Below are 111,103 nucleotides of genomic sequence, written 5' to 3' on the forward strand. Positions count from 1 at the left end.
TCCCCAACATACCGGACAAACCACAGCGGCGCAGGACTACCTGCGGCGCTCTTTCGTCTCCATCCAGTCCAGTCCGCTACTCCTCCGCTACTCCGGAGCCGCCAACGCTCAGACGTGGCCTTGGTCCAGTGAGGCCGCCGATCTAGAATAGCTGCCGGACCGGTTTCGCCGATCTTGTCTGTTGGAAAGCCATGCCCCGGGGATGGCGCAGGGCTATCGCGCGACGATGGTGGTGGAATCGGTCCGCAAACCCTATGGACGCTCGCTTCCGCGCCAACAGATTGGGATTTGAAGTGACCGATGGCGATCTGCCGATCTGCGTGGCCGCGCTCTATCGGTTCACGCCTTTTGCCGATTGCGCGGGCATCTGCGAACGGCTGGAGCAGCTTTGCCATGCAGTGGGCGTCAAGGGAACGCTGCTTCTCGCGAGCGAGGGCATCAACGGAACCATCGCCGGAAGCGATGAGGCGATCGGGGCGGTCATCGCCGACATCCGGAGCCTGCCGGGTTGCGCCGGGCTGGAGCCCAAATTCTCCCGGGCGAAGGCGCCCCCGTTCCAGCGGCTGAAGGTGCGGATCAAGCGCGAGATCGTCACGATGGGGCAACCCGACATCGATCCGCTGCTCGATGTCGGGCATTATGTCGCGCCGGAAGCGTGGAATGCCCTGATCGCCGAGCCCGGAACGATCCTGATCGATACGCGCAACGACTATGAGGTGGAGGTCGGGACGTTCGCGGGGGCGATCAATCCCCGGACGCCGACGTTCCGCGATTTCCCCGCCTGGTTTCGCGCGCATCGCGACGCGCTGCTCGGCGATGGGCCTCCGCCGAAGGTCGCCATGTTCTGCACCGGCGGCATCCGCTGCGAAAAGGCGACGGCCTTCCTGAAGGCGGAAGGCGTTGAGGATGTCTACCATCTGGAAGGCGGCATCCTCAAATATCTCGAGACGGTGCCGGCGGAGGCGAGCCTGTGGCAGGGAGAGTGCTTCGTCTTCGACGAGCGCGTGACCGTCGGCCATGGCCTGCGGGAGGGACAGCATGTCCGCTGCCGCGCCTGCGGCCGGGCGGTGAGCGACGCTGATCGGGCCACGCCGCTCTACAGCGAGGGCATGAGTTGCCCTGGCTGTCAGCCGCTCGAGCTTGCGTAAGCCGCGATCTGTTCGGCAGGCTGATATGTCTATCCGAACATCCCCGGATTGATAGAAAGCGGTCCTTCGCTACTGTTCTGGCCGATCCGTGATATATCGGACGATGGGCGAACTGTCTGGCCTGCCGCGACCGGCCATCGGCGACAAAGGCTATCCCGGCAAGGCTAGCTGACAGGCTATACGAGAGCGCGGTATCGCTCCCGTTATCCCGCACAAGGCCCAAAAGAACAAGCTGGCCCTGGCACTCTACAGAACCGCGCCCGGATCGAGTGTGCCGTCGGCAAGCTCAAGCGCTTCTAACGCATCGCCCTGAGTTGCGAGAAGACTAAGCGAAAACCTCGCCTCACTCTTTGCCTTCGCCACCCCCATGACCTTGATCAATCTGTTCACACGGCTTGGGGTGCCTATACTTCGGCATGATATGCATCCGACTGAGTAAACTCATATAAATCGCACGATGTATGCTCTATTGTTTTGATGACGAGAAATATCATCAAGTTGGAGCACGCGACCAAACAGTCAGGATGTTTCCAATGCTGCCGAGAGTTTTGCGCAATCTTGTCGGAACGTCGTCTATGAATTACTCGATTCCAAGGGCGCTGGTGATTGCCTTCGGTCTTGGGCTGGCATCTGGGAATGGCGCATGGGCGCAATCAGCGGCGGCGCCCGGAGCGGCGGGTGCGGCCTACCAGGAGATGCCGGCGATCGCCCCGATCGGCGTCCGCGTGGATCGCTATCTGCCGCTGCCGCACCCGGCCGCGGTGCCGCCGGTGGACCCCGCCAAAGGCTATCGCCTCCAGCAGCTGGGCGGCGGTCTCTACATGGTGACCGATAATGGATACCAGTCGATGTTCCTGGTCTACGACAAGGGCGTCGTGGTGGTGGATGCGCCGCCCAGCTACTCGGCACATCTGAAGCAGGCGATCGCGGAGGTGACGGATCGGCCGATCACCCATCTGATCTACAGCCACGCCCATATCGACCATATCGGTGGCGCGGCGGATCTGGGGGGACACCCCATCATCATCGCCCAGGAGGAGACAGGCCGCCTGCTTGCTCGATCAAATGATCCGAAGCGCCCCTTGCCCACGGTCACGTTCAAGGATCGATACACGCTGAAGGTCGGCAGCCAGGTTCTGGAGCTGAGCTATCACGGTGTCGCCCACGAGCCCGGCAACATCTTCATCTGGGCGCCGGCGCAGAAGGTGCTGATGGTGGTCGATGTCGTCTTCCCGGGCTGGATGGCATGGTCGGGCTTCGCCGACGCGCAGGATATCCCCGGCTATTTCGAGCAGGTCGCCGAGATCGACAGGATTCCGTTCGAGACTCTGGTCGGTGGGCATGTGGATCGCGTCGGGACCCACGCCGACGTGCGCGAGCAGCTTGCATTCATGAACGACGTCAAGTCGGCCACCAGAACGGCGCTCCAGACCACGCCCGTCGGCGTCGGGATGGATGCCGCGGACAAGGCCAACCCGTGGGCGGTGGCCGACAACTATATCGACCGCGTGGTGGTCAAGTGCGTCAACACGGTAACGCCCAAATGGCAGTCGCGCCTGGCGGCGTACGACGTGTTCATCTGGTCCCAGTGCTTCGCCATGCAGCAGAGCCTTCGGATCGACTGAGCGCTCGTTTCAGGGGCGCGTTCGACACCCGCGGCCCGAAAAGATCGTTGAGCCGGCGCACGAGGCGTGCGCCGGCGCCGGGGTGGAGCACCGCTATACCGCCCGCTGACCGGGCGTCGGGAATGGAGGATGACATGGATATCGGGCTGAAGGGGCGGCAGGCCGTGGTCTGCGCGTCGAGCCGGGGTCTCGGGCGGGCCTGTGCGCTGGAACTGGCGCGGGCCGGTTGCAGCGTGGTGATCAACGGCCGCGACCAGGCGACGCTGGAGCGGACCGCCGAGGAGATCCGGGCCGAGACCGGGGCAGAGGTGATCGCCGTCGTTGGCGACGTCACCACCCGCGCCGGTCAGGACGCGCTGATGCAGGCCGCGACCCGGGTCGACATCCTGGTCAACAACAATGCCGGCCCGCCGCTCCGCGACTTCCGCGAGATCGATCGCGAGGCCCTGCTGACCGGCGTGGTCGACAACATGGCGGCGCCGATCGAGCTGGTGCAGCGGGTGATCGACGGCATGGTCGAGCGGCGCTTCGGCCGCATCGTCAACATCACCTCGGCCACGGTGAAGATGCCGATAGCAGGGCTCGACCTGTCCAGCGGCGCCCGGGCCGGGTTGACCGGCTTCCTCGCCGGCGTGGCGCGGTCGGTGGCGCATGCCAACGTCACCATCAACTTCCTGTTGCCCGGAGCGTTCGAAACCTACCGGCGCCGCTCGAACGTGCAGACGATAGCCGAGCGGCGCGGCGTTCCAAACGAGACCGTGCGGCAGGAGATGCAGGCCGACATTCCCGCGGGGCGCTTCGGCGACCCCTCGGAATTCGGTGCCGCCTGCGCCTTTCTGTGCTCGGCCCAGGCTGGGTACATCACCGGGCAGAGTCTCCTGATCGATGGCGGTGCCTATTCCGGGGTTTTGTAGGGTCACACGAAGCGCCGTCCAGATTCGCGCTCGGGTAGATATCAGTTGTAGCAAACCGACCACTTGATCCATGCCAAGAGGCCCCCGAAGCAAAAGAGCTTCGGGGGCCTCCCGCATATTCGAGCCTGTCGTCAGCCGCCCGGGCCGGGCGACGTCGTCACCGTTGTGGTGGTCTTCTTCTCCGCGACCGTCCGGGACGGGGTGGTCGTCTTTCGCACGACATGGTGGACCACGCGCGGAGCCGTCGCGTGGACGGCATGCTCCTCAGTCGTCACCGTCGTCGTGACGGGGGCGGGCGGCGGCGGCGCGTTGCGCATCGCTTCCACCTGAGCATTAGCCTGCGCAGCCGACTGCTCGGCCGCATCGGCCCGCGCGTTGGCGGCGACGGCATCCTGCTGGGCGGCGGCGGTGGCGGCCATCGCGTCGGCGTGGCGGGCCCGCTCATTCTCGACCCGCGCCTTGTTGGACTCGCCGATCGCCATGTCGGCCAGCTCCGACGCATGGTTCGCATCGGCGATCGCCTGCTCCTTGTCCCCGCGCGCCACATCCTCCTCGGCCGTGCGAAGGGCGGCCTGCGCACGCGCCTGCAATGCCGGCACCTGGCCGGTCGTGCCGGCCCTGTTGGCCGCATCGACCTTGCCACGCGCTTCTGCAATCGCTGCCTGTGCGCGGTCACCCTTGCCCGCGATGGCAGGTGTCATCGCAAGTACAAGAAGTGCAGAGAAGCCGATACCATGCGCTATTCGAGCAGGGTGTCTCATGACTCATCCTCCTCATGATCTTCCTCGGCACAGAACCAATGGTCCGGAAATTTGGTTCCACTTGCGATGATTGGAGCATGATAATGCAGAAGTCTGTCGAGGGCCGCCCTTGATTGTACCATGCCTTCGGGATGCCCGGGCCGGAGAGCGAGCCGTCGCCGACCTTGTCCGACCTATCCCAGCCTGTATGCCTGTATCGGGGGTGCAACAGGGAGGTTGGTTTGCGTTACATTCCTTGGCTCGCAATGGCGTCGGTTTGGGCGTTGATGGCCGCCGCGCCGCCGCCGGTCACGCCGGACATGGTGCAGACCGGCACGGACATCCCCGCCAAGTGGGAGCAGCCCGAGCAGGCGTTCGACTATGTGAAGCGGGATGTGATGATCCCGATGCGCGACGGCGTGAAGCTCCACACCGTCATCCTCGTGCCCAAGGGCGCGAAGGGGCTGCCGATGCTGCTCGAACGCACGCCCTATGACGCCTCGGGCTTCTCCAAGACGAACAGCCCGCATCTGGAAGAGGCCGTCTGGTCGGCGAACCGCGAGTGGGTGCGCGACGGATATATCCTCGTCTATCAGGATATCCGGGGCAAATATGGCTCGCAGGGCAAATATGTCATGACGCGCCCGCCGGTCGGCCCGCTCAACCCGACCAAGACCGACGACACCACCGACGCCTGGGACACGATCGACTGGCTGGTGAAGAATGTCGCCGAATCCAACCAGCGCGTCGGCATGATCGGCTCGTCCTATGACGGGTGGACGGTGACGATGGCGCTGCTTCATCCACACCCCGCGCTCAAGGTGGCCGCGCCGGAAAGCCCGATGATCGACGGCTGGATGGGCGACGACTGGTTCCACTACGGCGCCTTTCGGCAGGTGAATCTCGATTATTTCACGGGCCAGACCAGCAAGACCGGCAAGGGCAAGGATATCCCCCGCTGGTCGCATGACGATTATCAGAACTTCCTCGATGCAGGCTCGGCCGGCGCGTTTGCCGAGGCGCATGGCCTGAAGGACCTGCCCTGGTGGACGCGCATGTCGGCGCATCCGGCCTATGACGCCTTCTGGCAATATCAGGCGCTCGACAAGCAGGTCGCGGCGCATCCCTCGACGGTGCCGACCATGTGGCTCCAGGGCCTGTGGGATCAGGAGGATATGTACGGCGCCGTCCATAGCTGGGAGGCGCTCAAGGCCAAGGGGATGGCGGCCAACAACCATCTGGTGATGGGGCCGTGGTATCACAGCCAGGTGAACCGCGCGGCCGAGACTCTCGGGCCGCTCAAGTGGAAGGGCGATACGGCCGCCGATTTCCGCAAGGATGTGCTCATCCCCTTCTTCAACACCTATCTGAAGGACCGGAAGCCCGCCGAGCCGACGCCGCCGGTGCTGATCTACAACCCGGCCGAGAATCATTGGGACAAGTTCGCCGACTGGCCGGGCGCGCCATCGCTGACGCCGCTCTATCTGCAGGCCAATGCGGGCCTCGCCTTCGACAGGCCGGCCGCGGCCGGCGAGGCGGCGGAGGACAGCTATGTCTCCGATCCCGCCAAGCCGGTGCCCTTCCTGCCCACGCCGGTGGCCTTCTCGGATCGCAGCCGGTGGACGACCTGGCTGGTGCAGGACCAGCGCTTCGTCTCCAACCGCACCGACGTGCTGAGCTACCAGACGCCCGTGCTCGACCATGCGGTGACGCTGCAAGGCGCGCCGATCGCGGACATCTTCGCCAAGACCACCGGCACGGATGGCGACTTCGTGGTGAAGATCATCGACGTCTATCCCGCCGCCGTGCCCGAGCAGCCGGAGATGAGCGGCTATCAGCTGCCGATCAGCCTCGACATCTTCCGCGGGCGCTATCGCAACAGCTTCTCCGATCCGACGCCGATCCCGGCGGGCGAGGTGCAGGAATATAAGTTCCGTCTGCCGACGGTGAACTATGTGTTCAAGCCGGGACACCGCATCATGGTCGAGATCCAGTCGAGCCTGTTCCCGGTCTATGACCGCAACCCGCAGACCTATGTGCCCAACATCCTGTTCGCCAAGCCGTCCGACTATCGGAAGGCGACGGTGACGGTGGTGCATGGCGCGGCGGGCGCCAGCTCGGTGCTGCTGCCGATCGTGGCTGGGAGCACGGCGGAGAAGTGAGGCTCCTCACCCGGATCGGCCTCGGTCGATCCGGGCGACCGCCACTCAGAAGCGGGTCTCGCCCCGGAACAATGTCTCGGTGCGGCCGCCGATCCAGATCGTGCCGGCGCCGTCCTGCTCCACCCGGACGCGGCCGGTGCGGCCGAGCGCGGTGCCCTGCGCCGCGACATAGGGGGCGGTTCCCCGGCCCGAGCCCAGCATCCATTGCGCAGCCGAGGCATTGAGGCTGCCCGTCACCGGGTCCTCGACCAGCCCGCCATGGGAATCGCTGAAGAAGGCGCGCAGCTCGAAGGCGGTATCCCCGCCCGGCGCGTGGGGCCCCACCACGCCGATGTCGATGCGTCGCGGATGGCTGCGTGCCGGACGGAGCGCCAGCACGGCGTCGGCGGAATCGAGCAGCACGCCGATCCAGCCGGGGCCATTGTCGATCCACTGCGCCTCGACGATGGCGTCCCGCGCGATGCCGAGCACGCCTGCCACCTCGTCGAGCTTGTCCTCCTCCACAGGCCCCGAGCGCATCAGCGGCGGGGCGGCGAAGGCAAGCATGCCGCCCTCCTGCCGGATCGGGATCAACCCGGCGCCGCATTCCTGCACGATCTCGCCACCGCGCTTCGGCACGCCACCGTCCGCCAGCCAGGCATGGCAGGAGCCGAGCGTCGGATGGCCTGCAAAGGGCAGTTCGCGCTCCAGCGTGAAGATGCGTACGCGATAGTCGGCCTCCGGGGTGGTTGGCGGCAGCAGGAAGGTCGTCTCGGAGAGATTGAGCCAGCGGGTGATGCGCTGCATCGTCTCGGTGTCGAGATCGGTGGCGCCGGCCACCACCGCCAGCGGATTGCCCGTGAAGGGGCTTGCGCCGAACACGTCGACCATCTGGAAATTCATGTCGCGGATACTCCCGGAGCCGGAAAGGGGATGGGGGCGCCGGGGCCGTGCGAGCGTCCGGCATAGAGAAGGCGACCCTGCCCGAGCCGGGCGAGCACGAAGCCGATGTCCTGCTCCGAGAAGGCGAAGCAGCCGTCGCTGCGGCCCAGCCGCCCCTGTGTCGCGAGCAGCGACGGATCGACATAGCGGGCCGAGTGGATGACGATCGCCCGCGCCTCGGCATTGGCATCGCTCGGGTCGAGGCCGGCCAGCCGGCGGGACAGGCCGTGAATGCCGGTATAGGTCTCGCCGGTGAGATAGGCGCCTTCCGAGGTGGCTTCCGAGCCGTTCTCGTTCGAGAAGCTCTGGAGCCAGCCCGTATGATCGGGGTCCGAGCCCTTGCCGTGGGCGACCAGCAGGCTCGTCGTCTTGCCCGCCAGCATGTCGATCAGGTGGAAGCGCGGCGCCGAGGAGGGCAGGCCGAAATCGGCGATGGCGACCACGTCGCGCGACCAGATGATGCCGTCGTGTCGCCACAGCGCATCGAGCGCGCGGGCGACGAGCACAGGGTCCACCATCGGCGCCACCGCCGCGAGGCCGCGCTGGACGGCGGCATCGGCCGCCCCCGCTCCGCACGCCGCGATCAGTGCGGCCGACTGGAGCACCGCTCGGCGAGAGGGGAGGAAGGGCGTCGCCATCGGAGCGATCCTAGCATGTTCGCGGCGCGCGATAAGGCCGCTTCGCTGGCGATCCGGCGGCCGGTGCGCTAGTCAGGCAGGATGTTCGTCGCGGTTTATTGGTGGCGGGTCCATCCCGGCAAGGAGGCGCAATTCCGCGCCGCATGGCGGCGCGGCACCCAGCTTATCCGCGAGCGCTATGGCAGCTACGGCTCGCGCCTGCACCGCGACGCCGACGGGCGTTTCGTGGGCTATGCGGAGTGGCCGGACGAGGCCACCTGGCGCGCGGCGTTCGACCAGAAGATGGTCTATGACGAGCCCGCCACCCGCGCGGCCTTTCTCGACGCCATCGCCGAGACGCCCGCGAACGCCGAGCCGATCTTCACGATGACCGTCAGCGACGATCTGCTGACGCGCAGCCTCGCCCATGCGGCGGGGCCGGACCTGACGGGCAAGGTCGCGCTGGTCACGGGCGCGGGCGGCGGGCTGGGGCTGGAGATGGCGCGCGCGTTGGCACGGGCGGGGGCGCATGTGCTGCTCCATGGGCGCGATGTGGCGAAGCTCGAACCGGCGGTGGCGGAGCTGGTGGGAGAGGGACTCAATGCCTCTGCCTTCGTCGCCGATCTCGATGACGAAGAGGGGCTGGCCGAGGCGGTCGCCCGGCTGGCGGAGGCGCGCGGCCGGATCGACATCCTCGTCAACAATGCCGGCGCGCGCGATCGCCGGCCGCTGGGCGAGCTGGACCGGGCGAGCGTCCGCGCGCTGCTGGAGACGAACCTCGTCGCGCCGTTCGACCTCGTCCGGCTGGTGGCGCCGCACATGCCGGCGGGCGGGCGGATCATCAACATCACCTCGATCGCCGGCCCGATCGCCCGCGCCGGCGACGCCGCCTATACCGCCGCCAAGGGAGGGTTGGAGGCGCTGACGCGCGCGCTCGCCGCCGAACTTGGCCCCAGGGGCATCACCGTCAATGCCGTCGCGCCCGGCTATTTCGCGACGGATGCCAATCGCGCGATGGTGGAGGACGAGGACGTCGCCGATCATCTCGCGAGGCGCACCTCGCTCGGCCGCTGGGGCGAGCCTGCGGAGATCGCGGGCGCGGTGCTGTTCCTCGCCTCGGCGCAGGCTTCCTATGTCACGGGGCAGGTGATCGCGGTCGACGGCGGCTATCTCGCCCATTTCTGAGCGCGGCTTGACGTCGGTGACCGCAAGAGGCAAAGGCGCCCCACTTCCTGGGGAGTAGCCGCCCGCGCGTGTCATGCGGGGCGCACGTCAACAAACTTGGCCTCGGCCATGGCGTGCGCGACCTGTCGGTTTGGCGAGACCATGGATCGGCGGGCGTTCCGGGGGGCCGGGCGCGCGCATCGATTCATGCGTCGCCTTGCCCGGCCCCGGGATGTTCGCAATGCCTGCCCTGCCCTGGACGATCGCGCTGCTGCTCGGCTCCGCCGTCGTCATCTACCTCTCCTGCGAGTTTTTCGTGAACGGCGTCGAGTGGATCGGCCGTCGCCTGTCGGTCGGCGAGAAGGCGACCGGCACGGTGCTCGCCGCGTTCGGCACGGCGCTGCCGGAGAGCGTGGTGACGCTGGTCGCCGTCGCCTTCAGCGCGGGGGCCGCCTCCAAGGCGCTGGGCGTCGGCGCGGCGCTGGGCGGGCCGCTGGCGCTCTCCACCATTGCTTATGCGACCGTCGGCCTCGTGCTGATCGCGACGCGTCAGCAATTGCCGCGCACCGCCGAGATCCGGCAGGACTTCCGGCACCTCAGCCGCGATCAGGGCTGGTTCCTGCTGATCTTCGTGGCCAAGGTGGCGCTGGGCCTGATCGCCTTCGCATGGAAGCCGTGGCTGGGGCTGCTCTTCCTCGGCGCCTACGGTCTCTATCTCCGCCAGGAGATGAAGGGCGGCGGCGATATGGAGGAGGGCGAGCTGGAGCCGCTCAGGTTCCAGCCGGGGCGCGAGACGCCGACGCTCGCGGCAGCCGCGCTCCAGACCGGCCTCGCGCTCTGCGTGATCTTCGCGGCCTCGCGCCTGTTCGTGACGCAGCTCGAGCATCTGGGGCCGGCGCTGGGCCTCAAGCCGCAGCTTCTGGCGCTGCTCCTGAGCCCGATCGCCACCGAGCTGCCCGAGACGATGAACGCGATCATCTGGGTGCGGCAGGGCAAGCATCGGCTGGCGCTGGCCAACATCTCCGGCGCGATGATGATCCAGGCGACGGTGCCGACGGCGCTCGGCCTGTTCTTCACGCCCTGGATGCTCGACACGCCGCTGCGGGTTGCGGCGATCGCGACGGCGGTGGCGGTGGCGGTGATGTTCGCGGCCTTTGCGCGGGGCGTGATCTCGCGCTGGCTGCTGGCCGCGATGGGATTGCTCTATATCGGCTTCGCGGGCGTGCTGGTCGCCTTCCACATGGCGGGTTGATCAGCTGTGCAGAAGGCCAAGGCAGACACCGAAGCCGAGCGTTGACCACAGCGCGAGATTGCCGATCAGCAGGCCGGTCTTCTCGATCGGGCCGGGGTGAAAGCGGGATCTGTGCATGGTCTCTTCCTCCACTTGCCAGAATGCGCGGAGGATGGGGTTCGATCCAACGAACTTCCCCGCTTTCTCTGATCGCCGGGCTTCATGATGATTTCGCCCGAGGCATAATCGCTCTAACGGGAGACGGCGCGCCGTGGCGGGATCGGCCCGGACAGGCGCCGCGTGTAGAAGGAGTAGGATGTGAAGAGCCGGATTCTCGTTGCCGCCCTCGTCGCGATGGCCGGCGGCACCATCGCATCCGCCCAGGCGCTGCCGGCAGGCAACCCGATAGCGGGCCAGCGCGTGTTCAACCAGTGCGCGAGCTGCCACACGATCGGCAAGGGCGCCGAGGCCGAGGCCGCGCCGGTGCTGAACGGCGTGGTGGGTCGCAAGGCAGGCTCCGCACCGGGCTACGATTATTCGGCCGCGCTCAAGAAGTCGGGCCTGACCTGGGATGCGCCGACGCTCGCCCGCTTCCTCCATGCGCCGGCCAAGACGGTGCCGGGCACGCAGATGGCGTTCGGTGGCCTCGCCAAGCCGCAGGATCAGGCGGACGTGATCGCCTATCTCAAGCAGTACGCCGTGGACGGCACCAAGAAGTGACGGCGCGAAGCCACGCCGGGCTCGCCCGGTGCGGCTCGCCTCCAAAGCCGGGAGATTTCCCATGCCGCTCTACGAGATCGACGGGTTCAAGCCGACGCTGCCCGAGGATGGATCGAGCTGGGTGGCGCCATCCGCCGACGTGATCGGCGACGCGCGGCTGGGGCGCGAGGTGGGCATCTGGTTCGGCGCGGTGATCCGCGCGGACAACACACCGATCCTCGTCGGTGACCGCACCAATATCCAGGAAGGGGCGATGCTCCATTCCGATCCCGGCAGTCCGCTCAGCGTGGGCGAGGACTGCACGGTCGGCCATCATGCCATCCTGCATGGCTGCACCATCGGCGATCGGGTGCTGGTCGGCATGGGGGCGACGGTGCTCAACAATGCGGTGATCGCGGACGATTGCCTGATCGGCGCGGGCGCGCTGGTGACCGAGGGCAAGGCCTTCCCGCCCCGCAGCCTGATCGTCGGGGCGCCCGCCCGCGCGGTGAAGACGCTCCCCGAGGAGGCGATGGTCGCGCTCAAGGCTTCGGCCGCGGGCTATGCTGCGCGGCAGCGGCGATATGCGGCGGGCTTGCGACGCATTGATGGGCCGCCGGAAGGGCGCGATTGACGAACGGGCGACGAACGCCGACGCTCCGGCCCCTTGGGGGGTGGGGAGCGAGTCATAATGTTGTTGATGAAGGAAGCCGAAGCCGGGCTGATCGTATCGTCGCGTGATTTGAGGAAGGTCGGCGCGCATCCGGATCATTGGTATCCGATCTGCTGGAGCCGCGAACTGAAGCCCGGCCAGATGCTGGCGCGGCGCTTCGCGGGCGATCCCGTCGTCGTGGTGCGCAGCAAGGAGGGCGTTCTGTTCGCGCTGGAGGATCGCTGCGCGCATCGGCAGGTGCCGCTCAGCCACGGCGTCGTGAAGGGGTGCACGGTCCGCTGCGGCTATCATGGCTGGGCCTATGACGAGAGCGGGGCGTGCGTCGACGTGCCCTATCTCGGGCGCGAGCGTCTGCCCAACGGCGTGAAGTCCTATCCCGTGCACGAGGTGGACGGGCTGATCTTCATCTTCCCCGGCAACCCGGAGCTGGCCGATGCGCATCGGCCGGCTTCGCTCGGCGCAAAAGGGGATCGCACCTACAAGACCCGCGAACTCAACCGCGAGGTGGGCGCGCACTACACGTTCATGCACGAGAACCTGTTCGACATGAACCACCAGTTCCTCCACCGCCGGCAGATGGGTCTGATGAAGGCCACCTGCCTCGGGCGGGACAGTGGGCCGAACTGGGCGGAGGTGCGCTACACCTTCTCGCGCACCGAGGGTGCTGCGACGATCGGCGAGGGTGCGATCCTCGGCCTGATGCGCGGCAAGGACGAGGCCGACCGCAAGGACAAGATGGTCATCCGCACTGACTATCCGCACCAGAATCTGCGCTTCTGGATTGACGAGGGCGATCCGGTGCTGTCGGTGTGGCTGGGCTACACCCCGCTCGACGCCGAGCAGCGGACCAACCGGACCTTCGGCTATCTCTCGGTCAAGAAGCCGGGCCTGCCGCTGCTGCTCGACCTCGCCTGGCCGTTCATCACCATGTTCACCGAGTCCATCTTCAAGGAGGACAAGGAGATCGTCGAGATGGAGCAGGCCGCCCACGATGCGCAGGGGGGCGACTGGAACAACGAGGTGTTTCCGCCGATCCGCGAGCTGCGCGCCGTGCTGGAGCGCTGCGGCGCGCCGGCCTGAGGCGTCGGGCCCGGTCAGCCATTGTCGGGCTGATCGGGCGCGTCGTCCTCGCTCTCCTCCTCGCTGTCCGGGCCCGAGGGCGCATTGGGGCGGGTCGAGAGGTGCAGGCCGTTCTCGTCGAACTGGAGGTTGAAGGTGGTGTTGCCGATCGTCGCCTCGGCGCTCGCGTCGGGGATGGCGTCCGGGTCGACCAGCGCCGGCACCTTCTGGCCGAGCGGCGTCGCGCCGATCGCCTGCGCCATGAAGGTCCGCCAGATCTTCGCCGGCAACCCGCCGCCCGCCATGCCGGGCAGCGGCTGGTTGTCGTCGCGGCCGACCCACACCGCCGTGACCAGCCCGCCCGCGAAGCCGACGAAGATCGCGTCGCGGCTGCCCTGGCTGGTGCCCGTCTTGCCATAGACCTGCGTGCTGAGCGCCGCGCCGCGCGCCGTGCCCTGCTTCACGGTGGCCGAGAGTAGGTCGAGCAGCATCTGGTGCTGGCTGTCGTCGAAATGATGCTTGCGGTCCCACAGCCAGTCGAGCCAGCCCTGCGGCGGATCGGGCAGGCCGTGCGGCGTCACCGGCCAGCTATTGCCCGCGACCGCGGCATAGGCGCCGGTCAATTCCAGCAGCGAGACGCCCGAGGTGCCCAGCGCGATCGAGGGATCGGCCTTGAGCGGGCTGGCCACGCCGAGATCTTGCGCCGCCTTCACCACGGCGTCCGGCCCGACCTTCTGCGCAAGGCGGACGGCGGCGACATTGCTGGAGCGCGCGAAGGCCTCGCGCAGCGTGATCGAGCCGCGATAGCGATGATCGGCATTGGCGGGCGACCAGCCGTCGATGGTGAGCGGCTTGTCGTCCACGCGGGAATCGGGCGTCATCCCGTCGCGCAGCGCCGCCAGATAGACGAACAGCTTGAAGGTCGAGCCCGGCTGGCGGCGCGCCTGCACGGCGCGGTTGAAGCTGCTGGCGGCATAGTCGCGCCCGCCGACCATCGCGACGACGCGCCCGTCGGGCTTCATCGCTACCAGCGCCACCTGCGTGCCGGCGGGGCCGGCGCGGGTCGCGGCCTCGGCGGCGCGCTGGAGGCGGCTGTCGAGCGTGGTGGTGATACGCTGCGCGGCATAGCCGGTCCCCACGCTGTCGCGCGCGGCGGGGAGCACCCAGTCGCCGAACCACGATCCGCCGATCTCGGCCGGCACCGGACGGAGATGCAGCCGCGCCGGCGGCGTCGCCCGCGCGGTGGCCTCGTCGATATAGCCGGCCTCCGCCATCGCCTGCACCACCAGCGCCTGCCGCGCCTGCGCGCCGTCGAGATTGGAGCTGGGCGCGAGCCGCGAGGGCGCCTTCATCAGCCCGGCCAGCATCGCCGCCTCGCCGACGCTCAGATGCTCGGGCGCCTTGTCGAAATAATGGCGGGCGGCGGCGCGCAGGCCGTACACATTGTCGCCGAAATAGACGTTGGAGAGATAGCGCGAGAGGATGTCGTCCTTGCTCAGCCACGCTTCCAGCCAGAGCGCGACCATCGCCTCGCGCAGCTTGCGCCCGGCGGTGCGATCCGAGGTGAGGAAGACCAGCTTGGCGAGCTGCTGCGTGATCGTCGAACCGCCCTCGCGCATGTGTCCGGCGCGCAGATTGTGCCACATGGCGCGCGCGATGCCGTGCGGATCGACGCCCCAGTGATGATAGAAGCGCCGGTCCTCGATCGCGATGAAGGCCTCGCCGACATGGGGCGGCAGCTTGCGCACGTCGACCGGCCTGTCCGTCACCGCGCCCTTGCGCGCGATGATCTGCCCGTCGGCGGCGAGCAGGGTGACGCTCGGCGGTGCGATCGGCTGGAGCGATTTCGACAGCGGCGCCGTCACCGCCAGCCACGCCACCGCCGCCATGAACAGCAGCAGCACGCCGCAGATCGCCCAGCGCAGGAGACGCCAGCGATGACGTTGCACGGGGACGGGCACGACCGGCCCAGGCGTCGCCACGGGCGGGGCGGAGCCGGCAGGAATCGTATCGGGGGCGGAAAAGGGGTTGTGCACGGACTGTGTTATATCAGCAATACGGTGAGGGGCGCCAGTATCGTGTTGGCACGGGAATGGCAGGCATGGCTTCGTTACAGAATGGCAGGCTGCTTGTCGCCTTCCCGGTGGCGGCCTAGGTTCGCGGGTGCAAGGGAGCGTGTATCGCGTGGTCGACAGTGGGCAATTGGCGGGTGAGTCGCTTTCGGATGTCTTCCTCAGGCACCGGCCGGCGCTGAGGGCCTTCCTGCGCGGACGATGCGTCCAGCATGGGGTGGACGATCTGCTCCAGGATATCTGGGTGGAGACGCAGCGAACCTCCGGCCCGGTCACGCCCGATCCATTGTCCCATCTCTATCGCGTCGCCCATCGGCTGGTGCTGGAACAGGAGCGCGGGGCTTCCCGTCGCGACCGGCGGACGAGCCGCCACCTTCCGGAGATGGAGCGCACGCTGATCGTGCCGCGTCCCGTGCCGCCGGCGCCGGAGACGCTGCGCACGCTCGGCGCGCGGGCGGAGCATGTCTTCCGTCGTTATCGGCAGGACGGTGCGTCCCGGCTGGCGATCGCGGAGGAGCTGGGCATCAGCCCCGGCGTCGTCGAGATGGAGCTGGGGCGCGCCTATGCCGCGCTGCTGCTGTCGCGGATACGGGCATGATGGCGAATATGCGCGCCATCCCGGAAAGCTCGCGCGAGGAGATCGCGCTCGGCTGGATCATGCGGCTGCACGATCCGGCCTTCGATCGCTGGCCGGAGCTGAGCGAATGGCTGGCGGAGGACGAGGAAAATGCTCTCCTGTTCGACCGGCTGTCCATCGCCGACCGGGCGGTGGCCGGGGAGTTGCTGGATGCACCCGCTCCCAAACGACGCCTCTGGCCGGAGCGGGATGACACGCCCGCCGCCCGCGCGCGCCGGTCGGGCGAGCGGATGTGGATCGCGTCCGCCGCGCTGGTGTTCCTCGTCACCATCCTGTTCGTGCTCGTGATCCTGCCGTCGATGCGCCCGGCCCCTGCTGCCGGTTCCGCCGAACTGCGCTGACCCTCTCCAGCGGGCGCTTGCCATGCCGCCTTCCACAGCATAGCCATCCATCGGGAACGACGGGCGCGGGGGGCTGCGCCGTCGGCGAGGGGGGAAGACGATATGCTCGCAGGGGCATTGCGTCCTGTCGTGGCGCGGCGTGTCGCCGGGCGCCGCCTCTCCGCATCTTTTTCATCTTTTCGACGGAAACTCCATGCCAGTCGGGATGGAGGGGCTTCGCGCGCATAGGGTCCAACAATACGCGCGGCGCCCGACAAGGGGGGGGAGTGGCGATGCGGACATGGAAGGGTTTGACGGGGAGCGCGCTCGCGCTCGTCGCGGCGCCGGCCTGGGCTGAGGAGGCGCCGCAGAGCGCCCCGCAGCCGATGGCCTCGGCCGGCGAGGAGGTGGTCAACGCTTCCGATATCATCGTGACGGCGACGCGGCGTGCCAGCCGCCTGTCCGACGTGCCGATCGCCGTCTCCGCGATCACGCCGGAGACGCTGCGCAACAGCGGCGCGACCGACATCCGCCAGCTCACCCAGGTGGCGCCGTCGCTGCTGGTTTCCTCGACCACCTCGGAAGCCGGCGCGGGCGGCGCGCGCATCCGCGGCGTCGGCACGGTGGGCGACAATCCCGGCCTCGAAAGCTCGGTCGCGACCTTCATCGACGGCGTCTACCGCAATCGCGCGGGCGTGGCGCTCACCGAACTTGGGCCGATCGACCATGTCGAGGTGCTGCGCGGGCCGCAGGGCACGCTGTTCGGGCGCAACGCCTCGGCGGGGCTCATCAGCATCACCACCGCGATGCCCCGCGACCGTTTCGGCGGCTATGCCGAGGGAAGCTACGGCAATTATGACACTTACCGCTTCGCCGGCGGCATCACCGGGCCGATCGGAGACAGCGGCGTCGATTACCGGCTCGACGGCGTCTACAACCATCGCGACGGCTTTCTGAAGGACGTGATCTCGGGCCGGCGGGTGAACGACCGCGACCGCTATCTGATCCGGGGCAAGCTGCGCTACCAGCCGAGCGATGCGCTCTCGATCCTGCTGATCGGCGATTACAGCCGCCAGAACGAGGAATGCTGCGCGGCCGTCTATCTGCCCACCCGCAACGCAACGCGCACCGCCGACGGCAGCCTCGTCATCACGCCCTCCACGATCGCGGCGCTGGAGGAGAGCATCCACTCCAACGTGCCCGGCGCGGGCAATGGCCAGATCCTCGACGACCCTTATGCGCGCCGCGTCGCGATCACGCCGGGGCGGAATTATCTGTCGCGGGTGAACGACGGCGGCGGATCGGTGCAGGCCGATTATGATTTCGGCGGCGCGAAGCTCACCTCGATCACCGCCTATCGCGTCAACAAATACACCAGCGGGCAGGATTCGGATTTCAACAATCTCGACCTGCTCTATCGCGCGGGCGACGGCGGGCGCTTTACCCGCTTCAGGACCTTCACGCAGGAGCTGCGGCTTCAGGGCTCGGCCTTCCGCGACAGGCTCGACTGGCTGGTGGGCGGCTATTATGGCGACGAGCGCCTCGCCACCCACGACAATCTCTCCTTCGGCGCGGACTACGATCAATATGCGACGAAGCTCGGCGCGGCACTGCTGGGGCAGCAGGTGCCGGCGCTCGGCCAGCTCTTCGGCGCGACCGGCTTCGCCAACCTCAAGGGCTTCGCGCAGGGCTTCGCGGCATCGCAGCTCGGCGGCCTGCCCCCGGCGGTGGTCAACCAGATCGCCGGCGCCATCGCGGCACAGGTGCAGAACGTCACCATGGCCGGCACCGGCGACCGCGACATCTTCAACCAGCGCGACCGCAACTATGCGATCTTCACGCACGACATCCTGCATCTGACCGACCGGCTCTCGCTGACGCTCGGCGCGCGCTACACCTGGGATCGCAAGCATCTCGACGCCTCGCTCGAGAGCACGACCCCGTGCGGCGCCTATTCCGCGAACATCGCCCGGTTGCGGGCACTGGCGGCGTCGGGCGCGCTCGGCAGCGCGTCCGCGCTGGCCACCGCGCTGGCCGACCAGATCCTGACCCCGCTCGGCGCGCTGCCCTGCGTCATCAATTCGGTGAGCGGCGATTTCTCGGGCCACCGGCACGAGGGCGAATGGTCCGGCACGGCGGTCCTGAGCTACAAGCCGACCGACCGGCTGATGGGCTATGCGAGCTATGCGCGCGGCTACAAGGCGGGCGGCTTCAACCTCGATCGCGCGCCCTTCTTCAACCCCGGAACGCTGACCGCGCTGCCGACGAACAACCTCTCCATCCTGCAATTCCAGCCGGAGAAGGTGGACGCCTTCGAGGTCGGCACCAAATATCGCGGGCGCGGCTTCGACATCAACGTCGCGGGCTTCTACCAGCTCTTCAAGAGCTTCCAGCTCAACACCTTCAACGGCACCGCCTTCTTCGTCACCGACATACGCGGCTGCAAGGACGATCTCGGCACCACCGATCAGGACCAGATCGCCGGCAATTCGCAATGCGCCAGCGAGGAGTCCGGCGTCACGTCGAAGGGCGTCGAGATCGAGGCCTTCCTCTATCCCGCGCCGGACTTCACCGTCTCGGCGGGCTTCACGCTGGCCGACACCCGCTATCGCCACAATCTCGCCGGCACGCCGGACATCAACGGCAACAATGCGCTCCAGCCGGCGCTGTCGCTGCTGCCGGGCGGGCGGCTGTCGCTTTCCTCGCTCTACACGGTGACGGGCTCGGCGCAGTGGACGCCGCCGGTCGGCCGTCTGCGCGGGCTCCTCTACGCGGACTTCCGCTACACCTCCGAGATGAACACCGGCTCCGATCTGTTCAGCGAGAAGGAGCAGCCCGGCACGATGGTCATCAACGCCCGCATCGGCCTCGGCGCGGCGGACCGGAGCTGGAGCATCGAGGGCTGGGTGCAGAATCTGTTCAACGTGAACTACGAACAGGTCGCGTTCAATTCGCCCACACAGGGCGGGAACGTCTCGGCGGCGCAGCTCTCGGCCGGGCAGACCGCGACCCAGCTCTACAGCAGCTTCCTCGCCGAGCCGCGCACCTTCGGGCTCACGCTCCGCAAGACATTCTGACCGCGAGCGCCCGCCCTTTGGGGCCGATTGCCTTGCGGCGGGGCGGGCGTATCATGGCCGGAAAAGATGAGGAGAGAGCGATGCCGCTGCGTTTCGCGGAGCGGGCCGAGGAGGCCTATTCCTTCCCTTTGACCATCGGCCATCTGCTCGATGCCGCGCTGACGACGTCCGCCGATCAGGAGATCGTCTATCGCGACCAGCTCCGCTTCACCTATCGCGAGCTGCGCCGGCGCATCGGCCGCCTTGCCTCGCTGCTCACCGGTCTCGGCGCGGACGAGGGCATGACCATCGGCGTGATGGACTGGGACAGCCATCGCTATCTGGAGGCCTATTTCGCGATCCCGATGATGGGCGCGGTGCTCCAGACGGTGAATGTCCGCCTCTCGCCGCAGCAGGTCGCCTATACGCTGAACCATGCCTCGGCCGAGATATTGCTCGTCCATCACGACTTCTTCCCGCTCGTCGACGCGATCCTGCCGGCGCTGCCGAAGGTGAAGGCGGTGGTGGCGATTATGGACGGCACCGACGGCCCGCTCCCGGCTTATGCGAAGGGGGAATATGAGGCGCTGTCGGCCGCCGCCTCGCCCGACTATCCGTTCCGCGATTTCGACGAGAACGCGATCGCGACGACCTTCTACACGACGGGCACCACCGGCAATCCCAAGGGCGTGGCGTTCAGCCATCGCCAGCTCGTGCTGCACACGCTCGCCTGCAACGCGCCCTTCGGCGTCACCCGTCAGCGCGGGCTCGGCATCGAGGACGTCTATATGCCGCTCACCCCGATGTTCCACGTCCATGCCTGGGGTGTTCCCTATATCGCCACCATGCTGGGGCTGAAGCAGGTTTATCCGGGCCGCTACGAGCCGGGCATGCTCCTGAAGCTCCGCGCGCAGGAGGGCGTGAGCTTCTCGCATTGCGTGCCGACCATCCTCCAGATGCTGCTCGCCGGGGCCGGCCAGACGGGCGCGGACCTCTCCGGCTGGTTCATGATCATCGGCGGCTCGGCACTGACCCCGGCGCTCTATCTGGAGGCGCGCCGGCACGGCATGGAGCTGGTGGCGGGCTATGGCATGTCGGAGACGGCGCCGACGCTCTCGATCGCCCGCCGCCGGCGCGGGGGCGAGGCGAGCCCGGAGGCCGACGCGGCGGCGCTCACCATGGCGGGCGTGCCGGTGCCGCTGGTCTCGGTGCGGATCGTCGGCGAGGGCATGGCGGACATCCCCGCCGACGGCCGGTCGCGCGGCGAGCTGGTGGTCCGCGCGCCGTGGCTCACCCAGGGCTATACCGGGGATGCCGAAGCCTCGCAGGCGCTGTGGCGCGGCGGCTGGCTCCACACGCAGGATGTCGCGAGCCTCGACCCGCAAGGCCATATCCAGATCCGCGACCGGCTGAAGGACGTCGTAAAGACCGGCGGCGAGTGGATCTGCTCGCTCACCATCGAGGAATTGCTGGCGGGCGTGAAGGGCGTGGCCGAGGTCGCGGTGATCGGCGTGCCCGACGCGCGCTGGGGCGAGCGGCCGATTGCCGTCGCGGTGGCGCGCGCCGGCGCCGCGCCGACGCTGGCGGGGTTCAACGCGCCGCTGGAAGAGGCGGTCGAGGCGGGCATGATCAGCCGCTACGCGCTGCTCGACCGGCTGGAGCTGGTCGACGCGATGCCCAAGACGAGCGTCGGCAAGATCGACAAGAAGGCGCTGCGTGCCCGCTTCGCCGCGCCCTCCGAATCGAAGGTGACGATGACGGTGAAGGCCTAGCGTTCCCAGGGCGGGGCCGGATCATACAGCTCCGTCAGATGGGCGAGATAGGAGCGCAGCGCCGCCGGCAGCGGCTCGGCGCGGGCATGGACGGCATAGATGCCGACGTCGCTCGCGCCCTGCCAGTCGGGCAGGATGCGCCGCAGCGCGCCCGAGGCCAGCTCGTCGCCCACATCCCATGTCGAGCGCAGCGCGATGCCGACACCCGCCAGCGCCAGCTCGCGCACCACCTCACTGGAATTGGTGAGGACATGGCTCTCCACGTCGAGCGTGCGGCGGGCGTGCACGCTCTCCAGCCGCCACGGCGTCTGGTTCGAGGCGGCGAGCAGGCGGTGGCCGGCAAGAGCGCGGAGCGAGGCGGGCGTGCCGTGCCGCTCCAGATAGGCGGGCGCGGCGCACAGCACGCGGCGGTTGGGCGCGAGCAGCCTTGCCGTTAGCCCGGATCCCTGCGCCGTCGCGGTGATGCGGAGCGCCACGTCCACCCGCTCGGCGAGCAGATCGGTGAAGCCGTCGTCGAGCAGCAGCTCGACCTGCACCGCCGGATGGCGTTCGAGGAAGGCGGGCAGGCGCGGCGCGACGTGCAGCCGGCCGAAGGAGGTGGGCGCCGCGATCCGCAGCAGCCCGCTCGGAGCTTCGGCGCGGCCGGCGACACGCGCCTCGGCCGCCTCCATCGCGGCGAGGATGGCGCGGACATCCTCATGGAAGACGCGCCCCGCCTCGGTGGTGGTGAGCCGCCGCGTGGTGCGGTGGATCAGCCGCGCGCCGAGGCTCGCCTCCAGCGCCGCCAGCCGCTTGGAAGCCGCCGCCGGAGAGAGGCCCAGCTCGCGCCCCGCCGCCGACAGGCTGCCGAGATCGACGATGCGGGCGAACAGCCGATAGTCCCGATCCATGCGCGATTGTTTCCCTGAGCGATCAAATGCATTGAACAATTTCCGTCTAATGATGCAATCCCGCCTGCGCTATGATCGGTGTCGCCGAGAGGAGAGATCATGACCGACACGATCATCGACAGCCAGAGGATCGACCGCGCCGGCCTCGCCGTGGCCCCGCCGCTGGCGCGCTTCATCGAGGAACAGGCGCTGCCCGGCACGGGCATCGAGGCGGATGCCTTCTGGGCGGGCGTGGCCGGCCTCTTCGCCCGCTTCGCGCCTGAAAACGCGGTTCTGCTCGCCAAGCGTGACGATCTTCAGGCGCGGATCGACGCCTGGCACGAGGCGCGTGTCGGCCAGCGGGTCGATGCGGCGGCCTATCAGGCCTTTCTGCGCGAGATCGGTTATCTCGCCCCCGAGCCCGCGCCCTTCACGATCGAGACCGGCCCGGTCGATCCCGAGGTGGCGACGCTGGCCGGACCTCAGCTCGTCGTTCCCGTGCTCAACGCGCGTTTCCTGCTCAACGCCGCCAATGCGCGCTGGGGCAGCCTCTATGACGCGCTCTACGGCACCGATGCGCTGGGCTCGCTGCCGCCTGCCGGTGGCTACGATGCGAAGCGCGGGGCGGACGTCGTCGCCCGCGCCAAGACCTTCCTCGACGAGGCGGTACCGCTGGCCGAAGGCTCATGGGCCGATTTCGCGGGTGGCGAGCCGGTGCTGGCCGATCCCTCGCAGCTCGTCGGGCGCGCGGGGGACACGCTGCTCTTCCGTCACCACGGTCTGCATATCGAGCTGGTGATCGACCGCGCCCATCCCATCGGCCGCACCGATCCGGCGGGCATCGCCGACGTCCTGCTCGAATCCGCGCTCAGCACGATCGTCGACCTGGAGGACTCGATCGCGGCGGTCGATGCCGGGGACAAGGTCGCGGCCTATGCCAATTGGCTCGGGCTGATGAAGGGCGATCTGGAGGCGCGCTTCGACAAGGGCGGCCACGCGATGACCCGCGCGCTGGAGCCCGACCGCCGCTATGCCGCGCCCGATGGCTCGACGCTGGAGCTGCCCGGCCGCGCGCTGCTTTTCGTGCGCAATGTCGGCCATCTGATGACGACGCCCGCGCTGCTCCTCCCCGACGGATCGGAGGCGCCGGAGGGCATTCTCGACGGCATCGTCACCTCGCTGATCGCGCTGCACGATCTTCAGGGGCAGGGCCGTTTTCGCAACAGCCGGGCGGGCTCGATCTATATCGTGAAGCCCAAGATGCACGGGCCGGAAGAGGCCGGCTTCACCGATCGCCTGTTCGATGGAATCGAGGATCTGCTCGGCCTCGCGCGCCACACGATCAAGGTCGGCGTGATGGACGAGGAGCGGCGGACGTCGGCCAATCTCGCCGCCTGCATCGCGGCGGTGAAGGGGCGCATCGTCTTCATCAACACCGGCTTCCTCGATCGCACCGGCGACGAGATCCACACCTCGATGCGGGCCGGCGCGATGATCCGCAAGGGCGCGATGAAGGCTTCAGCCTGGATCGGCGCCTATGAGAAGCGCAATGTCGCGATCGGGCTCGCCTGTGGCCTTTCGGGGCGGGCGCAGATCGGCAAGGGCATGTGGGCCGCGCCCGATCGCATGGCCGACATGCTGGCGCAGAAGGGCGGCCACCCGATGTCCGGCGCGACCACCGCCTGGGTGCCCTCGCCGACCGCCGCGACGCTGCACGCGATGCACTATCACGTCGTCGATGTCGCGGCCCGGCAGAAGGCGGTGGCGGCCGAGCCGGTGCCGTCGCTCGACGCGCTGCTGACGATCCCCTTGGCCGAGGGACGCAACTGGTCCCGCCAGGAGATCGCCGAGGAACTGGACAACAACGCGCAGGGCATCCTCGGCTATGTCGTGCGCTGGGTGGATCAGGGTGTCGGCTGCTCCAAGGTGCCCGACATCCACGACATCGGCCTGATGGAGGACCGCGCGACGCTGCGCATCTCGTCGCAGCATATGGCGAACTGGCTGCTCCACGGCGTCGCAAGCGAGGCCGAGGTGGATGCCGCCTTCCGCCGCATGGCCGCCAAGGTGGACGCGCAGAATGCGGGAGATCCGGCGTATCGACCGATGGCAGGGCGCGAGACGGAGAGCCTCGCATTCCAGGCAGCGCGTGCGCTGGTGTTCGAGGGGCTCACCCAGCCCAATGGCTATACGGAGCCGCTCCTTCACCGCTTCCGCCAGAGGGTGAAGCAGGAGGGATGACGTTGACGAAGTTGACACAAGTGACGGAAGAATCCCGTCACCGTCGTTGAGAAAGACCATGCCGCCCGGAAGGACGGCATGGTCTTTCGTGGCAGAGGAAATCCCACATTGGAAGGGCGGCCGAAATCGCTATCAGGTTCAGCCATCCTTCCCCTCAATGAAAATCCCGTGACTTCGGGATGATCCGCACGTCGCGCGGATGGCGGGCGCGGGGGATGGGGATGATGGGAGCTGCCTCGCCCAACCCATCCAGAAGCGCGCTCAGGTCCACGATGCGGTTCGCCATCAGGTGGGTCACGCCTTCACTGCGCTGCACCTCACCCTCCGCCTGCATCAGCCGCGCGGCCATCAGCGGGCGGCGATAGCGTTCGAACAAGCGCGCCCAGAGCAGGATGTTCACGATCCCCGTCTCGTCCTCCAGCGTCGCGAAGATGGCGTTGCCCTTGCCCGGCCGCTGACGAACCAGCACCACGCCCGCCACCTTCACCCGCGCGCCGTTCTTCGCCTCCTCCAGCTCCTCGCTGCTGAGGATGCCCCGGCGGCGGAGCGTCGCGCGCAGGAACTGGATCGGGTGCGCCTTCAGGGAGAGCCGGGTGGTCTGATAGTCGGCGGTGACATGCTCGGCGAGCGGCATGGCAGGGAGCGCCACATCGGGCTCGTCGGCCAGCTCGCGGGCGCGGGCGGCGGCGAAGAGTGGCAGCTCGGCCGAGGCCGGCATCCGCCGCACCTCCCACGCCGCCTCACGTCGCGGCAGATCGAGCGACCGGCACGCATCCGCATCCGCCAGCAAACGGAGCGCGCGGGCGGGGAGCGCCATCGTCTCCTCGCCTTCGCCGCGCGGAACCCGCACGCGCCGGCCCAGCTCCTCGATGCCGGCGAAGGGGCCGTTCGCCGCGCGCTCGGCGGCGATGGCGTGGCCCCAATCCTCGCGGAAGCCGTCGATCTGGCGGAAGCCGAGGCGCAGCGCATGGCCCTTGTCGAGGCGGTGCCGGGCCGCGCCCCACGTCCAACGGGTGTGGACAGGGCCATCGGCAGCGCCGGCTTCGAGGTTGTTGTCCCAGGCGCTGTGGTTGACGTCGATCGCGCGGACCTCGACGCTGTGCTCCTGCGCGTCGCGGACGATCTGGGCAGGGGCGTAGAAGCCCATCGGCTGCGCATTGAGCAAGGCGGCCGCGAACACCGCCGGATGGATGCATTTGAGCCAGGCCGAGACATAGACCAGCAATGCGAAGGAGATGGCGTGGCTTTCGGGGAAGCCATAGCTGCCGAAGCCCTTGATCTGATTGTAGCAACGCTGGGCGAAATCGCGCTCATAGCCGCGCGCGGCCATGCCCTCGATCATCTTCGTCTCGAAATCGCCGATCGTGCCGACATTGCGGAACGTCGCCATCGCGCGGCGAAGACGGTTGGCCTCGTCGGGGGTGAAGCCGGCCGCGATGATCGCGAGCTTCATCGCCTGCTCCTGAAAGAGCGGCACGCCGAAGGTGCCGCCGAGCACGTCATGGAGTTCTTTCGGATCGTGCGGCGGTGCCGGTTCGGGAAACTCGAACGGCTGCTTCTTGAGGCGATATTCGGCCCGCCGCTGAAGATAGGGATGCACCATGTCGCCCTCGATCGGGCCGGGGCGCACGATCGCCACCTGTATGGCGAGATCATAGAAGCACTCCGGCCTGAGGCGCGGCAGCATGTTGATCTGGGCGCGGCTCTCAACCTGGAAGACGCCGATGCTGTCGCCGGTGCAGAGCATGTCGTACACCGCCGGCGCATTCTGTGGCACGGTGGCGAGCGTGAGATCGCCGAGGCCGTGTGCGCGCATCAGGTCGAACGCCTTGCGGATGCAGGTGAGCATGCCCAGCGCCAGCACGTCGACCTTCATCAGGCCGAGCGCATCGATATCGTCCTTGTCCCATTCGATGAAGGTGCGGTCGTCCATCGCGGCGTTGTGGATCGGCACCAGCTCGTCCAGCCGCCCCTGCGTCAGCACGAAGCCGCCGACATGCTGCGAGAGGTGGCGCGGCGCGTGGAGGAGCTGGCCGACGATCCAGTGCAGCCGCGCGAGTTCGGGTGCTTGCGGATCGAAGCCGGCATCGGTGAAGCGGCGGCCCTCCATGCGGCCGGCATAGCTGCCCCACACCATGCCGGTGAGCCGCGCGGTCACGTCTTCGGAGAGGCCGAGCACCTTGCCCACTTCGCGCACCGCGCTCTTCGGGCGATAATGGATGACGGTGGCGGCGATGCCGGCGCGGTGGCGGCCGTAGCGTTCGTAGATGTGCTGGATCACCTCCTCGCGCCGCTCATGCTCGAAATCGACGTCGATATCAGGCGGCTCGTTGCGCTCGGCCGAGACGAAGCGCGAGAAGAGCAGGTTGAACTCGGCCGGATCGACCGAGGTGATGCCGAGACAATAGCACACCGCCGAATTGGCCGCCGATCCGCGCCCCTGACACAGGATCGGCGGATCGAGCGAACGCGCATATTTCACCGCGTCATAAACGGTGAGGAAATAATAGGCGTAGTTGCGCTTGCGGATGATGGCGAACTCTTCGTCCAGCAGCGTGCGCACCTTGTCCGGAATGCCATCCGGATAGCGCTTCTGCGCCAGCCGCCAGGTCTCATGCTCCAGCCAGGCCTGTGGCTCCCAGCCTTCGGGGACGGGCTCGTGCGGATATTCATATTGAAGCTGATCGAGCGTGAAGCGGATGCGGCCGAGGATATCGGCCCAGCTGTCGATCGCCGCCGGAGCCTGCCGAAACAGCCGCGCCATCTCGGCGGCCGGCTTCAGGTGGCGCTCGGCATTGGCGAGGAGGCGGGTGCCGGCCTGCGCGATGGTCGTGCCCTCACGGATGCAGGTGACGATATCGTGGAGCGGGCGATGCTCGGGCGTCGCATAGAGCGCGTCGGTGGTGGCGAGGAGGGGGATGCCGGTGCGCGCCGACAGCGCCTGAAGCCGCGCGAGGCGGCGCTGATCGTCACCGCGCCGCGCCATGGTGGCGGCGATCCACAGCGGCGCGTGGCGGGCGAGGCGGCGGAGCAGGAACTCGTGGCTCTCGTCGGCCAGCGCGATCAGCAGCAGGCCGTCCGCATGATCGATCAGATCGGCGAGGCGCAGGTCGCATTCGCCCTTGGTCGCGCGGAGATTGCCGGTCGACAGCAGCCGGGTGAGCCGCCCCCAGCCGTGCCGATCGACCGGATAGGCGACGATGTCCGGCGTGCCATCGGTGAAGGCGAGCCGGGCGCCGAAGACAAGGCGGAAATCGGGCTGGGGCTCCTTCGCCTGCTCGATCCCGGCGCGCAATTCCTTCAGCGCGACATGGGCACGCACCACGCCCGCCACGGTGTTGCGATCGGCGATGCCCAGCCCCTTGAGGCCGAGCTTCACCGCCTTCACCACCATGTCGGCCGGGTGCGAGGCGCCGCGCAGGAAGGAATAGTTGGTCGCCGCGACCAGCTCGGCGAAGGCGGGGGCGTCGTCCGTGCTCATGCGAACAGCCCGTGGATGTACCAGCCGGGCCGATCCGTCTCGCTGCCGTAGAGGCCGTGGCGGAACAGCCAGAAGCGGCGGCCGCGCGCATCCTCCACCCGGAAATAATCGCGGGTGAGGAGCGGGCGCGGATGGGGGGCGGGCGGCATTTCTGCTGCTTCCTCCTCCGGATCGTCGCGGCCGGAATGGGAGTGGGCGACCGAGGGCTCGGGATCGGGCAGCCGCTCGACCTTCACCCGCCACCATTCGGACGCGATCCGCTCCGGCCCCTCGAAACGGGTGACGTCATGATGCGTGCGGCGCCAGCGGAAGCGGCGGGGCGGGCCGTCGGGCACCTCGGCCAGCACCTCGATCGGTTGCGGCGGGTCGAACAGGTGGAGCGGGCGGAGCGGCGGCTCGCCGGGCACGGGCGGCTCCCAGGCCGTGGGCGCGGGCCTGTCCATGGCGGGGAGGGGGAGCGCGCGCTGCTCGGGGATGTGCGTGTCGCGGGCCGCGAAGCGGCGGACGCGCCCGCGCCCCAGCCGCGTGCCGAGCCGGTCGACCAGTGCCGCCAGCACATCCTCGCTGACCGAGCCGCCTTCGAGCTGGAACTGCGACGCGCCAAGCGGTTCCACCTTGGGCACCGCCAGCCGGATCATGTCGAAGCCGAAGCCCGGATCGATCGGATCGGCAAGCGCATCGATCCGCTCCCGTATCAGCCGGACGATCAGCGCCGGGTCGCGCGTCGGCAGGCTCGTCTCGACGGCGAGATCGCGGGTGAGGCCGTCGCTGCGGTACAGGCGCGCGGCGAAGCGCCGGCCGCCGCTGTGTCGCTCCTCCAGCGCCCCGGCGGCCTCCCCGGCCAGCTCCGAGAGCGTCAGCAGCGCCGCCTCGGTGCGCACGATCGGTTCGGCGAAGCGCCGCTCGAACAGCAGGGCGGGGAGCGGCCGGCGCGGCACGATGCGGCTATCGGCGTGGCCGATCAGCCGGTCGAGCGCGGCCACCGTCTCCGATCCGAAGCGCGCGGCGATCGGAGCGCTCGGCCGCTGGGCGAGATCGCCGATGGTCTTGAGCCCCGCCCGGCCGAGCGCGACCTCCACCTCTTCCTCCAAGCGCAGCGCCGCGACCGGCAGCCGCCGCACGGCCGCCGCCTCGTCGGGCGCGGGCATGGTCTGATAGCGGGCGAGCGCCTGCGCCGCCTCGGGCGTGGCTGCCACGGCGTGGCGCAGATGGAGCCCCAGCGCGCCGATCCGCCGCTCGGCATCGGCCGCGAGCGCCGTCTCGCCGCCGAACAGATGCTCCGCCCCGCTGATGTCGAGCGTGATGCCGTCGGGCGGATCGAGCGCCACCATCGGCGTATAACGGTCGCAGCCGTCGGCGATCCGTTCCAGCCACAGCGCGTCGGCGTGCGGATCATGATCGATGGCGGCGAGTTCGGGGACGCGTGCGCGGGCGTCGGCGAGCGTCAGCCCCGGCAAAATCCCGAGCCGCAGCGCACGGGCGTCGACCGCGACGATGCGCATCGCCCCGCGCTGCTTCTCGACGAAGGCGAGGGGCTGGTCAGCCGGCGTATCGGGGTGCGTCGCCCGGAAACGATCCGCCGGCAGCAACGGCAGGAACAGCGCGAGGTAGCGACGGCTCGCGGAAGCGGACGCGCTCACGATCCCACTCCAGCCGCCAGCGCCCGCCGGCAGGGCCGCTGCGCTGGCGCAGCAGTTCGAGGTCGAAGGTGGGATGGCCGGGCGCGCCGGCTTCCAGCGCGGCCGAGGCGGCGGCGGCGACCGACCAGCGCGTCTGCGCCGCGCTCGGCCCCGGCTCGGCATCGGCGCGCAGCATCAGCGCGGTAACGCCCGAAGCCTCCGCTGCAACCGCCAGCCGACGGCTCGCGGTGAGATCCAGCGCACGGGGGCGGCGCCACGGCTCGATCACCGCCACGCCCACCTGCGGACAGCGCACCACCTCGGCCGCCGCGCGCAGCAGCGCCACCGGATCGGGCAGCACCACCAGCACCAGCCGCGACGGATCGAGCCCGATCTCGGCCAGCCCCGGCGGATGCAGGCGCCCCGCGCCACGCTCCGCCTCGTCCTGCCGGAGCCACAGCAATGGCGCGCCCGGCGGCAAGGCCAGCAGCGCCAGCATCGTCGCGAAACCCGCGACGGCGCCCGCATCTTCCGGCTGCTGCGCGAACAGCTCGTGCAGCCGTCCGCGCGCCAGCCCGCCCCCGATCGCGGCATCGATCGCGGCATGACCCAGCGCCGCCGGAGCGGGGGCGTCCGCCGTTCTCTGCCCCTCGATCCGGGCGATTGTCCCTCGCAAGGCGCATAGCGCTTCCACCGACTCGACCATAGAAATGTTCTCTCTATGTTCTAAGTCGCGCGTCTGGCCTCAGGGAGTCAAGAGGGGGCTCAGAAGTGGTAGGCGAGGCCGGCCAGCACCTGATGACGATCGAAGCGGCCATGCACCTGGCCGAGTTCCGTGTAGCGATATTCGACGCGGGCCGAGACGTTGGAGGTGAGCGCGCGCTCGGTGCCGCCGCCCAGCGTCCAGCCGTTGAGGTCGCTGGAACGGCTGATCGCCTCGGCCTGCTGCCCGATGGTCGTGGTGCGGACACGCACATTGGCATAGCCGGCGCGCGCATAGACCAGCGTCCTGGGATTGACGAGATAGCCGGCGCGCGCGGTGACGTTGATCTGGCGCTGAGGATCGATGCTGGCCGGCGTGCCGTCGACATCGCCCCGCACCGCGTCATGGATGCCGGCGTCGAGGCCCGCCTCGGCGCCGACCACCACGCGGGGCGCGAGCTTGTAATCATAGCCCGCGATCGCGCCGCCCGCGAAGGCGGACTTGCCATGGTCGACGACGACGCCGTTGGCGTGGCCGATGCTGTCATGGTTCAGGCCGGCCTCGACGCCGACATAGGGGCCCTGGAAGGGTTCGGCCAGCGCGGGAGCGGCGGCGAGCGAGGTGGAAGCGAGCGCGAACGCCGCGACGAGCGAGCGGGTCATGAGCGGTCTCCTGTCCGGTCGGCGACGGGGCCGGCCTCTTGAGGCTCATGTAGGACGACGCTGTCATTCCGGTCAGCCGGAATAAAATAGGAGGTTTTGTTCGATTTCCTGGAAATGTCGATGATGCGAGGGGCGGGATAGAAGATCGTGCCACTTTTGCATCGGATTTATGATGAGGGAGGAGCCGCGCTCGAAGAGCGGGAGAGATTCTCGCTTTTCCGGAAAAGGAAAGATCTTGTTGCTTCGTGTAGTTCGGTTTCGTTTCAAAACGAAACCATAATCAGTCCTTCACCAAATACCTCATTCAATTCAACCGAAGATATGCTATTCTCCAACGTTCATCCGAACGGGATGACGAGGAGAGAAGGTGATGGAACATATGGATCCATCGCTGTGCAGTGTGGAATGCCGTTTGCTGTGCCTGATGAGCAGCGTCTCGCTGGCCATCTCCGCCGCGGTGATCCTGTTGCTGACCTGATCCAGCCGTCCCCGCCGAAATCACTGGGCCTCAGCCGATCGGCGCACCCATATCATTCTTGTAATGGTGCCAGGTGAAGATCGCCGCCGCGCCCCTGTGAGGGCTCCAGCGTTCCGCGAGCGCGCGCGTCTGCTTCTCGCTCGGCCGTTCGGCGAGGCCGAGCAGCCGGCCCGTCTCGATCTGCACGGCGAGATCGCCCGCCGGCCAGATGTCCGGCCGCCCCTCCGCGAACAGCAGGTAAATCTCCGCCGACCAGCGGCCGATGCCCTTGATCCGCACCAGCGCCGCGATCGCCTCCTCGTCGTCGAGGGGCAGGCGCGCCAGATCCAGCTCGCCCGAACGCACCAGCCCCGCGAGGCTGCGGGCATAGCCGGTCTTCTGGCGCGACAGGCCGGCCGCGCGCAACGTCTCGTCACTGGCGGCCTCGATGCGCGCCGGGTCGTCGAGATCGCCGAGGGCCTCTTCCAGCCGCCCCCACACCGCGCGCGCCGAGGCGACGCTCACCTGCTGGCCGACGATGGTGCGCAGCAAGGTGGCATAGCCGCGCTCCGAGCTGCGCGGGCCGGGCAGGCCGACGCGCTCGATCGCGCGGGCGAAGGCGGGCTCCACGGCGGACAGCGCGTGAAGCGAGGCGTGAAGCTGATCGATCGAAAGGCCCATGCGCGGATATCGTCCCTGGCGCTTGTCTTGCAAAAAAGAGCCATCACCCATAGCCGGGCACCACGCGCCCGTCACCCGGAGGAGAATACATGCCGAAGTTGATCGTCGTTACCCGCGAAGGCCAGGAATCCACCGTCGAGGGCGAGGCCGGCCTCAGCGTGATGGAGGTGATCCGCGATCATGGCTTCGACGAGTTGCTGGCGATGTGCGGCGGCTGCTGCTCCTGCGCGACCTGCCACGTCTATGTCGACGATGCCTTCGCGGGAGAATTGCCCACGATGAGCGAGGACGAGAACGACCTGCTCGACAGCTCGGACCATCGCACGGCTACGTCGCGGCTTTCCTGCCAGATCCCCTTCTCCGACGCGCTCGACGGCCTGCGCGTCACCATCGCGCCGGAGGATTGAGGCGGCGAACCCCTCCCATCACCGGGAGGGGCGGTGTCCTCAGGCGGCGCGCGTCGCCGCGGCGTAGAGCGCGATGGCGGCGGCGTTGGAGATATTGAGGCTCTCCATGCGCGGGCTGATCGGCAGCTTGGCCAGGGCATCGCAATGCGCCTCGGTGTTCTGCCGCATCCCCTCGCCCTCCGCGCCGAGCACCAGCGCGAGCTTGCCGGGGTTCATCGCCTCGGGCAGCAGCATCTTGGCATGGCCGGTGAGCCCGACGCGCCAATAGCCGGCGTCGGCCATCTCATCGAGCGCGCGGGCGAGGTTCACCACGCGAATCCACGGCATGATCTCCAGCGCGCCCGAGGCCGAGCGGGCGAGCGCCCCCGATTCGGGCGGCGAGTGCCGGTCCTGCGTGACGATGCCGAGCGCGTCGAACGCCACCGCCGAGCGCAGCACCGCGCCGACATTGTGCGGGTCGGTCACCTGGTCGAGCACGAGGATGGGGCGTCGGTCGCTGGCGTCGGTCGCCATCTCGAACAGCTCGTCGAGCCAGCGATCGGGCAGCGGATCGCATTCGAGCACGAGGCCCTGATGCGGGGCATCCGACGGCACCATGCGGCCGAGATCGGCCACTTCGGCATATTGGATGGTGAGCATCGACGGCGACAGGCCGAGCGCTGCGATCGCATCGTGCGTGCCCCACAATTTGCGGAGCGTCCGCTCGGGGTTGGCGAGGGCTGCGGTGACGGCGTGACGCCCCCACAGACGGATACGGCCGGACTGGGCGGCGGAGGGGCGATGACCTTTGCGCATGATGGCCGCGCTTTTCTCCGCTCATGCGTTGACAGGCAAGAGTTCATTCGCCAATAGGCGCGCCTCGCCCCGGCGCAGGACGCTGGAAGGGTGGCCGAGTGGTTAAAGGCAGCAGACTGTAAATCTGCCCACGCAAGTGTACGCTGGTTCGAATCCAGCCCCTTCCACCACCGCCGGGGCGATACCCATCCCACGGATATCACGGTCATTTTCCGGCGGCGGTCGAGAGCCTTCCGGGCTTATCCCTTGCGGCCGATGACGAACGCGCCGTGATGGCCGCCATGGTTGCTGTGCTGGATGGTGAAGCGCTCGATTCCAGCGCGATAGAGCATCGCCATGATCTGGTTCAGATCATAATCGTACATCATCATCGTGCCCGAGCCCGGCGGCGTTTCAATGAGCGCCTTCATCCGCTCCCCGTCCCACGACACATAATCCATGCCGAGCCCGGCCATGGTGACGGCGCCGCGTTCCTTGAAGGTCGTGAACTGGACGGTCATGCCGCCACCCGGCGCCAGCCGGTCGAGCAGCTTCTGGAAGAGCGGCAGGCCGTTGGCGGGGTGGATGTGCTGGAACACGATCGTCGAGTTGATCCAGTCGACAGTCTCGGCAGGCACCGAATCGATCGCTTCGAAGATTTGGACGTTTGCCGGGACGTTCTTCCGCGCCTCCTCGCGCATGCCCTCGGCGACATCGATGCCGTAGACCTGATCCACGATCTCGGCGAGCGCGCGGCTGAGCCGGCCGACGCCGCAGCCGAAATCGATCACGCTCTTCGGCTGGAAATCGCCATAATGGCGGCGGAGCAGATCGAGCTGCCATCCGATATCGCCGCGTCCGGAAGCCCAGAAATGTTCCAGCCGCTCCGGCGTCAGATTCTCCCGAAAATATTCGAGGTGACTGAAAACGCCATAATAGGGCTCTCCGGCGATGCCTTTCCAGTCTTCGTCGGTGTCGCGTAGCATAAAAGCTCCGGATGAGTGGAGGAGTGTAAGGGCATTCCGAATTTATGCGCAACAGGAAAGCCGCCTCTTGAGTGATACGGGGGTATCTTCCGGATCCGTCGGCGGCTCTACGGGGAAATGGCGCTCGGGAGCGGTGCCCGGCCCACTAATGCGGCGTCACCACCTTCGCCTCGCCATCGGGCGTGACGACCGTCGAGCCTGGTGGAACCACGACCGTGGTCCGGTGATCGCTGCCGCAGCTTGCGAGGGGAAGAGCGGCGGCCAGAAGAAGCAGAAGCCTGCGCATCGCCCGGTCCTTTGTGTTGATCGGCGTTCGTAGAAGACTCTGGCCAGGGCCAATCGTTCCCTTCCGTCCCGCGGCGGGCCACGGCGCATTCCCATTTGCGTTTTCCGCCGATAGGTTCGCGCGCAAACCAGAATAGGGGATATCGATGCGCCTTCTGCCTGCCTGCCTGTTCGCCGTGCTGCCCGCCGCCGCCCTCGCCGCCGCCTCGCCCGAACCGGTGTTCAGCCCGCAGAGGATTTCCGACCATATCAAGACGCTCTCCTCCGACGCCTTCGAGGGGCGCGGCCCGGCGACGGCGGGCGAGGTCAAGACGGTGGCCTACATCACCCAGCAGATGCAGGCGGCAGGGCTGGAGCCCGGCGGCCCGCTCGTCAACGGCAAGCGCCAGTGGACGCAGGACGTGCCGCTGCTCCGCTCCGAGATCAGCGGCCAGGCGGCCGTCTCGATCGGTGGACAGGCGCTGACGCAGGGCAGCGAGATCGCGATCCGTGCCCCGATGAACGGGCAGAAGACCGTCGCGATCGCCGACGCGCCGCTGGTCTTCGTCGGCTATGGCGTGAACGCGCCCGAGCGGAAGTGGGACGATTTCAAGGGCGTCGACCTGCACGGCAAGATCATGGTCGTGCTGATCAACGACCCCGATTTCGAGACCGGCCAGGGCGATTTCGGCGGCAAGGCGATGACCTATTATGGCCGCTGGACCTACAAGTACGAGGAAGGCGCGCGGCAGGGCGCGGCCGGCGTGCTGGTGATCCACGAGACCGATCCCGCCTCCTATGGCTGGGCGACGGTCAAGAACTCGAACACCAATCCGCAGTTCGATATCGTGCGCAAGGACCCGGCCTCGGTCCACACCGCGATGGAGGCGTGGATCCAGCGCGACCTCGCCGTGCAGCTCTTCAAGGATTCGGGCCTCGATTTCGAGGCGCTGAAGAAGCAGGCGCAGACCCGCGACTTCAAGCCGGTGACGCTGAAGGCGACGCTGTCCGCGAAGTACGCCGCCGACACCGGCGTGATCACCTCGCACAACGTGCTGGGCCGCCTGCCGGGCGCCAGGCATCCCAATGAGACGGTGATGTATACGGGGCACTGGGACCATCTCGGCGTCGGCGCGCCGGATGCGAAGGGCGACCGCATCTATAACGGCGCCGTCGACAACGGTACGGGCATCGCCGAGCTGATCGAGATCGGCCGCGCCTTCGCTCATGCGCCGCGCACCGACCGCAGCCTCGTCTTCATGGCGGTGACGGCGGAGGAGAAGGGTCTGCTCGGCTCCGAATATTATGCCGCCAACCCGGTCTATCCGCTGGCGACGACGGCGGGCGTGATCAACATGGACGCGCTCTCGGTCGCGGGCCGCGCGCATGACTTCACCATCTCGGGCACCGCCAAGCTCGGCCTGCTCGACGACCTGATCGCGGAAGGCAAGAAGCAGAACCGCACCTACACGCCCGATCCGCGCGTCGAGGCGGGTGGCTTCTATCGGTCGGACCATTTCTCGATGGCCAAGCGCGGGGTTCCGGCGATCAGCTTCGGCTCGGGGCGTGACCTGCTGAACGGCGGCGTCGAGCGCGGCACCCAGATCGCCCGCGACTATACCCGCGATCGCTACCACCAGCCTGCCGACGAATGGTCGGCCGACTGGGATCTGTCCGGCATGGCCGAGGATGCGGACCTGCTCTACGATCTCGGCCGCGATCTGGCGAACTCGCGCCAGTGGCCGGACTGGTCGGCCGACAGCGAATTCCGCGCCGAGCGGGACAAGACGGCGGCGCAGCGCCGCTGATGGCAGCGATCGGCACCGGCCGCGACGAAGGGCTCAGCCGCGGCATCGGGACGTTCGGGCTGGCGGCGGCGACCGTGAATGCGGTCATCGGCGCCGGCATCTTCTCGCTGCCCGCCGGCATGGCGCGGGCGGCGGGGCCTTATGCGCTCGTCGCCTACCTGTTCTGCGCGGTGGCGATGGGTGCTGTGGTGCTGTGCTTCGCCGAAGCCGGCAGCCGGGTGCCGACCTCGGGCGGGCCCTATGGCTATGTCGAGCAGGCGTTCGGGCCGTTGCCGGGCTTCGTGATGGGCGTGCTGCTGTGGCTCGCCGCGGTGCTCGCCAGCGGCGGGATCGCGGCGGGGCTGGCCGATGCGCTGGCCCATTTCTTCCCGGTGCTGGCGGGAGCCTTGCCCCGCGCGGGGATCATCGTCGGCGTGCTGGGCGGGCTCACGCTGGTGAACCTCGCGGGTGCGCGCATCGCCTCGCGGCTGATCGCAGGGGCGACGGCGGTGAAGCTGCTGCCGCTGGCGCTGTTCGTGGGCGTCGGGCTGTTCTTCCTTGATCCGGCGAAGATCGGGGCGGGCGTCGCGCCCGATGCGGCGGGCGTGGGCCGCGCGGTGCTGCTTTCGCTCTTCGCCTTTCAGGGGATGGAGACGGCACTCGGCGTCAGCGGCGAGGTCGCCAATCCGGCGCGGACCCTGCCGCGCGCGCTGATCGGCGCGATGCTGTTCGTGACCATCGCCTATGTCGCGATCCAGATGGTGGCGCAGGGGTTGCTGGGCGCAGGCCTAGGCGCGTCGAAGGCCCCGCTCGCCGACGGCATGGCGACGATCGACCCGCGCCTCGGCCTGCTGCTGCTCGCCGGCACCGCGCTGTCGCTGGCGGCGTGGCTGGGGAGCGACATCCTCGGCGCGCCGCGCATGCTGTTCGCCTTCGCGCGCGACGGCTTCCTGCCGCGCGCGCTGGGCGAGGTGTCGGCGCGCAAGGTGCCGGCCAACGCCATCCTCGTCCACGCCGCCATCGCGATCACGCTGGCGGTGACGGGCACGTTCGAGGAGCTGGTGGTGCTCTCCTCGCTGGCCGGCTGCGCGCTCTATATCGGCGGCTGCGCGGCGGTGTGGCGGCTGAGGCAGCGCGACGTGGCGCTGGCGGGGCCGCCGGTCCGTCTTCCCGCACTGGGGCTTTGGGTGGTGCTCGGCATCGTCAGCATGGCGGCCTGCATCGCACTGGCGAGCTGGGCGGAGATCGGCGGGCTCTTCGCGGTGATCGCGGGATCGGTGCTGCTCTATGGGGCGGTGCGTCGGCGCTAGGGCCGGAAGAGTAAAGCGGGCGCGGATGGAGCCGGACCGGTATGCGGAGCGCTGGCGCCCCGCCACCTCGGTTTCTGTCACGCCGCGAGAGTTCGTGGCCGCGCTGGCCCTCCTCCGCGCCCGCCGGGCGGCATTCCGCTCCTGCTGCGAGGGCTCGTAACCGGCACCGGGAGGGCGGTCAAAACGACAACGATGTCACAATTCTGACGCTTTGCACGACCGTGCCATCAGTTGCAGGGAAGCAACAGGGCGCCTTCGATGACCGTCACGCAGCGCCCCGACAGGATCACGCGCTCGCCGTCGAGCCGGCAGCCGAGACGACCGCCGCGCGCTGAGGCCTGAAAGGCGCTGAACTCCGGGCGGCCGAGCTTTTCGGCCCAATAGGGCGCCATCACTGCATGGGCCGAGCCCGTCACCGGGTCTTCGTCGACGCCCGCCCCCGGTGCGAAGGCGCGGCTGACGATGTCGGTCTCGCGGCCTCGCGCCGAGACGATCGCGAGGATATTACCCTCCGCCGCCAGCGCCCGGAAATCGGGGGTGAGGCCGCGCACCACGTCCTCGTTCTCGACGATGACGAGCGCGTAGCGGTGCGGATGCCAGAGCGTCTCGACGACCGTGTCCAGTCCCAGCGCGGCGACGATGGCGGGAAGCGGCCGAGGCTCGGGCTTCCACGCCGGCAATGCCAGCTTGTAGCCCGCGCCGTCCCGCGCGACCGCGAGGATGCCCGCCTGGCGCGTGCGGAAGGTGACGCGGTTGCGGCAGGGCTCGGTGCCGAGGATGGCGTGGCCCGAGGCGAGCGTGCCATGCCCGCACAGCGCCACCTCGGCCGCAGGCGAGAACCAGCGCAGCTCGAAATCGGCCTCCCCGGTGGCGTCCGTCACGAGGAAGGCCGTTTCGGAGAGGTTGTTCTCCGCCGCGATCCGCTGGAGCATCTCATCCTCCAGCCAGCGATCGAGCGGCACCACCGCGGCCGGATTGCCGGCGAACGGCCGGTCCGCGAAGGCGTCGATCTGGAGGAAGGGCAGCTTCATATCTCGCTCCGTTCCGCGATGGCCTTGGGCAGCGCGCCTTCCTGATCGACATGGCCGACGGGATCGGGGTGGATCAGCACCTCCAGCCCCGGAAAGGCCGCCATCAACTGCGTCTCGATATCCTCCATGACGGCGTGCGCGACGCCGATCGTCGTCTCGGCCGGGAAGGACATGTGGAACTGCGCGAAATCATGCGCGCCGCTGGTGCGGGTGCGCAGATCGTGCATCCCCGCCATCGCCGGGATGGTGGCGGCGAGATCGAGGAAGGCGCGGCGCTTCTCCTCGGGCCATTCGCGGTCCATGAGCTGGTCGATGGCGTGGGTGGCCGACGTCCACGCGCCCCAGCCCAGCCAGAGAGCGATCAGCAGGCCGAACAGTGCGTCCGCGCCGGTGAGCCCGGCATAGCGATCGAGCACCAGCGCCAGCACCACGGCGCCATTGAGCGCGAGATCCGACTTGTAATGGAGGTGGTCCGCCCCGATCGCGACCGAGCGGGTCCGCGCGATCACCGCGCGCTGATAGGCAAGCAGCGCCAGCGTCGCGGCGGCGGCGACGATCGAGGCGACGATCCCGGTTTCGGGCGAGGCGGTCGGCGTCGCGTGGAGCAGCGACATCACCGCGCGCGCCGCGATCGCCACTGCCGAGGCGGCGATCAGCGCCACCTGGAACAGCGCGGCGAGCGACTCGGCCTTGCCATGGCCGAAGCGGTGATGCTCGTCGGCGCGCTGGGCGGCGACATGGACGCCGTAGAGCGTCACGATCGAGGCGACGAGATCGAGCCCCGTGTCCGCCAGCGACGCCAGCATCGCCACCGATCCGCTGACGAGCGCGGCATAGCCCTTGAACCCCAGCAGCAGCGTCGCCACCCCCACGCTGGCCAGCGCCGCGCGGCGGTTGAGGGCGCCGGTCTCCTGATCGGCGGTGCGGTTCATGGATAGAGCAGCCCTTCGCTCCAGCCGTCGGCGGTGCGGGTGAAGACGCGGCGTTCGTGCAGGCGGTGCGCGCGGTCGCTCCAGAACTCGATCCGCTCCGGCATCACGCGATAGCCGCCCCAATGCGGCGGGCGCGGCACGTCGCGGCCTTCGAAGCGTGCCTGCTCGGCCTCGAAGCGCGCCTCGAAGGTGGCGCGGGCGTCGAGCGAGCGGGACTGGTCGGACGCCCAGGCGCCGAGCTGCGAATCTCGGCTGCGCGAGGCGAAATAGGCATCCGCCTCGTCCGCTGCGACGATGCTCACCAGCCCCTCGATCCGCACCTGCCGGCGCCGGCTCTTCCAGTGGAAGAGCAGCGCGGCCTTGGGGTTGGCGGCGAGTTCGCCGGCCTTGCGGCTCTGCTGGTTGGTGTAGAAGACGAAGCCGCGCGCATCATGCCCCTTGAGCAGCACCATGCGCACCGACGGCATCCCGTCGGCCCCGACGGTCGCAACCGCCATCGCGTTGGGATCGTTGGGTTCGCTCGCGCGGGCGTCTTCGAGCCAGGCGGCGAACAGGGCGTGCGGATCGTCGGTCATGCGCTCCACATAGCGTTGACGGGCCTCTTGCGTTAGGCGTGGCGAGTCCACATCTCAGTTGTTGTATTTGGGCAACAGTTGGTTACGGCGAGGACTGCGATACAGGTAGACAATGGCGGATCCCTATCAGACCCTGGGCGTGGCCCGAAATGCCGACGAAAAGGCGATCAAGTCGGCCTATCGCAAGCTCGCCAAGGAGCTGCATCCCGATCGCAATACGGACAATCCCAAGGCGGCCGAACGCTTCTCGGCGGTGACGGCCGCCTATGACCTGCTGTCCGACAAGGACAAGCGCGCCCGCTTCGACCGCGGCGAGATCGACGGCGAGGGCAATCCCAAGGCTCCCTTCGGCTTCGGCGCCGGGGCGGCGGGCGGCAATCCCTTTGCCGGGCGCGGCGGCTTCCGGCCGGGTGCAGGCCCCGGCGGGGCGGCGGGCTTCGAGGGCGAGGCCGGCGATTTCAGCAGCATCTTCGACGAGCTGTTCGGCGGTGGCGGCGGGCCTTTCGGCGGCCGTCGCCGTGGCGCGGCGCCGCAGCAGAAGGGCGCGGACGTCGCCTATCGCCTCGCGGTGAGCTTCGAGGATGCGGCGGCGCTCCGTCCGCAGCGGGTGAGCCTCTCCAACGGCAAGACGATCGAGCTGAAACTTCCCGCCGGCGTCGAGACCGGCACGCAGCGCCGCCTCCCCGGACAGGGCGAGCCCGGCCCCGGCGGCCCCGGCGACGCGATCGTCACCATCGAGGTGACGCCCCACCGCTTCTTCAAGCGCGAGGGCGACGATGTGCGGCTCGACCTGCCGGTCCGGCTCGACGAGGCGGTGCTCGGCGGCAAGGTGAAGGTGCCGACGGTCGACGGCCCGGTGATGGTGACGGTGCCGAAGGGCTCCACCTCGGGCAAGGTGCTCAGGCTCGGCGGCAAGGGTTTCCACCGCGCGATCAGCGGGCGCGGCGATCAGCTCGTGACGCTGCTGATCGACATCCCCTCGGGCGATGCCGAGCTGGAAAAGCTGGTCGACGAATGGCAGGGCGACCGCTCACGCAACCCGCGCGCGGGGCTGGGCGTCTAAGGCATCGATGAAGGGTCTGTCCCCCGAAAGCCCCGAGGCCCGCGCTGCCCGCCTGGGCACGCTGGAGCGTGCGAGAGCACGGTTCGGGGTGACGGGGCAGGCCTTCGAGGTGATCCGCCGGGTCATCGTCGGTGTCTATTCGGATGGTTTCATCCACGCAGGAAACCTTGCCTATCTGACGCTGCTGACGCTCTTTCCCTTCTTCATCATCATGACCGCGCTGGCCCAGCTCTTCGGCCGATCGGGCGACGGGGCGGAGGCGGTGACGTCCTTCCTGCGCGTGATGCCGCACGGGGTGGCGGGGCTGCTCAAGCCGGCGATCGATTCGGTGCTGGCGGCGCGGACCGGGCCGCTGCTGTGGATGGGCGCGATCGTCGGGCTGTGGACGGTCGGGAGCTACATCGAGACGATCAGAGATATTCTGCGCCGCGCCTACGGCCTGCGCGCGAGCGGGGCCTTCTGGCACGCGCGGCTGGGATCGGTGGCGATCATCATCGTCGCGGTGATGCTGGTGATGGTAGCCTTCTCCGCGCAGGTGGCGCTGACGGCGGCCGAGCAGATCGTCTACGGTCTCCTCCCCTTCGCGCGCGAGGTGGCGGGGTGGATCGGCCTCTCCCGCCTCGTGCCGGGCGTGGTGATGTTCGGCGCCCTTTACATCCTGTTCTACACGCTGACGCCAAGCCGTTATCGTTTCTCGAACAGCCCGAAATGGCCGGGGGCCTTGTTCACCTCGGTCTGGTGGCTGGCGACGACGGCGCTGCTGCCGGTCGTGCTCAGCCTGCTGGGCGGCTACAACCGCACCTATGGCAGCCTGGCGGGCGTCATCATCATGCTCTTCTTCTTCTGGCTGGTGGGTTTGGGCATGGTGATTGGCGCTCATGTGAACGCAGCACTGGCGGAATCGCCCTCGCCGCGCCTAAAGGAGGCGCCCAAAGAGACTGAGGAGGCATCATGGCCGGTCTGATGGAAGGCAAGCGCGGGCTCATCATGGGCCTTGCGAACGACAAGTCGCTGGCGTGGGGCATCGCGAAGATGCTGCGCGAGCACGGCGCGGAGCTTGCCTTCAGTTACCAGGGCGAGGCGCTGGAAAAGCGCGTCCGCCCGCTCGCCGAGCAACTGGGCTCGGATTTCCTGATCGATTGCGACGTGTCCGACATGGACGCGCTCGATGCGGCGTTCGACACGCTGAAGGCGACATGGCCGACGATCGACTTCGTCGTCCACGCCATCGGCTTCTCGGACAAGACGCAGCTTCGCGGGAAATTCTACGACACCACGCTCGACAATTTCCTGATGACGATGAACATCTCGGCCTACTCGCTGGTGGCTGTCGCCAAGCGGGCGCGCGAGATGATGCCGAACGGCGGCTCGATCCTGACGCTCACCTATTACGGCGCCGAGAAGGTGATTCCGCACTATAACGTGATGGGCGTCGCCAAGGCCGCGCTGGAGACGAGCGTGAAGTATCTCGCGGTCGATCTCGGCTCGGAGAATATCCGCGTCAATGCGGTGTCCGCCGGCCCGATCCAGACGCTGGCGGCGCGCGGCATCGGCGACTTCAATTACATCCTGAAGTGGAACGAGCTGAATTCGCCGCTCAAGCGCACCGTCACCATCGAGGATGTGGGCGGCTCGGGCCTCTACTTCCTGTCCGATCTGTCGGCGGGCGTGACGGGTGAGATCCACCATGTCGATGCCGGCTACAATGTCATCGGCATGAAGGCCGAGGACGCGCCGGACATGTCGCTCGTCTGATGAGCTGGAACAGCTTCGGCCGGGTCTTCCGGTTCACCACCTGGGGCGAGAGCCATGGTCCGGCGCTGGGCGCCGTGGTGGACGGCTGCCCGCCGGGGCTGTCGCTCAGCGAAGCGGATATCCAGCCCTGGCTGGACAAGCGCCGCCCCGGCACCTCGCGCTTCACCACGCAGCGGCAGGAGCCGGATCAGGTCCGCATCCTGTCGGGCGTGTTCGAGGGCAGGACCACCGGCACGCCGATCAGCCTGATGATCGAGAATGTCGACCAGCGCTCCAAGGATTATTCCGAGGTCGCGCTGGCCTACCGCCCCGGCCATGCCGACTATGCCTATGACGCCAAATACGGCTTCCGCGACTATCGCGGCGGCGGGCGCTCCTCGGCGCGCGAGACGGCGGCGCGGGTGGCGGCGGGCGGCATTGCCCGTGTGGCGATCCCGGAGGTCCGCATTCGAGGCTATCTGGTCGAGCTGGGCGGCGATCGTATCGATCCGTCTGCGTTCGATGCGGAGCAGATCGACGCCAATCCCTTCTTCTGCCCGGATGCCGCCGCCGCGGCGCGCTGGGAGGAGATCATGGACCGCACGCGCAAGGCCGGTTCCTCGGTCGGCGCGGTGGTCGAGTGCGTGGCCGAAGGTGTCCCCGCCGGCTGGGGCGCGCCGCTCTATGCCAAGCTCGACAGCGAGCTGGCCTCGGCGATGATGAGCATCAACGCGGTGAAGGGCGTCGAGATCGGCGACGGTTTCGAGGCCGCCCGGCTGACCGGCGAGCAGAACGCCGATCCGATGCGCCCCGGCCCGGACGGCAAGCCGCTCTTCCTTGCCAACCACGCGGGAGGCATCGCGGGCGGCATCGCGACCGGGCAGCCGGTGGTGGTGCGCGTGGCGCTCAAGCCCACCAGCTCGATCCTCACCCCGGTCGAGACGATCACCCGCGAGGGCGAGGCCTCCGACATCCGCACCAAGGGTCGCCATGACCCGTGCGTCGGCATCCGCGCGGTGCCGGTCGTGGAAGCGATGATGGCGCTGGTGCTTGCCGACCAGAAATTGCTCCACCGCGCCCAGACGGGCCGCTGACACGACGAAAATCCCCCCTCCCCGACCAGCCGCTCCGACCCGGCGGCAGGGCGTGGCACCGCCCGAACAGCGGCGCGTTCATGGTTAACCTCCGTCAGGAGAGACCATGAGGAGAGTAGGATGCGTAATGTTCTGATCGCCGCTGCGGCCATCGCGCTGATGCCGGCGGCGGCCTTCGCCCAGGTGACGGATCAGGGTGGAGCCCCCGGCGGGATGCAGGCTCCGCCGCCTTCCGGCACGACGGCGCCCAGCGGGGATATGAGCGCGACACCGCCCACCGCCCCGGCGGGCGATCCCAGCGCCAGCCAGGCTCCCGCTGGTGATCCATCGGCGGGCGCGGCCACGGGCACCACGGATTCCAGCGGTTCGACGACCACCACGACGAAGACCAAGCACAAGCATAAGCCGAAATAAGCTTGGTGGCGGGCAGGCGGGTCTCCATGCCCGCCATACAAGGAGGGCCGGGGCAGCGATGCTCCGGCCCTTTTTTCATCAGTCCGCGAAGGGATCGCGGACGAGGATGGTGTCGTCGCGCTCGGGGCTGGTGGAGACCAGCGCCACCGGGCAGCGGATCAGTTCTTCCACGCGGCGGATATATTTGATCGCCGCCGCTGGAAGCTCGGCCCAGCTCCGCGCGCCGGCGGTGGATTCGCTCCAGCCCTCGATCGTCTCGTAGATCGGCTCCACCGCCGCCTGATCCGAGGCGTGGGGCGGCAGATAATCATAGTCGCGATCGCCGATGCGATAGCCAACGCAGATCTTGATCTCCTCGAAGCCGTCCAGCACGTCGAGCTTGGTGAGCGCGATGCCCGAGATGCCCGACACCGCCGCCGCCTGACGCACCAGCACCGAATCGAACCAGCCGCAGCGGCGCTTGCGGCCCGTCACGGTGCCGAACTCGTGCCCGCGCGTGCCGAGGCGCTCGCCGGTCTCATTGTCCTGCTCGGTCGGGAAGGGGCCGGAGCCGACGCGCGTGGTGTAGGCCTTGGCGATGCCGAGCACGAAGCCCGCGCCGCTGGGGCCGAGGCCCGAGCCGTTGGCCGCCGTGCCCGCGATCGTGTTGGACGAGGTGACGAACGGATAGGTGCCATGGTCGACGTCGAGCAGGATGCCCTGCGCGCCCTCGAACAGGATGCGCTTGCCGGCATGCTTGGCCTCGTTGAGCGTCACCCACACGGGCTTGGCATAAGGCAGCACGACGTCGGCGATCTCGCGCAGGTCCGCCAGCAGGCGCTCGCGGTCGATCGGCGGCTCGCCGAAGCCGGCGCGGAGCGCGTCGTGGTGGGCGCAGAGACGCTCGATCTGGGGGCCCAGCGCATCGAGATGGGCGAGATCGCACACGCGGATCGCGCGGCGGCCGACCTTGTCCTCATAGGCAGGACCAATGCCGCGGCGCGTGGTGCCGATCTTGCCGGCGCCGGACGCATCCTCGCGCAGGCCGTCGAGATCGCGGTGGAAGGGGAGGATCAGCGGGCAGGTCTCGGCGATGTGGAGATTGTCCGGCGTGATGGTGACGCCTTGGCCGCGCAGCTTGGCGATCTCGTCCTTGAGATGCCACGGATCGAGCACCACGCCGTTGCCGATCACCGACAGCGTGCCACGCACGATGCCCGAGGGAAGCAACGAGAGCTTGTAGACATTCTCGCCCACGACGAGCGTGTGGCCGGCATTGTGGCCGCCCTGGAAGCGGACGACGACCTCGGCGCGCTCGGAGAGCCAGTCGACGATCTTGCCCTTGCCCTCATCGCCCCACTGGGCGCCGACGACGGTGACGTTGGCCATGTTAGTTTCCTAGCGTTTGGAGGGCGGCGTCCGCCCAGACATGGGTGCAGCCGAGCGCGGAGGCGTCGTCGGCGGCGGAAAGGGCGGCGACGGTGGCATAGCCTTCGCTCCGCAGGCGGATCGCGGTCTCGTCGGCGGTGCCGAGCGGCAGGAAGACGCGGTCGCGCCCGTCCGGGGCCACGCCCGCGTCGACGATCGGATCGAGATAGAGCGAGAAGCCGACCGCCGGCTCCTCATGCCCGCTCGGATGGACGATCGAATAGGAGCCGCCGCGCCCGACCTCGCCGCGCACGCCATCCGCGAAGAGCGAGAAGCCGATCCAGCTCTGATATTCGAAGCCGTGGCGTTCGGTGGGATCGAGGGTCAGCGTCGCGCGGTCGCCGATCGCGGTGGCGATGGCGCGCACGCCGTCGAGGCGCGAGCCGAGCAGTCCGCCCGTATCGAGCTGGGCGAGGCGCGCGGTTGCCGCTTCCACGGGGCCGGCGGCCTCGATCAGCGGCAGATAGGCCTCGGCGCCGAGCGTCGCGAGCGCACCGGCGTCCTTGCCGTCGAGTTCATGGATCACCGCCTCGACATCGGCGACCGGCATCGGGCCGGCCGCGAGCAACGGCACCAGATCGGGCAGCGTCAGGTCGACCGAGAGGCCGGTGGCGCCGGCGGCGGTGAGCGCGTCGAGCGCGACGCGGATCGCCTCGATCACGGCGGGGATCGAATCGGTGCCGATGATCTCGGCGCCCGCCTGGCACATCTCGCGCTCGGGGCGGAGCTGCGTGCCGCGCACCTTGAGCACCTGCCCCGCATAGCAGAGCCTCAGCGGGCGCGGGCGATGGGCGAGGCGGGTGGCGGCGATGCGGCCGACCTGCGCGGTGATGTCGGGGCGGAGCGCCAGCGTGCGCTGCGACACCGGATCGATCACGCGCAGCAGATCGGTCGACCGCGAGGATTTGAGCCGGCCGAGCAGCGTCGCCTCGAACTCGGCCAGCGGCGGTTCGACACGGGCATAGCCGTTCAGTTCGGTGGTCTGGAGCACGGCTCCACGGACGCGGCCGAGCGCTTCGGCCTCCGGCGGCAGCCGGTCGCGCAGCCCTTCGGGCAGGAGGGAGGGTGAGGTCATCGCGTGAGCCCCTTTAGCGTGGTTTCGCCCGCGCGCCAGTGTAGCGTGCGTTTCGATGACGGGCGGCTGGGTTTATATGATGAGCAACGGGCCGAGCGGGACGCTTTATATTGGCGTGACGGCTGCTTTGGCGCGCCGCGTGCTCCAGCATCGTCAGGGCGTGGGTTCCGAATTCTGTCGGGAGCATGGCCTGACTCGTCTCGTCTATATCGAACGGCACGAACGGATCGATGAGGCTATCGTCCGGGAGAAGGCGCTGAAGAAATGGAAGCGTGGCTGGAAACTCAATCTCATCGGCCAGATGAATCCCGACTGGCGCGATCTTTGGGACGACATCAACCATTGACGTCGTCCCTGCGCAGGCAGGGACCCATGTCTCTTTCCGCAGCCGGTGCCGCAGGAAGCGAGAGACATGGGCTCCTGCCTGCGCAGGAGCGACGATTTTATCAGAAGGTCAGCGCCTTGACGGTCTTCACGCCCGGAAGCGTCTGGACCTTGGCGAGGAGCGGCTCCTCGACGGCGGTGTCGACCGAGAGCAGCAGCACCGCCTCGCCACCCGCCGCGCGGCGGCCGAGGTGGAAGGTGCCGATGTTGACGCCCGCCTCGCCCAGCGTCGTGCCGAGGCGGCCGATGAAGCCCGGCGCGTCCTCGTTGACGATGTAGAGCATCGGGCCGTCGAGATCGGCCTCGACCTTGATGCCGTAGATCTCGGTCAGGCGCGGCGAGGCGTTGCCGAACAGCGTGCCCGCAACCGACTTCGGGCCGGCGGCGGTGTCGACCGTCACGCGCACCAGCGTGTGATAGTCGCCTTCGCGGTCATGGCGCACCTCGCGCACGTCGAGGCCGCGCTCCTTGGCGAGCGTCGGCGCGTTCACCATGTTCACCGTGTCCGAATAGACGCGCATCAGGCCGGCCAGCACCGCGCCGGTGATCGGCTTCTGGTTGAGCTCGGCGGCAGCGCCCTCGACCTCGATCGCCACGCCCTTGATCGCATCGCCCTCGAGCTGGCCGATCAGGGAGCCGAGATTCTCGGCGAGCGCCATGTACGGCTTGAGCTTGGGGGCTTCCTCGGCCGAGAGGCTCGGCATGTTGAGCGCGTTGGTGACGCCGCCCGAGACGAGGAAGTCGGCCATCTGCTCGGCCACCTGGATCGCGACGTTCACCTGCGCTTCGGTGGTCGACGCGCCGAGGTGCGGCGTCGAGATGAAGTTGGGCGTGCCGAACAGCGGCGATTCCTTGGCCGGCTCGGTGACGAACACGTCGAGCGCGGCACCGGCGATATGGCCCGAATCGAGGCCCGCCTTCAGCGCCGCCTCGTCGATCAGCCCGCCGCGCGCGCAGTTGATGATGCGCACGCCCTTTTTGGTCTTGGCGAGATTCTCGGCCGAGAGGATGTTGCGCGTCTGGTCGGTGAGCGGGGTGTGCAGCGTGATGAAGTCGGCACGCGCCAGCAGCTCGTCGAGCGTCGCCTTGGTGACGCCCAGCTCCACGGCACGCTCCTCGGTGAGGAAGGGGTCGTAAGCCACCACCTTCATCTTGAGGCCGAGCGCGCGGTCCGCGACGATCGAGCCGATATTGCCCGCGCCGATCAGGCCGAGCGTCTTGCCCGTCACCTCGACGCCCATGAAGCGGTTCTTCTCCCATTTGCCGGCCTGGGTCGACTTGTCGGCCTCGGGCAGGTCGCGGGCGAGGGCGAACATCAGCGCGATGGCGTGCTCGGCGGTGGTGATCGAGTTGCCGAACGGGGTGTTCATCACCACCACGCCGGCGGCCGAGGCGGCGGGGATGTCGACATTGTCGACGCCGATGCCGGCGCGGCCGACCACCTTGAGGTTCTTCGCGTGGGCGAGGATCGCCTTGGTCACCTTGGTCGAGGAGCGGATGGCGAGGCCATCATATTCGCCGATCATCGCGGCCAGTTCCTCCGGCGTCTTGCCGGTGATCTCGTCCACCTCGACCCCGCGCTCGCGGAAGATCTGGGCGGCCTTGGGGTCCATCTTGTCGGAAATCAGTACCTTGGGCATGTCATGCTCCATGGGCCGGGATCGGGCCGGCCGAAATTCGTGTCACGGGAAGGCGGCCGGGCGCGGTGGCCCGGCCGGGAAGCGTCAGGCGCGGGCGGCCGCGAAAGCCCAGTCGAGCCACGGTCCGAGCGCCTCGATGTCGGCGGTCTCGACCGTAGCACCACACCAGATGCGCAGGCCCGGAGGGGCATCGCGGTACGAGCCCAGATCATAGGCGGCGTCCTCGGCCTCGAGCTTCGACACCATCTTCTTCTCGATCGCGGTCAAACCCTCGTCGTCGAGGCCCTTCACCGCGTCGCCTGAGAATTTGAGGCAGACACTGGTGTTCGAGCGCACCGCCGCATCGGCGGCGAGATGGTCGAGCCAGTCGCGCTCGGCGACGATCCTGTTCAGCGCCTCGGCATTGGCGTCGGCGCGTGCGATCAGGCCGGAGAGGCCGCCCAGCGACAACGCCCACTCCAGCGAGTGGATATAATCCTCGACCGCGAGCATCGACGGTGTGTTGATCGTCTCGCCCTTGAAGACGCCTTCGGAGAGCTTGCCCTTGGCGGTGAGGCGGAAGACCTTGGGGATCGGCCAGCTCGGCGTGTGGGTCTCCAGACGCTCCACGGCGCGCGGCGAGAGGATGATGACGCCGTGCGCGCCCTCGCCGCCCAGCACCTTCTGCCAGGAAAAGGTGACGACATCGAGCTTCTCGATCGGCACGTCCTGCGCGAACACCGCCGAGGTGGCGTCGCAGATCAGCAGGCCTTCGCGGTCGTCCCTGATCCAGTCGCCGTCCGGCACGCGCACGCCCGAAGTCGTGCCGTTCCAGGTGAAGACGACGTCGCTGTCCTGATCGATCGCGCCGAGGTCCGGCAGCTCGCCATAGGGCGCCTTGACGACGTTCGGATCGAGCTTGAGCTGCTTGGCGGCATCGGTGACCCAACCTTCACCGAAGCTCTCCCACGCCACCGTGGTGACGGGGCGGGCGCCCAGCATCGTCCACATCGCCATCTCGACCGCGCCGGTATCCGAACCGGGGACGATGCCGATGCGGTGCGTGTCGGGCACCTGGAGGATCTTGCGCGTCAGGTCGATCGCGTGGGCGAGGCGGCTCTTGCCGAGCTTCGAGCGGTGCGAGCGGCCGAGCGAGGCGTGCGGCAGGTTCGCGGCCTCCCAGCCCGGAGGCTTGGCGCAGGGGCCCGAAGAGAAGAAGGGGCGCGCCGGCTTCGGCGCGGTCGGACGGTCAGCGGACGCAGATGCGGCGTCGGCTCGCAACGTGTCAGTCATGTAGACTCTCCTCACAGAGAGCACGCGCCGCGTTGGGACGGCGTGGCCCGCCGCCGCCTTTAGAGACGCGGACGGGGGAGTCAACCGCGTAAATATGTCGCTTAGATCATTTCACGCGACATTTCGTTTCGGCGATGCCGCCCATGCGGCGAAATGAGGCGAGGCGATGCGAGGGGGAGATGACCCTGCTCCCCCCGCCGATTAGGCTGGCGGAGCGGAGGGGTGTTCATGCGTCGTTTGCGTCTGGTTCCGGCCCTGGGAGCGGTGGCGCTGCTCCTCGTTTCCTGCGTGCCGCACGAGCGCCAGCCGGCACGCCCGTCCGCGCGATACCGTCCGCCGCCCGAGCGCCCGGCCTATGACGCGGCAGCCCGGCGCCAATGCCTGAGCCAGCTTTCGGCCGACGGCGCGCAATACAGCGTGCTGCCCGATCGCGTGTTCGGCGGTGGCTGCTCGGCGATCGGCACGGTGCAGCTTTCGGACATCGGGATGCCCGTCACCAATCTCGGCGCGATGACCTGCCCGCTGGCCGACGCCTTCACCCGCTGGACCCGCGACGCGACGCAGAAGGCGGCCGAGGCCTGGCTCTCCTCGCCGGTGGTGAAGATCGAGAGCTTCGGCACCTACTCCTGCCGGCCGATCAACAATGTCGGAGGCAACAGGCTCTCCGAACATGGCCTGTCCGACGCGGTGGACATATCGGGCTTCGTGCTCGCCAACGGACGGCGGATCACCGTGCTCAACGACTGGAACGGGCCGGACCAATATGCCCGCAACTTCCTGCGCGCGGTGCATGACGCGGCGTGCCGGCGCTTCCATATCGTGCTGGGGCCGGACGCCAACGCGCTCCACCGCAACCACCTGCATTTCGACATGGGGCCGGGGACGTACTGCCGCTGAAATCTTCCCACCGTCATGAAGGACGGCTAAACCCCCGCTAATGAACGATCAGAACCGCACTCCGGCCGGCGACAAGGCCGGCGTTCCCAAGCGCATCTTCGCCCCCGCCAAGACCGAGGCGAAGGTCGCCCGCGAAGCGGTGGTGACGCCGCAGACGGAAGATCCTTCCTACCGCCTCGCCTTCCAGGACGACGAGTTCCTGCTGCGCGAGGATCTGCGCCCCGTGCGTTTCCAGCTCGAACTGCTGAAGACGCAGGTGATTCTCGACGAGGCGAACATCGCCTCCACCTTCGTCTTCTACGGCTCGGCGCGCATCCCCGAGCCGGAACGGGCGAAGATGCTGGTCGACGCCGCCAAGACCCCCGAGCAGCGCCGCATCGCCGAGCGCCTCGCGTCGAACGCCCATTATTATGACGAGGCGCGCAAGCTCGCCCGCATCGCCAGCCGGGTCGCGCCGGACGCCGACGGCAAGCGCCAGTTCGTGGTCTGCTCGGGCGGTGGCCCGTCGATCATGGAGGCCGCGAATCGCGGCGCGCGCGATGTCGGGGCGGATACGATCGGCCTCAACATCGTGCTGCCCCACGAGCAGGCGCCGAACCCTTATGTGACGCCGCATCTCTCGATGCGCTTCCACTATTTCGCGCTGCGCAAGATGCACTTCCTGCTGCACGCGCGCGCGGTGGCGGTGTTCCCGGGCGGCTTCGGCACGTTCGACGAGTTCTTCGAGCTGCTCACCCTCATCCAGACGGGCAAGACCTCGCCGCTGCCGATTCTGCTGTTCGGCCGGGAGTTCTGGGAAACGGTGGTCAACTGGCACGCGCTCGCCGACTATGGCGTGATCGCGCCGCAGGATCTCGACCTGTTCCGCTTCGTCGAGACGGCGGAAGAGGCGTGGGAGATCGTTCGCGACTATTACGACATGCCGGACGTGGTTGCGGCCGAATAAGCCGCTCCGGCGCGGGCTTCCGGGCGGCGCGGTCGCTGCCCGGAAGCACTTGCCGCTTACTTCTTCTGCTGGGCCTCGTTGCCCGTCACGCTCGGCGCCGCGTTACCGCCGACCGCGCCCTTGGGATTGGCGGCGGCCTGCGCCTCGGTGACGACCGGCTGCTTCTTGGCGCCTTCGCCGGCCGTGTTCTCGCCCGGCTTGGCGGCAGCGGCAGTGCCCGCGGCGGCGGCCGGAGCGGCGGCGGGCGCCGTCGGCAGCGGCTTGGGCGCGTCGCTCTGCGTGTTGAGATAGGCGATCACGTTCGCCCGATCCTGCGGGTTGGAGAGGCCCGCGAAGGTCATCTTGGTGCCGGGCGCATACTCCTTCGGGCTCTTCAGCCATTGGCCCAGCGAATCCCAGTCCCACGCGCCGGGCTTGCCCTTCAGCGCGTCGGAATAGGCGAAGCCCGCCTCGGTCGCGCGGGCGCGGCCGACGACGTCCCAGAGCTGCGGGCCGATGCCGTTGGGGCCACCCTTCTGATCGGTGTGGCAGGCGCCGCACTTCTTGAAGACGTCGGCGCCCTTCGCCGGGTCCGCCTTGGCGAGATAGGTTTCGATGGGCCCTTCGGCGGGGGCACTTTCCGCGCCGGCTTCCTGCTCGACCCCTTCGACGGTGTAGCCCATCTTCTCGGGTCGCTCGGCGTGAAAATATTCACCCGTGACAACTGTCAGACCAAGCGCGGCAATACCCGCGGCAAGTACCCAGCCGGCGATCGTGTTGGTCCGGTCGTCCATGCCCCGCAACACTCCCCTTTTTTACGCCTATTCTGGCGGCTTATGTCCAGCGCCGTTACAGACGCGATACAGGCAGCCAATGCATAGAATCGCCAAACGGGCTGCGCAAGCGCGCTTGCAGCCACCACCTGACAGCGCGTAGTCGCGGCTTTACATGCAGACCTATCCCGCCCCCGCCGCCGTCCTCGTCGATACGATGGCTGCCGCCGCCGCCGCCGATCCCGCCCGCGCCGTCGCCTTTCAGGGCGCGCCGGGCGCCAATTCGCATATCGCGGTGATGCAGGCCTTTCCCGACGCGCTGCCGCTGCCCTGCTTCGGATTCGAGGATGCGATCGACGCGGTGCGCGAGGGCCGCGCCGAGCGCGCGCTGATCCCGATCGAAAATTCGCTCCACGGCCGCGTCGCCGACATGCATTTCCTGCTGCCCGAGAGCGGGCTCACCATCATCGGCGAGCATTTCCTGCCGATCCGCCACTGCCTGCTGGGCTCGGGCACGCTGGGCGAGGTGGAGGAGGCGATGAGCCATCCGCAGGCGCTGGGCCAATGCCGGCACTGGCTGCGCGGGAACGGCATCCGGGCGATTCCCTTCCCTGACACCGCCGCCGCCGCGGCCGCGGTGGTGGAGATGGGCGCGCCCGCCCGCGTCGGCGCGCTGGCGCCGCGTCTGGCGGCGGAACTCTACGGCCTGCCGATCCTCGCCGAGGGAATCGCCGACGAGGAGGACAACACCACCCGCTTCCTCGCGCTGGCGCTGGAGGCGCCCGAGGAGATCGGGGGCGGTCCTTACATGACGACGCTGATGTTCCAGGTGAAGAATGTCCCCGCCGCGCTGTTCAAGGCGCTGGGCGGCTTCGCCACCAACGGCGTCAACATGACCAAGCTCGAAAGCTATCAGCGCGGCGGTGCCTTTCAGGCGACCGAGTTCTACGCCGATATCGAGGGCCATCCCGACGAGCCGGGCGTCGCCCGCGCGCTGGAAGAGCTGGCTTTCTACTCGCGCTGGGTGCGCATCCTCGGCACCTATCGCAAGGCGCGCAACCGGGATCTGTAAGCCCGCTCAGCTCTCCGCCAGCCAGCGCCGGAACAGCGTGTGGGCGATGGCGTAGGGCGGCGGCGGCAGGAAGGGAGCGTCAGGCTCGCCGTTCATCGCGGCGATCACCCCGGCGCGGTCGATCCAGCGCGCGTCCTCCAGCTCGGTCTCGTCGATGCGGAGCCTGTCGTCGTCGGTCATGGCGACGCAGGCGATCATGAGCTGCGAGGGGAAGGGCCAGGGCTGCGACGCGACGTAGCGCACCGAATGGACGGCGACGCCCGCCTCCTCGGCCAGCTCGCGCGTCACCGCCTCCTCGACCGATTCGCCGGGTTCGAGGAAGCCCGCCAGCGCCGAATAGCGCCCCGGCGGGAAGGCCGGCTGGCGGCCGACGAGGATACGCGCCGCATCGCCCGTGCCGTGCTGGGCGAGCATGATGACCACCGGGTCGACGCGCGGGAAATGCTCGGCCTCGCAGTTCGGGCAGCGGCGCCCCCAGCCGGCGCGGAAGGCCAGGGTTCGGTGCCCGCAGTTGGGGCAGAAGCCGTGGCGGGCGTGCCAGTCGATCAGGCTGCGCGCGGCGGCATAGGTGCCGGCCTCGCCGGGCTGGAGCGCGGTAATCGCCGCGAACAGCTCCGGCGAGCGGCGCAGAGCGGAGACGCCCGGCGTCAGCGCCACGAAACGCGGCCGCCCCTCGATCCGGCCGAGCAGCGCCAGCTCCACCTCGATCTGCACCTCGGCCAGCGGGGTCCAGCCGAGCGTGCCTTCCTCCGCGCCGAGCGGGTGCAGGTCTGCGAGAAGGAGGAGCAGCGCCTCCGGATCGGCCCGCATCGCGGCCACCAGTGCCTCGTCGTGCCGGGCCATGTCGACCCGGTCGAGCAGCGATCCGGTGAAGCCGGGAAGGATCGTCATAGCGCAAGCATCTCCTGGGAAGCGCGGCCAAGCGCGGCGGCGCGCGCATAGAGGGTCGGCAGGCCAGCCTCCTCGATGCGGTCGACCGGCCACCATTCGCCCTCGATCGGGCGGCCGGGAAGGTGGGCGGCCATCACGTCGAGCGACAGGGCGAAATGGGTGAAGACATGCTCGACCGTGCCGACCGGGCGCCAGTCGGCGCCGAGGGGGGAAGCGGCTTCGGCGGAGTCGCCCCACTCGCCTCCGGGAAGTGCGCGCATCCCGCCGAGCATCCCCTTGTCGGGGCGGCGGACGAGCAGCACGGCGCCATCCGATTCGAGCCAGTAGGCGATGCCCTTCCGGCGCGGCTTGGCCTTCTTGGGTAGCTTCACCGGATAGGCTTCGGGATTGCCTTCAGCCCGCGCCTTGCAGCCGGCGTTCAGCGGGCAGACGTCGCAGCACGGATTGCGCACCGTGCAGATGGTGGCGCCGAGGTCCATCATCGCCTGCGCGAAATCGCCTGCGCGCGCGTCCGGGGTGATGCTGTCGGTCAGCTCCCGGATACGGGGCCGTGCGTTGGGGAGCGGCTCGGGGCAGGCGAACAGGCGCGTCACCACCCGCTCGACATTGGCGTCCACCACCACCGCGCGCCGCCCGAAGGCGATCGCCGCCACCGCCGCCGCCGTATAGGCGCCGATGCCGGGCAGGGCGCGTAAGACATCCTCGCTATCGGGGAATCGCCCGCCATGATCCGCCATCACCGAGCGGGCGCAGGCGATCAGGTTGCGGGCGCGGGCGTAGTAGCCGAGCCCGGCCCAGGCGGCCATCAGCTCGGCCTCGTCGGCGGCGGCGAGATCGGCGACGGTCGGCCAGCGGCCGGTGAATTTCGCGAAATAGGGGCCGACCGCGGCGACGGTCGTCTGCTGGAGCATGATCTCGCTCAGCCACACCCGATACGGGGTCGGCGCGGGCGTGCCCGGCGCCGCCCGCCACGGCAGCGCGCGGGCGTTGGCATCGTACCAGGCCAGCAGTGCGTGAGCGGCATCGACGGGCATGGGGCGCCTATGGCATGGGGAGGAGAATGACGGAACGGGCTTCAGGGGTGTCGGGGGAAAAGAAGGCGTCGCGCGGCAAGGCGAAGGCGCCTGTCGAGCGGCCGCGTGCCGCGCGTGCGCGGGCGCTTTCGGAGATTGTGCCCGAGATTGGCGGTGTTCATTTCCGCCGCTTCGGCTTCATCCAGTCCGCCGTGGTGAGTCGCTGGCCCGAGATCGTCGGCCAGCGCTACGCCGGCGTCTCCTCGCCCGAATCGATCCGCTTCCCGGCGGGCAAGAAGTCGGACGGCGTGCTCACTCTTTCGGTCGAGGGCGCCCATGCGCCGATGATGCAGCATATCGCGCCGACGCTGATCCAGCGGGTCAACCGCTTCTTCGGCTATCCGGCGGTGGCGCGCGTGCAGATCCGTCAGGCCGCCGCCACCCCGCGCGCGCGCCGCAAGCCGCCGGCCGCGCCCAACTTCCAGCCCGTCGAACTCGGCGACAGCTTGCGCGCGGTGAGCGATCCCGAGCTGCGCGCCGTGCTCGAATCGATGGCCGAGGGCCTTTCCTTCACCACCGGCGCGCCGCGCCTGCCGGAGCCTTCCGAATGAAGCCTGTATTCGTCGCGTTCGTGGCCGCCCTGTTCGCCGTCTCGGGCACCGCGCCTGTCGAGGCCGCCCCCCGCACGGCCCATGCGCCCGCCGACTGGACCCGCGTGATCGAGCAGACGCCCGATGGCGGCATCCGCATGGGCAACCCCAACGCGAAGGTGAAGCTGGTCGAATTCTTCTCCTTCACCTGCCCGCATTGCGCCGTGTTCGCGACCACCGCCTTCAAGCCGCTCACCGACAAATATGTCCGCTCGGGACAGGTGAGCTTCGAGCTGCGCTCGGCGCTGCGCGACGCGCTCGATTTCTCGGTGGCGCTCAGCACCCGTTGCGTCGCGACCAAGGACTATTTCGGCACGGTCGAGGATGTGATGGCCGGCCAGCAGGATTGGGAGACCAAGGCGTCCGACTGGATCTCCGCCCACCAGACCGAGCTGAGCGCCCCCGACAAGTCGGCCGCGATCCACGCGCTGATGGCCAATGCAGGCGTCGAGGCGCTGATCGTGAAGCATGGCACGACGCCGGCCGCGATCGGCAAGTGCCTCGACGACAAGGGCCTCCAGTCGGTGCTGGAGAAGACCACCAACGATGCCTGGAACGTCCGCAAGATCGGCGGGACGCCCGGCTTCCTCATCAACGATATGGTCCAGTCCGGCGTCTATGACTGGGCGGCACTGGAGCCCAAGATCCAGGCCGCGCTCAAGGGATGATCACAGGAGTATCGCGCATCATGACGATCAAGAACCGCCTCCTTCTCACCGGCTTCGCCATGGCCGCCCTGACGCTGGCCGGCTGCCAGAAGAAGGCTGACGACAGCGCCGCCACGGCCACCGCGCCGGCCACGCCCGCCGCCAGCAGCGGCCCGGTGGGTGCGGCGCCCGCGGGCGGCTGGGCCAGCCAGATCAGCCAGACGGCCGATGGCGGCTATCTGATGGGCAATCCCAACGCACCGGTGAAGCTCATCGAATATGGCTCGCGCACCTGCCCACACTGCGCGAAGTTCACCGAGGAAGGCTTCCCGGAACTCAAGAGCAAATATATCGACGCCGGCAAGGTGAGCTACGAGTTCCGCGATTTCGCGATCCACCCGATGGACCCGGCCGCGATCCTGCTCGGCCAGTGCAACGGGGCGACCACCTTCTTCCCGATCCTTGAGCAGATGATGGCCGATCAGCCCAACGTCTTCCCGAAGCTGGATAAGCTGCCGGCGAATTTCCAGCAGGAGATCGCCAACAAGACGCCCAACGAGCAGGCCGCCGCCTGGGGCGAGCAGCTCGGCTATGTCCAGTTCGTCGGCCAGCGCGGCGTGCCGGAAGCGAAGGCCAAGGCCTGCCTCGCCGATCCCAAGGCGCTGGATGCGCTCTCCAAGCGGATGCAGGACGGCGTTACACGCTACAATGTGAGCTTCACGCCCTTCTTCGTCGTCAACGGCAAGCCGGCAGGCGAGAACACCACCGTCTGGTCGGCGCTGGAGCCGATCCTGAAGGGCGCCGGCGCCTGACAGGGCGCTTGAGGGGGGTAAGGCGACGATGCGGATCCGGCGGCTCAAGCTCTCGGGCTTCAAGAGCTTCGTCGATCCGGCCGAGCTGGTGATCGAGCCGGGGCTGACGGGGATCGTCGGCCCCAATGGCTGCGGCAAGTCGAACCTCCTCGAAGCCATCCGCTGGGTGATGGGCGAGGCCAGCTCCAAGTCGCTGCGCGGCAGCGGCATGGAGGACGTGATCTTCGCCGGCACCGCCCAGCGCCCGGCGCGGGACTTCGCCGAAGTCTCGATGCTGATCGAGCAGGCGGACGAGCGCGGGCCTCAGGAGGCCGAGATCGTCCGCCGCATCGAGCGGGGCGCGGGCTCCGCCTACCGCATCGACGGGCGCGACGTGCGCCAGAAGGACGTCGCGCTGCTCTTCGCGGACGCCGCGACCGGCGCGCACAGCCCGGCGCTGGTGAGCCAGGGGCGGATCAGCGCGATCATCGCCGCGCGGCCCACCGAGCGCCGCGCCATGCTGGAGGAGGCGGCGGGGATTGCCGGCCTCCATGTTCGCCGCCGCGATGCCGAGCAGAAGCTCCGCGCGACGGAGACCAATCTCGAACGGCTCGACACGTTGCTGGGCGACATGGAGGCGCGCGCCACGGCGCTGCGTCGGCAGGCGCGGGCGGCGGAGCGGTATCGCCTGCTCTCGGTGGATATCCGCGTGGCGGAGGGGCGGCTGATCTACGCGCGCTGGCGCGAGGCGGCCGAGGCGACGGCGACGAGCAAGCGCGAGGCCGAGGCGGCCGAGGCGGCGGTGGCCGCCGCCGCCGATCGCCAGCGCCGCGCCACCGAGGCTTCGGGGCAGGCGGCACAGGGGCTGGCGGCGGCGCGCTCGACGGCCCAGTCCGCCCGCGACGTGGCGGCGACGGCGGGCCATCGGCTGGAGACGCTCCGGGCCGAGCGCAAGGCGCTGGAGCGTCGCATCCAGGAGATCGCCCAGCTCCGCGACACGCTGGAGCGCGACCGGGCTCGTGAAGGCGCGCTGGCGGAGGATGCGGCGGCCGCCATCGCCCGGCTGATGGCCGAGGCGGAGACGCTGACGGCGCGCGTGGCGGAGGCCGAGGCGACACGTCCAGCTCTTACGACACGGTTGGCGGAGACGGAGGCGGGGCTGCGCGACGCCGAGGTGCTGCTCGCGCAGGCTCTCGCAGCGGAGGCGGCGGAGCAGGCCGAGGCGCGGATCGCGCAGGCGGCGCTGGCGGCGGCCCGTCAGCGTCTCGACCGCGCCGAGGCGGAGGTGGCGCGCATCGCTCGCGATCTGGCGGCGGTGGGCGATGCTGCGCAGCATGAGGCGGCGCTGGCGACGGCGTCCGCCGCGCGCACGACTGCGACGGCCGAGGCGGACGCCGCGACCGAGGCTATGACGAAGGCCGAGGAGGCTCGCGTCACGGCCGCGGCGGCGCGGGATGAGGGGCAGGCGGCGGCGGCCACGGCGCGGGCGCAACTCGCCTCGCTGGAGTCCGAAGCGGCGGCACTGACCCGCTCGCTGGCGCGTCGCGACGGCAAGGAGCCCCGCGCCATCGACCAGATCACTGCCGCGCCCGGCTATGAGCGCGCGCTGGCGGCGGCGCTGGGCGACGATCTGGAGGCGCCGGTTGGCGGCAAGGGCGCGCGGCGCTGGGCGGGCGCGGATGCTGCGGGCGATGCTGCGCTGCCCAAGGGGTGCGAGCGGCTTTCGGATCATGTCGAGGCGCCCGAGGAACTGGCGCGGCGGCTGGCGCAGGTCGGCGTCGTGGAGGCGGATGACGGGAGCATCCGGCTCGGCGTCGGCCAGCGCCTCGTGACCCGTGACGGGAAGATGCGGCGCTGGGACGGCTTCGTCGCCGAGGAGCAGGGCGCCGCCGCCGCCGAAGGCCTCATCCGCCGCAACCGCCTGACCGAGATCGAGACGCAGCTCCCGCCCGCCCGCGCGACGCTGGCCGAGGCCGAGGCGAAGGGGCGCGAGGCCGCCGCCGCGCTCGATGCCGCGGAGCGCGACGGGCAGGCGGCGCGCACGTCGCTCACCGCTGCCGAACGCCGCGCCCGTGACGAGGCGCTGGCCGAGGATCGCGCCCGCGTCGCCATCGAGCGCATCGAATCCCGCCGCGCCGAGCTGGCCGAGCGCGCAGCGCAGGCCCAGGCCGAGCGCGATGCCGCGGACGGAGAGCGCAGCAAGGCCGCCGATGTGGTGGCGCTGTTGCCCGATGGCGGGGAGACGGCGCGCGCGGTCGCGGCACAGCGGGCCGCGACGGATGCCGCGCGCGGGGCGGTGGGCCAGTACCGGCTCGATCTCGCCCAGCTCGATCGCGGCCTCTCGGCGGATCGCGACCGCGCTGTGGCGGCGAGGGCAGAGGCCGAGGGCTGGCGCGCGCGCGCCGGCGATGCGGCTAGGCGGATCGAGGAGATGGCCGCCCGCGCCAACGCCGCCGAAGAGGAGGCCGCATTGCTTGCCGCCACGCCGAAGACGCTCGCCGAGCGGATCGAGGCGGCCCAGGCGGAGAGCGCCGCTGCCACTGCCAATGTCACCGAAACGGCGGCGGCCGAGCGCAGCATGGAGGTTGTGTTGCGCGAGACCGAGGCCGTGCTCGCGGCGGTCAACGAGGATGCGGCCGGTGCCCGCGAGGCGCGCGCGACGGCGATCGCGCATCACGAGAATCACGAGGCGCGGCGGCAGGAGATGGGGCGGCTGGCCGGCGAGCGCTTCCAGTGCCCGGCGCCCGTGCTGCCGGAGAAGGCCGGTTTCGTCTCCGCCGAGGTCGGCGACATCGCCTCCGAGCAGCGGCGCTTCGACCGGCTCAACATCGATCGCGAGCGGATCGGCCCGGTCAATCTCGTCGCCGAGCAGGAACTCTCCGAACTCGACAGCGACCGCGTCACGCAAGCCGCCCAGCGCGACGAGCTGGCCGAGGCCGTCTCGCGCCTGAGGGGCTCGATCGGCAGCCTCAACCGCGAGGGTCGCGCCCGGCTGCTCGCCGCATTCGAGGCGGTGGACGGGCATTTCCGCCGCCTTTTCACGCGCCTGTTCGCGGGCGGCGAGGCGCATCTCGCGCTGATCGATTCGGACGATCCGCTGGAGGCGGGGCTGGAGATCATGGCCCAGCCGCCGGGCAAGAAGCTCTCCTCGCTCACATTGCTGTCGGGCGGCGAGCAGGCGCTGACGGCGGTGGCGCTGATCTTCGCGCTGTTCCTCACCAACCCGGCGCCGATCTGCGTGCTCGACGAGGTCGACGCGCCGCTCGACGACGCCAATATCGAGCGCTTCTGCGACCTGCTCGACCAGATGACCCGTGAGACCGACACGCGCTATCTCGTCGTCACCCACAATGCGGTCAGCATGGCGCGGATGCACCGGCTGTTCGGCGTCACCATGGTCGAGCGCGGCGTCAGCCGGCTGGTCTCGGTCGATCTCGGCGGCGCGGAGACGCTCCTCGCCGCCGAGTGATCTGCTTCAGTCGCGCGCCGGGATGTTGAGCCCGCGCTCGACCGCCGGGCGGGCGAGGCCGCGTTCCAGCCAGGCCGGGACATGGCGCAGCCTGTCGAACTCGACCAGCGCGCCCGCCTCGTAGAATCCGTTGATGTTGCGCACCCAGCCGAGCAGCGCGATGTCCACCATCGTGTAGTCGTCGCCCATCATCCATGTGCGGGTGGCGAGGCGATCCTCCAGCACGCCGAGCAGGCGCTTGCTCTCGGCGACGTAGCGCTGGAGCGGGCGCTTGTCCTCATACTCCCGGCCGGCGAACTTGTGGAAGAAGCCCACCTGCCCGAACATCGGGCCGACGGCGGCCATTTGGAAGAAAATCCACTGGATCGCCTCATAGCGCAGCGCCGGGTCGGCGGGCATCAGGCGGCCGGTCTTGTCGGCGAGATAGAGCAGGATCGCGCCGCTCTCGAACAGGCCGAGTGGCCGGCCGCCGGGGCCGTCGGGATCGATGATCGCCGGAATCTTCCCGTTCGGGTTGAGCGAGAGATAGGCCGGCGTCCAGGTCTCGTTCTGGCCGATCTGGATCAGATGCGGTTCGTAAGGGAGGCCCAGTTCCTCCAGCGCGATCGACACCTTCACGCCATTGGGCGTGGGCAGCGAATAGAGCTGGATGCGATCGGGGTGCTGCGCCGGCCAGCGGGCGGCGATCGGGAAAGCGGACAGATCGGACATGGTATCTCCCTGGCGCTAAGAGGCTGCGCGCGCCAGAGATAAGGCCGGGGCAAACGCCGACAAGGCGCTCGCCCCGGCCCATGTCGATCAATCCTGCGGGATGCCGCCGTTCGCCGCGTCTTCCTTCTCCTGCTGGCGCTGGAGGCGCGACTGCGTCTGGAACTGCGCGAAGCAGCCGGTCTGGCCGCCGGTGCCGACCATCGAGCAGGTGTTGGGCAGGCCCGCCGCCTCGCGGCTGACATCCTCGGTGGTGCGCACCTTGTTGACCCAGCTGTTGCCCGGCGCCGGCTGCACCTTCTTGCCGCGGAAGCGCTTGGGAATGCGATAGCGCTCGGATTCGGGCTCACGGGCGCAGACGATGATCTCATTGTCCTTGCCGGTGGGGCAGGGATCATTGCCGTAGACGACGATTGATATGGTGCGGGATTCGTTCGCCGCGGCGGTTTCGGCCTTGGCCGCGGGCGCGGTCTTGGCTGGCTCGGCGCGCGCGGCGAGCGGCAGCGCCATGGCGGCCAGCAGCAGGCCGAGCAGGAAGCCCGCACAGGCGATCAACAGCGATCGGGCGGCGGCGAAGGCGGTCATGGGGCGATCCTCCACGATCGGGGCTGGTGCTGAGCCAAGCCCCTCGGTGGCTGTCGCGGTGCTGAATGAAAGCATCGACATCCCTGTTATGTGGGGTGGAGGCCGCGCTCAGGGAACCCCGGCGTCGGCCTTCTTCTGCGTCTGGCGCTCGGCGCGGGCCTCGGCGAACATCTTCTGCATGCACCCGGTCCAGCCGCCGGAGCCTTCGTTCGAGCAGCTTTGCGTGCCGCTCTTGCCGACGAACTCCACGCTCTTCGCGCGCTGCGCCCAGCTCATGTTGGTGGGCGAGATCTCGTTGTCGCGCAGTTCCTTGGGGATGCGATAGCGCTCGGTTTCGGGCTGGCGGACGCAGACGACGATCTCCTGCCCCGCGCTGGAGGGGCAGCGATCATTGCCGTAGATGATGATGAAGCGATCCTGCTGCTGCGCGAGCGCGGGCAGTGGCTCCAGCACCGAGAGGCCGAGCGAGGCCGTTGCGATGAGCGAGAGGGAAAGCAGCCTGCGCATGATCGTTCGCCTTAGTCCGGCCGTTGAGCCAAAACGGCATGGCGGAGCCGGACGGTTCCCGCAAGCGAAAGGAGGCGGGGCATGGCGCGGATCGAGCTGGAGCGCGGCGATATCACCGTGATGGCGGTCGACGCGATCGTCAACGCGGCCAACAGCGCGCTGGCGGGCGGCGGCGGCGTGGACGGCGCGATCCATCGCGCGGCGGGGCCGGACCTGAAGGCGGCGAGCATGGCGCTGGCGCCCTGCCCGGCCGGCGAGGCGCGAATCACGCCCGGTTTCCGCCTGTCCGCGCGCTTCGTGGTGCACACGGTCGGCCCGGTGTGGAGCGGCGGCGACCGGGAGGAAGCGGCGCTGCTGGCGCGTTGCTACACCAGAAGCCTCGACCTGGCGGCGGAGGCTGGCGCGCGATCGATCGCCTTCCCGGCGATCTCGACCGGGATCTACGGCTATCCCAAGGAGGCCGCGGCCATGGTCGCGGTGACGGCGATCCGCGGATGGGCGGACGCCCGTCCCGACGCCTTCGATCGCGTGGTGCTGGTGGCCTTCTCGGGCGAGGACGAGCGCGCGCTGGCGGCCGCGCTCTAGGCCCTCAGACGCGCTTGGAGATGGCGATGGCGGCGCGGCATCCGAAGCGGATCGCCGCCGACAGGATCGGATAGCCGAGCGCCCGCTCCGCGCCCTCGGCCATGGCGGTCTCGCGATGCTCGACCTCCTCGGCCTGGAACTCCGCGATCGTCTCGGAGAGCTGCGGATCACGGTCGCCCAGCTCGGCGAGCTGCTCGCCATAATGCTTGTCGATCTCGGTCTCGATCGCGGCGGTGCAGGCCATCGCGGCCTCGGGCGAGATCAGCGCGGTCGCGGCGCCGAGCAGGAAGCCGGCGCGATCCCAGAAGGGCGCGAGCAGCGTCGGGCGCACGCCGCGCTCGGCGATGAGCTTGTCGAAGACCTGACGGTGACGCTCCTCCTGCGCAGCCATGCGCGCGATCGGGCGCGCGGCTTCCGCTCGGTTGCCGAGCACGGCGAGCTGGCCCGCATAGATGCGGGTGGCGCCGAACTCGCCCGCCTGATCGACGCGGATCATCGCGTCGATGTCGGGGGCCTTCAGCGGGCGGTGGGCTTGGCGATCAGCCACAGGATCGATGCTCCCGAAACAAGCGAGAAAAGGGCGTTCCAGCCGGCCAGCGACACACCCCAGAGCGTCCACTGCGTCTGATCGCAGCGCACGACCGGCGCGGCCATGACCTGGGCGAGGATGTCCTGCCCCGGTCCGCCGAGCACCGGCGCCGTGCACCGGGTGATGCCGGTCCACCAATGATATTCAACGCCGGCATGATACACGCCGATCGCGCCGGAGATGAGGATCCCCAGTGCCGCCAGCAGCGTGAAGCCGCGCGAGGCCTTCGGATTCGAACGGAGCAGCACGGCGATGAGCGCGAGCACGAGCGCCGCGAGATGCGGCCAGCGCTGCCACATGCACATCTCGCAGGGCACGAGATGACCGATATATTGGGACGCGAGCGCGCCGCCCAGCAGCGCGGCGGGAACGAGCACCGCGATCAGGCGGGCGCGGGACAGAGCGGTCATGGATGAGTTCCGTCGTCAGTGCTTGGCGGGAGCGGCGAGGGCGACCTTGGGCGCGGGCGCCAGCGGGCCGCCCAGCCGCGCCATCGTCTGGAGCGCGTAGTTGAGCTGGAAGTCGGTGACCCCCTGCTTCTTCAGCGCGTCGGCCGTCACGGTGAAGCGCGGATCGGTCTTGTCGTCGGCCTCCAGCACGCTGTCGTCCACCTTCGCCTCGTTGATGAGGTGGCGGCGCAGGTCGTTCTCGCGGAACTTCGGACGATCCTTGTAATCCGGATCGGAAAGCTGCGGGACCATCACGTCGGGCTGGATGCCGCCTTCCTGCACCGAGCGGCCCGACGGCGTGAAATAGCGCGCCGTGGTGAGGCGCAGCGCCGTATCCTCGGTCAGGGGCAGCAGCGTCTGCACCGAGCCCTTGCCGAAGCTGCGCTCGCCCATCACCAGCGCGCGGCGCTGATCCTGAAGCGCGCCCGCCACGATCTCGGCCGCCGAGGCCGAGCCGGCATTGACCAGCACGATCACCGGGAGACCCTTCGCGTCATCGCCGGGGTGGGCGTAATAGCGCTCGATATCGTCCTTGGCGCGGCCGCGCTGGGAGACGATCTCGCCATGATCGAGGAAGGCGTCGGCCGTCTCGATCGCCTGATCGAGCAACCCTCCGGGGTCGTCGCGCAGATCGATCACATAGCCGGTCGGCAGCCCGCCATTGGCCTTGGTGATGGCGGCGATCGCGGCCCGCGTGTCAGCGCCGGTCTGCTTCGAGAAGCTGTTGATGTTGATGATGCCGATGTGGTTCTTGATCTCCCACTTCACCGGCTTGATGACGATGTTCTCGCGGGTGAGCGTCACGTCGAAGGGTTTGTCGCGGCCGGGGCGCACGATGGTGAGCGTCACCTTGGTGCCCGGATCGCCGCGCATCTGGTCGACCGCATCGTCGAGCGTGGTGCCGTAGATCAGCTTGCCGTTGATGTGGGTGATATAGTCGCCGGACTTGATGCCCGCGCGCCAGGCCGGGGTATCCTCGGTCGGCGTCACCACCTTCACCACGCCGTCTTCCGCTTGCACGGTGAGGCCGAGGCCGCCGTAATTGCCGTCGGTCGTCAGCTTCATCTGCTGGAAGTCGTGCGAGTCCAGATAGGAGCTGTGCGGATCGAGGCTCGCCAGCATCCCGTCGATCGCGCCCTTGATGAGCGCCTTGTCGTCGGTCTTGTCGACATAGTCGGAACGGATCTTCTGGAAGACGTTCATGAACTGGTCGAGCTGGTGATAGGTGTCGGAGGCCTTGTCGGACTCGGCGGCGCGTGCGCTCTGGACGGTGGGGATCAGCATCGTCGGGATGGCGGCACCCGCAGCCAGCAGGGCAATCGAGCGCAACAGGGACTTCGGCATCGAGTCTCGTCTTTCCGTGGGGCCGGGGTGCCCCTCCATGACAACTGTTACCGCGTTTCGTCCGAAGGCAAAAGCGGCGGAAATTCTCAGCCGCTCTGCGCCATGGCGAGGATGTCGACGGGGCGGTTGTCGCGGCGCAGCTCGGCGGTGATGGGGGAGGCGCTCGCGCCGGCGCGGCCTATGAGGTCGCCGGGGCGGAGCTGCTGGCCGACCTTCACCGCCACCGTGTCGAGCCCGGTCAGGGTCGTCGTCCAGCCGCCGCCATGGCCGAGGATGACGATTCGGCCATAGCTGCGAAAAGCCCCGGCATAGAGCACGGTGGCGACCGTGGGCGCGCGCACGTCCGTGCCCGGGGCCGCCGTGACGGTGAGGCCGCGCGCGCGGATGCCGGCGCTCGATACCTCGCCATAGCCGGTCGCGATCGCCCCGCTCACCGGCAGGCGATAGCGCTCAGGCCCGGCATGGGCGGGCACGGCGTCGTCGGGCCCGGCGGGGCGCGGATCGGGGCCGGCGAGGCGCGCGAGACGGGCGCGGACATCGCCAGCCTCCGCCATGGCCTGCATCCGGTCGGCGATGTCGCGGGCGTCCTCGCCGAGGCCGATGGCGCGCTCCTCCTCCTGCGCCGCCTGATCGGCGAGGCGCTGCGAGCGGCGGATGGCGGTGGCTTCCATCGCTGCGAAGGCCTGCCGGCGGGTGGCGAGCAGTTTGCGGCTGGCATCGAGTGCGGCGGCGGCGCGCTCGGCGTCGCCATGAAGTTCGGTCTGTTTGGCGAGTTCCGCCTGAAGCGCCGCCGTGCGCGCATGGATCACCGGCAGCGTGTCGGCGAGCAGCAGGCGGACATGGACCATGTCGTCGAGCGAGCCCGGCTGGGCGATGGCGAGCGCGGGCGGGCGGCGCGCCATGGTCTGGAGCGCGGCGACGAGGTGCAGGATGGGCCCCTGCTTCTCGGCGATATGGCTGCGCTGGTCGGCCTGAAGCCGGGCGATCAGCGCGATCCGGGCCTGCGCGGCGGCGAGATCGGATTCGGCGGCCTGCACCTGAAGCCCAAGCGCGGCGGCCTGCGCACGGGCGCGGTCGGCCTCGTTGCTCGCCTGCTCGGCAGCCTGGTTGAGCGCCGCGGCGCGGGCTTCGGCCTCGGACGCCGCCCGCTTGGCACCGACCAGCGCGTTGCGGACGTCGCCGATGGCAGGCGCGAGGTCGGGCGCTTCGGCGGGCGCGGCGGCCGTCGCCAGCGCCGTCACCGCAAGCCCCGCCATGATCGCCCCCCGCGCGGCCATCAGCCCTCGCGGTGATAGGGGTGGCCGGCGAGGATGCTCGATGCCCGCCAGAGTTGCTCGGCCAGCATAGCGCGGGCCATCATGTGCGGCCATGTCGCCTTGCCGAAGGCGAGGAGGAGATCGGCCCTGGCCCGCGTCTCGTCCTCATGCCCGTCGGCGGCGCCGATCAGGAAGCGCACCTCGCGCACCCCGTCGTCGCGCCAGCGGCCGAGGATCGCCGCCAGCTCGCGCGACGGCAGATCCCGCCCCGTCTCGTCGAGCGCGACGAGCTTTGCGCCGGGCGCAAGCTCGGGCATCCGCCCACCGGTGTCGGGCAGCTCGCTGACCTTGGTCGGCCAGCTCACGCGCTTCAGATAGCGATCGACCAGCTCGGCCTCGGGGCTGCGCCCGATCCGCCCGCGGGCGACGATGTGGAGCAGCAAGGCCGGCTGGCGTCAGGCGCCGGGCGGCGGCGCGGGCGGATTGGAGGGCGAGGCCGTCGCCGCGCTCTCGTCGCCGAACGCCCACATCCGCTCCAGATTGTAGAAGCTGCGCACTTCCGGGCGGAACAGGTGGACGATCACGTCGCCGGCATCGATCAGCACCCAGTCGGCGGCGGGCAGGCCCTCGATCTTGGGGCTGCGGCCGACCTGCGCCTTCACCTTCTCGGCCAGCTTCACCGCCATGGACGACACCTGCCGGCTCGAACGGCCGGAGGCGATCACCATGTAGTCGGCGATGCTGGTCTTGCCGGCGAGCGGGATCGAGATGGTCTCGACCGCCTGATCGTCCTCAAGCGACTGGAGCACCAGCGTGTGGAGCGCCTCGGCCTCCGGTGAAGCGGCGGGGCCACCCGTCATGTCGCGGGTGGCGGCGGTAGAAGCAGGCAATGAACCTCCGGGGGAACGAGCCGGCGCGTCACGCGATCGCGCAGGGCTCTTGGGTTAGTACGGCGATGCCAATCGGGATCGGCGGCCCGCCGGGCGGTGGCTGAAGTCGGGTCAGGAACAGTGTGCATCAGCACGAGTGCCGGCAAACTCCATCGCGTCCACCGCTTCGCACCCGAAGCGGACCGGCCGAAGCGGCCCAGCCAGCCCATCGCTACACCAGATCGGGCGGTCGCATCATAACCCGGACGCGCGATCACGGCAATGGGAAGCGTCGCGGCGATCTTCCGCCAATCCTTCCACAGCGCGAACTGGGCGAGATTGTCGGCGCCCATGATCCAGATGAAGCGGTCGCGGGGATAGCGGCGGACGATCTTGCGGAGCGTGTCGACGGTGTAGCGCGTGCCCAGCGTCGCCTCGATCGCGGTGGGCACGATCGGCGCGCGGCGGGCCATGCGCTCGGCAGACGCGAGGCGGTCGGCGAGCGAGGCCATGTCCGGCGAGCCCGCCTTCAGCGGGTTGCCCGGCGACACCAGCCACCAGACCTCGTCCAGCCCGAGCGCTTCGAGCGCGAACAGGCTGATCCGCCGGTGTGCGGCATGGGCCGGGTTGAAGGAACCGCCGAGCAGGCCGATCCGCCTGCCGCCACCTCGCTTCACGCTTTGTCTCTCAAGGCCGTGTCTGCCCCGTGCCGCGCACCTGCCATTTGTAGGTGGTGAGCCCTTCGAGCGCGACCGGGCCGCGCGCATGGAGGCGGCCGGTCGAGATGCCGATCTCGGCGCCCAGCCCGAACTCGCCGCCGTCGGCGAACTGGGTCGAAGCGTTCCACATCACGATCGCGCTGTCGACGGCGTTGAGGAAATGCTCGGCGACATCGGAGTCCTCGGCGATGATCGCGTCGGTGTGGTGCGAGGCGTGGGCGGCGATGTGGCGACAAGCGCCCTCCACGCCGTCGACGAAGCCGACGGAGCAGATCGCGTCGAGATATTCGGTGTCCCAGTCCTCGTTCGATGCGGGCGTGATGCGGGGATCGAGCGCTTGCGTTTCCGCATCGCCACGGAGCGCACAGCCGGCGTCGAGGAGGGCGCGGACGAGGCCGGCGGCCTCGGGATAGGCGCGGTCGATCAGCAGCGTCTCGGTCGCGCCGCAGACGCCGGTGCGGCGGAGCTTGGCGTTGACGGCGATCGCCTCCGCCATCGCCGGATCGGCCGAAGCGTGGACGAAGCTGTGGTTGATGCCGTCGAGATGGGCGAGCACGGGCACGCGCGCCTCGGCCTGCACGCGCGCGACGAGGCCCTTGCCGCCGCGCGGGATGATGATGTCGACCAGCCCTTGCGCTCGCAGCAGCGCGCCCACGGCGGCGCGGTCGGAGGTGGGCACAAGCTGCACCACATCGACCGGAAGCCCGGCGGCGGCGATGCCGTCGGCGAGCGCGGCATGGATGGCGGCGTTGGAGGCGCGCGCCTCCGAGCCGCCGCGCAGGATCGCGGCATTGCCCGCCATCAGCGCCAGCGCGCCCGCGTCGGCGGTGACGTTGGGGCGGCTCTCATAGATGATGCCGACCACGCCCAGCGGCACGCGGACGCGGCGCAGCTCCAGCCCGTTGGGACGTTCGCGCCGGTCGATCACTTGGCCTACCGGATCGTCGAGCCCGGCCACCGCTTCCAACGCCTCCGCGATGCCTTCCAGCCGCGCGGGCGTGAGCGTCAGCCGGTCCTTCATCGCTGCCGCCATGCCGTTGGCGTCAGCGCGGGCGAGGTCTTCGCCGTTGGCGGCGAGGATCGCCTCCGACCGCTCGCGCAGCAGGCGCGCGGCGTGACGGAGCGCTTCCCCCTTCTGCTCCGTCGGCGCGGCGGCGAGGATCGTGGCGGCGGCGCGGGCGCGGCGGCCCATCGCGCCGATCAGCGTGTCGGCAGCCTCCTCGGTGAGCGCGCCGGTCTGGGGCAGGGGAATATCCATCCCCGCCGATTAGCAGAATGTGCCCCGATCGGGCACCCTCTCGACCGCCCGCCCGCTTGCGGCTTATTCTTGGGCCGGGGAAACAGGGGATTGGGAATGACGGAGACGGGTGAGGGGATCGGTGACCTGCTGACGGGCGGCATCGTCGCGCGCGAGGTGGACAGGCTGTCCGGCACCGCGGGCCACGATCCCCACGAGGGGGCGGGTGGCGAATGCCTCAACTGTGGCGCGGTCAGGGCCGGCCCCTTCTGCCAGGGCTGCGGCCAGAGCGGGCATATCCACCGCAATGTCACCGCGCTCGCGCATGACATCCTCCACGGCGTGTTCCATTTCGAAGGCAAGATCTGGAAGACGCTGCCGATGCTGGCCTTCCACCCCGGCGACCTGACGCGGCGCTACGTCCATGGCGAGCGCGCCAAGTTCGTGTCGCCGATGGCGCTGTTCCTCTTCTCGGTATTCCTGCTGTTCGCGGCGGTGAACCGGTTGTCCTCGCCCGATGTGGCGGGGGCGGCGCAGGGGCTGGCCAAGGCGCAGGTGCAGCTCACCACCGAATCCGCCAAGGCGCAGGAACGGCTCGACCGGCTGGAGAAGAAGCGCATCGATACGCTCGCCGCCGATCCCAACGCCGATCTGGGCGATCTCAACCAGAAGATCAGCGACGCCCAGCGCGAGGTGGCGGGGCTGTCGGTGGCGGCCCAGCACCTGCCCCAGGCCAAGGCGGGTGCCTCGGGCATGGTGGAGGATGCGGCCGGAATCGTGAATGTCGACACGGGCTTTTCCAAGCTCGATCGCCAGATCGGCCATATGAAGGAAAATCCGGCGCTCTATGCCTATAAGCTCAAGATGGCGTCGTATAAATTCAGCTGGGCGCTGATCCCGATCTCGGTGCCGTTCATCTGGCTGATGTTCTTCTGGCGGCGCGATGTCGGCCTGTACGATCATGCCATCTTCGCCATCCACTCGCTGAGCTTCATGACGCTGTTCGTGGTGGGGTTGCTGGCGCTCTATTTCGTGGGCGTGGGGCAGGCATGGCTGTGGTGCGCCTTCCTGATCGTGCCGCCGGTGCACATGTATAAGCAGCTCAAGCACGCCTACCAGATCGGCCGCTTCGGCGCGGCGTGGCGGACGGTGACGCTGCTGTCCATGACGGGGGTGACCTCGCTGCTCTTCTTCCTGCTGCTGCTCTGGCTGGAGGCGGAGTGAAGTTGAGGCGGCCGGCCCGTTCAGGACGACCCGGCCGCCCGGAAGCCTTACGCGGTGACGACGTTCAGCGCGACGTCGATGTTGCCGCGCACGGCCTTCGAGTAGGGGCAGATCTGGTCCGCGGCGTGGAGGATCGCCTCGGCGACGTCCTGCGCGATGCCGGGAAGGATGGCGGTGATCCGCGCCTGAAGGAAATAGGCGCCCTTGGTCATGCCCAGATCGACCTCGATCTCGAGCGCGAGATCCTCCGGCAGCGTCACTTTCTTCTGCTGCGCGACGAGGCCGATCGCCGAGATGAGGCAGGCCGACCAGGCGCCGGCGAACAGCTTCTCGGCGGTCGGATGCGCTTCGATGCCGGTCAGCGACTGGTCGCCCTGCGTGCCCTTGCCGGGCGTCGAGAGCTGGAGGTCGAGACGGCTCTCATGAATGTGCGCGGAGCCTTCCGGCGTGCTCGCCGCGGTGTGGGTCTTGCCGGTGAACAGCACGGTATCGATCTTGGTCATGATGCTTCTCCTCGTCGCGAGTATGCTAGCGGATGAGATTAAATCGTATCCGATGTAATCGAATATGATCTTTCGGCATGTCGGAGTCAAGCGAGATGGAGTGTCCCTCCAGGGACGTTGCAGGATGTTGAAATCGCTCGGGAAAGCCGGCGAGGGTTTGAAAATCCTAGGCGCCGATCAGAATGGTGTGGCGCTCTGGGCGATTCGGGGAGGCGGCTGGATCGCCCTCCTCACCAACGAAAAGGGCCGGAGCATCGCTGCCCCGGCCCTTTGTTTTTGTCGCTGTGAGCGTGGTCAGGCGCCTTGCGGCGTCGGCTCTCCCCACGGGTTGCCGCCGCCCGGACGGCGCGACTTGGGGATCGACGAGCCCGTCGCCGCGCGCGGCTGCGGCGTGCGGTTGGACTTGTCGTCGCGGCCGATGTCCTCGCCGGCGATCGCCTTCTTGGCCTCGTCGCCGGTCAGCGTCTCATATTCGAGAAGCGCGGTGGCGAGGCGGTGCAGCTCGTCGAGATTGTCGGTCAGCACCTGGCGGGCGCGGCCCTCGCCCTCCTCGACCAGACGGCGGATTTCGCCGTCGATCAGGCGGGCGGTCTCTTCGGACATCATCTGGTTGCGCGCGACGGAGTGGCCGAGGAACACCTCGTCCTGATTGTCGCGATAGCGCAGCCAGCCGAGCTTCTCCGACATGCCATATTCCATGACCATCGAGCGGGCCATGTCGGTGGCCTGCTGGATGTCGTTGGAGGCGCCGGTGTTGAGCTCGTCCGCGCCGTAGATGAGCTGCTCGGCGATGCGGCCGCCGAAGCAGAGCGCGAGGCGCGCCTTCATCTGCTTCATCGACATCGAGTAGCGGTCGCGCTCGGGCAGGTTCCACGTCACGCCCAGCGCACGGCCGCGCGGGATGATCGTCACCTTGTGGAGCGGATCGCAGCCCGGCACATGGAGCGAGACGAGCGCGTGGCCGGCCTCGTGATAGGCCGTCGAGCGCTTCTCCTCCTCGGTCATGACCATGGACTTGCGCTCGGCGCCCATCATGACCTTGTCCTTGGCCTCCTCGAACTCGCGCATGGCGACGAGGCGCTTGCCCTTGCGGGCGGCCAAGAGAGCGGCCTCGTTGACGAGGTTGGCGAGATCGGCGCCCGAGAAGCCTGGCGTGCCGCGCGCGATGGTGCGGACATTGACGTCGGGCGCGGTCGGCACCTTCTTCATGTGGACGGAGAGGATCTTCTCGCGGCCCTCGATATCCGGGCGCGGCACCACGACCTGACGGTCGAAGCGGCCCGGACGCAGCAGCGCGGGATCGAGCACGTCGGGGCGGTTGGTCGCCGCGATGATGATGATGCCTTCGTTGGCCTCGAAGCCGTCCATCTCGACGAGGAGCTGGTTCAGCGTCTGCTCGCGCTCGTCATTGCCGTTGCCGAGGCCGGCGCCACGGTGGCGGCCGACGGCGTCGATCTCGTCGATGAAGACGATGCAGGGCGCGTTCTTCTTGGCCTGCTCGAACATGTCGCGGACGCGGCTGGCGCCGACACCGACGAACATCTCGACGAAGTCCGAACCCGAGATGGTGAAGAAGGGCACGCCCGCCTCACCCGCGATCGCGCGGGCGAGTAGCGTCTTGCCGGTGCCGGGCGAGCCGACCAGCAGCGCGCCCTTCGGGATCTTGCCGCCGAGGCGTGCGAAGCGCGACGGATCCTTCAGGAAGTCGACGATCTCCTGAAGCTCCTCGCGTGCCTCGTCGATGCCGGCGACGTCGTCGAAGGTGACGCGGCCATGCTTCTCGGTCAGCAGCTTGGCGCGCGACTTGCCGAAGCCCATCGCGCCCGAGCCGGCGTTCTTCTGCATCTGGCGCATCACGAAGAAGGCGATGCCGAGGATCAGCAGGAAGGGCAGCGCCTGATAGAGCAGCAGCAGCCACACCGAGGTCTGCTCCTCGGGCTTGGCCCGGAAGCGGACGCCATGATCCTGGAGACGCTGCACGAGCTGCGCGTCGCCGGGCGAGATGGTGTGGAAGCTCTGGTCGTTGCCGATCTTGCCGGAGATCACGTTGTCCGCGATCACCACGTCCTTGATGCTGCCGTCATCGACCTTCGCGAGGAAGTCCGAATAAGCGATCGTGTCGCCGGCCCGGCTGTCGCGCATTCCGCCGTCGAACAGCGAGACGAAAAGGAAAAGGGCGCCAACAATGGCGAACACGACCAGCATGTTCTTCATCCAGGCGTTGCCGTTGCCCTGGGGTTCCTTGTCGTCGTTCTGCATGAGTGTTCCGATCAGAGTGTCCCGCCAATTATGTAGGTGGAGGCAGGTTAATGGCAATGGAACAAGATCGATCAGGCTGATCGGCGCGGTGGAGCGGGGCGGAAACGCCATGTTACGCCCCCGGTCGCCATGACGTCAGCGAGCGTGGCGGTGCCGCCCGCGTGGAGCGTCGCCATCAGGCGGGCGAGGCCGGGGCCGTCGGGGCTGGCCTGAAAATGCCGCGAGAACAGCAGGATGAGCGCGCGCCGCAGGATGTCGCGGGGGGCATCGCCAGGGGTGAGGAGGACGTGATCGCGCTCCATCCGGCAGGCCTGGGCGAAAAAGCGCTCGGTGAGCGTGCCAAGCGCCTCTTCGGCGTCGCGGAGGTGGCTGGCGGAGGCCGCGACTCGGGACGGATCGAGCCACGGCGTCCGAGCGAGCAGGTCGCGAGCGGCGGTGCGATCGAATCGCGCGTCGTGGTTGGAGGGATCGCGTGCCGGTTCGATCCCGGCGGCGGCGACGATCGCCTCCAGCTCGGCCTTGCGCCAGCCGAGCAGCGGGCGGAGCAGCTTGGGGCCGTCCGCGTCACCCTCGTCGATCGGGCGGACGGGGCGGATGCCGCCGAGGCCGGACAGGCCAGCCCCGCGCGCGAGGCGCATCAGCAGCGTCTCGGCCTGATCGTCGGCATGATGCGCGGTGAGGACGGCGGCGAGGCCCTCCGCACGCGCCCATAAGTGGAGCGCGGCGTAGCGGGCGCGGCGGGCCTCGCCCTGCACGCCCTCACCGGCCGGCGCGACCGTCACGCGGACAATCCGGTGCGGCACGCCGAGCGCGGCGGCGACGGCGCCCGCCGCCTCTGCCTCAGCCGCCGCCTCGGCGCGCAGGCCATGGTCGACCGTCATCGCCTCCACCGATCCGGCGGCGGCCGCGAGCAGGAGCAATGCGAGGCTGTCCGGCCCGCCCGACAGCGCGACGCCGACTGCCGTGCCGGGGGCGATCCCGGCGGCGGCGAAGAGCGCGTCCCGATCGGCGGCGTAGCGCGTTACGAGAGAGGCGTCAGGCCCCGCACTTGGCATCGACGCGACCCTGCGCGACCTTGGCCTTGAGCGTCGCATTGGCGCTCGCGCCATAGACGTCCTGGAACTCGCCATAGGCCTGGCAGGCGTCGCTGTTCTTCTTCAGCTTGGTGAGCGTGACGCCCAGATAATAGAGGCTGTCCGGCGCCCGCTCGCCGCGCGGGAACTGCTTGTAGCTGGCGTAGAAGGCCTTGGCGGCGTCTGCGAGCTGGCCGTCGTCGAGATAGGCGCGGCCGATCAGGTTCTGCGCATAGCTCGCCCGCTTGTGCTTGGGATATTTGCTGACGACCTGCGCGAGTTGCTTCTCGGCATCGGCATAGCGCTTCTGCGACCAGAGCGTGTAGCCCAGCATATAGCCGTCCTCGGCTGGATCGCCGGTCTTGGCGACGGTGGGCATGGCCTCGCCGGCCGGAGGGGCGCTGCTGCCGGCCTCGTCCGCCATGACGGGCGCGGGGGCGGGCTTGCCGGTGACGGGCTTACGGCCGGCGGGGCCGAAGGGCGGGGCTGGCTGGCTGGCCGCCTGCCCATTGGGCTGCGGAGCGCCGTTCGGCGGCGGGGCACCGGCGCCGCCCTGCTCGAGCGCGTTCAGGCGATAGTCGGTATCGCCCTTCATCTTGGCGTATTGCTGCTCCAGCACGGTCAGGCGATGACCGCCCTCCTCGACCTGGTTGGTGAGCTGCTGGACCTGCTGCTCCAGCGCGGAGACGCGGTTGGTGAGATCGCTGATGGCCGATCCCGCCGGCGATCCCGCATCGGCGGGCGCGGCGGTGGGCGGCGCGATCTGCGGCTCGAAATATTGCGGATTGCCGCCGGGGAAGACCTTGCGCTGAACCGCGTGCATTTCCTTTTCGAGCTTGTCGACGCGGGTCGGAAGGCTGTCGGACTGGGCGAGGGCCGGCGCAGCGGTGCCGGCCAGAAGAAGGGCGATGATCGCCAGGCGCATGGGCATGATCCCGTGAAGTGGTCCGGCCCTTCTATCGCGAAACGGGGCTGTCGCCACGATGAAGCGCCGGGAGATGCGAAAGAAAGGTCAGTCCCCCTGCGTGCCGTCGCGGAACGCCGAGGGTGTGCCCGGTGCCGCCTGCGGCTGGGATGCGGCCGGCTGGCCGGCGGCGGGGGCCGACGCCGCAACGCCTGCCACCAGCGCGGCGGCCTTGAGGCTGACGTTGGAGATGGTGTGCGCGGGCTTGCCCAGCGGCGCCACCGGCTTGCCGCCCACCGTGACGGTCAGCCCCTCGGGCCGGCCGGTGCGGATCACCGGATCGACGGCGGTGGCGGGCACGTCATAGGTCTTGCCCTTGTCGAGCACGCCCATGAACAGCGTCGGCCCGTTGCGCTCGGAGATCTTCACCCAGGTCGGCTGCACGGCGACGAGCTGGACCGGGCCGCCCGTGGGCGGCGCCGGGGCCTGCACAGCCGGCTGCGGTGCCGTATTCGCCGTGGCGGTCGCGGCCGGAGCGGCCGCGGCGGTCTGGTTGGCCTGATCGCCGTTGGCGGCCAGCTCGGCGCGGGCATTGGCGCCTTCGCCGGTCATCATGCCGCTGCGCCAGATGCCGTAGCCGGCAGCCAGCACCACCGCGATCACCAGCGCGACGATCGCCAGCAGGCGCGGCGGCAGGCGGACGGGATCGGCCGGCTCATAGGGTTCATAGGTGACGCGCGGGCTGTCGTGCGACACCTGCGCCAGCTCGCTGCGGAAATCCTGGCTCAGCAGCACCGGATCGAGATCGACGGCGCGCGCATAGGCCTTGACGAAACCGGCGCTGTACGGGGCGGCCGGCAGCCCCTCCAGCCGGCCATCCTCGATCTGCACCAGGTGACGCACCGGCACGCGGGTCTGCTTGCCGATTTCATCGAGCGACTGCCCACGCGCTTCGCGAGCGGCGCGCAGCCGCGCGCCTACCGTCGTCGGGCCGTCTGCCGCCCGCTCGCCCATCTCGTCCATTCCGTCTCCCCGCCGAGCCCGGCGCACTCCGCCACGCCCCACTACTGGCGCTTTTTCGCAACACTGGCGTGGCAAAGTCAAATGGCTGCGTGCAGCATTTTTGTGGATACGATCCGCTTGGCCGTTCCGTTCCCCGAAAACAGGCGGATCGTCAGAGAATGGCGACGCGGCGTTCGCCGGCCCAGCTCTCCATCCGGGCACGCAGATCGCGCGGTGCTTCGGCCAACCAGGCCGGCATCGCCTCCCGCAAAGCGGCGACGTCGAGCGAGCGGATCATCGCCTTCACGGGGCCGACGGCGGCCGGCGTGATCGACAGCCGGTTGAGGCCGAGGCCGAGCAGCGCCATCGCCTCCAGCGGCCGCCCGCCCATCTCGCCGCACACGCCGACGGGCACGCCCGCCACGCGGCAGGCCTGCGTCACCCGGCTGAGGAAGCGCAGGATCGCGGGCGACAGCCAGTCATAGCGTTCGGCGAGCTTGGGGTTGCCGCGATCGGCGGCGAACAGGAACTGGGTGAGGTCGTTGGTGCCGATCGACAGGAAATCGAGCCGGTGCAGTAGCTGGTCGAGCATCTCGGCCAGCGCCGGCACCTCCAGCATCGCGCCGTAGCGCACCGCCGTCGGCCCCATCCGCCCGCGCCCGGCGAGCCATTCGCGCTGGCGCTCGAACAGGTCGCGCGCGGCCTCATATTCCCACGGCTCGGACACCATCGGGAACATCACATGCAGCGTGCGCCCGGCGGCGGCCTCCAGCAGCGCACGGGCCTGCGCCTTCATCAGCGCGTCGCGTTCGAGCGCGAGCCGGAGCGCGCGCCAGCCCATCGCCGGGTTCTCCTCGCCCTCGGCGCCGTCCACCTTCATGTAGGGGAGGGCCTTGTCGCCGCCGATGTCGACGGTGCGGAAGATCACCGGGCGGTCGCCGGCCGAATCCATCACGTCCCTGTAGAGCCGCTGCTGGCGCTCGCGCTGGGGAAGCGTTGCGGAGACGAGAAACTGGAACTCGGTGCGGAACAGGCCGATGCCGTCCGCGCCCGTCACGTCCAGCGCGGCGGCGTCGTCGCGCAGGCCGGCGTTGACCATCAGCTCGATCCGCACGCCGTCCTGCGTCAGCGCGGGCAGGTCGCGCATCGCGGCGAACTCGGCGCGGCGGCGCTGGGTGACGGCGAGCTTGGCCTCGAACACCTCCTCCATCGGCGTGGAGGGGCGGGCGACGAGCAGCGGCTGTGTGGCGTCGAGGAGGAGGAGGTCGCCCTCCGCCACCAGATGGCGCACGTCGCGCACGCGGCCGAGCACCGGGATGCCCATCGCCCGCGCCACGATGGTGACGTGGGCGGTGAGCGAGCCCTCCTCCAGCACCACGCCCTTCAGGCGGCGGCGATCATATTCGAGCAGCTCGGCCGGCCCGAGGTTGCGCGCGATCAGGATCGAATCCTGCCGCAGGCCCAGTTGCGCCGCCGTGCCGAGCTGGCCCGCGACGATGCGCAGCAGGCGGTTGGAGAGATCCTCCAGATCGTGCATCCGGTCGCGCAGCAGCGGATCGTCGATCTCGCGCATCCGCATCCGGGTGCGCTGCTGCACGCGCTCGATCGCCGCCTCGGCGGTGAGGCCCGAACTGATCGCATCGTTGATGCGGCGGCTCCAGCCCTCGTCATAGGCGAACATCTTGTAGGTCTCGAGCACGTCCTGATGCTCGCCCGCCGTGCCGAACTCGGCCTGGCTGGTCATGCGATCGATCTGCTCGCGCATCTGGCGGAAGGCCGAGTAGACGCGCTGGCGCTCGATCTCGACATCCTCGGCGACGGTGTGCTCGATCACCACATGCGGCTGGTGGAACACGGCATGGCCGCGCGCCATGCCGTCGACCAGCTTGAGGCCGGAAAGCTGCGCCGGCCCCATGTCGCGCGCGGTGACGCCGGCGCCGACGCTCTCGTCGACGAGGCCGGCCGCCGCGATCAGCTCGGCCAGCACCATGGCGACCGTCTGGAGCGCCTCGATCTCCACCTCGTCATAGCGGCGCGGCGCCTCGTGCTGGACGCAGAGCACGCCCACCGCCCGCTCGCGCCGCACGATCGGGACGCCGGCGAAGCTGTGATAAAGGTCTTCCCCCGTTTCCGGGCGATAGGCGAATTCGGGGTGCGCGGCCGCCTCGTCGAGATTGAGCGTCTCGACATTCTTGGCGATCGTGCCGACCAGGCCCTCGCCCAGCGCCAGCTTGGTGACGTGGACCGCCTCCTGCGACAGGCCGCGCGTGGCGAACAGCTCCAGCACGCCGTCGCGCAGCAGGTAGACCGAGCATACCTCGCTGGTCAGCGCCTCGCCGATGATCTGGACGACATTGTTGAGCTTGGCCTGCGCATGGGTTCGCCCGGCCATCACGTCGTGCAGCCGCGTCAGGATCACTCGGGCGGCGGTGGCGGCGGCGGTGGGAGGCGGAACAGGCATGCCGTTACGGCTAACAGTCAAACCGGCCGAGACCAAGCACCGTTCGCCTCCATCGTGACGAAGCCGGGCTTGTCACGCCGGTCAGGTGGCCGGCGGCTCGATGCGCGAGAGGCCGAGGCGGGGAATCTCGATCGCCGGGCAGCGATCCATCACCACCTTGAGCCCGGCGGCCTCGGCGCGCTCGGCGGCGGCCTTGTCGATCACGCCGAGCTGCATCCACACCGCCTTGGCCCCGGCGGCGATCGCCTCGTCCACTGCCTCGCCGGCCTTTTCCGAATTGCGGAAGATGTCGACGAGGTCGATCGGCTCGCCGATCTGCGCCAGCTCGCGCCAGACGAACTCGCCATGGAGATGCTCGCCGGTGATCTGCGGATTGACCGGGAACACGCGATAGCCGTGCATCTGGAGCGTGCGCATCACGCCGTAGCTGGGCCGGCTCGGCCGGTCGGACGCGCCGACCAGCGCGATGGTGCGCGTCGACCGGAGCAGTTCGGCGATGTCGTCGTCTTCGGTGAGCGGCATGGTCGTCCCTCCGGGCGGCTGTGGTCCGCTTCCGAAATGAGTCAGCGTTGCCTTTTGTTCAATGCCTCGACCAAATGTTCGGCGATGCGCAGGAAGGGGGCGGCCGTCTCGCTGTCGCCCGCCGCCGGGGGCTCGCCCGCGTCCGACGCGCGGCGGATCGCGATGTCGAGCGGCACGCGGCCGAGGAAGGGGATGCCGAGCCGCTCGGCCGCCGCCTCCGCGCCTCCCTGCCCGAAGGGATCGGAAACCTCGCCGCAATGCGGGCAGGCATAGCCGGCCATGTTCTCGACGAGGCCGAGGATCGGGATGCCGGCGGTGTTGAACAGGTCGATCGCGCGGGTGGCGTCGATCAGCGCCAGATCCTGCGGGGTCGAGACGATCACCGCGCCGGTCGGCCGGTGCTTCTGGATCATCGAGAGCTGGACGTCGCCGGTGCCGGGCGGAAGGTCCACCACCAGGGTGTCGGTCTCGCCCCAGCGCGCATCGACGAGCTGGCCGAGCGCGCCCGACGCCATCGGCCCGCGCCACGCCAGCGCCTTGTCCGGCCCGACGAGCTGGCCCATCGACAGCATCGGGACGCCCCATTTGGTGTCGATCGGGTTGAGCTGTTTCGATTCGGCGGTCGGGCGTTCGCCTTCGGCTGCCATCAGGCGCGGCTGCGAGGGGCCGTAGATGTCGGCGTCGACGAGGCCCGCCTTGAGTCCCAGCCGCTTCAGCGCGATCGCGAGGTTCGCCGACAGCGTCGACTTGCCGACCCCGCCCTTGCCCGAGCCGACCGCGATCAGGCGGCGCTCATGCTTCTCGGCGGTCTGCACGACGCGCACCTCGCGCACGCCCTCGATCCCGCCGAGCACGCGGCGCACGTCATTCTCCAGGATGCCCCGGCCCATCTCGTCGAGCCCGGTCACGTCGAGGATGACGCTGACCGTGCCGTCCGCGGCGAGGCGCGGCGGGGCGATGCGGCCCTCGGCATGGGGAAGCTGGGCGGCAAGCGCGGCGGCGAGGGAGGGGGCGTCGGTCATGATGGCGAGCGCATAGGCCTCGTCCTCCCCGATGGCACTATTTTTCCGCGTTTCGCCCCCTATAATGACGGCCATGATCGACGAAATCGGGCGGGTCGACCGCGATACCCCCCAGGCGGTGCTGAGCGAGAATGGCCCCTGGGGCGGGCGCGGCGAGGGCGATGGCTCTGGCGGCGGCAAGGGCTCTGGGCCCGGCGGGGGCGATGGCCCGCGCAATCCGTGGACGCAGCCTCCCAAGAAGCCCCGCGTCCCGCGCGGGCCGAACCAGCCTTCGCTGGAGGAACTGGTGAGCCGGATGCGTGGCCGGTTCGGGGGCGGTCTGCCCTCGGGCGGCGGGCGGTCGCTCTGGGGCTATGGCCTCGCGATCTTCGTGCTGCTCTGGCTCGGCACCACCTCGATGCACCGCATCGATCCGCAGGAGCGCGGCGTCATCACCCGCTTCGGCGCTTATGCCGGCACGCTCAAGCCCGGCATCGGCATGACGCTGCCGGCGCCGATCGACGTCGTGACGCGGGTGAACGTCGACCAGATCCAGAATTTCGACGTGCCGGCCTCCGGCGGCCAGAACCTCGTGCTGACCGGCGACCAGAACATCCTCGACCTTGCCTATTCGGTGCGCTGGTCGATCCGCGATCCCGAGCTGTATCTCTTCGAGCTGGCCGAGCCCGAGGACACGATCCGCGAGGTCGCCGAGAGCGCGATGCGCGAGGAGATGTCGCGCGTGACGCTCGATCAGGCGATCGGCCCGATGCGCTCCGAGATCGAGGCGCGCGTGGCGACGCGGATGCAGGCGCTGCTCGACCGCTATCGCTCGGGCGTGGTGGTGCAGGGCGTGGCGATCCGCCAGGCCGATCCGCCGCAGGCCGTGAACGACGCGTTCAAGGACGTGTCGGCCGCCCAGCAGGATGCGCAGGCCGCGATCAACAATGCGCGCCGCGACGCCGAGCAGGTGATGGCCGGCGCGCAGGCGCAGGCGCAGGCCTTCGACAAGGTCTACGACGCCTACAAGATGGCCCCGGACGTGACCAAGAAGCGCATGTATTACGAGACGATGGAGGCCGTGCTGGGCAAGACCGACAAGGTGATCGTGGATACGCCCGGCGCCAACACCTATCTGCCGCTGCCCGGCTTCCCGCCGCATCGCTCGGCCAACCAGCAGCAGGGCCAGCAGCAGGCGCAGCAGGGGGGCGGCCAGTGACGGTGGCGAGCCGCATCCTGCGCAGCCCGATCGGCTGGGCGATCGGGCTGATCCTCGTGGTGCTCGCCTGCGCGGTGGTGTTCACCGCCGTGCCCGAGACCGAGCAGGCGCTGATCGTCCGCCTCGGCAAGCCGGATCGCGTGGTCAACGCCTATGCGCCCGGCGAGCATTTCGGCGGCACCGGCGCCGGCCTCGTCGCGCGCATCCCGCTGATCGAGGAGGTGTTCCTCATCGACAAGCGCGTGCAGAATCTCGACATGGCGAGCCAGCCGGTGCTCTCCACCGACCAGCTCCGCCTCCAGGTCGACGCCTTCGCGCGCTATCGCATCGTCAACCCGCTCCAGATGTATCTGACGGCGCGGGGCGACGAGCGGCGCGTGACCGAGGCGCTGAAGCCGATTCTCGGCTCGGCGCTGCGCAACGAGCTGGGCCGCCGGCCCTTCGCCGCGCTGCTCACGCCCGAGCGCGACGTGGCGATGGCCAACATCAAGACCGCGCTCGATCGCGTCGCGCGCCAGTACGGCGCCGAGATCGTCGACGTTCGCATCAAGCGCGCCGAGCTGCCCGACGGCACCCCGCTCGAAAGCGCCTACGAGCGCATGAAGAGCGCCCGCCAGCAGCAGGCGATGACGATCCGCGCCGAGGGCCTCAAGCAGGCCACCATCATCCGCGCGCAGGCCGATGCCGATGCCTCCCGCATCTATGCCGACGCCTTCAACCAGGACCCGGCCTTCTACGATTTCTACCGGGCGATGCAGTCCTATCGCGCCACCTTCGGGGTCGACCGGCCGACCGAAGGCTCCACGCAGATGGTGATCTCGCCCAACAGCGAATATTTCCGGCAGTTCGGAGCCAAAGGGAAATAGTGCCGCCATTGCCCGTTCAAATCTTGTTAACGAAGGGGGCCGCAGCCTCGCGGCTCCCGTCGGTGACGGGCTGAATTTCTGACCATCCTCTCTGGGAGGCCATCGATCGTGCGTTATGCCTATGCCATCACTGCCGCGCTGCTTGCGGGCGGTGCTGCCGCCACGCTTACCATGCAGCAGCCGGTGGGCGCGCAGGTCGCCCAGAATGCCGGATCGGCCTCGCATACCCCGATCGGCGGGCCGGCGAGCTTCGCCGATCTGGCCGAGCGTCTCTCGCCGGCAGTGGTGAACATCTCCACCACCCAGCGCGTGAAGGTGCCGCGTCAGCAGAACCCGTTTGCCGGCACGCCCTTCGACGATCTGTTCCGCCAGTTCGGCGGCGGCGACAATGACGACAACAATGGCGGCAACGCCACCCCGCAGACGCGCGAGGCGACCTCGCTCGGCTCGGGCTTCATCATCTCGGCGGACGGCTATGTCGTCACCAACAACCACGTCATCACCGGCGGCGATCCGAACGAATCCAAGGGCGCGACGCTCGAATCGATCACGGTGACGTTGCAGGATCACACCGAGTACAAGGCGAAGATCGTCGGCCGTGATCAGGCGGCCGACCTCGCCGTGCTCAAGATCGAGGCGCCCAAGCCGCTGCCCTTCGTGCAGTTCGGCGATTCCACGCGCACCCGCGTCGGCGACTGGGTGATCGCGATCGGCGAGCCCTTCGCGCTCGGCGGCACGGTGACGGCGGGTATCGTCTCGGCCATCCACCGCTCGATCGGCGGCGGCCCCTATGACCGCTACATCCAGACCGACGCGGCGATCAACTCGGGCAACTCCGGCGGCCCGATGTTCGACATGGCGGGCAATGTGGTGGGCATCAACACCGCCATCTATTCGCCGTCGGGCGGCAATGTCGGCATCGGCTTCGCCATTCCGGCCGAGCAGGCCAAGCCGGTGGTCGAGGTGCTGATGAAGGGCGGCCGGGTGAAGCGCGGCTATCTCGGCGTCGGCATCCAGCCCGTCACCGACGATATCGCCTCCGCCCTCGGCCTGCCGAAGAACCACGGCGAGATCGTCGGCCGCGTCGAGCCCGGCTATGCCGCCGCCCGCGCCGGCATCCAGCAGGGCGACGTGATCGTGAGGGTCAACGGCAAGGACGTGACGCCGGACGATTCGCTGTCCTTCATCGTCGCCAACCTGCCGATCGGATCGAAGGTGCCGATCGAGCTGATCCGCCGCGGCCAGCACATGACCGTGACGGCGGTAGTGGGCGAGCGCCCGCCGGAAGACCAGCTCGCCGGCACGCTCGGCGGCGACAATGGCAGCGACGACAACGACAATAGCGACACCGCCGCCGCGCAGAGCAAGGCGACGCGCTCGGCGCTGGGCCTCGATCTCCAGGCACTGACGCCGCGGATCGCGCAGCAGCTCGGCGTGCCCGCCTCGACGCGCGGCGTGGTGATCGCCTCGGTCGATTCGTCGAGCGATGCGGCCTCCAACGGCCTCAAGCGCGGCGACGTCATCCTGTCGATCAACCAGCAGCCGGTGACGACCGTGGCCGCCGCCGCGCAGGTCATCGCGGATGCCCGCAAGGCGGGCCGGGACACCGTGCTGCTGCTCGTCCAGCGGGGCACGCAGCCGGCCATCTATGTCGGCATCAAGCTCCAGAAGAAGTGACGGCAACGGTCGTGCTATGACGAACGGGGTCGGCCGGAAGGTCGGCCCCGTTTTGTATCGGGGAAGGGTCTCGGGCGTGGTGGAACAACAGGGTCAGGACGGCATCTTCATCGGCGCGAGCGCGGACGGCCAGCGGCAGACGCTGGTGATGAAGCGCGCCAACCGCCACGGGCTGATCGCGGGCGCGACGGGCACGGGCAAGACGGTGACCTTGCAGGGCATCGCGGAGGATTTCTCGCGCCGGGGCGTGCCGGTGTTCCTGGCCGACGTGAAGGGCGACCTTTCCGGTATCGCCATGGCCGGCTCGCCCACCGCCAAGACCCATGACGCCTTCGCCGCGCGCGCCAGGGAGATCGGCGAGGACGACTGGAGCTATTCGGACAATCCCGCGATCTTCTGGGATCTGCTCGGCGAGCAGGGCCACCCGATCCGCACCACCGTTTCCGAGATGGGGCCGCTGCTGCTCTCCCAGCTCCTCGACCTCAACGAGGTGCAGGAAGGCGTGCTGACTGTCGCCTTCACGCTCGCCGACAAGGAGGGGCTGCTGCTCCTCGATCTCGACGATCTGGGCGCGATGCTGGCCGAGATCGCCAACCGGGCGGACGAGCTGGCGACGACCTACGGCAATGTCTCCAAGGCCTCTGTCGGTGCGATCCAGCGGGCGCTGCTCCAGCTCCGATCGCAGGGCGGCGAGCATTTCTTCGGCGAGCCCGCGCTCGACATCCATGACTTCATGCTGGTGGACGACAAGGGCCGGGGCCAGATCTCGATCCTCGCCGCCGACAAGCTGATGGCGAGCCCCAAGCTCTATTCGACCTTCCTGCTGTGGATGCTCTCCGAACTGTTCGAGGCGCTGCCCGAGGTGGGCGACCCGGACCAGCCCAAGCTCGTCTTCTTCTTCGACGAGGCGCACTTGCTGTTCGACGCGGCCCCGCCTTCGCTGCTCGAAAAGGTGGAGCAGGTGGTGCGTCTGATCCGCTCCAAGGGCGTCGGCGTCTATTTCATCACGCAGAACCCGATCGATGTGCCCGACACGGTCGCGGGCCAGCTCGGCAACCGCGTGCAGCACGCGCTGCGCGCCTTCACGCCCAAGGACCAGAAGGCGGTGAAGGCCGCGGCCGAGACCTTCCGCGCCAATCCCGGCGTCGATGTCGCGACCGCGATCACCGAGTTGAAGGTGGGCGAGGCGCTGGTCTCGCTGCTCCAGCCCGACGGCTCCCCCGCGCCGGTGGAGCGCACGCTCGTCAAGCCGCCGAGGAGCCGCGTCGGCCCGATCACGCCGGCCGAGCGCGCGACGCTGCGCCAGCTCTCCCCGCTGGGTGCCAAGTACGACACGCCGCTCAACCGCGAATCGGCCGCCGAGAAGCTCGCCGCCAAGGCGCAGGCGGCCGCCGCCCAGGTGCCCGCGGATGCTCCGGCGGCTCCGGGCCGGACGGCTGCGGCCCAGCCCTCGATGTTCGACAAGATGCTCCAGTCAGCGGCGCGATCGGCCTCGTCTTCGATCGGGCGGCAGGTGGCCAACGAGGTGGGGCGTCAGATCTTCGGCACCGGGCGGCGTTCCTCGTCGGGCGGGGGGCTCGCCGGGCAGTTGGTCCGGGGCGTGCTCGGCGGGCTGATGCGTAATCTCTGAGGGGCGGAATCGGCCGTTTTGTTTGCCCCTCGTTAACCGCGCGCCGCTAGGTGTGCGGCGGTAAGGAGCGAGGAGGCAAGCCAAGGAGGTGTTCACCGAACCGGCCACCTATAGTGCGCCCGTGACTCGGCTCGGCCGGTGGATCGCTGATCCCGGCCGGGACGTGGCTGTGGACGTGCGGCCGTTGATGCTGGCCGGCCTGTTCGGCACGCTCACCATCTTCCTCGGCGGCGTTCTCAACACGATCGCGGTGTCGCTGGTCTGCGCCATCCATCGGCCGGGGCCGGCCTTCATCGGCTGGGCGGTGTTCGAGCTGGCGCTGGGCGCGATCCGGCTGGCGGTGCTGGCGCGCTGCCGCAAGAATGCGCAGGCCGGCCGGGAGACCTCCACCGATCTCTATCTGATGCTGGCGATGCTGTGGGCCTGCGGCGTCGGCTTCGGCGGCTTCATGGGGATGATGAGCGGCGACTGGACCATCGCCGCGCTCACCGGCATCTCGTCCGCCGCGATGGCGGGCGGCATCGCCTTCCGCAACTTCTACGCGCCGCGTCTGTCGGCCGCGATGATCCTGCTGAGCTTCGGGCCGCTCGTCCCCGGCGCGGCGCTGTGCGGGGTGCCGCTGGTGAAGCTGCTGGTGCTTCAGGTGCCGGTCTATCTCTTCGCGATGTGGACGGCGGCGTATAAGCTCAACGCCATGCTGGTCCGCACGCTCGCGGCCGAGCGCGAGAATGACCGCCGCGCCTCGCACGACCAGCTCACCGGCCTCGCCAACCGCACCGGGCTGGAGCGTGCCATTCTCGCCTGGCAGCATCGCGAGAACCGGCGCGGGCCGCTCGCTTTCTTCTATGTCGATCTGGACGGCTTCAAGCTCGTCAACGACCAGCACGGCCATGTCGCGGGCGATGCGCTGCTGCGCATGGTGGCGGCGCGACTGATGGCGCTGGCGCCGGAGGGCGGGCTCGCCGCGCGCATCGGCGGCGACGAGTTTGTGCTGCTCGTGCCCGAGGCGGATCGTGGCGGCACGCTGGGCCGCGCCGAGCGGGTGATCGCGGCGATCGCGGGCCACCCTTACGATCTCGACGACAATGTCTCCTGCACGATCGGCGCGAGCATCGGCATCGCGCGGCTGCCCGATCACGGCCATGACGTCGGCACGCTGATGTCGGCGGCCGACGGCGCGCTCTACGAGGCGAAGGGCGGCGGGCGCTGCCGCGCGGTGATCGCGCCCGCGCCGGGGCTGCGGCTGGCCGACGCGCTCACCGGATCGCGCCGCGCCGCGACGCGCTGACCGGCCGATCACGCTGATCGACACGCGCCGCTTTCCCTCGCGCGCTCCCGCGCCTATTTTGCCGGCCATGACCAGCACCATCGAATCCGCGCCCGCCGATCGGGCCACTACTCCCGCCGTGCCGCCGGCTGCGGTCGCCTCCGTCTCGCTCGATGATTTCGCGCGCGATCGCGATGCCTTCGCCGAGGCGCTCGGCTCCTCCTTCGAGCGCTACGGCTTCGCCGTCATCGCCGACCATGGCATTTCGGGCGACCTGATCGCCCGCGCCGAGGCCGCTGCCAAGGCGCTGTTCGCGCTCCCTGAGGATGTGAAGCGCGCCTATCATGTGCCCGGCACGGGCGGCGCGCGCGGCTACACCCCCTTCGGCATCGAGACCGCCAAGGGCGCGACCGCGATCGACCTCAAGGAATTCTGGCATGTCGGCCGCGAGCTGCCCGAGGGGCATCGCTACAACGACGTGATGGCCACCAATATCTGGCCGAAGGAGCTGGCCGAGTTCCGCTCGGTGATGCTCGAGCTCTACGCCGCCTTCGAGGCGACGGGCGCCCGCCTGCTCGAGGCGATCGCGCGCTATCTCGGCCTCGCCCCGGATTTCTTCGAGAATACGGTGGAGGACGGCAACTCGGTGCTCCGCCTGCTGCATTATCCGCCGGTGACGGGCGACGGCCCCTCGATCCGCGCGGGCGCGCATGAGGACATCAACACGATCACCCTCCTCCTCGGTGCCGAGGAAGCGGGACTGGAGATCCTCGACCGCGACGGACAGTGGCTGTCGGTGACGCCGAAGGAAGGCGAGCTGGCGGTGAATGTCGGCGACATGCTCCAGCGGCTGACCAACAACCGCCTGCGCTCGACGACGCACCGCGTCGCCAACCCGGCCTCGGCGCGGCGCGGCCATGCGCGCTACTCGATGCCCTTCTTCCTGCACTTCCGGCCGGATTATCTGATCGAGACGCTGCCGAGCTGCGTCGATGCGGAGCATCCGGACCTCTATCCGCAGCCGATCACCGCGCATGATTACCTCATGCAGCGTCTGCGCGAGATCAAGCTGCTGTAATCATACCTGGAGCGGGCGGGGGTCAGCCCCGCCCGCGATAGGTCGGCACGCCCTGATCGGGCAACCACAACCCCTCCGGCACCGGGCCGGACTGCCAGAACACATCGATCGGGATGCCGCCGCGCGGATACCAGTATCCGCCGATGCGCAGCCAGATCGGCTTCATCTCGTCGAACAGCCGCTCGCCAATGCCGACGGTGCAATCCTCGTGGAAGGCCGCATGGTTGCGGAAGCTGCCGAGGAAGAGCTTGAGCGACTTCGACTCGACGATCGTCTCCGCCGGCGCATAGTCGATCACCAGATGCGCGAAGTCGGGCTGCCCCGTGACCGGGCAGAGCGAGGTGAATTCGGGCGCGGTGAAGCGCACCAGATAGGGCCGACCGGTCCGCGGATTGGGGACATAATCGAGAACGGCGTCCTCGGGACGCTGCGGCAGCGGGCTCGTCTGGCCAAGATGGATGGGGCTCATGCCGCCCACCTAGGATCGCTGTCCTTCGTTAGCAATGCTTGGCGAGGTCGAATCCGGGGCCTATGCGGGGCGTCCAAGGAGTGCCGGCATGGATGATCTCGTTACGGTCGAATGGCTTTCGCGGCGGCTGGAGGACCCCGGTGTGGTGGTGCTGGACGCCACCTATCTGCCCTTCGAGCCGGAGCGCGACGCGGCGGCCGAATATCGCGCGGGGCATATCCCCGGCGCCCGCTTCCTCGACCTCGCGACGCTCGCCGACCGCGCCGATCCGCGCCCGACCATGGCGCCCGACCTCGACGGGTTCCGCGAGCGCATGGCGGCGCTGGGCGTCCGGCGCGACGACCGGATCATCTTCTACGACGACAGCCCGCACCGCACATCGGCGCGGGCGTGGTGGCTGTTCCGCCTGTTCGGCTCGCACCGTCTCGCCATCCTCGACGGCGGCGCGGATGCGTGGCGCAAGGCGGGCCTGCCGCTGGAGAAGGGCGAGGGGCATGGCGCCGCCATCACGGCCCAGCGCACCGGCTTCACCCATCGCGACGACCGGCTGATCCGTGCGCTCGCCGATGTTCGCCGTCTGGTCGATGCGCCGACCGAGCAACTGGTCGATGCGCGCGGCACCCCGCGCTTTTCGGGCGCCGAGGGTGATCCCCGTCCGGGCGTGGCGCCGGGCCATATTCCCGGCTCGGTCAACCTGCCCTACAGCCGGCTGTTCGAGGCGGACGGTCGCTGGAAGAAGGGCCATGCGCTGGCCGAGCTGTTCGCCGCTTCGGGCGTCGATCCGGCGCGGCCGCTGGTCTTCACCTGCGGATCGGGGATCACGGCGGCGGGCCTGCTCTTCGCAGCCCACATGCTCGGCCGCGAGGACACCGCGCTCTATGACGGATCGTGGAGCGAGTGGGGCGCCGATCCCTCCACCCCCAAGGCGACGGGAGCCGACGCGTGAGCCACGAGGAACGCGAGGAGACCCGCCTCGTCAACGGCGGGCGGCGCAGCGAGTGGACCGGGCCGATCGTCAACCCCCCGGTCTATCGCGCCTCCACCATCCTGTTCGACGACTGCGCCGCGCTGAAATCCGGTGCGGGTCGCAACGCCGATGGCGAGTTCCATTATGGCCGGCGCGGCACGCCGACCCAGTGGGCGCTGTCCGAGGCGCTGACCGATCTGGAGCCGGGCGCGGCAGGCACGATGCTCTACCCTTCCGGCGTCGCCGCGATCGCCTGCGCGCTGCTGGCGGTGCTCAAGGCGGGCGACGATCTGCTGATGGTCGACAGCGTCTATGAGCCGACCCGCGCCTTCTGCCGCAACGTGCTGGCGCCGATGGGGATCACGACGCGCTTCTACGATCCGCTGGTGGGCGCCGGGATCGAGGAGCTGATCCAGCCCAACACGGCGGCGATCTTCCTCGAAAGTCCCGGAAGCCTCACCTTCGAGGTGCAGGACATTCCCGCCATCGTCGCGGTGGCGAAGGCGCGCGGCATCGTCACGCTGCTCGACAACACCTGGGCGACGCCGCTCTTCCTGCCGGCGCTGGCGATGGGGGTGGATCTCGCCATCCTCGCCTGCACCAAATATGTCATCGGCCATTCGGATGCGATGATGGGCTCGGTGACGGCGACGGCCGAATATTATCCGGGCCTGCGCAAGATGACGCAGCTCTTCGGCCAGCATGTCTCGCCCGACGACGCCTATCTCGCCAGCCGCGGCCTGCGGACGCTGGCGGTGCGGCTGAAGCAGCACGAGGCGGGCGCGCTCGCCGTGGCGCGCTGGCTGAAGGGGCGGCCCGAGGTGGCGCGCGTGCTCCATCCGGCGTTCGAGGACTGCTCCGGCCATGCCCAGTGGAAGCGCGACTTCCGGGGTTCGTCGGGCCTGTTCAGCTTCGTGCTCGACGGTGGCGATGCGGCCGCCCGCGCCGCGCTGATCGACGGGCTCCGGCATTTCGGCATCGGCTATAGCTGGGGTGGCTTCGAGAGCCTCGCTCTCCCGGTCGAGCCCGCGACGCTACGCAGCGCAACGACATGGCAGGCGGAAGGGCCGCTCGTCCGCCTGCACATCGGACTGGAGCACCCCGACGACCTGATCGCCGATCTGGACGAGGGCCTCGCCCGCTTCCGCGCGGCGCGCTGAGGCTTCCGCCCCGGGGTGCTGGCACGGCCGCACCCCGAGGCGATACGATCAGAAGCTGGCGCTGATCGAGCCGACCACCACGGCCTTGGCCGCGCGATAGGTCTGGAACGGGCTGGGCGTGCCCGTCTGGTCCACGAACGGGTTGTTGCGCGCATTCTTGTGCGAGACGTTGGTGCCGACACCCGAGACGTCGAAGGTGAGCGCCTTCCACTTGTAGCTCACGCCGACGTTATAATCGATATAGTCCTTGGTGTAGTCGAAGCCGCCGCCGGTGTGGCCGAGGTGGCTGTGCACGCTGAATGCCGTGCCCGGCACCGAGAAGCCCAGCTCGCCATAGACATAGACATTGTAGTTGGTGCCCGAATAATAATCGAACACCTTCTGATCCGGGGCGATGTTCACGCCGATCTTGCCGGTGGCGGGGCCGTAGGTCTTGGCGAGCGAGCCGTAGACTTCGTAATAATTGCCGGCCGGCGCGCCCGGATAGAGATAGCCGTAGAGGCCGCCGTCGAAGGTGACGCCGGTGCTGCCCAGCGCATGGGTATAACCGCCATAGACGTCGATCTCGGAGCCGCCGATGTTGACCGTGCTGTTGCCGGCGCTGGCGCTGGACCCCCAGGTCGAGAGATAGAAGCCGGACGCGTGCGAGACGGTCACCGAGCCCTGGAAGACCGGGCGATTGTTCGACTGCGAGATGCCGCGGAAGCGATATTGCGACCACACGCCCGCGGAGCCGGTGATGGTGAAGGCCGACGGCGGCGCCGTGGGATCATCCGCCAGCGCGGGAGTGGCGATGAAAGCGGAACCTGCCACAAGGGCAGACACGAGCAAGGCTGTGCGCATCGGATGGCCTTTCGATATCGATGATCACTTCCACCCGCGAGCAACCGGTGCCTGTCTGTTCGCCGACGGGGCTCCTCGGTTGCTGCGAGGAATGTGCGCAGGATTGGCGCACTGCACAACAGATATCGGGGGGCGGGAACGTGGAAACCCCCGAATGTTGCATTGCGGCAACAATATTGTAACCGAAACTCAGCGTTCAACGATGCGCCCGGCTTCCATCGCGATGGTGCGGTGGCACAATTTGCGTGCGGCCGCGGCATCGTGTGTGACGAACAGCATCGCCAGCCGGCGGGTGCGCTGGAGCCGCAGCAGCAGATCGAGAATGCGCCCGGCGATCAGCACGTCGAGCGCGGAGGTGGCCTCGTCGAGCAGCAGAAGCTCGGGCTCGGGGGCCAGCGCGCGGGCGATGGCGACGCGCTGTGCCTGCCCGCCGGAGAGCGTCGTCGGCCGGCGATCGATGAAATCCGGCGGGAGGGCGACTTCGTCGAGCAGTGCCCGCACCCGCTCCCGGCGCTGTTCCGCGTCCAGCTCGGGGCGGAGGCGCAGCAGCGGTTCGGCGACGATCTCCGCCACCGTCCAGCGCGGATCGAGGCTGGCGGCCGGGTCCTGGAAGACGGGCTGGATCAGCCGGCGATGCTCGGTCCGCATCCGGGCGCGGGATGGAAGCGCCTCGCCGCGCCAATGGACGCTGCCGCCGCTCTGCGGCCCCAGCCGTCCGATCGCGCGCGCCAGCGTCGACTTGCCCGAGCCCGAATGACCGACCAGCGCCACCGCCTCGCCTTCGGCGATACGGAGATCGACCGCCTTCACCGCCTCCAGCCTGCGCCGCCGCCAGCCGGGCAGCGCATAATCGACGCTGACCCCGCGCGCCTCCAGCAGCGGGGCGCCGATCGGCGGGCGCGGGGGGAGCGGCTCGTCGATCCGGGGCATGGCCGTCACGAGCGCACGCCCTTCGCGCGAAACGGGATAGGTGAGCACCGTGCGCGCGTCACCCGCCTCGACGACATGGCCATTGTCGAGCAGCAGCGCGCGCGTGGCATGACCGACCACCGCCGGCAGATCGTGGCTGACCAGCAGCAGTGCCAAGCCGCGCGACTGCCGCAGCCGGTCGAACAGCCGCATGATGCCGGCGCGCAGGGGAGCGTCGAGCGCCGAGGTCGGCTCGTCGGCCACCAGCAGCGCGGGGCGGTGGGCGATGGCGCAGGCAATCATCGCGCGCTGGCGCTGGCCGCCCGAGAGGCGATGCGGATAGGCGGCGAGCAGGCGCGTGGGCTCGTCCAGCCCGACCTCCGCGAGCAGCGCGGCGAGTTCCTCATGGGTGGGACGCGAGGCGCCCGTCTGCTGCCACGCTTCGGCGAGCTGGGCGCCGATGGTGAGGTGCGGCGCGAGCGCGGTCGCCGGCTGCTGGAAGACGAAGCCGGCACGCGAGCGGAGCTTGCGCAGCGTCGCTTCGGAGCGGCCGATCAGCTCCTCGCCCTCCAGCCGCGCCGATCCGCCCGCCATGGCGGGGAGCAGGCCGAAGGGCGCGAAGGCCGTGGTCGTCTTGCCCGATCCCGAGGCGCCGACCAGCGCCACGCATTCTCCCGCGTCGAGCGAGAAGGACACGCCCGACAGGATATGCTGTCCGCCGATCGTCGCCATCAGCCCGTCGATCGCATAGATCATGTTGCCAGCCGATCCCGGACCGCCTCGCCCGCGCGCGTCAGCGCCACCAGCAGAGTCACCAGCACCGCTCCCGGCACGAGCAGGGTAGCCGCCGCGACGTCCATGTCCTCGGCGCCGTCATGGACGAGGATACCGAGCGAGGTCATCGGCTCCTGCACGCCCAGCCCCAGGAAGGAGAGGAAGCTCTCCACCATCACCACCTGCGGCACGGTGAGCAGCAGATAGGCGATGGCGACGCCCGCGAGATTGGGCAGCAGGTGGCGCGCCATGATGGCGGGCGTGCCGGCGCCTGCGGCCTCGGCGGCGAGGATGAAGGGGCGGTGGCGCAAGCGCAGCACCTCGCCGCGCACGACGCGCGCCATGGTCAGCCACTCGACCGCGCCGATGCCTGCGAAGACCAGCACGATCGATCGGCCGAACACCACCATCAGCAGGATCACCACGAACATGAAGGGCAGCGCGTAGAGCGCATCGACGATCCGCATCATCGCCTCGTCCACCCGTCCACCGCACCAGCCGGCGATCATCCCCCAGAGCGTGCCGATGACGAGCGCCACGGCCGCCGCGGCACCGGCGACGCCGAGCGTCACCCGCGTGCCGGCGAGCGTGCGCGCAAGCAGGTCGCGCCCCACAGCGTCGGTGCCGAGGAAATGGTGGGGGGAGAGCGGGGGGGCGCGCACCGCGCTCCAGTCGATCGCGTCATAGCTCCACGGCAGCAGCAGCGGGCCGAGGATCGCGGCGACCGCGATCCCTGCTACGATGGCCAGCGGAAGGACGCCTGGCCTCATCCCGCCGCCCTCGGGTCGAGCCAGCCATAGAGGAGGTCGGCGATGAGGTTGAACAGCAGGATCAGGCCCGCGTAGAGGATCACCACCGCCAGCACGAGCGGATAGTCCCGGTTGAGCGCGCCCTGCACGAAATAGCGGCCGAGCCCGGGTAGCGCGAACACCGTCTCCACCACTACGGCGCCGGTCAGCAGCCCCGCCGCCGCCGGCCCGACATAGCTCGCCACCGGCACCAGCGCGGGGCGGAGCGCATGGCGGACGAGGATGCGCCCCTCGGAAAGCCCGCGCGCACGGGCGGTGCGGACATGGTCCTGCGCCAGGGTGGTGGCGAGGCCGGCGTGGGCGAGGCGGGCGATGGCTCCGGCGGTCGGCAGCGCCAGCGCGATCACGGGAAGAAGCAGATGGCGCGGATCGCCGCCGCCCCATCCCGATACCGGCAGCCACCCGAGCAACAGCGCGAAGACCAGCACCAGCAGCGGCCCGGTGACGAAGCTCGGCAACAACGTCGCGATGGTGGCGGCCAGCATCAGCGCCCGGTCGATCCATCCACCGGGCCGCATTGCGGCGCACGCGCCGATGGCGATGCCGAGCGGCAGCGCCACGGCCAGCGCCAGCCCGCCCAATGCCAGCGACACGGGCAGCCCCTGCCGCACCAGATCGCCGACCGAGAAATCGCGATAGACCAGTGAAGGCCCGAAATCTCCCTGCGCGAGGCCCAGCAGATAGCGGCCGAGCTGCACCATCAGCGGCCGGTCGAGCCCATAGGCATGGGCGAGCGCGGCGCGGGTGGCGGGATCGAGCGGGCGCTCGGCGTCGAACGGTCCACCCGGCGCGACCCGCATCAGCAGGAAGGAAAGGAGGATGACGGCGGCCATCGTCGGCAACGCCGTCATCAATCGCCGGATAAGGATCGCGCGCATGGGTGGCTCAGCCCCTCATGTGCGCGATCCGCGTCCGGGACACCGCTTATTGCGGGGTGGAGACGGTCGTGTTCTGGGCGTTGCCGGCCGGCGCCGCCAGGATGCTCTTGGTGTCGGCGCCCTTGTCGACCACGCTGGTCGCGGGCGAGCCTGCTTCCGAGCGGATGCCGGTGTCGGGCGCGCCGCCGGCGGCGTCGACGAGGCCCTGCTGGCCGGGGCTCACGGCCGCCTTGCCGCCGAACATTGCGGTGAGCGCCTCGGACGCGGCGGTCTGCTCCTGCGGGCGAGGCGCGCCGGGACGCGGCGGGCGCAGCGCGAAATCGGGCGGGATGACGAGCGGCGGCGAGCGAGTCACCGCGAACTCGTTGGGGGCGTTGCGATTGCCGAAGCCGCTCGCCTTGGAGCTTGCGCAGGCCGACAGCGCGCCCAGCGCACCCAGCATCGCCACAGCACCGATCGTCTTACGCATTCAGATCCTCCGAAGCCGCGGCGGGAGCGCGCGAGAACAGCGCGCGCAGCACCAGCAGCAATACGCCTATGGTAATAGCGGCATCGGCGACGTTGAACACCAGGAAAGGATGCCAGTCGCCGAAATGCAGGTCGAGGAAGTCGGCCACATAGCCGAGCCGCACCCGATCGGTGATGTTGCCGAACGCGCCGCCCAGCACGAGGCCGAGCGCGCAGGCGTCCGCCTTGTTGCGCTCGCGCCAGAGCCAGAAGATCACGGCGGCCGCGATCGCGCCGGTCATCGCGACCAGCAGCCAGCGGTCCATCGCGCTTCCTGCGGTGAGGAAGCCCATGGAGATGCCGTGATTCTCCACCCACAGCAGGCGGAAGATCGGCAGCAGCTCGATCCCGCCGCGGCCGGGCAGGTCGATGCCCTGCACGATCACCGCCTTGATGATCTGGTCGACCGCGAAGGTGAGGATCGCAAGGCCGAAGCCCAGCCGGCGGAAGCGCTCCTGCACGAGATCAGCCATGCACGGCGCCTTCGCAGCGATCGCAGAGCGCGCCGTCCTCGGTCACTTCCGGCAGGTAGCGCCAGCAGCGGCCGCACTTGGCCCAGTCGGTGATGGTGACGGCGACGGTCGTGCTGTCGGTGGTCTCGAGCTGGACGTCGGAGACGATGAACAGCTCGGCCAGCTCCGACGGCGTCGCGGCAGGGCGCTGCGGCGTGCCGATCGCGACCTTGGCTTCGAGGCTGGAGCAGATCTCCTTGGCCTTGCGCTTCGGCTCGATCTCGGCCGAGACGGCGAGGCGGAGGCGGCGGAGATCCTCCCAGTTGGCGGCGAGGCCCTCGTCCATCCACAGGCCGTCCACTTGCGGCCATTCGGTGAGGTGTACCGAGCCCGCGTCCGGATAGCGCGTGCCCCACACTTCTTCCGCCGTGAAGCAGAGGATCGGCGCGGCATAGCGCACCAGCGCGTGGAACAGGATGTCGAGCGTCGTGCGATAGGCGCGGCGCGTGATCGAGCCCGGCGCGTCGCAGTAGAGCACGTCCTTGCGGATGTCGAAGAAGAAGGCCGACAGGTCCGCATTGGCGAAATCCGTCAGCGCCCGCGCGTAGCGGTTGAACTCGAAGGCATCTGCCGCCGACTTCAGCTCCGCGTCGAGCCTGGCGAGCAGGTGGAGCACATAGCGCTCCAGCTCGGGCATCTCGGACGCCGCGACACGCTCGGCCTCGTCGAAGCCGTCGAGCGCGCCCAGCATGTAGCGGAAGGTGTTGCGCAGCTTGCGGTACGCGTCGGACGTGCCGGCGAGCACCTCCTTGCCGATGCGGACGTCCTCGAAATAGTCGGTGGAGGCGACCCACAGGCGCAGGATGTCGGCGCCGCTCTCGTTGATGATCTTCAAGGGATCGACGACGTTGCCGAGGCTCTTCGACATCTTGCGGCCCTGCCCGTCGAGCGCGAAGCCGTGGGTCAGCACGGCCTCATAGGGCGCGCGGCCGCGCGTGCCGCAGCTCTCCAGCAGCGAGGACTGGAACCAGCCGCGATGCTGGTCCGAGCCTTCGAGATAGAGGTTGGCGCGGACGCCCTCGCCGTAGCGGGCCTCGATCGTGAAGGCGTGGGTCGAACCCGAATCGAACCACACGTCGAGGATGTCGTTGACCGGCTCCCAGCCCTTGCCGGCATGGTCGCCGAGCAGCTGGTCATGATCGGCGGTGAACCACGCATCCGCGCCGCCCGCCTTGAAGGCCTCGACGATGCGGGCGTTGACCGCCTTGTCGTTCAGATAGCGGCCGTCCTTGTCGACATAGAGCGCGATCGGCACGCCCCAGGCGCGCTGGCGCGAGATCACCCAGTCGGGGCGGCCTGACACCATCGCGCCGATGCGGTTGCGGCTCTTCTCGGGCACCCAGCGGGTCTGCTCGATGGCGTCCATGGCGAGTTCGCGCAGCGTCGGGCCGTTGCCCGAACCGCCGGTGCGGCCGTCGGCGGCGTCGATCTCGGCGGCGATCGGCTTGTCCATGGCGATGAACCACTGCGGCGTGCAGCGGAAGATCACCTTGGCCTTGGAGCGCCACGAGTGCGGATAGCTGTGCTGGAAGCTGCCCGAGGCGAGCAGCGCGCCCACTTCGCGCAGGTCCGAGCAGATCGGGCCTTCGGGGGCGTTCAGCTTGGGATTGATGACGGAGAGCGGGTTGCCGCCCATCCACGCCCAGTCGGCGCGGTAGCGGCCGTCGCCTTCCACCGCGAACACCGGGTCGATGCCGTTCGCCTTGCAGAGCAGGAAGTCGTCCTCGCCATGGTCCGGCGACATATGGACGAGGCCGGTGCCGGCGTCGGTGGTGACGAAGTCGCCGGGCAGGAAGGGGCGGGGCTTGGCGAAGAAGCCGCCCTTCTCATGCATCGGGTGACGCGCGATAGTGCCGGCGAGATCGGCGCCAGAAAGACGCTTCAGCTCGCCAGTTTGAAAGATGACGGTCGAGCCGGGGTGCTCGACCTGCAACGCGGCCGTCAGTGCGGCAGAAACGCGCTTTTCAAAGGCTCCCTTTAGGTCGGAAGCGATGAGGAAGTGACGATTCCCCATTGAACGAGCGATTGGGTGTTGGCTTGCCTCTTCCTGACTACCCCAGCCCTGCACGCTCCAAGAGCTTGTCCGAAGCAAGCTGTATTCAACGTCCGACCCATAGGCGAGCGCCTGATTGACCGGGATCGTCCAAGGCGTCGTCGTCCAGATCACGGCGTACGCGCCGACCAGCTCCGGGATCGCGCTCTCGACGATCTCGAACGCCACGTCGATCTGCGTGGAGGTGATGTCCTCATACTCGACCTCGGCCTCCGCGAGCGCGGTCTTCTCGACCGGCGACCACATCACCGGCTTCGCGCCGCGATAGACCTGGCCCGTCTCCGCGAACTTGAGGATTTCGCCGACGATGGCCGCCTCGGCGTCGAACTTCATGGTGAGATAGGGATCGGCCCAGTCGCCCATCACGCCCAGCCGCTTGAACTGCTCGCGCTGGGTGTCGACCCACTTGTCGGCATAGGCGCGGCACTCGGCGCGGAACTGCGCGACGGGCACCTCGTCCTTGTTCTGTTTCTTGGCGCGATAGGCTTCCTCGACCTTCCACTCGATGGGGAGGCCATGGCAGTCCCAGCCGGGGACATAGGGCGCGTCCTTGCCCATCAAGGTCTGCGAGCGGACGATGATGTCCTTCAGCACCTTGTTCATGGCGTGGCCCATGTGGATGTCGCCATTGGCGTAGGGCGGGCCGTCGTGGAGGATGAAGCGCTCGCGGCCGGCGCGCTGCTTGCGGAGCGTCCCGTACAGATCCTCGCTCTGCCACTTCGCCAGAATCGCCGGTTCCTTGGCGGCGAGGCCCGCCTTCATGGGGAAGTCGGTCTTCGGCAGGAAGACGGTGTCGCGCCAGTCGCGCTGCTGCGGGGTGTCGGTTTCGTCGGCCATATTGCGCCGGGGATTAGAGGGCGGCCGGCCTCGGGGCAAGGATTCTAGGCGAGCGAGAGGATATGGCGTGCCTCGGCGCAGTCGGCCTCGATCTGGGCGGTGAGCGCTTCGAGGCTGTCGAACTTGGCCTCGGGGCGCAGAAAACGGACCAGCTCGACGGTCAGCTCCTGCCCGTAGAGGTCGCCGGAGAAGTCGAAGAAGGTGGGCTCCAGCAGCTCCTTGGGCGGATCGAACTGGGGCCGGATGCCGAGATTCGCGGCGCCGTTCAGCACGCGGCCATCCTCCAGACGCCCGCGCACAGCATAGACGCCATAGGCCGGGCGCAGATAGTCGCCGAGCGCGATGTTGGCCGTCGGGAAGCCGATGGTGCGGCCGAGCTTGTCGCCATGCTGCACGATGCCTCGGATCGCGAAGGGGCGGCTCAGCAGGCGGGCCGCTTCTTCCATCTCGCCGGCCTTGAGATGCTGGCGAATGCGGGTGGAGGAGGCGACGGCGCCGTCCGTCTCGACCGCGCGGACCGTCTCGGCGCGTATCCCGTGCCGTTCGGAGAGCGCCGCGAGGTCGGCGGTGTTGCCGGCGCGGCCCTTGCCGAAGGTGAAGTCCTCGCCCGTCACGACCCCGGCCGCGCCGATCCGCTCATGCAGCCATTCCGTGACGAAGCCCTCGGGGCTGACCGCCGCGAGCGCCCGGTCGAACGGCAGCGCGAGCGCCGCGTCGGCGCCGAAGGCCTCGAACAGGTCCATGCGCTGGGGAATGGTCGTGAGCAGGAAAGGCGGTGCGTCGGGCCTGAACAGCCGCGCCGGGTGCGGATCGAAGGTGGCGACCATCGCCGGCCGGCCCTCCGTGCGGGCGCGTTCGATGGCACGGCCCACCACCGCCTGATGGCCGACATGGAAGCCGTCGAAATTGCCGAGCGCCACGATCGCGCCCCGCGCGGGGGCGGGAACCGGCTGGTCCCCGGAGAGCCGTATCATGGCCGCGCGCTATAGCAGGTGGCGCCGCGATGCCAAGGGAAGCGCGGCGCCAAGCCGAACCTCAGCCGCGCACCAGCGTGACGAAGCTGTAGGCCGGGCGGTCGCCCTCGGCGGCATGATCCTCGCGGAACGTCTCGCGCCAGCCGGCGCCGAGATCGGGCATGTGCGTGTCGCCCTCCGGCGCGGCATGGACCTCGGTCAGCTCGACACGATGCACCAGGGGCAGGAAGAGGCGATAGATCTCTGCCCCGCCGATCACCGCGACCACCGGCCCGCTGGCGAGCGTCAGCGCTTCCTCGATGCTGGTGGCGACCTCCGCGCCCTCAGCCCGCCATGCCGCGTCGCGGGTCAGCACGATGTGGCGGCGGCCGACGAGCAGGTTGGGGAAGCTCTCGAACGTCTTGCGGCCCATGATCATCGGCAGGCCGGTGGTCATCGCCTTGAAGCGCTTGAGATCGGCGGGCAGGCGCCAGGGCAGGCCGCCTTCCACGCCGATCACGCCATTGTCGGCGCGCGCCGCAAAGAAGACGATCTCGGCGCCGCTCATGCGGGAAGCGCCGTCGGGCGGGGGAGATGGTGCATGGTGCCGTCCTGAGATGCGGAAGCCTTGCCCCTCCTAGAGAGGGACGGACGCAGGGCGCAAGCCGGACGGTGATTCTGGTGACGGGACGATGAATCGTGCGGGAAAAACGATTCGCCGCACGGGCCGGGCGATCGGTCGACCGGTTGTTTAGTCTCTCGGAATTATCGTTACATCCCAACGCTACGGGGTGGTTGGGGCTTTATCGAACATGCTGAAACGGTCGAAGGTCGCGTTGTGTTCCATCGCGCTCGCGCTTTTCGCGATGCCGTCGGCGGCCGACGCCCAGCCTTCGGGCTTCTGGCAGTGCGCCCCCTTCGCCCGCATGTTCTCGGGCGTCCAGCTCTTCGGCGCGGCGGCGAGCTGGTGGAGCCAGGCGGTCGGCAAATATAGCCGCGGCGGCACCCCCAAGGAGGGCGCGGTGCTGGTGTTCAAGGCGATCGGCTCGATGCGCTCGGGCCATGTCGCCACCGTGTCGCAGGTTCTCTCCGACCGCATGATCAAGGTGACGCACGCCAACTGGTCCTCGCGCGGGCAGGTCGAGCATGACGTGCTGGTGATGGACACCTCGGCCAAGAACGACTGGAGCCAGGTGCGCGTGTGGTTCAAGAACCTGCACGATCTCGGCACCCACAGCTATCCGGTCTACGGCTTCATCTACGGCAAGAAGGCCGCCGACGCGGTGAAGGCCGATGCCGCCCAGCAGGGCGATACCGACGGGGACGACGGCTCCAAGAGCTGATCCCCCCGCTCCCACCAAGGGACAGGATGGCTTCTTCACCGCTTGCTTACGGCTGATCGGCTAGGCCAGCGTGCGCCGGTTGGGCTCAAGGGGTGAGGATGCAGCAGCAAGGCGATGCAAGGCCGCGTTCGGCGGTATCGACGGGCGTGGGCCTTGTCGGGCTGGCGGGGCTGGCGGCCTTCTATGGCGCGGTTCGGCTGTGGAGGCTCGATTCGCCTTGGGTGCCGCTTGCCGGGCTGGCCGCCTGCGCGCTGCCGATGCTGCTCTGGTCGCTGCTGGTCGACCGGGTGCACCGCAATCCCTCGACCGGGATCGACTGGTCGGCCGCGCCGCGTCCCTGGGGAGAGGCGATCGACATCAGCCTGGTGAAGCTCGCCGGATTGTGGGCGACCTGGGGGCTGATCGCCTCCTTCTATGCGCTCGGCCGCTGGTATTGGTCGGGCGATTATCTCTACGCGATGGACGTGCTGAGGATCGCGCTGCTGCCGCTGCTCGCCTTGTCGGTGCCCTATGTGGTCTGGCTTGATCGCCGGCTGGTCGAGCCGCGTGACGGGGCGTGGGCGTTCGGCACCTGGCTGCTCACCGCCGGGCGTGGAGCCGATGCGGCGCTCCGCCAGAAGATCGCAGAGCATATGCGGAGCTGGGCGATCAAGGGCTTCTTCACCGCCTTCATGCTCTCGGCACTGCGCGGCAACTGGGCGGCGGCGACCGGCGTGAGCCCGGCCGCGATGGCCGCCGATCCGGTGGCGCTGGCCGACGGGCTGGTGGCGCTGATGTTCCTGATCGACGTCAGCATGGGGACGGTCGGCTATCTCTTCACGATGCGGCCGCTCGATTCGCACATCCGCTCGGGCAATCCGTTCGTCGCGGGGTGGACGGCGGCGCTGATCTGCTATCCGCCCTTCATCCTGATGAACGCGGGCGGGCCGCTCGATTATCAGCAGCACCAGCTCGGCTGGGCGCGCGCGCTGTCGGACCATCCGCTGCTCCAGCCGCTCTGGGCCTTCGCGCTGATCGCACTGACCGGTGCCTATGCCTGGGCGACGGTGGCGTTCGGCCTGCGCTTCTCCAACCTTACCCATCGCGGCATCCTGACCCATGGGCCTTACCGCTTCACCAAGCATCCGGCCTATGTGTCGAAGAACCTGTTCTGGTGGATGGCGACAGTGCCGATGCTCACCACCAGCGGCGACTGGCGCGATGGCTTGCACAACTCCTGCCTGCTCGCCGTCATCAGCGGCGTCTATTTCTGGCGCGCCAAGACCGAGGAGCGGCATCTGATGCCCGACTCTGCCTATCGTGCTTATGCTGACTGGATGGCCCGCCACGGTCCTCTGGCGAAGCTGTGGCAGGCGGTGCGGCCGGCGCGATCGAAGGCGATGCAGCCGGCCGAATAAGGCGCCTTAGAACGCCATCTCGTCATAGATGCGGCCGATGTCGCCGCCCCACGCGCCGTTATAGCGGTCGAGCAGGACTTCCGCCGGCGTCTTGCCGCTGGCGACGATCTCGCGCAGCGGGGCGAGATAGCCCGTCTCGTCGTCGCCCGCCCCGTTGAGACGCTGGCGTGCGGCAAGGCCGGCATGCGCGATGTCGAGCACGCGCGCCGCCAGCTCGCGGAAGCTGCGCCCGCGCGGACCCCTGGTGGCGAGCGCCAGCGTCGGAACCTGCTCGCGGATGCGGTGATGGTCCTCGACGGTCCAGTGCTTCACCTCGTCCCACGCCGCGTCGAGCGCCTGATCGTCGTAGAGCAGGCCCACCCAGAAGGCCGGCAGCGCGCAGATCCGGTTCCACGGGCCGCCATCGGCACCGCGCATCTCGAGGAAGCTCTTGAGCCGCACCTCGGGGAAGGCGGTGGAGAGATGATCGTTCCAGTCGCCGCGCGTCGGCTTCTCGCCGGGTAGCACGGACAGCTCGCCCCGCATGAAATCGCGGAAGCTGAGCCCGGCGGCGTCTATGTAGCGGCCCTCGCGATAGGCGAAGTACATCGGCACATCGAGCATGTAGTCGGCATAGCGCTCATAGCCGAAGCCGTCCTCGAACACGAAGGGCAGCATGCCCGTGCGCTGCGGATCGGTGTCGGTCCAGATGTGCGAGCGGTAGGAGAGGAAACCGTTGGGCTTGCTCTCGGTGAAGGGCGAATTGGCGAACAGCGCGGTGGCGAGCGGCTGGAGGGCCAGCGAGACGCGGAACTTCTTCACCATGTCCGCCTCGCTCGCATAATCGAGGTTGGTCTGGATGGTGCAGGTGCGCAGCATCATGTCGAGGCCGAGCGAGCCCACGCGCGGCATGTGCCGCAGCATGATCGCATAGCGCCCCTTGGGCATGATCGGCAGCTCTTCGCGCGTCTTGTCCGGCCAGAAACCCAGCCCAAGAAAGCCGAGGCCCAGCTTCTCGCCCACTTCCTTCACCTGGCGCAGGTGGCGGCCGGTTTCGGCGCAGGTCTCGTGCAGATTGTCGAGCGGCGCGCCCGACAGTTCGAACTGGCCGGCGGGTTCGAGGCTGATCGCCCCGTCGCTGCCGGAGAGCGCGATCACCTTGTCGCCCTCGATCACCGGCTCCCAGCCATAGGCGGTGAGTTCGTTCAGCAGGTCGCGGATACCGCCCGGCTCCTCATAGGAGGGGGCGCGGTGATCCGCCGTGCGATAGACGAATTTCTCGTGTTCGGTGCCGATGCGCCAACGATCCCTGGGCTTTTCGCCCTTCTGGAAGATGGCGAGCAGGTCGTCGCGCGACTCGATGATCGGGTCGGCTTCGGCGGTGGCGGTGCGGGTCGACATGCCTTGCGCCCTAGCGTTTACCGATCGGTATGGAAAGAGGCGGTCAACGCCAGTCGCCTGCGTGGCCCATCCAGAGCGAGACAGCCGCCAGCGCCGCCGTCTCCGCGCGCAGGATGCGGGGGCCGAGCGAGATGCCGCGCGCTTGGCGGAGCGCGCGGATCGCCTCGCGCTCGGCCGGGTCGAAGCCGCCTTCGGGGCCGATCAGGATCGCGGCGGGGCCGGGCTCGGGCCGGAAGGGGTCACCACCGGTCTCGTCCGCGAACCAGAGCGTGCGGTCGGCGGGCCAGTCCTTGAGGAGTTGCGTCAGCTTCACCGGCTCGTCGAGCGCGGGAAGCGCGGTGCGGCCACATTGCTCGGCGGCCTCGATCATATGGGCGCGCAGGCGCTCGAGGTTGAGCTTGTCGACCACGCTGCGCCGGGTGAGCACGGGGAGGAAGCGGCCGACGCCCAGTTCGCACGCCTTCTCGGCCATCCAGTCGACCCGCTGGCGCTTGATCGGCGCGGCGATCAGCCAGAGATCGGGCACCGGCTCGCGTTCGGCGAGGTGACGGACCATGCGCAGCCGCGCATCGCGCTTGCCGGCGGAGGAGACTTCGGCGGCCCACTCCCCCGTGCGATCGTCGAAGCAGCGTACCGCGTCGCCCGCCTTCAGCCGCATGACGTTGAGGAGATAATTGGCCTGCGCGCTGTCGAGTACGACCTCCGTGCCCTCGGAGAGCGGGACATCGACGAACAGGCGGGGCGCGCTCTCAGGCGGCCAGGCGGGTGTGGCGGGCATGGGACGGGCTTAGGCGGTCAACAGCATACTGTCCAAGGGGGAGGGGCTATGGGTGGTTTGCGGGCGGCCTGCTGATGGGCTCGCACCGGCGAGGCGGACATGCAGTCGCCCGCCGCTTCCGCTTTCGATGCCACGAAGCGGATGGCGGAAAGCGACCGTCCAGCCCTGAAATCAATCGAGGTTGTGATGAGCCATTCGCCGTATCTGCGATATCACGCAATAATCAGGCTGTGATACGTTGCGCAGGCATTTCCTCGCATAGGCCCGCGTGTCCGCCGGAGTTTTCGCGTTCTGCCTCAAAAACTCCGCACCGCGAGTGGCCTTCTCCAAATAGATTTTCTGCTCGGTCGGAGTGGGACCCCCCAGAGCGGAAACTCCATATGCGGTCGAAGTTATGACCGCCTGCGCAGACCCCGCGGCCGGGATGGCGATGGCAGCGATAACACCCAGCAAGACTCGGCGCATGATCCATATCCTTCCACGTCTCACTCGATAATGAGATAATGCGCCGAACAGGGGCATCAAGCACTACGCAAGCGAAGCCGCCATTATGGAGGCATCTGCGCTGGCCCCCGACCACGCGTCCCTGTCGGTGTTCGAGGTTATGAAGAGCGATTTCCTCTTCATTCGTGTCAGCGTCGATCCTCCGGATGAGCTTCGCGAGCCGGTGGCGGCGGTCGCTCGCCCGCGCTAGTCGGTGGTTTCAAGGGCAGTGTGATCGACCTGCGCTTGAGGCTTTGGTGCACTTGTACCATGGGCGATCGGTACGTAAAATTGAGCTGCGATGGACTGTGTCGGGGGATTGGCGGTGCTCGCTTTCCAGCGTTTGTGGGTGCGTGGCGCGTTAGGCCTGTCGGCGGTCATGCTCACCGGTTTCGGCGCGGGATGGGCTTTAGCCCAGATGGGCTCGCAGACGGAGATGGATACGGGGAGCCGCATCGCGCGCCCGGTGCCGGCGGTCATACCGCACCATATCAAGCCCACGGACGACGATTCCCGGCTGGTTACAAGTGCGTTCGGCGTGTGTGTCGTCCGGGCTCATCGCGCGATGGTCGAGCGCGTGTTGGCGCTGCCGAGATTTGGCAAAGGTACATGGCATGCGTTTGCCGTACTGGCGGACGAGAAATGCTTGAACAGCGGCACGTTGGCGATGCCGACGGATTTGCTGCGAGGCAGTCTGTACGCTGCGCTGTATGCGATCGACTTTCGCGTTGCTCCTTCCGTGCAGATCACCGAGCCGCTGGATTATAAACCCGACGTAGCGGGTGCTGAGCCAGCGGCTGCACAGAGTTATCTCGCGTTGCATGACTTCGGGGATTGCGTGGTACGCGCCGACACTGCGACGACCCGCGCGCTCGTCCTGTCGCCGGTGGGGAGTGCGGCGGAGGGCGAGAATTTCGCGAGGCTGGCATCGCGTTTCAGTGGCTGCATCGTCCAGGGGCAGACGATCACCTTCAGCAAGTCGGTGCTGTCGGCCGTGCTTGCCGAGACGCTTTACCGCTCGACCAAGGCCGCCGTTGCCGCGTCCACGACAGTAGCGCCCCCGGCGATCCCGGTTAGGTGACGGGCGCGGGACGGTACGCTAGGGAGCGGCGGTGATCAGCGAACCCCTCTCCGTCCCCGATACCGAAACCCGCGGCTTGCTCGCGCTGCTGCCGGCGGCGGCGCGGCCTTATGCGATGCTGGCGCGCTTCGATCGGCCGATCGGGGCCTGGCTGCTGTTCTGGCCGGGCGCTTGGGCCATCGCGCTCGCGGGCGGCGCGAGTGTCCGGACGGTGTGGCTGATGCTGCTGTTCGGCATCGGCGCGATCGCGATGCGGGGTGCGGGGTGCGTCTATAACGATATCGTCGACCGCGACCTCGACGCCCGTGTCGCCCGCACGCGCGGGCGGCCGCTGCCGAGCGGGCAGGTGACGCTCAAGGGTGCGTGGGCCTTCCTGATCTCCCTCTGCCTCGTCGGCCTTGCGGTGCTGCTGGCGCTGAACTGGCCGGCGCGGGGCATCGCGGTGGCGAGCCTTGCGCTGGTCGCCTGCTATCCCTTCATGAAGCGCATCACCTGGTGGCCGCAGGCGTGGCTGGGGCTGGTCTTCTCCTGGGCGGCGCTGGTCGGTTGGGTGGCGGTGACGGGCGGGCTCTCCGCGCCGGGGCTGCTGCTCTATGCGGGCGGCATTCCGTGGGTGGTGGGATATGACACCATCTACGCGCTTCAGGACATCGAGGACGATGTGCTGGCCGGCGTCAAATCATCGGCGCGGGCGATGGGCGCGCATGTCCGGCCGGGCGTGTCGGCGCTCTATGCCGCGGCGGTGGCGCTGTGGGGCGCGGCGCTGTGGAGCGTTCGGCCCGATCCGCTGGTGCTGGGGTCGCTGATCCCGGCGGCACTCCATCTCGGCTGGCAGGTGGCGACGCTCGATCCGGCCTCGGCAACAGGCTCGCTCGCCCGCTTCCGCGCCAACCGGACGACCGGCTTCCTCATTTTCGCGGCCGCTCTGGTGGTCGGAAGCGCGACGCGCCTTTGACGCCCGCCCTTTGACGGACGCGCTCCGGCTACCTAAGTGCCGGACATGCTCACCGTCCCCGAAGCCCAGTCCCGCGTCCACGATCTCGTAGCCTCCGCCAAGCGGGCCGGCGCGGATGCGGCGGACGCCCTCTATGTCTGCAACGAATCGACCGCCGTCTCGGTGCGTCTGGGCGCGCTGGAGGATGTCGAGCGCTCGGAGGGCGAGACGATCGGCCTGCGCCTGTTCGTCGGGCGGCGATCGGCCAGCGTCTCCTCGTCGGATCTTTCGACCCACGCGCTCGACACGCTGGTGGAGCGCGCCGTCGCCATGGCCCGCGAGGCGCCCGAGGACGCCTATGCCGGCCTCGCGCCCGAAGACCGGCTGATGCGCGCGCCGGGCCCGGATGTGGACGGCGACGACGGCGCGGACGTCTCGCCGCAATCGCTGCGCGCCCGCGCCGAGGCGGCCGAGGAAGCGGCACGTGCCGTCGCGGGCGTCACCAACAGCGAGGGCGCCTCGGCCAGCGCCGGCCGCACCATCATCGCGCTCGCCACCAGCCACGGCTTCGCCGGCGGCTATGCGACCAGCGGCCATGGCTGCTCGGCCAGCGTCATCGCGGGCGAGGGCGCGTCGATGCAGCGTGACTATGCCTATCGCTCGTCCCGTCACCTCGCCGATCTGGAAGGCTCCGAGGCCATCGGCCGCCGCGCCGGCGAGCGCGCTGTGGCGCGGCTCAATCCGGTGAAGATATCGTCCGGCTCGATGCCGATCCTGTTCGATCCGCGCGTCGGCTCCTCGATGCTCGGGCATCTTGCGGGCGCGATCACCGGCTCCTCGATCGCGCGGCGGACCAGCTTCCTGCTCGACGCGCTCGATACCGAGGTGTTCGCCAAGGGCATCTCGATCATCGACGATCCGCATCGGGTGCGCGGGCTCGGCTCCAAGCCTTTCGACGGCGAGGGGCTTCCGACCGCGCGGCGGGTGTTGATCGACGACGGCGTGCTGACCGGCTGGCTGCTCGATTCGGCCTCGGCGCGGCAGCTCGGCCTCCAGCCCACCGGCAATGCCCAGCGCGGCATCGGCGGGCCTCCGGGCGCCGGCACCACCAATTTCTACATGACGCCGGGCGCTTTTTCCCCGGCCGAGCTGATGGCGGACGTGAAACGCGGCATCTTCGTCACCGAGCTGATCGGTCATGGCGTGAACGGCGTCACAGGCGATTATTCGCGCGGCGCGGCGGGCTTCCTGATCGAGGACGGGCAGATCGGCCCGGCGGTGGCGGAGATCACCATCGCGGGCAACCTCAAGGACATGTTCCGCGCCATCATCCCCGCCAGCGACCTCAAGTTCGAGCGCGCCATGGACGTGCCGACGCTGCGCATCGACGGGATGACCGTCGCCGGTGCCTGACGCGGCGCCTCTCGCGCGGGTGGCGGAGGCCGCCGCCGAGGCGGGGGCGCTGGCGCTCGCCTGCGCGGACAAGCGCGTCAAGCGGTGGGAGAAGGCCGGCGGCGAGCCAGTGTGCCAGGTCGATCTCGATGTCGACCGTTTGCTGAAGCTGCGGCTGGCGGAGATCGATCCGCAAGCCGGCTGGCTTTCCGAAGAGAGTGTCGACGACAAGGCGCGGCTGGCGGCAGAGCGCGTGTGGGTGGTCGATCCCATCGACGGCACGCGCGACTATCTGCGCGGCCGGCCCGGCTGGGCGGTATCGGTGGCGCTGGTCGAGCAGGGCCGGCCGGTGCTGGCCGTGCTGGAGGCTCCGGCGCGGGGCGAGCGCTGGACGGCGATCGCGGGCGAAGGCGCATACCGGAACGGCGAGGCGATTCGCGTGATGCCGCGCGACAGGCTGTCCGGCGCGCGCGTGCCGGCCGACCAGTTGCCGCGCCGGGACAGCGATCTGGTGCCCGTCCACAAGCCCAACTCGATCGCGCTGCGCATGGCGCTGGTGGCGGCGGGCGAGGCCGATCTGGTCGCGACGATGCGCTGGGGGCATGAGTGGGACATCGCCGCCGCCGCGCTGATCGCGGCCGAGGCAGGCGCGCGGGTGAGCGATGCGCTGGGCGCGCCGCTCGCCTTCAACACGCCCGATGCCGAGGCCTTCGGCATATTGGTGACGGCGCCGGGCATCCATGCTGCGGCGGTGGAGCGGCTGGCCGGCTACGCCGCGATCGCCGAGCGTCTGGCGGCGCGGTAGGATTTTTGGAAACACCGCTCAAATCCGAACAGCTCGTTAAGATTTGAGGGGTTAGGGCGGTCTCCATGACCGTTCAGGGCCCGATCAGTCGCACGCTGTTCCAGTCGGATGCGTTGGAGAAACTCCTCGGCGATGCGGGGGCGCGAGACCCGGTGACGCTGGCGGCGCAGCTTCGCGCGGCGATCGAAGCGCAGGCGGGTTATGAGCGGCAGCGGATGCTGGCCCAGGCGCGCGAAGCCTATCGCGAGGGCTTCCTTTCGGGTCGCACCGTGCCGCGTGTCGTGCCCTTCAGCATGAGCCTGTGGCGCGCTTCGCGGTCCTTCAACCAGCTCCGCGCGCGCGAGCAGCCGATGGACGAGACGGCGTCGCGCTACGCCAAATACCAGGAATTCTGACCGCCGGGGTCCGCCGTCAGATCGAGCGGCGCTCCAGCGCGTGGGCGCCCTCGTCGATCAGGCTCTGGAGGATGTCGGCGAGCGGCTCCTCCTTCGTCACCATGCCGACCGACTGGCCGGCCATCACCGAGCCATGCTCGACATCGCCCTCGATCACCGCGCGGCGGAGCGCGCCCGCCCAATAATGCTCGATCTGGAGCTGGGCCTCCATCATCTCGACCTTGCCCTCGTCGAGGAGCTGGGCGACCTCGCGCTGCTTGGCGGTGAACAGTTCGCCGCCGGCATTCTTGAGCGCGCGCACCGGGATCACCGGCAGGCGGGGATCGATCTGCACCGAGGCCACCGCATCGCGGGCCGAGGCGCGGATGAAGGCCTTCTTGAAGTTCGGGTGCGCGATGCTCTCAGTCGCGCACACGAAGCGCGTGCCGAGCTGCACGCCGGCCGCACCCATCTCCAGATAGCCCGCCATCGCCTCGCCGCGGCCGATGCCGCCCGCCACGAACACGGGCACCTGCGCCGCCACCTCCGGCAGGATCTCCTGCGCCAGCACGCTGGTCGAGACCGGGCCGATATGGCCGCCAGCCTCCATGCCCTCGACGACGATCGCGTCCACGCCCGAGCGGATCAGCTTCTTGGCGAGCGCCAGCGCCGGAGCGAAGCAGATCAGCTTCGCGCCCGACTGCTTGATCCGATCGATCGAGCCCGCCGGCGGCAGGCCGCCCGCCAGCACGACATGGCCGACATTGTGCTTCGCGCACACGTCGATCAGCTCGGAGAGCTTGGGGTGCATGGTGATGAGGTTGACGCCGAACGGCTTGTCGGTGAGCGCCTTGGTCGCGGCGATCTCGGCGTCGAGCAGTTCGGGCGTCATCGCGCCGCAGGCGATCACGCCGAAGCCGCCGGCATTGCTCATCGCGGCGACGAGGTGGCGTTCGGACACCCACGACATCGCGCCCGCCATGATCGCGACCTTGCTGCCGAGGAACTCGACACCGCGCGCCATCAGGCGGGCGAGGCGGTCATGGCCGATGCTGTCGGCGGCCGGGCGGGTCAGGGTATCGATGCTGGTCATGCGCGCCCCCATAGAAGAAACGGGCGTTCAGCCCAAGT

103 protein-coding genes, 1 tRNA gene, 1 pseudogene and 1 riboswitch are annotated in these 111,103 nt (G+C 69.0%); of the genes and pseudogenes, 49 read left to right on the forward strand and 56 right to left on the reverse strand.

Features of this window, described 5'->3' with window-relative positions; genetic code table 11:
* The first annotated feature begins 254 nt into the window (after nt 1-254).
* Nucleotides 255-1,148, forward strand: coding sequence for an oxygen-dependent tRNA uridine(34) hydroxylase TrhO (gene trhO / locus ST3T6A_RS18980; protein ID WP_157602242.1), 894 nt, complete (start codon nt 255-257; stop codon nt 1,146-1,148).
* A gap of 246 nt (nt 1,149-1,394) precedes the next feature.
* On the opposite strand, the gene ST3T6A_RS22105 is transcribed toward trhO, so the two are convergent.
* Entirely contained in the window at nt 1,395-1,529 is a 135-nt protein-coding gene (locus ST3T6A_RS22105; RefSeq protein ID WP_268869712.1) for a hypothetical protein, read from the reverse strand.
* Nucleotides 1,530-1,843: 314 nt separating this feature from the next.
* On the opposite strand from ST3T6A_RS22105, the gene ST3T6A_RS0100490 reads away from it, so the two are divergent.
* Entirely contained in the window at nt 1,844-2,773 is a 930-nt protein-coding gene (locus tag ST3T6A_RS0100490; RefSeq protein ID WP_019830917.1) for an MBL fold metallo-hydrolase, read from the forward strand.
* A 134-nt stretch (nt 2,774-2,907) separates the two neighbouring features.
* Nucleotides 2,908-3,687 carry an SDR family oxidoreductase gene (locus tag ST3T6A_RS0100495; protein ID WP_019830918.1) on the forward strand — a complete coding sequence of 260 codons (780 nt, stop codon included), beginning with the start codon at nt 2,908-2,910 and terminating at the stop codon, nt 3,685-3,687.
* 131 nt (nt 3,688-3,818) lie between these two features.
* Here ST3T6A_RS0100495 and ST3T6A_RS0100500 read toward each other — a convergent pair whose 3' ends face one another.
* Nucleotides 3,819-4,388 (reverse strand): hypothetical protein, encoded by a 570-nt coding sequence (locus ST3T6A_RS0100500; RefSeq protein ID WP_019830919.1) that lies wholly within the window; start codon nt 4,386-4,388, stop codon nt 3,819-3,821.
* A gap of 305 nt (nt 4,389-4,693) precedes the next feature.
* On the opposite strand from ST3T6A_RS0100500, the gene ST3T6A_RS0100505 reads away from it, so the two are divergent.
* Nucleotides 4,694-6,589: a CocE/NonD family hydrolase gene (locus tag ST3T6A_RS0100505; RefSeq protein WP_019830920.1), complete on the forward strand. Its 1,896-nt coding sequence runs from the start codon at nt 4,694-4,696 to the stop codon at nt 6,587-6,589.
* 45 nt (nt 6,590-6,634) lie between these two features.
* Here ST3T6A_RS0100505 and ST3T6A_RS0100510 read toward each other — a convergent pair whose 3' ends face one another.
* Both ST3T6A_RS0100510 and ST3T6A_RS0100515 read right to left on the reverse strand, forming a co-directional pair.
* A complete protein-coding gene (locus ST3T6A_RS0100510) occupies nt 6,635-7,471 on the reverse strand; it encodes a PhzF family phenazine biosynthesis protein (RefSeq protein ID WP_019830921.1) in 837 nt (278 codons plus the stop codon).
* Complete coding sequence (locus ST3T6A_RS0100515) at nt 7,468-8,148, reverse strand: murein L,D-transpeptidase catalytic domain family protein (protein ID WP_019830922.1); 681 nt, start codon at nt 8,146-8,148, stop codon at nt 7,468-7,470. The genes ST3T6A_RS0100510 and ST3T6A_RS0100515 overlap by 4 nt, the downstream gene beginning before the upstream one ends.
* An 81-nt stretch (nt 8,149-8,229) precedes the next feature.
* On the opposite strand from ST3T6A_RS0100515, the pseudogene ST3T6A_RS22220 reads away from it, so the two are divergent.
* The 6 genes and pseudogenes from ST3T6A_RS22220 to ST3T6A_RS0100545 form a co-directional block, all read left to right on the forward strand.
* Nucleotides 8,230-8,547 (forward strand): annotated as a pseudogene (locus ST3T6A_RS22220) (antibiotic biosynthesis monooxygenase family protein); the annotation flags it as partial.
* A gap of 24 nt (nt 8,548-8,571) precedes the next feature.
* Nucleotides 8,572-9,312, forward strand: coding sequence for an SDR family oxidoreductase (locus ST3T6A_RS22110; protein ID WP_026359303.1), 741 nt, complete (start codon nt 8,572-8,574; stop codon nt 9,310-9,312).
* 42 nt (nt 9,313-9,354) lie between these two features.
* Nucleotides 9,355-9,529: riboswitch (yybP-ykoY riboswitch) on the forward strand.
* A gap of 3 nt (nt 9,530-9,532) precedes the next feature.
* A complete protein-coding gene (locus ST3T6A_RS0100525) occupies nt 9,533-10,543 on the forward strand; it encodes a sodium:calcium antiporter (RefSeq protein WP_019830924.1) in 1,011 nt (336 codons plus the stop codon).
* Nucleotides 10,544-10,840: 297 nt separating this feature from the next.
* Nucleotides 10,841-11,242 (forward strand): c-type cytochrome, encoded by a 402-nt coding sequence (locus tag ST3T6A_RS0100535; RefSeq protein ID WP_019830926.1) that lies wholly within the window; start codon nt 10,841-10,843, stop codon nt 11,240-11,242.
* A 61-nt stretch (nt 11,243-11,303) separates the two neighbouring features.
* The gene (locus ST3T6A_RS0100540; RefSeq protein WP_019830927.1) at nt 11,304-11,855 is read left to right on the forward strand and encodes a gamma carbonic anhydrase family protein; all 552 of its coding nucleotides are present in this window, start codon (nt 11,304-11,306) and stop codon (nt 11,853-11,855) included.
* Between the two features lie 66 nt (nt 11,856-11,921).
* Entirely contained in the window at nt 11,922-12,974 is a 1,053-nt protein-coding gene (locus ST3T6A_RS0100545) for an aromatic ring-hydroxylating oxygenase subunit alpha (RefSeq protein WP_202804553.1), read from the forward strand.
* A gap of 14 nt (nt 12,975-12,988) precedes the next feature.
* Here the strand turns inward: ST3T6A_RS0100545 and ST3T6A_RS0100550 are convergent, their stop codons facing one another.
* Nucleotides 12,989-14,935 carry a transglycosylase domain-containing protein gene (locus tag ST3T6A_RS0100550; protein ID WP_019830929.1) on the reverse strand — a complete coding sequence of 649 codons (1,947 nt, stop codon included), beginning with the start codon at nt 14,933-14,935 and terminating at the stop codon, nt 12,989-12,991.
* A gap of 202 nt (nt 14,936-15,137) precedes the next feature.
* Here ST3T6A_RS0100550 and ST3T6A_RS0100555 point away from each other — a divergent pair, with 202 nt between their 5' ends.
* From ST3T6A_RS0100555 to ST3T6A_RS0100570, 4 genes are all read left to right on the forward strand, one after another.
* Entirely contained in the window at nt 15,138-15,623 is a 486-nt protein-coding gene (locus tag ST3T6A_RS0100555; RefSeq protein WP_157602248.1) for an RNA polymerase sigma factor, read from the forward strand.
* Nucleotides 15,620-16,003 (forward strand): hypothetical protein, encoded by a 384-nt coding sequence (locus tag ST3T6A_RS0100560; protein ID WP_019830931.1) that lies wholly within the window; start codon nt 15,620-15,622, stop codon nt 16,001-16,003. Before ST3T6A_RS0100555 ends, ST3T6A_RS0100560 begins: the two co-directional genes overlap by 4 nt.
* 272 nt (nt 16,004-16,275) lie before the next feature.
* Nucleotides 16,276-19,059 (forward strand): TonB-dependent receptor, encoded by a 2,784-nt coding sequence (locus ST3T6A_RS0100565; protein ID WP_026359305.1) that lies wholly within the window; start codon nt 16,276-16,278, stop codon nt 19,057-19,059.
* Between the two features lie 80 nt (nt 19,060-19,139).
* The gene (locus ST3T6A_RS0100570) at nt 19,140-20,810 is read left to right on the forward strand and encodes a fatty acid--CoA ligase (protein ID WP_019830933.1); all 1,671 of its coding nucleotides are present in this window, start codon (nt 19,140-19,142) and stop codon (nt 20,808-20,810) included.
* Here the strand turns inward: ST3T6A_RS0100570 and ST3T6A_RS0100575 are convergent.
* A complete protein-coding gene (locus ST3T6A_RS0100575) occupies nt 20,807-21,700 on the reverse strand; it encodes a LysR family transcriptional regulator (RefSeq protein ID WP_019830934.1) in 894 nt (297 codons plus the stop codon). The genes ST3T6A_RS0100570 and ST3T6A_RS0100575 overlap by 4 nt on opposite strands.
* Nucleotides 21,701-21,799: 99 nt before the next feature.
* On the opposite strand from ST3T6A_RS0100575, the gene ST3T6A_RS0100580 reads away from it, so the two are divergent.
* A complete protein-coding gene (locus ST3T6A_RS0100580; protein ID WP_019830935.1) occupies nt 21,800-23,920 on the forward strand; it encodes a malate synthase G in 2,121 nt (706 codons plus the stop codon).
* Between the two features lie 154 nt (nt 23,921-24,074).
* Here the strand turns inward: ST3T6A_RS0100580 and ST3T6A_RS0100585 are convergent, their stop codons facing one another.
* The 5 genes from ST3T6A_RS0100585 to ST3T6A_RS0100610 all read right to left on the reverse strand — a co-directional run bounded on the left by ST3T6A_RS0100585 (nt 24,075) and on the right by ST3T6A_RS0100610 (nt 31,523).
* Entirely contained in the window at nt 24,075-27,401 is a 3,327-nt protein-coding gene (locus tag ST3T6A_RS0100585; RefSeq protein ID WP_019830936.1) for an error-prone DNA polymerase, read from the reverse strand.
* The gene (locus ST3T6A_RS0100590; protein WP_019830937.1) at nt 27,398-29,041 is read right to left on the reverse strand and encodes a DinB/UmuC family translesion DNA polymerase; all 1,644 of its coding nucleotides are present in this window, start codon (nt 29,039-29,041) and stop codon (nt 27,398-27,400) included. Before ST3T6A_RS0100590 ends, ST3T6A_RS0100585 begins: the two co-directional genes overlap by 4 nt.
* Complete coding sequence (locus ST3T6A_RS0100595; RefSeq protein WP_235785691.1) at nt 28,941-29,696, reverse strand: ImuA family protein; 756 nt, start codon at nt 29,694-29,696, stop codon at nt 28,941-28,943. Before ST3T6A_RS0100595 ends, ST3T6A_RS0100590 begins: the two co-directional genes overlap by 101 nt.
* An 89-nt stretch (nt 29,697-29,785) precedes the next feature.
* Entirely contained in the window at nt 29,786-30,385 is a 600-nt protein-coding gene (locus ST3T6A_RS0100600; RefSeq protein WP_019830939.1) for an outer membrane protein, read from the reverse strand.
* A 508-nt stretch (nt 30,386-30,893) separates the two neighbouring features.
* Nucleotides 30,894-31,523 (reverse strand): DNA-3-methyladenine glycosylase family protein, encoded by a 630-nt coding sequence (locus ST3T6A_RS0100610; RefSeq protein ID WP_019830941.1) that lies wholly within the window; start codon nt 31,521-31,523, stop codon nt 30,894-30,896.
* Between the two features lie 89 nt (nt 31,524-31,612).
* Here ST3T6A_RS0100610 and ST3T6A_RS0100615 point away from each other — a divergent pair, with 89 nt between their 5' ends.
* Complete coding sequence (locus ST3T6A_RS0100615; RefSeq protein ID WP_019830942.1) at nt 31,613-31,930, forward strand: 2Fe-2S iron-sulfur cluster-binding protein; 318 nt, start codon at nt 31,613-31,615, stop codon at nt 31,928-31,930.
* 39 nt (nt 31,931-31,969) lie between these two features.
* Here the strand turns inward: ST3T6A_RS0100615 and ST3T6A_RS0100620 are convergent, their stop codons facing one another.
* A complete protein-coding gene (locus tag ST3T6A_RS0100620) occupies nt 31,970-32,725 on the reverse strand; it encodes a TrmH family RNA methyltransferase (protein WP_019830943.1) in 756 nt (251 codons plus the stop codon).
* Between the two features lie 84 nt (nt 32,726-32,809).
* Between ST3T6A_RS0100620 and ST3T6A_RS0100625 the strand changes: the two genes are divergently transcribed.
* Nucleotides 32,810-32,895, forward strand: a tRNA-Tyr gene (locus tag ST3T6A_RS0100625).
* A gap of 69 nt (nt 32,896-32,964) precedes the next feature.
* On the opposite strand, the gene ST3T6A_RS0100630 is transcribed toward ST3T6A_RS0100625, so the two are convergent.
* A complete protein-coding gene (locus tag ST3T6A_RS0100630) occupies nt 32,965-33,690 on the reverse strand; it encodes a class I SAM-dependent methyltransferase (protein ID WP_019830944.1) in 726 nt (241 codons plus the stop codon).
* A 145-nt stretch (nt 33,691-33,835) separates the two neighbouring features.
* A complete protein-coding gene (locus ST3T6A_RS21305; protein ID WP_019830945.1) occupies nt 33,836-33,976 on the reverse strand; it encodes a hypothetical protein in 141 nt (46 codons plus the stop codon).
* Between the two features lie 145 nt (nt 33,977-34,121).
* Here ST3T6A_RS21305 and ST3T6A_RS0100640 point away from each other — a divergent pair, with 145 nt between their 5' ends.
* Nucleotides 34,122-35,762, forward strand: a complete 1,641-nt coding sequence (locus tag ST3T6A_RS0100640) for a M28 family metallopeptidase (RefSeq protein ID WP_019830946.1) — start codon at nt 34,122-34,124, stop codon at nt 35,760-35,762.
* Nucleotides 35,762-37,051, forward strand: a complete 1,290-nt coding sequence (locus ST3T6A_RS18985) for an APC family permease (RefSeq protein ID WP_019830947.1) — start codon at nt 35,762-35,764, stop codon at nt 37,049-37,051. Before ST3T6A_RS0100640 ends, ST3T6A_RS18985 begins: the two co-directional genes overlap by 1 nt.
* 227 nt (nt 37,052-37,278) lie before the next feature.
* Here ST3T6A_RS18985 and ST3T6A_RS0100650 read toward each other — a convergent pair whose 3' ends face one another.
* The 3 genes from ST3T6A_RS0100650 to pdxH are packed head-to-tail and all read right to left on the reverse strand — an operon-like array spanning nt 37,279 to nt 39,589.
* Complete coding sequence (locus tag ST3T6A_RS0100650) at nt 37,279-38,082, reverse strand: PhzF family phenazine biosynthesis protein (RefSeq protein ID WP_019830949.1); 804 nt, start codon at nt 38,080-38,082, stop codon at nt 37,279-37,281.
* Complete coding sequence (locus tag ST3T6A_RS0100655; RefSeq protein WP_019830950.1) at nt 38,079-39,014, reverse strand: cation diffusion facilitator family transporter; 936 nt, start codon at nt 39,012-39,014, stop codon at nt 38,079-38,081. The genes ST3T6A_RS0100650 and ST3T6A_RS0100655 overlap by 4 nt, the downstream gene beginning before the upstream one ends.
* Nucleotides 39,011-39,589, reverse strand: coding sequence for a pyridoxamine 5'-phosphate oxidase (gene pdxH / locus ST3T6A_RS0100660; protein ID WP_019830951.1), 579 nt, complete (start codon nt 39,587-39,589; stop codon nt 39,011-39,013). The genes ST3T6A_RS0100655 and pdxH overlap by 4 nt, the downstream gene beginning before the upstream one ends.
* Before the next feature lie 112 nt (nt 39,590-39,701).
* Between pdxH and ST3T6A_RS0100665 the strand changes: the two genes are divergently transcribed.
* The 5 genes from ST3T6A_RS0100665 to ST3T6A_RS0100685 all read left to right on the forward strand — a co-directional run bounded on the left by ST3T6A_RS0100665 (nt 39,702) and on the right by ST3T6A_RS0100685 (nt 43,894).
* Nucleotides 39,702-40,652 (forward strand): DnaJ C-terminal domain-containing protein, encoded by a 951-nt coding sequence (locus ST3T6A_RS0100665; protein ID WP_019830952.1) that lies wholly within the window; start codon nt 39,702-39,704, stop codon nt 40,650-40,652.
* A 7-nt stretch (nt 40,653-40,659) separates the two neighbouring features.
* Nucleotides 40,660-41,616 (forward strand): YihY/virulence factor BrkB family protein, encoded by a 957-nt coding sequence (locus ST3T6A_RS0100670; RefSeq protein WP_026359306.1) that lies wholly within the window; start codon nt 40,660-40,662, stop codon nt 41,614-41,616.
* Complete coding sequence (fabI, locus tag ST3T6A_RS0100675) at nt 41,604-42,407, forward strand: enoyl-ACP reductase FabI (RefSeq protein ID WP_019830954.1); 804 nt, start codon at nt 41,604-41,606, stop codon at nt 42,405-42,407. The genes ST3T6A_RS0100670 and fabI overlap by 13 nt, the downstream gene beginning before the upstream one ends.
* Nucleotides 42,407-43,480 (forward strand): chorismate synthase, encoded by a 1,074-nt coding sequence (gene aroC / locus ST3T6A_RS0100680; RefSeq protein ID WP_019830955.1) that lies wholly within the window; start codon nt 42,407-42,409, stop codon nt 43,478-43,480. Before fabI ends, aroC begins: the two co-directional genes overlap by 1 nt.
* Nucleotides 43,481-43,600: 120 nt before the next feature.
* Nucleotides 43,601-43,894, forward strand: a complete 294-nt coding sequence (locus ST3T6A_RS0100685) for a hypothetical protein (RefSeq protein ID WP_019830956.1) — start codon at nt 43,601-43,603, stop codon at nt 43,892-43,894.
* 78 nt (nt 43,895-43,972) lie between these two features.
* Here the strand turns inward: ST3T6A_RS0100685 and ST3T6A_RS0100690 are convergent, their stop codons facing one another.
* Both ST3T6A_RS0100690 and ST3T6A_RS0100695 read right to left on the reverse strand, forming a co-directional pair.
* Nucleotides 43,973-45,262 (reverse strand): adenylosuccinate synthase, encoded by a 1,290-nt coding sequence (locus ST3T6A_RS0100690; RefSeq protein WP_019830957.1) that lies wholly within the window; start codon nt 45,260-45,262, stop codon nt 43,973-43,975.
* Nucleotide 45,263: 1 nt separating this feature from the next.
* Entirely contained in the window at nt 45,264-46,376 is a 1,113-nt protein-coding gene (locus tag ST3T6A_RS0100695) for an ATP phosphoribosyltransferase regulatory subunit (protein WP_019830958.1), read from the reverse strand.
* Nucleotides 46,377-46,431: 55 nt separating this feature from the next.
* Here ST3T6A_RS0100695 and ST3T6A_RS0100700 point away from each other — a divergent pair, with 55 nt between their 5' ends.
* A complete protein-coding gene (locus ST3T6A_RS0100700) occupies nt 46,432-46,722 on the forward strand; it encodes a GIY-YIG nuclease family protein (protein WP_019830959.1) in 291 nt (96 codons plus the stop codon).
* A gap of 100 nt (nt 46,723-46,822) precedes the next feature.
* Here the strand turns inward: ST3T6A_RS0100700 and serA are convergent, their stop codons facing one another.
* Both serA and ST3T6A_RS0100710 read right to left on the reverse strand, forming a co-directional pair.
* Nucleotides 46,823-48,400, reverse strand: coding sequence for a phosphoglycerate dehydrogenase (serA, locus tag ST3T6A_RS0100705; protein WP_019830960.1), 1,578 nt, complete (start codon nt 48,398-48,400; stop codon nt 46,823-46,825).
* 84 nt (nt 48,401-48,484) lie between these two features.
* On the reverse strand, nt 48,485-49,672 hold the full coding sequence (locus tag ST3T6A_RS0100710; RefSeq protein ID WP_019830961.1) for a phosphoserine transaminase: 1,188 nt from the start codon (nt 49,670-49,672) through the stop codon (nt 48,485-48,487).
* A 228-nt stretch (nt 49,673-49,900) separates the two neighbouring features.
* On the opposite strand from ST3T6A_RS0100710, the gene ST3T6A_RS0100715 reads away from it, so the two are divergent.
* A complete protein-coding gene (locus tag ST3T6A_RS0100715) occupies nt 49,901-50,569 on the forward strand; it encodes an extensin-like domain-containing protein (RefSeq protein ID WP_051103358.1) in 669 nt (222 codons plus the stop codon).
* Nucleotides 50,570-50,609: 40 nt separating this feature from the next.
* Entirely contained in the window at nt 50,610-51,515 is a 906-nt protein-coding gene (locus ST3T6A_RS0100720; protein ID WP_019830963.1) for an LOG family protein, read from the forward strand.
* A gap of 56 nt (nt 51,516-51,571) precedes the next feature.
* Here ST3T6A_RS0100720 and ST3T6A_RS0100725 read toward each other — a convergent pair whose 3' ends face one another.
* Complete coding sequence (locus ST3T6A_RS0100725) at nt 51,572-52,288, reverse strand: c-type cytochrome (RefSeq protein WP_019830964.1); 717 nt, start codon at nt 52,286-52,288, stop codon at nt 51,572-51,574.
* Between the two features lie 154 nt (nt 52,289-52,442).
* Between ST3T6A_RS0100725 and ST3T6A_RS0100730 the strand changes: the two genes are divergently transcribed.
* Nucleotides 52,443-53,339 (forward strand): prephenate dehydratase, encoded by an 897-nt coding sequence (locus ST3T6A_RS0100730; protein WP_019830965.1) that lies wholly within the window; start codon nt 52,443-52,445, stop codon nt 53,337-53,339.
* A 6-nt stretch (nt 53,340-53,345) separates the two neighbouring features.
* On the opposite strand, the gene nudC is transcribed toward ST3T6A_RS0100730, so the two are convergent.
* Complete coding sequence (gene nudC / locus ST3T6A_RS0100735; protein ID WP_019830966.1) at nt 53,346-54,230, reverse strand: NAD(+) diphosphatase; 885 nt, start codon at nt 54,228-54,230, stop codon at nt 53,346-53,348.
* The gene (gene mutY, locus ST3T6A_RS0100740; RefSeq protein ID WP_019830967.1) at nt 54,227-55,264 is read right to left on the reverse strand and encodes an A/G-specific adenine glycosylase; all 1,038 of its coding nucleotides are present in this window, start codon (nt 55,262-55,264) and stop codon (nt 54,227-54,229) included. The genes nudC and mutY overlap by 4 nt, the downstream gene beginning before the upstream one ends.
* Before the next feature lie 26 nt (nt 55,265-55,290).
* Between mutY and ST3T6A_RS0100745 the strand changes: the two genes are divergently transcribed.
* Genes ST3T6A_RS0100745 through smc form a run of 4 tightly spaced genes read left to right on the forward strand, consistent with a single transcriptional unit; the run spans nt 55,291 to nt 60,800 of the window.
* Nucleotides 55,291-55,854, forward strand: coding sequence for a DUF721 domain-containing protein (locus tag ST3T6A_RS0100745; RefSeq protein WP_083937271.1), 564 nt, complete (start codon nt 55,291-55,293; stop codon nt 55,852-55,854).
* Nucleotides 55,851-56,561: a thioredoxin domain-containing protein gene (locus tag ST3T6A_RS18990; RefSeq protein ID WP_019830969.1), complete on the forward strand. Its 711-nt coding sequence runs from the start codon at nt 55,851-55,853 to the stop codon at nt 56,559-56,561. Before ST3T6A_RS0100745 ends, ST3T6A_RS18990 begins: the two co-directional genes overlap by 4 nt.
* A 20-nt stretch (nt 56,562-56,581) precedes the next feature.
* Complete coding sequence (locus ST3T6A_RS0100755; RefSeq protein ID WP_019830970.1) at nt 56,582-57,352, forward strand: thioredoxin domain-containing protein; 771 nt, start codon at nt 56,582-56,584, stop codon at nt 57,350-57,352.
* 28 nt (nt 57,353-57,380) lie between these two features.
* Complete coding sequence (smc, locus tag ST3T6A_RS0100760) at nt 57,381-60,800, forward strand: chromosome segregation protein SMC (RefSeq protein WP_019830971.1); 3,420 nt, start codon at nt 57,381-57,383, stop codon at nt 60,798-60,800.
* Nucleotides 60,801-60,806: 6 nt separating this feature from the next.
* Here smc and ST3T6A_RS0100765 read toward each other — a convergent pair whose 3' ends face one another.
* From ST3T6A_RS0100765 to ST3T6A_RS0100775, 3 genes are all read right to left on the reverse strand, one after another.
* Complete coding sequence (locus ST3T6A_RS0100765) at nt 60,807-61,511, reverse strand: glutathione S-transferase N-terminal domain-containing protein (RefSeq protein ID WP_019830972.1); 705 nt, start codon at nt 61,509-61,511, stop codon at nt 60,807-60,809.
* 87 nt (nt 61,512-61,598) lie between these two features.
* Entirely contained in the window at nt 61,599-62,093 is a 495-nt protein-coding gene (locus ST3T6A_RS0100770) for a hypothetical protein (RefSeq protein ID WP_019830973.1), read from the reverse strand.
* Nucleotides 62,094-62,201: 108 nt separating this feature from the next.
* Nucleotides 62,202-62,600: a hypothetical protein gene (locus tag ST3T6A_RS0100775; protein ID WP_019830974.1), complete on the reverse strand. Its 399-nt coding sequence runs from the start codon at nt 62,598-62,600 to the stop codon at nt 62,202-62,204.
* Nucleotides 62,601-62,681: 81 nt separating this feature from the next.
* Here ST3T6A_RS0100775 and ST3T6A_RS0100780 point away from each other — a divergent pair, with 81 nt between their 5' ends.
* Nucleotides 62,682-63,185 (forward strand): O-acetyl-ADP-ribose deacetylase, encoded by a 504-nt coding sequence (locus ST3T6A_RS0100780; protein ID WP_019830975.1) that lies wholly within the window; start codon nt 62,682-62,684, stop codon nt 63,183-63,185.
* Nucleotides 63,186-63,189: 4 nt separating this feature from the next.
* Here the strand turns inward: ST3T6A_RS0100780 and ST3T6A_RS0100785 are convergent, their stop codons facing one another.
* From ST3T6A_RS0100785 to ST3T6A_RS0100820, 8 genes are all read right to left on the reverse strand, one after another.
* Nucleotides 63,190-63,681 (reverse strand): demethoxyubiquinone hydroxylase family protein, encoded by a 492-nt coding sequence (locus ST3T6A_RS0100785; protein ID WP_051103360.1) that lies wholly within the window; start codon nt 63,679-63,681, stop codon nt 63,190-63,192.
* Nucleotides 63,682-63,701: 20 nt separating this feature from the next.
* A complete protein-coding gene (locus tag ST3T6A_RS0100790; RefSeq protein WP_019830977.1) occupies nt 63,702-64,184 on the reverse strand; it encodes a disulfide bond formation protein B in 483 nt (160 codons plus the stop codon).
* 15 nt (nt 64,185-64,199) lie between these two features.
* Nucleotides 64,200-65,567, reverse strand: a complete 1,368-nt coding sequence (locus ST3T6A_RS0100795; protein ID WP_019830978.1) for a S41 family peptidase — start codon at nt 65,565-65,567, stop codon at nt 64,200-64,202.
* Nucleotides 65,568-65,653: 86 nt separating this feature from the next.
* Entirely contained in the window at nt 65,654-66,844 is a 1,191-nt protein-coding gene (locus tag ST3T6A_RS0100800) for a murein hydrolase activator EnvC family protein (RefSeq protein ID WP_019830979.1), read from the reverse strand.
* Nucleotides 66,844-67,266 carry a 23S rRNA (pseudouridine(1915)-N(3))-methyltransferase RlmH gene (locus ST3T6A_RS0100805; protein ID WP_019830980.1) on the reverse strand — a complete coding sequence of 141 codons (423 nt, stop codon included), beginning with the start codon at nt 67,264-67,266 and terminating at the stop codon, nt 66,844-66,846. Before ST3T6A_RS0100805 ends, ST3T6A_RS0100800 begins: the two co-directional genes overlap by 1 nt.
* Nucleotides 67,267-67,278: 12 nt before the next feature.
* Nucleotides 67,279-67,683: a ribosome silencing factor gene (gene rsfS / locus ST3T6A_RS0100810; RefSeq protein WP_019830981.1), complete on the reverse strand. Its 405-nt coding sequence runs from the start codon at nt 67,681-67,683 to the stop codon at nt 67,279-67,281.
* Complete coding sequence (locus tag ST3T6A_RS0100815) at nt 67,680-68,369, reverse strand: nicotinate-nucleotide adenylyltransferase (RefSeq protein ID WP_019830982.1); 690 nt, start codon at nt 68,367-68,369, stop codon at nt 67,680-67,682. The genes rsfS and ST3T6A_RS0100815 overlap by 4 nt, the downstream gene beginning before the upstream one ends.
* Nucleotides 68,370-68,379: 10 nt before the next feature.
* Nucleotides 68,380-69,669: a glutamate-5-semialdehyde dehydrogenase gene (locus ST3T6A_RS0100820; protein ID WP_019830983.1), complete on the reverse strand. Its 1,290-nt coding sequence runs from the start codon at nt 69,667-69,669 to the stop codon at nt 68,380-68,382.
* Nucleotides 69,670-69,765: 96 nt separating this feature from the next.
* Between ST3T6A_RS0100820 and ST3T6A_RS0100825 the strand changes: the two genes are divergently transcribed.
* The gene (locus tag ST3T6A_RS0100825) at nt 69,766-70,872 is read left to right on the forward strand and encodes a DUF3667 domain-containing protein (RefSeq protein ID WP_019830984.1); all 1,107 of its coding nucleotides are present in this window, start codon (nt 69,766-69,768) and stop codon (nt 70,870-70,872) included.
* Nucleotides 70,873-70,919: 47 nt separating this feature from the next.
* Here ST3T6A_RS0100825 and ST3T6A_RS0100830 read toward each other — a convergent pair whose 3' ends face one another.
* From ST3T6A_RS0100830 to ST3T6A_RS0100865, 8 genes are all read right to left on the reverse strand, one after another.
* Nucleotides 70,920-71,375 (reverse strand): Ohr family peroxiredoxin, encoded by a 456-nt coding sequence (locus ST3T6A_RS0100830; protein WP_019830985.1) that lies wholly within the window; start codon nt 71,373-71,375, stop codon nt 70,920-70,922.
* 294 nt (nt 71,376-71,669) lie between these two features.
* A complete protein-coding gene (gene ftsH, locus ST3T6A_RS0100835) occupies nt 71,670-73,634 on the reverse strand; it encodes an ATP-dependent zinc metalloprotease FtsH (RefSeq protein WP_019830986.1) in 1,965 nt (654 codons plus the stop codon).
* A gap of 71 nt (nt 73,635-73,705) precedes the next feature.
* Nucleotides 73,706-74,689: a tRNA lysidine(34) synthetase TilS gene (gene tilS, locus ST3T6A_RS0100840; protein WP_019830987.1), complete on the reverse strand. Its 984-nt coding sequence runs from the start codon at nt 74,687-74,689 to the stop codon at nt 73,706-73,708.
* A complete protein-coding gene (locus ST3T6A_RS0100845) occupies nt 74,670-75,638 on the reverse strand; it encodes a tetratricopeptide repeat protein (RefSeq protein ID WP_235785692.1) in 969 nt (322 codons plus the stop codon). Before ST3T6A_RS0100845 ends, tilS begins: the two co-directional genes overlap by 20 nt.
* 81 nt (nt 75,639-75,719) lie before the next feature.
* Complete coding sequence (locus ST3T6A_RS18995; protein WP_019830989.1) at nt 75,720-76,634, reverse strand: helix-turn-helix domain-containing protein; 915 nt, start codon at nt 76,632-76,634, stop codon at nt 75,720-75,722.
* A 151-nt stretch (nt 76,635-76,785) separates the two neighbouring features.
* Nucleotides 76,786-79,074, reverse strand: coding sequence for a phosphoenolpyruvate--protein phosphotransferase (gene ptsP, locus ST3T6A_RS0100855; protein ID WP_037537330.1), 2,289 nt, complete (start codon nt 79,072-79,074; stop codon nt 76,786-76,788).
* Between the two features lie 81 nt (nt 79,075-79,155).
* Nucleotides 79,156-79,596, reverse strand: coding sequence for a CoA-binding protein (locus ST3T6A_RS0100860; protein WP_019830991.1), 441 nt, complete (start codon nt 79,594-79,596; stop codon nt 79,156-79,158).
* A gap of 41 nt (nt 79,597-79,637) precedes the next feature.
* On the reverse strand, nt 79,638-80,618 hold the full coding sequence (locus tag ST3T6A_RS0100865; RefSeq protein WP_026359314.1) for an Mrp/NBP35 family ATP-binding protein: 981 nt from the start codon (nt 80,616-80,618) through the stop codon (nt 79,638-79,640).
* A gap of 73 nt (nt 80,619-80,691) precedes the next feature.
* Between ST3T6A_RS0100865 and hflK the strand changes: the two genes are divergently transcribed.
* The 6 genes from hflK (at nt 80,692) to ST3T6A_RS0100895 (ending at nt 88,334) form a co-directional block, all read left to right on the forward strand.
* A complete protein-coding gene (gene hflK / locus ST3T6A_RS0100870; RefSeq protein WP_193378605.1) occupies nt 80,692-81,816 on the forward strand; it encodes an FtsH protease activity modulator HflK in 1,125 nt (374 codons plus the stop codon).
* Nucleotides 81,813-82,682 (forward strand): SPFH domain-containing protein, encoded by an 870-nt coding sequence (gene hflC, locus ST3T6A_RS0100875; protein ID WP_019830994.1) that lies wholly within the window; start codon nt 81,813-81,815, stop codon nt 82,680-82,682. The genes hflK and hflC overlap by 4 nt, the downstream gene beginning before the upstream one ends.
* Nucleotides 82,683-82,790: 108 nt before the next feature.
* On the forward strand, nt 82,791-84,359 hold the full coding sequence (locus ST3T6A_RS0100880) for a Do family serine endopeptidase (protein WP_019830995.1): 1,569 nt from the start codon (nt 82,791-82,793) through the stop codon (nt 84,357-84,359).
* 76 nt (nt 84,360-84,435) lie between these two features.
* Complete coding sequence (locus tag ST3T6A_RS0100885) at nt 84,436-85,989, forward strand: helicase HerA-like domain-containing protein (RefSeq protein ID WP_019830996.1); 1,554 nt, start codon at nt 84,436-84,438, stop codon at nt 85,987-85,989.
* Nucleotides 85,990-86,077: 88 nt separating this feature from the next.
* Nucleotides 86,078-87,277: a GGDEF domain-containing protein gene (locus tag ST3T6A_RS19000; protein WP_019830997.1), complete on the forward strand. Its 1,200-nt coding sequence runs from the start codon at nt 86,078-86,080 to the stop codon at nt 87,275-87,277.
* 67 nt (nt 87,278-87,344) lie between these two features.
* On the forward strand, nt 87,345-88,334 hold the full coding sequence (locus ST3T6A_RS0100895) for an isopenicillin N synthase family dioxygenase (protein WP_019830998.1): 990 nt from the start codon (nt 87,345-87,347) through the stop codon (nt 88,332-88,334).
* 22 nt (nt 88,335-88,356) lie between these two features.
* Here ST3T6A_RS0100895 and queF read toward each other — a convergent pair whose 3' ends face one another.
* Nucleotides 88,357-88,803, reverse strand: a complete 447-nt coding sequence (gene queF / locus ST3T6A_RS0100900; protein ID WP_019830999.1) for a preQ(1) synthase — start codon at nt 88,801-88,803, stop codon at nt 88,357-88,359.
* Nucleotides 88,804-88,891: 88 nt separating this feature from the next.
* Here queF and ST3T6A_RS0100905 point away from each other — a divergent pair, with 88 nt between their 5' ends.
* Nucleotides 88,892-89,749 (forward strand): sulfurtransferase, encoded by an 858-nt coding sequence (locus tag ST3T6A_RS0100905; RefSeq protein WP_019831000.1) that lies wholly within the window; start codon nt 88,892-88,894, stop codon nt 89,747-89,749.
* Nucleotides 89,746-90,930, forward strand: coding sequence for a cystathionine beta-lyase (metC, locus tag ST3T6A_RS0100910; RefSeq protein ID WP_019831001.1), 1,185 nt, complete (start codon nt 89,746-89,748; stop codon nt 90,928-90,930). Before ST3T6A_RS0100905 ends, metC begins: the two co-directional genes overlap by 4 nt.
* Before the next feature lie 48 nt (nt 90,931-90,978).
* On the opposite strand, the gene ST3T6A_RS0100915 is transcribed toward metC, so the two are convergent.
* From ST3T6A_RS0100915 to ST3T6A_RS0100955, 9 genes are all read right to left on the reverse strand, one after another.
* Nucleotides 90,979-91,743, reverse strand: coding sequence for a TorF family putative porin (locus ST3T6A_RS0100915; RefSeq protein ID WP_235785693.1), 765 nt, complete (start codon nt 91,741-91,743; stop codon nt 90,979-90,981).
* Nucleotides 91,744-91,962: 219 nt separating this feature from the next.
* Nucleotides 91,963-93,438: a nickel ABC transporter ATP-binding protein NikE gene (gene nikE, locus ST3T6A_RS0100920; RefSeq protein WP_019831003.1), complete on the reverse strand. Its 1,476-nt coding sequence runs from the start codon at nt 93,436-93,438 to the stop codon at nt 91,963-91,965.
* Nucleotides 93,435-94,226, reverse strand: a complete 792-nt coding sequence (locus ST3T6A_RS0100925; protein WP_019831004.1) for an ABC transporter permease — start codon at nt 94,224-94,226, stop codon at nt 93,435-93,437. The genes nikE and ST3T6A_RS0100925 overlap by 4 nt, the downstream gene beginning before the upstream one ends.
* Complete coding sequence (locus tag ST3T6A_RS0100930; protein WP_019831005.1) at nt 94,223-95,143, reverse strand: ABC transporter permease; 921 nt, start codon at nt 95,141-95,143, stop codon at nt 94,223-94,225. The genes ST3T6A_RS0100925 and ST3T6A_RS0100930 overlap by 4 nt, the downstream gene beginning before the upstream one ends.
* Nucleotides 95,144-95,189: 46 nt before the next feature.
* Nucleotides 95,190-95,612 (reverse strand): DUF3035 domain-containing protein, encoded by a 423-nt coding sequence (locus ST3T6A_RS0100935; RefSeq protein ID WP_019831006.1) that lies wholly within the window; start codon nt 95,610-95,612, stop codon nt 95,190-95,192.
* Nucleotides 95,605-96,123: a signal peptidase II gene (gene lspA, locus ST3T6A_RS0100940; RefSeq protein ID WP_019831007.1), complete on the reverse strand. Its 519-nt coding sequence runs from the start codon at nt 96,121-96,123 to the stop codon at nt 95,605-95,607. The genes ST3T6A_RS0100935 and lspA overlap by 8 nt, the downstream gene beginning before the upstream one ends.
* Nucleotides 96,116-99,052 carry an isoleucine--tRNA ligase gene (gene ileS / locus ST3T6A_RS0100945; protein ID WP_019831008.1) on the reverse strand — a complete coding sequence of 979 codons (2,937 nt, stop codon included), beginning with the start codon at nt 99,050-99,052 and terminating at the stop codon, nt 96,116-96,118. Before ileS ends, lspA begins: the two co-directional genes overlap by 8 nt.
* Nucleotides 99,053-99,096: 44 nt before the next feature.
* Nucleotides 99,097-100,026 (reverse strand): bifunctional riboflavin kinase/FAD synthetase, encoded by a 930-nt coding sequence (locus ST3T6A_RS0100950; RefSeq protein ID WP_019831009.1) that lies wholly within the window; start codon nt 100,024-100,026, stop codon nt 99,097-99,099.
* Nucleotides 100,027-100,087: 61 nt separating this feature from the next.
* Nucleotides 100,088-100,573, reverse strand: coding sequence for a dihydrofolate reductase (locus ST3T6A_RS0100955; protein ID WP_019831010.1), 486 nt, complete (start codon nt 100,571-100,573; stop codon nt 100,088-100,090).
* Between the two features lie 244 nt (nt 100,574-100,817).
* On the opposite strand from ST3T6A_RS0100955, the gene ST3T6A_RS19005 reads away from it, so the two are divergent.
* Both ST3T6A_RS19005 and ST3T6A_RS0100965 read left to right on the forward strand, forming a co-directional pair.
* Complete coding sequence (locus tag ST3T6A_RS19005) at nt 100,818-101,348, forward strand: CHAP domain-containing protein (protein WP_019831011.1); 531 nt, start codon at nt 100,818-100,820, stop codon at nt 101,346-101,348.
* A gap of 98 nt (nt 101,349-101,446) precedes the next feature.
* Complete coding sequence (locus ST3T6A_RS0100965) at nt 101,447-102,745, forward strand: isoprenylcysteine carboxylmethyltransferase family protein (RefSeq protein ID WP_026359316.1); 1,299 nt, start codon at nt 101,447-101,449, stop codon at nt 102,743-102,745.
* Nucleotides 102,746-102,751: 6 nt separating this feature from the next.
* On the opposite strand, the gene ST3T6A_RS0100970 is transcribed toward ST3T6A_RS0100965, so the two are convergent.
* Nucleotides 102,752-104,125, reverse strand: coding sequence for a glutamate--cysteine ligase (locus ST3T6A_RS0100970; protein WP_019831013.1), 1,374 nt, complete (start codon nt 104,123-104,125; stop codon nt 102,752-102,754).
* Between the two features lie 43 nt (nt 104,126-104,168).
* Nucleotides 104,169-104,903 carry a 16S rRNA (uracil(1498)-N(3))-methyltransferase gene (locus ST3T6A_RS0100975; protein WP_019831014.1) on the reverse strand — a complete coding sequence of 245 codons (735 nt, stop codon included), beginning with the start codon at nt 104,901-104,903 and terminating at the stop codon, nt 104,169-104,171.
* Nucleotides 104,904-105,765: 862 nt separating this feature from the next.
* Between ST3T6A_RS0100975 and ST3T6A_RS0100990 the strand changes: the two genes are divergently transcribed.
* The 5 genes from ST3T6A_RS0100990 (at nt 105,766) to ST3T6A_RS0101010 (ending at nt 109,993) form a co-directional block, all read left to right on the forward strand.
* The gene (locus ST3T6A_RS0100990) at nt 105,766-106,467 is read left to right on the forward strand and encodes a hypothetical protein (RefSeq protein WP_162140497.1); all 702 of its coding nucleotides are present in this window, start codon (nt 105,766-105,768) and stop codon (nt 106,465-106,467) included.
* A gap of 31 nt (nt 106,468-106,498) precedes the next feature.
* Nucleotides 106,499-107,422, forward strand: coding sequence for a 4-hydroxybenzoate octaprenyltransferase (ubiA, locus tag ST3T6A_RS0100995; RefSeq protein ID WP_019831018.1), 924 nt, complete (start codon nt 106,499-106,501; stop codon nt 107,420-107,422).
* Nucleotides 107,423-107,467: 45 nt separating this feature from the next.
* Entirely contained in the window at nt 107,468-108,814 is a 1,347-nt protein-coding gene (locus ST3T6A_RS0101000) for a TldD/PmbA family protein (protein WP_019831019.1), read from the forward strand.
* Nucleotides 108,807-109,598, forward strand: a complete 792-nt coding sequence (locus ST3T6A_RS0101005; RefSeq protein WP_019831020.1) for a 3'(2'),5'-bisphosphate nucleotidase CysQ — start codon at nt 108,807-108,809, stop codon at nt 109,596-109,598. The genes ST3T6A_RS0101000 and ST3T6A_RS0101005 overlap by 8 nt, the downstream gene beginning before the upstream one ends.
* A 65-nt stretch (nt 109,599-109,663) precedes the next feature.
* Nucleotides 109,664-109,993, forward strand: coding sequence for a hypothetical protein (locus ST3T6A_RS0101010; RefSeq protein WP_019831021.1), 330 nt, complete (start codon nt 109,664-109,666; stop codon nt 109,991-109,993).
* A 16-nt stretch (nt 109,994-110,009) separates the two neighbouring features.
* On the opposite strand, the gene ST3T6A_RS0101015 is transcribed toward ST3T6A_RS0101010, so the two are convergent.
* On the reverse strand, nt 110,010-111,065 hold the full coding sequence (locus ST3T6A_RS0101015; RefSeq protein ID WP_083937282.1) for a nitronate monooxygenase: 1,056 nt from the start codon (nt 111,063-111,065) through the stop codon (nt 110,010-110,012).
* Nucleotides 111,066-111,103: the final 38 nt, after the last annotated feature.

Origin of the sequence: Sphingomonas sp. PR090111-T3T-6A (assembly GCF_000383095.1) — a bacterium.
Classification (GTDB): Bacteria; Pseudomonadota; Alphaproteobacteria; order Sphingomonadales; family Sphingomonadaceae; genus Solisphingomonas.

Excerpts from the sequence above, each read along its gene's own strand:
- trhO (WP_157602242.1), top strand. The coding sequence starts at position 255 with ATGGACGCTCGCTTCCGCGCCAACAGATTGGGATTTGAAGTGACCGAT.
- ST3T6A_RS0100490 (WP_019830917.1), top strand. The coding sequence starts at position 1,844 with ATGCCGGCGATCGCCCCGATCGGCGTCCGCGTGGATCGCTATCTGCCG.
- ST3T6A_RS0100495 (WP_019830918.1), top strand. The coding sequence starts at position 2,908 with ATGGATATCGGGCTGAAGGGGCGGCAGGCCGTGGTCTGCGCGTCGAGC.
- ST3T6A_RS0100500 (WP_019830919.1), bottom strand. The coding sequence starts at position 4,388 with ATGACACCTGCCATCGCGGGCAAGGGTGACCGCGCACAGGCAGCGATT.
- ST3T6A_RS0100505 (WP_019830920.1), top strand. The coding sequence starts at position 4,694 with ATGGCGTCGGTTTGGGCGTTGATGGCCGCCGCGCCGCCGCCGGTCACG.
- ST3T6A_RS0100510 (WP_019830921.1), bottom strand. The coding sequence starts at position 7,471 with ATGAATTTCCAGATGGTCGACGTGTTCGGCGCAAGCCCCTTCACGGGC.
- ST3T6A_RS0100515 (WP_019830922.1), bottom strand. The coding sequence starts at position 8,148 with ATGGCGACGCCCTTCCTCCCCTCTCGCCGAGCGGTGCTCCAGTCGGCC.
- ST3T6A_RS0100525 (WP_019830924.1), top strand. The coding sequence starts at position 9,533 with ATGCCTGCCCTGCCCTGGACGATCGCGCTGCTGCTCGGCTCCGCCGTC.
- ST3T6A_RS0100540 (WP_019830927.1), top strand. The coding sequence starts at position 11,304 with ATGCCGCTCTACGAGATCGACGGGTTCAAGCCGACGCTGCCCGAGGAT.
- ST3T6A_RS0100545 (WP_202804553.1), top strand. The coding sequence starts at position 11,922 with ATGAAGGAAGCCGAAGCCGGGCTGATCGTATCGTCGCGTGATTTGAGG.
- ST3T6A_RS0100560 (WP_019830931.1), top strand. The coding sequence starts at position 15,620 with ATGATGGCGAATATGCGCGCCATCCCGGAAAGCTCGCGCGAGGAGATC.
- ST3T6A_RS0100565 (WP_026359305.1), top strand. The coding sequence starts at position 16,276 with ATGCGGACATGGAAGGGTTTGACGGGGAGCGCGCTCGCGCTCGTCGCG.
- ST3T6A_RS0100570 (WP_019830933.1), top strand. The coding sequence starts at position 19,140 with ATGCCGCTGCGTTTCGCGGAGCGGGCCGAGGAGGCCTATTCCTTCCCT.
- ST3T6A_RS0100575 (WP_019830934.1), bottom strand. The coding sequence starts at position 21,700 with ATGGATCGGGACTATCGGCTGTTCGCCCGCATCGTCGATCTCGGCAGC.
- ST3T6A_RS0100580 (WP_019830935.1), top strand. The coding sequence starts at position 21,800 with ATGACCGACACGATCATCGACAGCCAGAGGATCGACCGCGCCGGCCTC.
- ST3T6A_RS0100585 (WP_019830936.1), bottom strand. The coding sequence starts at position 27,401 with ATGAGCACGGACGACGCCCCCGCCTTCGCCGAGCTGGTCGCGGCGACC.
- ST3T6A_RS0100600 (WP_019830939.1), bottom strand. The coding sequence starts at position 30,385 with ATGACCCGCTCGCTCGTCGCGGCGTTCGCGCTCGCTTCCACCTCGCTC.
- ST3T6A_RS0100610 (WP_019830941.1), bottom strand. The coding sequence starts at position 31,523 with ATGGGCCTTTCGATCGATCAGCTTCACGCCTCGCTTCACGCGCTGTCC.
- ST3T6A_RS0100615 (WP_019830942.1), top strand. The coding sequence starts at position 31,613 with ATGCCGAAGTTGATCGTCGTTACCCGCGAAGGCCAGGAATCCACCGTC.
- ST3T6A_RS0100620 (WP_019830943.1), bottom strand. The coding sequence starts at position 32,725 with ATGCGCAAAGGTCATCGCCCCTCCGCCGCCCAGTCCGGCCGTATCCGT.
- ST3T6A_RS0100630 (WP_019830944.1), bottom strand. The coding sequence starts at position 33,690 with ATGCTACGCGACACCGACGAAGACTGGAAAGGCATCGCCGGAGAGCCC.
- ST3T6A_RS21305 (WP_019830945.1), bottom strand. The coding sequence starts at position 33,976 with ATGCGCAGGCTTCTGCTTCTTCTGGCCGCCGCTCTTCCCCTCGCAAGC.
- ST3T6A_RS0100640 (WP_019830946.1), top strand. The coding sequence starts at position 34,122 with ATGCGCCTTCTGCCTGCCTGCCTGTTCGCCGTGCTGCCCGCCGCCGCC.
- ST3T6A_RS18985 (WP_019830947.1), top strand. The coding sequence starts at position 35,762 with ATGGCAGCGATCGGCACCGGCCGCGACGAAGGGCTCAGCCGCGGCATC.
- ST3T6A_RS0100650 (WP_019830949.1), bottom strand. The coding sequence starts at position 38,082 with ATGAAGCTGCCCTTCCTCCAGATCGACGCCTTCGCGGACCGGCCGTTC.
- ST3T6A_RS0100655 (WP_019830950.1), bottom strand. The coding sequence starts at position 39,014 with ATGAACCGCACCGCCGATCAGGAGACCGGCGCCCTCAACCGCCGCGCG.
- pdxH (WP_019830951.1), bottom strand. The coding sequence starts at position 39,589 with ATGACCGACGATCCGCACGCCCTGTTCGCCGCCTGGCTCGAAGACGCC.
- ST3T6A_RS0100665 (WP_019830952.1), top strand. The coding sequence starts at position 39,702 with ATGGCGGATCCCTATCAGACCCTGGGCGTGGCCCGAAATGCCGACGAA.
- ST3T6A_RS0100670 (WP_026359306.1), top strand. The coding sequence starts at position 40,660 with ATGAAGGGTCTGTCCCCCGAAAGCCCCGAGGCCCGCGCTGCCCGCCTG.
- fabI (WP_019830954.1), top strand. The coding sequence starts at position 41,604 with ATGGCCGGTCTGATGGAAGGCAAGCGCGGGCTCATCATGGGCCTTGCG.
- aroC (WP_019830955.1), top strand. The coding sequence starts at position 42,407 with ATGAGCTGGAACAGCTTCGGCCGGGTCTTCCGGTTCACCACCTGGGGC.
- ST3T6A_RS0100685 (WP_019830956.1), top strand. The coding sequence starts at position 43,601 with ATGCGTAATGTTCTGATCGCCGCTGCGGCCATCGCGCTGATGCCGGCG.
- ST3T6A_RS0100690 (WP_019830957.1), bottom strand. The coding sequence starts at position 45,262 with ATGGCCAACGTCACCGTCGTCGGCGCCCAGTGGGGCGATGAGGGCAAG.
- ST3T6A_RS0100695 (WP_019830958.1), bottom strand. The coding sequence starts at position 46,376 with ATGACCTCACCCTCCCTCCTGCCCGAAGGGCTGCGCGACCGGCTGCCG.
- ST3T6A_RS0100700 (WP_019830959.1), top strand. The coding sequence starts at position 46,432 with ATGACGGGCGGCTGGGTTTATATGATGAGCAACGGGCCGAGCGGGACG.
- serA (WP_019830960.1), bottom strand. The coding sequence starts at position 48,400 with ATGCCCAAGGTACTGATTTCCGACAAGATGGACCCCAAGGCCGCCCAG.
- ST3T6A_RS0100710 (WP_019830961.1), bottom strand. The coding sequence starts at position 49,672 with ATGACTGACACGTTGCGAGCCGACGCCGCATCTGCGTCCGCTGACCGT.
- ST3T6A_RS0100715 (WP_051103358.1), top strand. The coding sequence starts at position 49,901 with ATGCGTCGTTTGCGTCTGGTTCCGGCCCTGGGAGCGGTGGCGCTGCTC.
- ST3T6A_RS0100720 (WP_019830963.1), top strand. The coding sequence starts at position 50,610 with ATGAACGATCAGAACCGCACTCCGGCCGGCGACAAGGCCGGCGTTCCC.
- ST3T6A_RS0100725 (WP_019830964.1), bottom strand. The coding sequence starts at position 52,288 with ATGGACGACCGGACCAACACGATCGCCGGCTGGGTACTTGCCGCGGGT.
- ST3T6A_RS0100730 (WP_019830965.1), top strand. The coding sequence starts at position 52,443 with ATGCAGACCTATCCCGCCCCCGCCGCCGTCCTCGTCGATACGATGGCT.
- nudC (WP_019830966.1), bottom strand. The coding sequence starts at position 54,230 with ATGACGATCCTTCCCGGCTTCACCGGATCGCTGCTCGACCGGGTCGAC.
- mutY (WP_019830967.1), bottom strand. The coding sequence starts at position 55,264 with ATGCCCGTCGATGCCGCTCACGCACTGCTGGCCTGGTACGATGCCAAC.
- ST3T6A_RS0100745 (WP_083937271.1), top strand. The coding sequence starts at position 55,291 with ATGACGGAACGGGCTTCAGGGGTGTCGGGGGAAAAGAAGGCGTCGCGC.
- ST3T6A_RS18990 (WP_019830969.1), top strand. The coding sequence starts at position 55,851 with ATGAAGCCTGTATTCGTCGCGTTCGTGGCCGCCCTGTTCGCCGTCTCG.
- ST3T6A_RS0100755 (WP_019830970.1), top strand. The coding sequence starts at position 56,582 with ATGACGATCAAGAACCGCCTCCTTCTCACCGGCTTCGCCATGGCCGCC.
- smc (WP_019830971.1), top strand. The coding sequence starts at position 57,381 with ATGCGGATCCGGCGGCTCAAGCTCTCGGGCTTCAAGAGCTTCGTCGAT.
- ST3T6A_RS0100765 (WP_019830972.1), bottom strand. The coding sequence starts at position 61,511 with ATGTCCGATCTGTCCGCTTTCCCGATCGCCGCCCGCTGGCCGGCGCAG.
- ST3T6A_RS0100770 (WP_019830973.1), bottom strand. The coding sequence starts at position 62,093 with ATGACCGCCTTCGCCGCCGCCCGATCGCTGTTGATCGCCTGTGCGGGC.
- ST3T6A_RS0100775 (WP_019830974.1), bottom strand. The coding sequence starts at position 62,600 with ATGCGCAGGCTGCTTTCCCTCTCGCTCATCGCAACGGCCTCGCTCGGC.
- ST3T6A_RS0100780 (WP_019830975.1), top strand. The coding sequence starts at position 62,682 with ATGGCGCGGATCGAGCTGGAGCGCGGCGATATCACCGTGATGGCGGTC.
- ST3T6A_RS0100785 (WP_051103360.1), bottom strand. The coding sequence starts at position 63,681 with ATGATCCGCGTCGATCAGGCGGGCGAGTTCGGCGCCACCCGCATCTAT.
- ST3T6A_RS0100790 (WP_019830977.1), bottom strand. The coding sequence starts at position 64,184 with ATGACCGCTCTGTCCCGCGCCCGCCTGATCGCGGTGCTCGTTCCCGCC.
- ST3T6A_RS0100795 (WP_019830978.1), bottom strand. The coding sequence starts at position 65,567 with ATGCCGAAGTCCCTGTTGCGCTCGATTGCCCTGCTGGCTGCGGGTGCC.
- ST3T6A_RS0100800 (WP_019830979.1), bottom strand. The coding sequence starts at position 66,844 with ATGGCCGCGCGGGGGGCGATCATGGCGGGGCTTGCGGTGACGGCGCTG.
- rsfS (WP_019830981.1), bottom strand. The coding sequence starts at position 67,683 with ATGACGGGTGGCCCCGCCGCTTCACCGGAGGCCGAGGCGCTCCACACG.
- ST3T6A_RS0100820 (WP_019830983.1), bottom strand. The coding sequence starts at position 69,669 with ATGGATATTCCCCTGCCCCAGACCGGCGCGCTCACCGAGGAGGCTGCC.
- ST3T6A_RS0100825 (WP_019830984.1), top strand. The coding sequence starts at position 69,766 with ATGACGGAGACGGGTGAGGGGATCGGTGACCTGCTGACGGGCGGCATC.
- ST3T6A_RS0100830 (WP_019830985.1), bottom strand. The coding sequence starts at position 71,375 with ATGACCAAGATCGATACCGTGCTGTTCACCGGCAAGACCCACACCGCG.
- ftsH (WP_019830986.1), bottom strand. The coding sequence starts at position 73,634 with ATGCAGAACGACGACAAGGAACCCCAGGGCAACGGCAACGCCTGGATG.
- tilS (WP_019830987.1), bottom strand. The coding sequence starts at position 74,689 with ATGCCAAGTGCGGGGCCTGACGCCTCTCTCGTAACGCGCTACGCCGCC.
- ST3T6A_RS0100845 (WP_235785692.1), bottom strand. The coding sequence starts at position 75,638 with ATGCCCATGCGCCTGGCGATCATCGCCCTTCTTCTGGCCGGCACCGCT.
- ST3T6A_RS18995 (WP_019830989.1), bottom strand. The coding sequence starts at position 76,634 with ATGGACGAGATGGGCGAGCGGGCGGCAGACGGCCCGACGACGGTAGGC.
- ptsP (WP_037537330.1), bottom strand. The coding sequence starts at position 79,074 with ATGCCTGTTCCGCCTCCCACCGCCGCCGCCACCGCCGCCCGAGTGATC.
- ST3T6A_RS0100860 (WP_019830991.1), bottom strand. The coding sequence starts at position 79,596 with ATGCCGCTCACCGAAGACGACGACATCGCCGAACTGCTCCGGTCGACG.
- ST3T6A_RS0100865 (WP_026359314.1), bottom strand. The coding sequence starts at position 80,618 with ATGACCGACGCCCCCTCCCTCGCCGCCGCGCTTGCCGCCCAGCTTCCC.
- hflK (WP_193378605.1), top strand. The coding sequence starts at position 80,692 with ATGATCGACGAAATCGGGCGGGTCGACCGCGATACCCCCCAGGCGGTG.
- ST3T6A_RS0100895 (WP_019830998.1), top strand. The coding sequence starts at position 87,345 with ATGACCAGCACCATCGAATCCGCGCCCGCCGATCGGGCCACTACTCCC.
- queF (WP_019830999.1), bottom strand. The coding sequence starts at position 88,803 with ATGAGCCCCATCCATCTTGGCCAGACGAGCCCGCTGCCGCAGCGTCCC.
- ST3T6A_RS0100905 (WP_019831000.1), top strand. The coding sequence starts at position 88,892 with ATGGATGATCTCGTTACGGTCGAATGGCTTTCGCGGCGGCTGGAGGAC.
- nikE (WP_019831003.1), bottom strand. The coding sequence starts at position 93,438 with ATGATCTATGCGATCGACGGGCTGATGGCGACGATCGGCGGACAGCAT.
- ST3T6A_RS0100925 (WP_019831004.1), bottom strand. The coding sequence starts at position 94,226 with ATGAGGCCAGGCGTCCTTCCGCTGGCCATCGTAGCAGGGATCGCGGTC.
- ST3T6A_RS0100930 (WP_019831005.1), bottom strand. The coding sequence starts at position 95,143 with ATGCGCGCGATCCTTATCCGGCGATTGATGACGGCGTTGCCGACGATG.
- ST3T6A_RS0100935 (WP_019831006.1), bottom strand. The coding sequence starts at position 95,612 with ATGCGTAAGACGATCGGTGCTGTGGCGATGCTGGGTGCGCTGGGCGCG.
- lspA (WP_019831007.1), bottom strand. The coding sequence starts at position 96,123 with ATGGCTGATCTCGTGCAGGAGCGCTTCCGCCGGCTGGGCTTCGGCCTT.
- ileS (WP_019831008.1), bottom strand. The coding sequence starts at position 99,052 with ATGGCCGACGAAACCGACACCCCGCAGCAGCGCGACTGGCGCGACACC.
- ST3T6A_RS0100950 (WP_019831009.1), bottom strand. The coding sequence starts at position 100,026 with ATGATACGGCTCTCCGGGGACCAGCCGGTTCCCGCCCCCGCGCGGGGC.
- ST3T6A_RS0100955 (WP_019831010.1), bottom strand. The coding sequence starts at position 100,573 with ATGAGCGGCGCCGAGATCGTCTTCTTTGCGGCGCGCGCCGACAATGGC.
- ST3T6A_RS19005 (WP_019831011.1), top strand. The coding sequence starts at position 100,818 with ATGCTGAAACGGTCGAAGGTCGCGTTGTGTTCCATCGCGCTCGCGCTT.
- ST3T6A_RS0100965 (WP_026359316.1), top strand. The coding sequence starts at position 101,447 with ATGCAGCAGCAAGGCGATGCAAGGCCGCGTTCGGCGGTATCGACGGGC.
- ST3T6A_RS0100970 (WP_019831013.1), bottom strand. The coding sequence starts at position 104,125 with ATGTCGACCCGCACCGCCACCGCCGAAGCCGACCCGATCATCGAGTCG.
- ST3T6A_RS0100975 (WP_019831014.1), bottom strand. The coding sequence starts at position 104,903 with ATGCCCGCCACACCCGCCTGGCCGCCTGAGAGCGCGCCCCGCCTGTTC.
- ST3T6A_RS0100990 (WP_162140497.1), top strand. The coding sequence starts at position 105,766 with ATGCTCACCGGTTTCGGCGCGGGATGGGCTTTAGCCCAGATGGGCTCG.
- ST3T6A_RS0101000 (WP_019831019.1), top strand. The coding sequence starts at position 107,468 with ATGCTCACCGTCCCCGAAGCCCAGTCCCGCGTCCACGATCTCGTAGCC.
- ST3T6A_RS0101010 (WP_019831021.1), top strand. The coding sequence starts at position 109,664 with ATGACCGTTCAGGGCCCGATCAGTCGCACGCTGTTCCAGTCGGATGCG.
- ST3T6A_RS0101015 (WP_083937282.1), bottom strand. The coding sequence starts at position 111,065 with ATGACCAGCATCGATACCCTGACCCGCCCGGCCGCCGACAGCATCGGC.